General features: G+C 64.8%; 100 protein-coding genes, 1 pseudogene and 1 riboswitch. Of the genes and pseudogenes, 56 read left to right on the top strand and 45 right to left on the bottom strand.

Going from position 1 to position 113,621, the window contains the following annotated elements; all coding sequences use genetic code 11:
- Nucleotides 1-19: 19 nt before the first annotated feature.
- The 3 genes from P9A16_RS24910 (at nt 20) to P9A16_RS24900 (ending at nt 2,703) form a co-directional block, all read left to right on the top strand.
- Nucleotides 20-550 (top strand): hypothetical protein, encoded by a 531-nt coding sequence (locus tag P9A16_RS24910; RefSeq protein ID WP_023512004.1) that lies wholly within the window; start codon nt 20-22, stop codon nt 548-550.
- 80 nt (nt 551-630) lie between these two features.
- Nucleotides 631-2,202 carry a GMC family oxidoreductase gene (locus P9A16_RS24905; RefSeq protein ID WP_023512003.1) on the top strand — a complete coding sequence of 524 codons (1,572 nt, stop codon included), beginning with the start codon at nt 631-633 and terminating at the stop codon, nt 2,200-2,202.
- A 120-nt stretch (nt 2,203-2,322) separates the two neighbouring features.
- A complete protein-coding gene (locus P9A16_RS24900; protein ID WP_023512002.1) occupies nt 2,323-2,703 on the top strand; it encodes a c-type cytochrome in 381 nt (126 codons plus the stop codon).
- 119 nt (nt 2,704-2,822) lie between these two features.
- Here P9A16_RS24900 and P9A16_RS24895 read toward each other — a convergent pair whose 3' ends face one another.
- From P9A16_RS24895 to P9A16_RS24830, 14 genes are all read right to left on the bottom strand, one after another.
- Nucleotides 2,823-3,896: a branched-chain amino acid ABC transporter substrate-binding protein gene (locus P9A16_RS24895; protein WP_443021695.1), complete on the bottom strand. Its 1,074-nt coding sequence runs from the start codon at nt 3,894-3,896 to the stop codon at nt 2,823-2,825.
- A gap of 100 nt (nt 3,897-3,996) precedes the next feature.
- The gene (locus P9A16_RS24890) at nt 3,997-4,545 is read right to left on the bottom strand and encodes a hypothetical protein (RefSeq protein ID WP_023512000.1); all 549 of its coding nucleotides are present in this window, start codon (nt 4,543-4,545) and stop codon (nt 3,997-3,999) included.
- Nucleotides 4,538-7,345 carry a 2Fe-2S iron-sulfur cluster-binding protein gene (locus P9A16_RS24885; protein ID WP_023511999.1) on the bottom strand — a complete coding sequence of 936 codons (2,808 nt, stop codon included), beginning with the start codon at nt 7,343-7,345 and terminating at the stop codon, nt 4,538-4,540. The genes P9A16_RS24890 and P9A16_RS24885 overlap by 8 nt, the downstream gene beginning before the upstream one ends.
- Entirely contained in the window at nt 7,326-7,610 is a 285-nt protein-coding gene (locus P9A16_RS24880; protein WP_023511998.1) for a sarcosine oxidase subunit delta, read from the bottom strand. The genes P9A16_RS24885 and P9A16_RS24880 overlap by 20 nt, the downstream gene beginning before the upstream one ends.
- Before the next feature lie 10 nt (nt 7,611-7,620).
- On the bottom strand, nt 7,621-8,874 hold the full coding sequence (locus P9A16_RS24875) for a sarcosine oxidase subunit beta family protein (RefSeq protein ID WP_037407498.1): 1,254 nt from the start codon (nt 8,872-8,874) through the stop codon (nt 7,621-7,623).
- Nucleotides 8,875-9,106: 232 nt separating this feature from the next.
- Complete coding sequence (locus P9A16_RS24870; protein ID WP_245290388.1) at nt 9,107-9,769, bottom strand: TetR/AcrR family transcriptional regulator; 663 nt, start codon at nt 9,767-9,769, stop codon at nt 9,107-9,109.
- A gap of 158 nt (nt 9,770-9,927) precedes the next feature.
- A complete protein-coding gene (locus P9A16_RS24865; RefSeq protein WP_024270630.1) occupies nt 9,928-11,367 on the bottom strand; it encodes a CYTH and CHAD domain-containing protein in 1,440 nt (479 codons plus the stop codon).
- A 270-nt stretch (nt 11,368-11,637) separates the two neighbouring features.
- The gene (locus P9A16_RS24860) at nt 11,638-13,074 is read right to left on the bottom strand and encodes an NAD-dependent succinate-semialdehyde dehydrogenase (RefSeq protein ID WP_023516967.1); all 1,437 of its coding nucleotides are present in this window, start codon (nt 13,072-13,074) and stop codon (nt 11,638-11,640) included.
- Nucleotides 13,075-13,093: 19 nt separating this feature from the next.
- On the bottom strand, nt 13,094-15,046 hold the full coding sequence (locus P9A16_RS24855; protein ID WP_024270631.1) for a 3-hydroxyacyl-CoA dehydrogenase NAD-binding domain-containing protein: 1,953 nt from the start codon (nt 15,044-15,046) through the stop codon (nt 13,094-13,096).
- A gap of 43 nt (nt 15,047-15,089) precedes the next feature.
- Nucleotides 15,090-16,349: a CaiB/BaiF CoA transferase family protein gene (locus tag P9A16_RS24850; protein WP_023516667.1), complete on the bottom strand. Its 1,260-nt coding sequence runs from the start codon at nt 16,347-16,349 to the stop codon at nt 15,090-15,092.
- Entirely contained in the window at nt 16,346-17,380 is a 1,035-nt protein-coding gene (locus P9A16_RS24845) for an ABC transporter ATP-binding protein (RefSeq protein WP_023516668.1), read from the bottom strand. The genes P9A16_RS24850 and P9A16_RS24845 overlap by 4 nt, the downstream gene beginning before the upstream one ends.
- Nucleotides 17,377-18,375, bottom strand: a complete 999-nt coding sequence (locus tag P9A16_RS24840) for an ABC transporter ATP-binding protein (protein ID WP_063832213.1) — start codon at nt 18,373-18,375, stop codon at nt 17,377-17,379. Before P9A16_RS24840 ends, P9A16_RS24845 begins: the two co-directional genes overlap by 4 nt.
- Entirely contained in the window at nt 18,372-19,208 is an 837-nt protein-coding gene (locus P9A16_RS24835) for an ABC transporter permease (protein ID WP_023516670.1), read from the bottom strand. The genes P9A16_RS24840 and P9A16_RS24835 overlap by 4 nt, the downstream gene beginning before the upstream one ends.
- Before the next feature lie 4 nt (nt 19,209-19,212).
- A complete protein-coding gene (locus tag P9A16_RS24830) occupies nt 19,213-20,226 on the bottom strand; it encodes an ABC transporter permease (protein WP_023516671.1) in 1,014 nt (337 codons plus the stop codon).
- 184 nt (nt 20,227-20,410) lie between these two features.
- Here P9A16_RS24830 and P9A16_RS24825 point away from each other — a divergent pair, with 184 nt between their 5' ends.
- Both P9A16_RS24825 and P9A16_RS24820 read left to right on the top strand, forming a co-directional pair.
- Nucleotides 20,411-21,268: an IclR family transcriptional regulator gene (locus tag P9A16_RS24825; protein ID WP_023516672.1), complete on the top strand. Its 858-nt coding sequence runs from the start codon at nt 20,411-20,413 to the stop codon at nt 21,266-21,268.
- 24 nt (nt 21,269-21,292) lie between these two features.
- Nucleotides 21,293-22,582 (top strand): acetoin dehydrogenase dihydrolipoyllysine-residue acetyltransferase subunit, encoded by a 1,290-nt coding sequence (locus tag P9A16_RS24820; protein ID WP_024270632.1) that lies wholly within the window; start codon nt 21,293-21,295, stop codon nt 22,580-22,582.
- A 3-nt stretch (nt 22,583-22,585) separates the two neighbouring features.
- Here P9A16_RS24820 and P9A16_RS24815 read toward each other — a convergent pair whose 3' ends face one another.
- The 3 genes from P9A16_RS24815 to P9A16_RS24805 are packed head-to-tail and all read right to left on the bottom strand — an operon-like array spanning nt 22,586 to nt 25,647.
- A complete protein-coding gene (locus P9A16_RS24815; RefSeq protein ID WP_037407448.1) occupies nt 22,586-23,245 on the bottom strand; it encodes a class II aldolase/adducin family protein in 660 nt (219 codons plus the stop codon).
- A complete protein-coding gene (locus P9A16_RS24810; protein WP_024270633.1) occupies nt 23,230-24,498 on the bottom strand; it encodes a four-carbon acid sugar kinase family protein in 1,269 nt (422 codons plus the stop codon). The genes P9A16_RS24815 and P9A16_RS24810 overlap by 16 nt, the downstream gene beginning before the upstream one ends.
- 9 nt (nt 24,499-24,507) lie before the next feature.
- Nucleotides 24,508-25,647, bottom strand: a complete 1,140-nt coding sequence (locus P9A16_RS24805; RefSeq protein ID WP_023517088.1) for an acyl-CoA dehydrogenase family protein — start codon at nt 25,645-25,647, stop codon at nt 24,508-24,510.
- 148 nt (nt 25,648-25,795) lie between these two features.
- Here P9A16_RS24805 and P9A16_RS24800 point away from each other — a divergent pair, with 148 nt between their 5' ends.
- The 4 genes from P9A16_RS24800 (at nt 25,796) to P9A16_RS24785 (ending at nt 31,964) form a co-directional block, all read left to right on the top strand.
- The gene (locus P9A16_RS24800; protein WP_278026006.1) at nt 25,796-27,970 is read left to right on the top strand and encodes an alpha-ketoacid dehydrogenase subunit alpha/beta; all 2,175 of its coding nucleotides are present in this window, start codon (nt 25,796-25,798) and stop codon (nt 27,968-27,970) included.
- Between the two features lie 45 nt (nt 27,971-28,015).
- The gene (locus tag P9A16_RS24795) at nt 28,016-29,614 is read left to right on the top strand and encodes an ABC transporter substrate-binding protein (RefSeq protein ID WP_023515889.1); all 1,599 of its coding nucleotides are present in this window, start codon (nt 28,016-28,018) and stop codon (nt 29,612-29,614) included.
- Nucleotides 29,615-29,666: 52 nt separating this feature from the next.
- Complete coding sequence (locus P9A16_RS24790) at nt 29,667-30,911, top strand: aminotransferase class III-fold pyridoxal phosphate-dependent enzyme (protein WP_023515890.1); 1,245 nt, start codon at nt 29,667-29,669, stop codon at nt 30,909-30,911.
- Nucleotides 30,912-30,989: 78 nt separating this feature from the next.
- The gene (locus P9A16_RS24785; protein WP_023516735.1) at nt 30,990-31,964 is read left to right on the top strand and encodes an aminotransferase class IV; all 975 of its coding nucleotides are present in this window, start codon (nt 30,990-30,992) and stop codon (nt 31,962-31,964) included.
- A gap of 37 nt (nt 31,965-32,001) precedes the next feature.
- Here the strand turns inward: P9A16_RS24785 and P9A16_RS24780 are convergent, their stop codons facing one another.
- Together P9A16_RS24780 and P9A16_RS24775 are read right to left on the bottom strand one after the other, a co-directional pair.
- Complete coding sequence (locus P9A16_RS24780; protein ID WP_023516736.1) at nt 32,002-33,078, bottom strand: sensor histidine kinase; 1,077 nt, start codon at nt 33,076-33,078, stop codon at nt 32,002-32,004.
- 94 nt (nt 33,079-33,172) lie between these two features.
- Nucleotides 33,173-34,408, bottom strand: coding sequence for an ROK family transcriptional regulator (locus P9A16_RS24775; protein WP_024270635.1), 1,236 nt, complete (start codon nt 34,406-34,408; stop codon nt 33,173-33,175).
- Between the two features lie 158 nt (nt 34,409-34,566).
- On the opposite strand from P9A16_RS24775, the gene P9A16_RS24770 reads away from it, so the two are divergent.
- The 10 genes from P9A16_RS24770 (at nt 34,567) to repC (ending at nt 46,579) form a co-directional block, all read left to right on the top strand.
- On the top strand, nt 34,567-36,132 hold the full coding sequence (locus P9A16_RS24770; RefSeq protein WP_023512903.1) for an FGGY-family carbohydrate kinase: 1,566 nt from the start codon (nt 34,567-34,569) through the stop codon (nt 36,130-36,132).
- A gap of 157 nt (nt 36,133-36,289) precedes the next feature.
- On the top strand, nt 36,290-37,279 hold the full coding sequence (locus P9A16_RS24765; protein WP_023512902.1) for a substrate-binding domain-containing protein: 990 nt from the start codon (nt 36,290-36,292) through the stop codon (nt 37,277-37,279).
- 93 nt (nt 37,280-37,372) lie between these two features.
- Nucleotides 37,373-38,359 carry an ABC transporter permease gene (locus tag P9A16_RS24760; RefSeq protein WP_023512901.1) on the top strand — a complete coding sequence of 329 codons (987 nt, stop codon included), beginning with the start codon at nt 37,373-37,375 and terminating at the stop codon, nt 38,357-38,359.
- Entirely contained in the window at nt 38,359-39,126 is a 768-nt protein-coding gene (locus tag P9A16_RS24755; protein ID WP_130518218.1) for an ATP-binding cassette domain-containing protein, read from the top strand. The genes P9A16_RS24760 and P9A16_RS24755 overlap by 1 nt, the downstream gene beginning before the upstream one ends.
- A 23-nt stretch (nt 39,127-39,149) precedes the next feature.
- Nucleotides 39,150-40,181 carry a hypothetical protein gene (locus P9A16_RS24750; protein WP_023512899.1) on the top strand — a complete coding sequence of 344 codons (1,032 nt, stop codon included), beginning with the start codon at nt 39,150-39,152 and terminating at the stop codon, nt 40,179-40,181.
- Nucleotides 40,178-41,200 (top strand): carbohydrate kinase family protein, encoded by a 1,023-nt coding sequence (locus tag P9A16_RS24745; protein ID WP_023512898.1) that lies wholly within the window; start codon nt 40,178-40,180, stop codon nt 41,198-41,200. Before P9A16_RS24750 ends, P9A16_RS24745 begins: the two co-directional genes overlap by 4 nt.
- A 236-nt stretch (nt 41,201-41,436) precedes the next feature.
- On the top strand, nt 41,437-42,690 hold the full coding sequence (locus tag P9A16_RS24740; protein WP_023512897.1) for an ATP-binding protein: 1,254 nt from the start codon (nt 41,437-41,439) through the stop codon (nt 42,688-42,690).
- 237 nt (nt 42,691-42,927) lie between these two features.
- Nucleotides 42,928-44,151: a plasmid partitioning protein RepA gene (gene repA, locus P9A16_RS24735; protein WP_023512896.1), complete on the top strand. Its 1,224-nt coding sequence runs from the start codon at nt 42,928-42,930 to the stop codon at nt 44,149-44,151.
- Nucleotides 44,148-45,167, top strand: coding sequence for a plasmid partitioning protein RepB (gene repB, locus P9A16_RS24730; RefSeq protein ID WP_023512895.1), 1,020 nt, complete (start codon nt 44,148-44,150; stop codon nt 45,165-45,167). The genes repA and repB overlap by 4 nt, the downstream gene beginning before the upstream one ends.
- A 197-nt stretch (nt 45,168-45,364) precedes the next feature.
- Nucleotides 45,365-46,579, top strand: a complete 1,215-nt coding sequence (gene repC, locus P9A16_RS24725) for a plasmid replication protein RepC (protein ID WP_023512894.1) — start codon at nt 45,365-45,367, stop codon at nt 46,577-46,579.
- 283 nt (nt 46,580-46,862) lie between these two features.
- Here the strand turns inward: repC and P9A16_RS24720 are convergent, their stop codons facing one another.
- From P9A16_RS24720 to P9A16_RS24700, 5 genes are all read right to left on the bottom strand, one after another.
- Nucleotides 46,863-47,180 carry a hypothetical protein gene (locus P9A16_RS24720; RefSeq protein ID WP_023514554.1) on the bottom strand — a complete coding sequence of 106 codons (318 nt, stop codon included), beginning with the start codon at nt 47,178-47,180 and terminating at the stop codon, nt 46,863-46,865.
- 491 nt (nt 47,181-47,671) lie between these two features.
- Nucleotides 47,672-48,139: a hypothetical protein gene (locus P9A16_RS24715; RefSeq protein ID WP_023514555.1), complete on the bottom strand. Its 468-nt coding sequence runs from the start codon at nt 48,137-48,139 to the stop codon at nt 47,672-47,674.
- A gap of 123 nt (nt 48,140-48,262) precedes the next feature.
- A complete protein-coding gene (locus tag P9A16_RS24710) occupies nt 48,263-49,375 on the bottom strand; it encodes a tyrosine-type recombinase/integrase (RefSeq protein WP_037407451.1) in 1,113 nt (370 codons plus the stop codon).
- A gap of 150 nt (nt 49,376-49,525) precedes the next feature.
- Nucleotides 49,526-50,719, bottom strand: coding sequence for an iron-containing alcohol dehydrogenase (locus tag P9A16_RS24705; protein ID WP_024270636.1), 1,194 nt, complete (start codon nt 50,717-50,719; stop codon nt 49,526-49,528).
- Between the two features lie 47 nt (nt 50,720-50,766).
- Complete coding sequence (locus tag P9A16_RS24700) at nt 50,767-52,263, bottom strand: APC family permease (protein ID WP_024270637.1); 1,497 nt, start codon at nt 52,261-52,263, stop codon at nt 50,767-50,769.
- Between the two features lie 269 nt (nt 52,264-52,532).
- On the opposite strand from P9A16_RS24700, the gene P9A16_RS24695 reads away from it, so the two are divergent.
- On the top strand, nt 52,533-53,447 hold the full coding sequence (locus P9A16_RS24695) for a LysR family transcriptional regulator (protein ID WP_037407514.1): 915 nt from the start codon (nt 52,533-52,535) through the stop codon (nt 53,445-53,447).
- Nucleotides 53,448-53,462: 15 nt separating this feature from the next.
- Here P9A16_RS24695 and mocR read toward each other — a convergent pair whose 3' ends face one another.
- Complete coding sequence (gene mocR, locus P9A16_RS24690; RefSeq protein WP_024270638.1) at nt 53,463-54,935, bottom strand: rhizopine catabolism transcriptional regulator MocR; 1,473 nt, start codon at nt 54,933-54,935, stop codon at nt 53,463-53,465.
- A 195-nt stretch (nt 54,936-55,130) separates the two neighbouring features.
- Between mocR and iolE the strand changes: the two genes are divergently transcribed.
- From iolE to P9A16_RS24655, 7 genes are all read left to right on the top strand, one after another.
- Nucleotides 55,131-56,042: a myo-inosose-2 dehydratase gene (gene iolE, locus P9A16_RS24685; protein WP_023514066.1), complete on the top strand. Its 912-nt coding sequence runs from the start codon at nt 55,131-55,133 to the stop codon at nt 56,040-56,042.
- A complete protein-coding gene (locus tag P9A16_RS24680) occupies nt 56,039-56,926 on the top strand; it encodes a polysaccharide deacetylase family protein (RefSeq protein ID WP_023514065.1) in 888 nt (295 codons plus the stop codon). The genes iolE and P9A16_RS24680 overlap by 4 nt, the downstream gene beginning before the upstream one ends.
- A gap of 57 nt (nt 56,927-56,983) precedes the next feature.
- The gene (locus P9A16_RS24675) at nt 56,984-57,973 is read left to right on the top strand and encodes a rhizopine catabolism ABC transporter substrate-binding protein (protein ID WP_023514064.1); all 990 of its coding nucleotides are present in this window, start codon (nt 56,984-56,986) and stop codon (nt 57,971-57,973) included.
- 68 nt (nt 57,974-58,041) lie between these two features.
- Nucleotides 58,042-59,160 carry an ABC transporter permease gene (locus P9A16_RS24670; protein WP_023514063.1) on the top strand — a complete coding sequence of 373 codons (1,119 nt, stop codon included), beginning with the start codon at nt 58,042-58,044 and terminating at the stop codon, nt 59,158-59,160.
- Nucleotides 59,160-59,975, top strand: a complete 816-nt coding sequence (locus P9A16_RS24665) for an ATP-binding cassette domain-containing protein (RefSeq protein WP_278026005.1) — start codon at nt 59,160-59,162, stop codon at nt 59,973-59,975. Before P9A16_RS24670 ends, P9A16_RS24665 begins: the two co-directional genes overlap by 1 nt.
- 124 nt (nt 59,976-60,099) lie before the next feature.
- On the top strand, nt 60,100-61,092 hold the full coding sequence (gene iolG, locus P9A16_RS24660; RefSeq protein WP_023514061.1) for an inositol 2-dehydrogenase: 993 nt from the start codon (nt 60,100-60,102) through the stop codon (nt 61,090-61,092).
- A 47-nt stretch (nt 61,093-61,139) separates the two neighbouring features.
- Nucleotides 61,140-62,066 (top strand): Gfo/Idh/MocA family protein, encoded by a 927-nt coding sequence (locus P9A16_RS24655; protein WP_037407459.1) that lies wholly within the window; start codon nt 61,140-61,142, stop codon nt 62,064-62,066.
- Nucleotides 62,067-62,461: 395 nt separating this feature from the next.
- Here P9A16_RS24655 and P9A16_RS24650 read toward each other — a convergent pair whose 3' ends face one another.
- The 5 genes from P9A16_RS24650 to P9A16_RS24630 form a co-directional block, all read right to left on the bottom strand.
- Nucleotides 62,462-63,247, bottom strand: coding sequence for an SDR family oxidoreductase (locus P9A16_RS24650; RefSeq protein WP_023514058.1), 786 nt, complete (start codon nt 63,245-63,247; stop codon nt 62,462-62,464).
- Nucleotides 63,248-63,297: 50 nt separating this feature from the next.
- On the bottom strand, nt 63,298-64,248 hold the full coding sequence (locus tag P9A16_RS24645; RefSeq protein WP_023514057.1) for a sugar-binding transcriptional regulator: 951 nt from the start codon (nt 64,246-64,248) through the stop codon (nt 63,298-63,300).
- A 22-nt stretch (nt 64,249-64,270) separates the two neighbouring features.
- Nucleotides 64,271-65,740 carry an FGGY family carbohydrate kinase gene (locus P9A16_RS24640; protein ID WP_023514056.1) on the bottom strand — a complete coding sequence of 490 codons (1,470 nt, stop codon included), beginning with the start codon at nt 65,738-65,740 and terminating at the stop codon, nt 64,271-64,273.
- Between the two features lie 83 nt (nt 65,741-65,823).
- Entirely contained in the window at nt 65,824-66,792 is a 969-nt protein-coding gene (locus P9A16_RS24635) for a transketolase family protein (protein WP_023517412.1), read from the bottom strand.
- Nucleotides 66,792-67,601, bottom strand: coding sequence for a transketolase (locus tag P9A16_RS24630; RefSeq protein WP_023517411.1), 810 nt, complete (start codon nt 67,599-67,601; stop codon nt 66,792-66,794). The genes P9A16_RS24635 and P9A16_RS24630 overlap by 1 nt, the downstream gene beginning before the upstream one ends.
- Nucleotides 67,602-67,810: 209 nt before the next feature.
- On the opposite strand from P9A16_RS24630, the gene P9A16_RS24625 reads away from it, so the two are divergent.
- The 5 genes from P9A16_RS24625 (at nt 67,811) to ribB (ending at nt 73,086) form a co-directional block, all read left to right on the top strand.
- Nucleotides 67,811-68,785 (top strand): ABC transporter permease, encoded by a 975-nt coding sequence (locus P9A16_RS24625; RefSeq protein ID WP_023517410.1) that lies wholly within the window; start codon nt 67,811-67,813, stop codon nt 68,783-68,785.
- A 118-nt stretch (nt 68,786-68,903) separates the two neighbouring features.
- A complete protein-coding gene (locus P9A16_RS24620) occupies nt 68,904-69,836 on the top strand; it encodes a substrate-binding domain-containing protein (RefSeq protein WP_024270639.1) in 933 nt (310 codons plus the stop codon).
- A gap of 19 nt (nt 69,837-69,855) precedes the next feature.
- A complete protein-coding gene (locus P9A16_RS24615; protein ID WP_024270640.1) occupies nt 69,856-71,343 on the top strand; it encodes a sugar ABC transporter ATP-binding protein in 1,488 nt (495 codons plus the stop codon).
- A gap of 14 nt (nt 71,344-71,357) precedes the next feature.
- Nucleotides 71,358-72,146, top strand: coding sequence for an SDR family oxidoreductase (locus tag P9A16_RS24610; RefSeq protein ID WP_023516280.1), 789 nt, complete (start codon nt 71,358-71,360; stop codon nt 72,144-72,146).
- Between the two features lie 67 nt (nt 72,147-72,213).
- A riboswitch (FMN riboswitch) is annotated at nt 72,214-72,360 on the top strand.
- 90 nt (nt 72,361-72,450) lie between these two features.
- Complete coding sequence (gene ribB, locus P9A16_RS24605; RefSeq protein ID WP_023516281.1) at nt 72,451-73,086, top strand: 3,4-dihydroxy-2-butanone-4-phosphate synthase; 636 nt, start codon at nt 72,451-72,453, stop codon at nt 73,084-73,086.
- A gap of 61 nt (nt 73,087-73,147) precedes the next feature.
- Here ribB and P9A16_RS24600 read toward each other — a convergent pair whose 3' ends face one another.
- The 4 genes from P9A16_RS24600 to glyA all read right to left on the bottom strand — a co-directional run bounded on the left by P9A16_RS24600 (nt 73,148) and on the right by glyA (nt 77,800).
- Nucleotides 73,148-74,479, bottom strand: a complete 1,332-nt coding sequence (locus tag P9A16_RS24600; protein ID WP_023516282.1) for a D-serine ammonia-lyase — start codon at nt 74,477-74,479, stop codon at nt 73,148-73,150.
- Between the two features lie 139 nt (nt 74,480-74,618).
- A complete protein-coding gene (purU, locus tag P9A16_RS24595) occupies nt 74,619-75,515 on the bottom strand; it encodes a formyltetrahydrofolate deformylase (protein ID WP_023516283.1) in 897 nt (298 codons plus the stop codon).
- A gap of 20 nt (nt 75,516-75,535) precedes the next feature.
- Entirely contained in the window at nt 75,536-76,432 is an 897-nt protein-coding gene (gene folD / locus P9A16_RS24590) for a bifunctional methylenetetrahydrofolate dehydrogenase/methenyltetrahydrofolate cyclohydrolase FolD (RefSeq protein WP_037407465.1), read from the bottom strand.
- Between the two features lie 90 nt (nt 76,433-76,522).
- The gene (glyA, locus tag P9A16_RS24585; protein WP_023516285.1) at nt 76,523-77,800 is read right to left on the bottom strand and encodes a serine hydroxymethyltransferase; all 1,278 of its coding nucleotides are present in this window, start codon (nt 77,798-77,800) and stop codon (nt 76,523-76,525) included.
- A 132-nt stretch (nt 77,801-77,932) separates the two neighbouring features.
- On the opposite strand from glyA, the gene P9A16_RS24580 reads away from it, so the two are divergent.
- The 6 genes from P9A16_RS24580 (at nt 77,933) to P9A16_RS24555 (ending at nt 84,121) form a co-directional block, all read left to right on the top strand.
- Nucleotides 77,933-78,901 (top strand): LysR family transcriptional regulator, encoded by a 969-nt coding sequence (locus P9A16_RS24580; RefSeq protein ID WP_023516286.1) that lies wholly within the window; start codon nt 77,933-77,935, stop codon nt 78,899-78,901.
- A gap of 255 nt (nt 78,902-79,156) precedes the next feature.
- The gene (locus tag P9A16_RS24575; RefSeq protein ID WP_023516287.1) at nt 79,157-80,188 is read left to right on the top strand and encodes a transporter substrate-binding domain-containing protein; all 1,032 of its coding nucleotides are present in this window, start codon (nt 79,157-79,159) and stop codon (nt 80,186-80,188) included.
- Nucleotides 80,189-80,253: 65 nt separating this feature from the next.
- Nucleotides 80,254-81,462, top strand: a complete 1,209-nt coding sequence (locus P9A16_RS24570) for an ABC transporter permease subunit (RefSeq protein WP_037406870.1) — start codon at nt 80,254-80,256, stop codon at nt 81,460-81,462.
- Complete coding sequence (locus P9A16_RS24565; protein WP_023516549.1) at nt 81,459-82,589, top strand: amino acid ABC transporter permease; 1,131 nt, start codon at nt 81,459-81,461, stop codon at nt 82,587-82,589. The genes P9A16_RS24570 and P9A16_RS24565 overlap by 4 nt, the downstream gene beginning before the upstream one ends.
- Before the next feature lie 29 nt (nt 82,590-82,618).
- On the top strand, nt 82,619-83,377 hold the full coding sequence (locus tag P9A16_RS24560; protein WP_023516550.1) for an amino acid ABC transporter ATP-binding protein: 759 nt from the start codon (nt 82,619-82,621) through the stop codon (nt 83,375-83,377).
- 234 nt (nt 83,378-83,611) lie between these two features.
- Nucleotides 83,612-84,121 carry a methylated-DNA--[protein]-cysteine S-methyltransferase gene (locus tag P9A16_RS24555; RefSeq protein ID WP_023516551.1) on the top strand — a complete coding sequence of 170 codons (510 nt, stop codon included), beginning with the start codon at nt 83,612-83,614 and terminating at the stop codon, nt 84,119-84,121.
- A gap of 138 nt (nt 84,122-84,259) precedes the next feature.
- Here the strand turns inward: P9A16_RS24555 and P9A16_RS24550 are convergent, their stop codons facing one another.
- The 5 genes from P9A16_RS24550 to ada all read right to left on the bottom strand — a co-directional run bounded on the left by P9A16_RS24550 (nt 84,260) and on the right by ada (nt 88,134).
- Nucleotides 84,260-85,009 carry a 2OG-Fe(II) oxygenase gene (locus P9A16_RS24550; RefSeq protein WP_278026004.1) on the bottom strand — a complete coding sequence of 250 codons (750 nt, stop codon included), beginning with the start codon at nt 85,007-85,009 and terminating at the stop codon, nt 84,260-84,262.
- Entirely contained in the window at nt 85,006-85,572 is a 567-nt protein-coding gene (locus tag P9A16_RS24545; protein ID WP_023516553.1) for a methylated-DNA--[protein]-cysteine S-methyltransferase, read from the bottom strand. Before P9A16_RS24545 ends, P9A16_RS24550 begins: the two co-directional genes overlap by 4 nt.
- 104 nt (nt 85,573-85,676) lie before the next feature.
- The gene (gene alkB / locus P9A16_RS24540; protein ID WP_023516554.1) at nt 85,677-86,327 is read right to left on the bottom strand and encodes a DNA oxidative demethylase AlkB; all 651 of its coding nucleotides are present in this window, start codon (nt 86,325-86,327) and stop codon (nt 85,677-85,679) included.
- 51 nt (nt 86,328-86,378) lie between these two features.
- Nucleotides 86,379-87,020: a DNA-3-methyladenine glycosylase family protein gene (locus P9A16_RS24535; RefSeq protein WP_023516555.1), complete on the bottom strand. Its 642-nt coding sequence runs from the start codon at nt 87,018-87,020 to the stop codon at nt 86,379-86,381.
- Nucleotides 87,021-87,036: 16 nt separating this feature from the next.
- A complete protein-coding gene (ada, locus tag P9A16_RS24530; protein WP_023516556.1) occupies nt 87,037-88,134 on the bottom strand; it encodes a bifunctional DNA-binding transcriptional regulator/O6-methylguanine-DNA methyltransferase Ada in 1,098 nt (365 codons plus the stop codon).
- Between the two features lie 267 nt (nt 88,135-88,401).
- Between ada and P9A16_RS24525 the strand changes: the two genes are divergently transcribed.
- Both P9A16_RS24525 and P9A16_RS24520 read left to right on the top strand, forming a co-directional pair.
- Entirely contained in the window at nt 88,402-89,328 is a 927-nt protein-coding gene (locus tag P9A16_RS24525; RefSeq protein ID WP_278026003.1) for a dihydrodipicolinate synthase family protein, read from the top strand.
- A gap of 310 nt (nt 89,329-89,638) precedes the next feature.
- Nucleotides 89,639-91,030 (top strand): APC family permease, encoded by a 1,392-nt coding sequence (locus tag P9A16_RS24520; protein WP_023516558.1) that lies wholly within the window; start codon nt 89,639-89,641, stop codon nt 91,028-91,030.
- A 98-nt stretch (nt 91,031-91,128) separates the two neighbouring features.
- Here P9A16_RS24520 and P9A16_RS24515 read toward each other — a convergent pair whose 3' ends face one another.
- Entirely contained in the window at nt 91,129-91,743 is a 615-nt protein-coding gene (locus tag P9A16_RS24515) for a TetR/AcrR family transcriptional regulator (RefSeq protein WP_245290176.1), read from the bottom strand.
- Between the two features lie 312 nt (nt 91,744-92,055).
- On the opposite strand from P9A16_RS24515, the gene speB reads away from it, so the two are divergent.
- From speB to P9A16_RS24495, 4 genes are read left to right on the top strand one after another with little or no spacing between them, the layout of a single operon-like run.
- On the top strand, nt 92,056-93,027 hold the full coding sequence (gene speB / locus P9A16_RS24510; RefSeq protein WP_023516560.1) for an agmatinase: 972 nt from the start codon (nt 92,056-92,058) through the stop codon (nt 93,025-93,027).
- A gap of 3 nt (nt 93,028-93,030) precedes the next feature.
- Nucleotides 93,031-93,813: an SDR family NAD(P)-dependent oxidoreductase gene (locus P9A16_RS24505; RefSeq protein ID WP_023516561.1), complete on the top strand. Its 783-nt coding sequence runs from the start codon at nt 93,031-93,033 to the stop codon at nt 93,811-93,813.
- Nucleotides 93,810-94,547, top strand: a complete 738-nt coding sequence (locus P9A16_RS24500; protein ID WP_023516562.1) for an SDR family NAD(P)-dependent oxidoreductase — start codon at nt 93,810-93,812, stop codon at nt 94,545-94,547. Before P9A16_RS24505 ends, P9A16_RS24500 begins: the two co-directional genes overlap by 4 nt.
- On the top strand, nt 94,544-95,434 hold the full coding sequence (locus tag P9A16_RS24495; protein WP_023516563.1) for a polysaccharide deacetylase family protein: 891 nt from the start codon (nt 94,544-94,546) through the stop codon (nt 95,432-95,434). The genes P9A16_RS24500 and P9A16_RS24495 overlap by 4 nt, the downstream gene beginning before the upstream one ends.
- 96 nt (nt 95,435-95,530) lie before the next feature.
- On the opposite strand, the gene P9A16_RS24490 is transcribed toward P9A16_RS24495, so the two are convergent.
- On the bottom strand, nt 95,531-96,463 hold the full coding sequence (locus tag P9A16_RS24490) for a LysR family transcriptional regulator (protein ID WP_023516564.1): 933 nt from the start codon (nt 96,461-96,463) through the stop codon (nt 95,531-95,533).
- A gap of 92 nt (nt 96,464-96,555) precedes the next feature.
- On the opposite strand from P9A16_RS24490, the gene P9A16_RS24485 reads away from it, so the two are divergent.
- The 6 genes from P9A16_RS24485 to P9A16_RS24460 all read left to right on the top strand — a co-directional run bounded on the left by P9A16_RS24485 (nt 96,556) and on the right by P9A16_RS24460 (nt 103,291).
- Nucleotides 96,556-96,714, top strand: coding sequence for a hypothetical protein (locus P9A16_RS24485; RefSeq protein WP_023516565.1), 159 nt, complete (start codon nt 96,556-96,558; stop codon nt 96,712-96,714).
- 56 nt (nt 96,715-96,770) lie between these two features.
- Nucleotides 96,771-98,279: an aldehyde dehydrogenase family protein gene (locus tag P9A16_RS24480; RefSeq protein WP_023516566.1), complete on the top strand. Its 1,509-nt coding sequence runs from the start codon at nt 96,771-96,773 to the stop codon at nt 98,277-98,279.
- Between the two features lie 134 nt (nt 98,280-98,413).
- The gene (locus P9A16_RS24475) at nt 98,414-98,581 is read left to right on the top strand and encodes a hypothetical protein (RefSeq protein ID WP_023516567.1); all 168 of its coding nucleotides are present in this window, start codon (nt 98,414-98,416) and stop codon (nt 98,579-98,581) included.
- Nucleotide 98,582: 1 nt separating this feature from the next.
- The gene (locus tag P9A16_RS24470) at nt 98,583-100,046 is read left to right on the top strand and encodes a purine-cytosine permease family protein (protein ID WP_023516568.1); all 1,464 of its coding nucleotides are present in this window, start codon (nt 98,583-98,585) and stop codon (nt 100,044-100,046) included.
- A 16-nt stretch (nt 100,047-100,062) separates the two neighbouring features.
- The gene (gene betA / locus P9A16_RS24465) at nt 100,063-101,748 is read left to right on the top strand and encodes a choline dehydrogenase (protein WP_278026002.1); all 1,686 of its coding nucleotides are present in this window, start codon (nt 100,063-100,065) and stop codon (nt 101,746-101,748) included.
- 211 nt (nt 101,749-101,959) lie between these two features.
- A complete protein-coding gene (locus P9A16_RS24460) occupies nt 101,960-103,291 on the top strand; it encodes an APC family permease (protein WP_023516570.1) in 1,332 nt (443 codons plus the stop codon).
- On the opposite strand, the gene P9A16_RS24455 is transcribed toward P9A16_RS24460, so the two are convergent.
- Nucleotides 103,292-104,107, bottom strand: coding sequence for a helix-turn-helix transcriptional regulator (locus P9A16_RS24455; RefSeq protein ID WP_051758635.1), 816 nt, complete (start codon nt 104,105-104,107; stop codon nt 103,292-103,294). It lies immediately after the preceding gene.
- Between P9A16_RS24455 and P9A16_RS24450 the strand changes: the two genes are divergently transcribed.
- Complete coding sequence (locus tag P9A16_RS24450) at nt 104,106-105,542, top strand: amidase (RefSeq protein WP_023516572.1); 1,437 nt, start codon at nt 104,106-104,108, stop codon at nt 105,540-105,542. The two genes, P9A16_RS24455 and P9A16_RS24450, sit on opposite strands and share 2 nt — an antisense overlap.
- A gap of 92 nt (nt 105,543-105,634) precedes the next feature.
- Here the strand turns inward: P9A16_RS24450 and P9A16_RS24445 are convergent, their stop codons facing one another.
- Both P9A16_RS24445 and P9A16_RS24440 read right to left on the bottom strand, forming a co-directional pair.
- On the bottom strand, nt 105,635-106,357 hold the full coding sequence (locus P9A16_RS24445) for a response regulator transcription factor (protein ID WP_023516573.1): 723 nt from the start codon (nt 106,355-106,357) through the stop codon (nt 105,635-105,637).
- Complete coding sequence (locus P9A16_RS24440) at nt 106,332-107,609, bottom strand: GAF domain-containing sensor histidine kinase (protein ID WP_024270478.1); 1,278 nt, start codon at nt 107,607-107,609, stop codon at nt 106,332-106,334. Before P9A16_RS24440 ends, P9A16_RS24445 begins: the two co-directional genes overlap by 26 nt.
- Nucleotides 107,610-107,846: 237 nt before the next feature.
- Between P9A16_RS24440 and P9A16_RS24435 the strand changes: the two genes are divergently transcribed.
- The 5 genes from P9A16_RS24435 to P9A16_RS24415 all read left to right on the top strand — a co-directional run bounded on the left by P9A16_RS24435 (nt 107,847) and on the right by P9A16_RS24415 (nt 113,197).
- Nucleotides 107,847-108,863 carry an ABC transporter substrate-binding protein gene (locus P9A16_RS24435; protein ID WP_023517276.1) on the top strand — a complete coding sequence of 339 codons (1,017 nt, stop codon included), beginning with the start codon at nt 107,847-107,849 and terminating at the stop codon, nt 108,861-108,863.
- Between the two features lie 64 nt (nt 108,864-108,927).
- Nucleotides 108,928-110,382 carry a sugar ABC transporter ATP-binding protein gene (locus tag P9A16_RS24430; protein WP_024270477.1) on the top strand — a complete coding sequence of 485 codons (1,455 nt, stop codon included), beginning with the start codon at nt 108,928-108,930 and terminating at the stop codon, nt 110,380-110,382.
- Nucleotides 110,379-111,320 (top strand): ABC transporter permease, encoded by a 942-nt coding sequence (locus P9A16_RS24425; RefSeq protein ID WP_278026001.1) that lies wholly within the window; start codon nt 110,379-110,381, stop codon nt 111,318-111,320. Before P9A16_RS24430 ends, P9A16_RS24425 begins: the two co-directional genes overlap by 4 nt.
- Nucleotides 111,317-112,267, top strand: coding sequence for an ABC transporter permease (locus P9A16_RS24420; protein WP_023517079.1), 951 nt, complete (start codon nt 111,317-111,319; stop codon nt 112,265-112,267). Before P9A16_RS24425 ends, P9A16_RS24420 begins: the two co-directional genes overlap by 4 nt.
- 15 nt (nt 112,268-112,282) lie before the next feature.
- Nucleotides 112,283-113,197 carry an SMP-30/gluconolactonase/LRE family protein gene (locus tag P9A16_RS24415; RefSeq protein WP_023517080.1) on the top strand — a complete coding sequence of 305 codons (915 nt, stop codon included), beginning with the start codon at nt 112,283-112,285 and terminating at the stop codon, nt 113,195-113,197.
- Between the two features lie 41 nt (nt 113,198-113,238).
- Here P9A16_RS24415 and P9A16_RS24410 read toward each other — a convergent pair.
- Nucleotides 113,239-113,621, bottom strand: a pseudogene (locus tag P9A16_RS24410) (hypothetical protein); the annotation flags it as partial.

Here is a 113,621-nt window from a genome sequence, read left to right as displayed (position 1 = left end):
GCAACGGGAGGAATGCGACATGACCACCATCTACGAGCAGCGCCCTGGGCTCTCCCGGCGCGAGCTTTTAAAGCGCGGCACGATCGGCGCCGCGCTGATCATCACCGGTAATGCGGTGATCAGTCCTGACAAGGCCTGGGGCCTGGAGACGGCGGCGCTGAAGCCGGACACCATGGCGACCCTCATCAAGCTCGCCCGCGACATCTACCCGCACGATTCGATAGCCGACCGGTTCTACGCCATCGCGGTGAAAGGCCATGACACCAAGGCCGGCACGGACGCCAAGCACAAGGAACTGATCGAGGCTGGCATCGCCGATCTCGACAAGCGTGCCGGCGCAGGCGGCTACCGCGCACTCGGCTGGGAGGACGACCGCGTCGATATCCTCAAGCAGATCGAAACGACGCCCTTCTTCCAAGCGGTGCGCGGCGATCTCGTGGTCTCACTCTACAACCAGAAGGAGCTCTGGCCGCATTTCGGCTACGAGGGCGAATCCTATTCCAAGGGCGGCTACATCGCCCGCGGCTTCGACGATATCGAATGGCTTTGACGGCGATCTGACGGCCGGCGCCGGAGGAGGCGCGGCTGCAAGGCGCATGGCGCCGATCGCCCATGTTTCGGGAGGAAACCATGGCAGCTCCTTATGATCTCAACGACGACAGCGTGGTCGTCATCATTGGTTCGGGTGCCGGCGGTGGTACGCTGGGCAACGAACTCGCGCAGAAAGGCATCGACGTCGTCGTGCTCGAGGCCGGCGCGCGTATCGAACACGAGGACTTCATCAACGACGAATGGGACAGCTTTGCCCAGCTCGCCTGGCTGGACCACCGCACGACGGGCGGTGGCTGGCGTGTCTCGAAAGACTTTCCCAACCTGCCGGCCTGGATCGTCAAGGCCGTCGGCGGCACCACGACGCACTGGGCCGGCGCCTCGCTGCGCTTCCAGGAGCACGAGTTCAAGACTCTGACGCACTACGGCAAGGTCGAGGGCGCCAACCTGCTCGACTGGCCGCTGACACTGGCCGAGCTGGAGCCTTACTACGCCAAGGCCGAAGACAAGATGGGCGTGACGCGCACCAACGGCATCGAAGGCCTGCCGGGCAACAACAACTTCAAGATCCTGAAAGCCGGTGCCGACAAGCTCGGCTACAAGGAATGTCACACCGGCAACATGGCGATCAACTCGGCCGATCGCGACGACCGCATGAGCTGTCAGCAGACCGGCTTCTGCTTCCAGGGCTGCAAATGGGGCGCCAAATGGTCGACGCTCTATACCGAGATCCCGAAGGGGGAAGCGACCGGCAAGCTTGAAGTGCGGCCGAATTCCCATGTCGTCAAGATCGAGCATGACGACAGCGGCAAGGTGACGGCTGTCGTCTATGCCGACAAGGATGGCAAGCTGCAGAGCCAGAAGGCCCGCATCGTCTGCGTCGCCGGCAATTCCATCGAAAGCCCGCGCCTTCTGCTCAATTCTGCATCGAGCAAATATCCTGATGGCCTCGCCAACTCCTCCGGCCAGGTCGGCAAGAACTACATGCGGCATACGACCGGCTCGGTCTATGCCGTGTTCGAAAAGCCGGTGCATTTCTACCGCGGCACCACCATGGCCGGCATCATCCGCGACGAGGCCAAACACGATCCCTCGCGCGGCTTCGTCGGCGGCTATGAACTGGAGACGCTGGCGCTCGGCGTGCCGTTCATGGCGGCGTTCCTCGATCCCGGCGGCTGGGGCCGTTCCTTTGCCTCGGCCATGGACAGCTATGCCAACATGGCGGGCCTGTGGATCGTCGGCGAGGACATGCCGCAGGAACAGAACGCCGTGAAGCTGCATGGCGAATTGAAGGACAAGTACGGCATGCCGATCCCGGATGTCTGGTTCACTGACCATGCGAACGATGTCGCCATGCGTAACCACGCCTACAAACAGGGCGAAGCGCTCTACGCTGCGGTCGGCGCGACGCGCAGCTTCCCGACGCCGCCCTATCCCTCGACGCACAATCTCGGCACCAACCGCATGAGCGAGAAAGCTGAGGACGGCGTCGTCAACAAGTGGGGCCAGACGCACGACATCAAGAACCTCTTCGTCTCCGACGGCAGCCAGTTCACCACGGGAGCGGCGGAGAACCCGACCCTGACGATCGTCACGCTCGCCATCCGCCAGGCGGACTACATCGCCAAGGAAATGGGCGCCGGCTCGATCTGAGCAAAACCGCGATCCTCCCCGGTCGCCTGCGGGCGGCCGGTGATCGCGTGCGGCTCCTGAGGCCGCGCCACCTTGGGCCGGCTTCCGCCGGCCGCTTTTTGCCGTCACCGTGGATCGAGCATGAAAAACGTCATCCTTCTAACCGCCCTGCTGCTCCCCATTGCTGCCAATGCCGCCGAAGGCTCGGCAGAGGCTGGCGCTGCGGTCTTCAAGAAATGCACCGCCTGCCACAGCGCCGAACAGCCGGTGAACAAGGTCGGTCCCCATCTGGTCGGTATCATCGACCGTCCGGCGGCTTCCCTTGGCGACTATGGGAGGTATTCCGAGGCAATGAAGGCGGAAGGCGAGAAGGGGCTCAGATGGGACGAGGCGGCGCTGTCCGCCTATCTGGCCGGACCGAAGAAAATGATCCCGAAAACACGCATGGCGTTTTCCGGACTGAAGCCCGGTGACGCCGATGACGTCATCGCCTATCTTCGCTCCCTTGGACCGGCCCGGTAAAGGGATGTGCCGGTTCCCGGGGCCATGCATTCGGCAAGCAGGCCCGGCGCGTGACCGGGCCTGTTCGTTGCGGAGGTCGCTTTCCTGAAGGATGGCGGCGCCATCCGACGGTGGTGCCCTTACTGTGCGATCGGCGCGTAGTTGCCGTTGCTCCAGCGGTTGATGTCGTAGCTGGCGTTCTTCAGATCGCCCTTCTCGTCGAAGGTGACCGTTCCGACGACGGTGTCGATCGGCTGGCCGTTCTTCAGGGCTTCGGCGACCTTGGTCGGATCGTCCGTGCCGGCACGTTCGATACCCTGGGCAAATGCCTGGATCACGGCGTAGGAGAAGAGGGTGAAACCTTCCGGCTTGAAGCCGCCGGCCTGGATCTTCTCGACGGCTTCCTTCGCTTCGGGTTTGGCCTGCGGATCGGACGGGAAGACAAACATCGTGCCTTCGCCGGCCGGGCCTGCGACCTGCCAGAATTCCGGTGAGGCAATCGAGTCCGGCATGATCAGCTGGAACTTGTAGCCCTGCTCGGCGGCCTGGCGCAGGATGAGGCCCGCTTCCGGATGATAGCCGCCGAAATAGACGACATCGACCTTGGCGTCCTTCAGCTTGGTCACCAGCGCATTGTAGTCCTTCTCACCGGCATTGATGCCTTCGGCGAGAACCTCCTTGAGGCCGTTTTCATTCATCGTGGCGCGCACGGCATCTGCAACGCCCTGGCCATAGGCCGTCTTGTCGTGCAGCACTGCGACGTTCTTGCCGGCATATTGCTTTGCGATCCACGGGCCGATGAAAGCGCCCTGCGCGTCGTCACGGGTGTAGAGGCGCATGATGTTGGTCCAGCCCTTGGCGGCCGCATCGTCCGTCATGACCGGGTTCGAGGAGGCCGGGCTCATCATCAGCGTACCGTTCTCGGCGTAGACGGCCGATGCCGGAATGCTGGAACCGGAGCAGGCGTGGCCATCGACGAACTGGATGCCGCTGGCGGCGATGCGGTTTGCGACCGAAACGGCCTGCTTCGGATCGCACTGGTCGTCCTCGAACTGCAGCTTGATCTGGCGGCCCATCACGCCGCCCTTGGCGTTAATGGCGTCGGCGGCGGCCTGCGCACCCTGCTTGAACTGGTCACCGATCGTGGCGAGCGGCCCGGTCAGCGGGCCGGCGACGGCGAATGTCAGGTCTTCCGCCCGCGCGGCGGTGCTCATGAGCAGGCCGAGGGCCGTGCCGATAATCAGAAGGCTCTTCAATGTCTCAACTCCCTTTTTCGCCCGCACCAGTGCGGGTCGTTCTTTTCACAATAAAACATCAACTCGGGACGGGCTCTCCGTTCCCACCCAGAAGAGGCTGACATTCGAGCCACTCCCAGAGATAGGAAGCAAGCCCCCTGTCGATATGAATCCGCAGGCTCCCGGTGTCGGCGTGCCGGTAGATCGTCGCCATCATCCCTGCAAACGACATGGCGGCGCAAGGCCCGGCATTGTCCGGGTCGAGGGCCGTTCCCCGCGCGAGGAGGTCGCGAACACCGTCTCCTTTCGCTTCGATGACGCGGAGGGCGGCGCTGACGGTCGTTGCGGCCCAGCCCTCGTCGTGCCATCCGTCCGCCAGCTCCCCAGACGAGATCCCGACGACCAGCAACCGATCACGGGCAACACGCACGACATAGCGCTCGCCAACAGCAAGCCCCAGCGCGCCGATATCCTTGCCGAGATCATGACGGGCGAGAAACCGCTCGACATCACCGCTGACGAGGCGCTGCGTGAGTCCGGCGACAGTCCCGATCGTGAGGTTGGGGCCGGCGAGACGGGCAAGCGTCCAGTCCGGTTCGGGGCGCCATTTCGCGGACACGTCAAGCATGGAGGCGGTTTCCTTCCGCGTCGAAGGCGCAGGGGGAGATGATGCGGGCGCGTCTGATCTCCCGCAGATGCTGCAGCTCGATGATCTCACCTATACGGGAACGACCGCGCTCGATCAGCCCCAGAGCGATCGGCGTCTGCAGCGCCGGGCTGAAATAGCTGGAGGTGACATAGCCCGTGCTGCGCAGGCTGCCCGCCTCCCGTTCGATGCCGTGCGCCCCGGTCGGCAGCACGCCCTTGCCGTCGATGGCTTCGAGGCCGACGAACTGCCGTCGATCCAGGCGCGCGGCGTCCTCTGTGATGAGCGACCGGCGACCGATGAACTCGGCCTTCTTGCGCTCCAGCGGCGCGGTGAGACCGAAATCCATCGGGCGGCTCGTTCCGTCGGTGTCCTTGCCGATGACGATGTAGCCCTTTTCGGCACGCAGGATCATGAGGGCTTCGAGGCCGAGCAAGGTGGCGCCGAAGGCCTCGCCTTCCCGCCGCAGCCGCGCCCAGAGTGTCGCGGCATGCTCGGCGGGCACGGAAACCTCGTAGGAACGGTCGCCGGTGAAGCTGACGCGGGCGATCCGTACGGCGACGCCTTCGAATACGCTGGCCGCCACGGCCATGTGCGGCAGGGCCGCATCATCAAGCGGAACGTCGAAGCCGATGGTTTCCATCAGCGCTCGTGCACGCGGTCCGGTGACGGTCAGCGTCGCCATTTCGGCCGTCGCGTTGTGGATGAAGACCCGTCGCCTGTCGAAGCGGTCCTGACGCCACTCCTCCAGCAGGGCGTGTACGCCGGCCACGTGTGAGGAAGAGCAGGAAACGACGAAACGGTTCTCGTCGAGCCGCACCAGCACGCCATCGTCATAGATGTTGCCGCCTTCCGTGAGGATGAAGCCGTAGCGGCAGCGGCCGGGCGGGAGCGTCGACACGGTGTTGTAGTAGATGAAATCGAGGAAGGTGGCGGCATCCGGGCCGATCACCTCGATCTTGCCGAGCGGCGAGCCGTCGAAGAGCGCGACACCCTGGCGGGCGGCCTTTGCTTCTGCCTGAATGCGTGCCTCCGCAGCGCCGCTGCCATAATAGGCGGGGCGCAGCCAGCCGCCATAGTCGCGGAAGACGGCACCCTCGACGCGGTGCTGCCTTTCCAGCGGCAGGCGGCGGAGCGGGTTCATGCGCGTGCCGGAGCGGGCGCCCGCGAAGGAAGCGAGCGGGACCGGCGCAAAGGGCGGGCGGTAGGTCGTCGTGCCGACCTCGGGAATGCGGCGACCGGTGATCTCCGCCATCAGCGCCAGGCCATTGACGTTGGAGGTCTTGCCCTGGTCCGTCGCCATGCCGAGCGTCGTGTAGCGCTTCAGATGCTCGACGGAGATGAAGTTTTCCCGCACGGCGAGTTCCACGTCCTTGGCGGTGACATCGTTCTGAAGATCGATCCAGACCCGTTCCTTCGCGCCCGGTTTCGGCAAGGCCGCGACGATGCCAAGCGTCCGGTCGGCGCCCTCTGTCAGGCCTGCGGGAAGGCCGAAGTCACCGGCGGCGGCCCCCGCAACCGCAACGCCCTCGACCGGCCGGCCGGGGACGAAGGCGAGGATGTCGTCGCGCCAGTCGAGCTTGCCCTGCGCCTGGCAGTAAAGGTGCACGGTCGGCGTGAAGCCGCCGGAGGCAAGCACGGCATCCGCTTCCAGCATGCTGCCGTCGGAAAGCCGGACGGTACGGACGGCGCCGCGGCCGCTGGCGGAAAGCACGGTGCGTCCCGCCAGAACGCGGAGGCCGGCGGGTGACGGTGCATCGGCGCGATAATCGACGACGGTCACCTCCGCCCCGGCTGCGGCCAGGGCCTCCGCCGTCTCGTAGGCAAGGCCGTTGTTCGTCGCGACCACGACCTTGCGCCCCGCTGCGACGCCGAAACGGCGAAGATAGACAAGGGCGGCTTCCGCGGACATGATGCCCGGCAGGTCGTTGTTGCCGAAGGGAAGCGGCCGCTCGATGGCGCCGGTGGCGAGCACGATCGATCCGGCGCGGACCCGCCAGAGACGGTCCGTTGCGCCATCTTCTCCCTTCTGGTGAAGGCCGACCAGATGATGGTCGTAGATACCGAAGGCTGTTGTTCCGGTCAGCACGAGAGCTCCGGCCTCGGCCAGTTCCCTAGCCACGTCTGCCGCCCATTCGAGGCCGGCTTTGTCCTCGATGGTCGCAGTGCGGAAAAGCAGGCTGCCGCCGACCTCCCGGCCGTCGTCGCACAGGACGACGCGTTTGCCGGCATGCAGCGCCTTGCGGGCGGCAAGCAGACCTGCCGGGCCAGCGCCGACCACCAGCATGTCGCAATGGTGGTTCACCTGCTCGGCGAAGGAGGGACCTTGTACGGCCGCGTCCAGCGCCCCGAGGCCTGCCATCTGCCGGATACGCGGCTCGAAGAGGTGCCAGTCCGGGAACATGAAGGTCTTGTAGTAGAAGGCGGCTGGAATGAAGCGCGAGAAGGCATCGAGGAAGGCGTGGCGATCCTTCTGCGCGCTCGGATCGGCATTCACGCTGCGCACCACCATGCCATCCACGGCGTGCACCTGCGTTGCCCGCGTGTTCGGCATACGGCCGGCGATGTCGACCAGGGCGTTCGGCTCTTCGACGCCGGCGCCCCAGAGGCCCCGAGGGCGGTGATACTTGAAGCTGCGGCCGAGCACAGAGACCCCGCCGGCCAGCAGTGCCGAAGCCACCGTATCGCCAACAAAACCCTCGACCGCGCGCCCATCGAAGGAAAAGCGCAGCCGCCGTGAACGGTCGATGGCGGAGCCGCCCTCAGTGCGCCATGCCGTCATGGCCGTCTCCCTCTCCAAGCGCGAAGGACCGTGCCACGCGGTGATTTACGGTGTCCCGCTCCATGCGGAAGACCTCGCCGCAGGTCATGTGCATCCAGATCTCGCTTGCCTGTCCGCGCGGATTGTTGCGCGCGTGCAGATAGCTGCTCCATTCGCCGTCCGTCACGGCGCGGAACCCTTCGGGGCGGTGATTGCCGGCATCGCCGCCGAAGTGGAATTCGCTCTCGCTTCGCGGGCCGCAGAAGGGGCAGGGAAAGAGCTGCATGGGTCGCCTCCTAGTGTGCGATGCCGGAGCCGGCGGCTTCGTCGATCAGGCGGCCGCGTGCGAAGCGGTCGAGATCGAAGGGGCGGCTGATGTCGTGGTGCTTGCCCGTCGCCAGGAGATGGGCGAGCAGCGTGCCGCCGGCCGGAATGGCCTTGAAGCCACCTGTTCCCCAGCCGCAGTTGAGAAAGAGGCCGGGCAGCGGGCTCTCCCCGAGGATGGGCGATGAATCCGGGGTCACGTCCACGATGCCGGCCCATTGCCGCATCAGCCGGAGCTGGCGGAACGAGGGGAACATTTCCAGAAGGCCCGCGACGACGTCTTCCAGCACCGGCAGGTTGCCGCGCTGCCCATAGGACGGGATCCGGTCGAGCGCGCCGCCGATGACGAGCTCGCCCTTGTCCGACTGGCTGGCATAGGTACCGGTTCCGGGAGAGAGTACGACCGTATCGAGCGCCGGTTTGATCGGCTCGGAAACGCAGGCCTGCAAGGCATAGGAGGTGATCGGCAGGCGGAAACCGGCCTTGGACGCAAGATGCGAGGAATGGCCGGCGACGACCATGCCCGTGCGTTCGGCGCGGATCTCGCCGCGGCTCGTCCTGACGCCGCGGCAGTGCCCGCCCTCGATCAGGAAGTCCTCCACCTCGCAGGACTGGATGATGTCGACGCCCAGCCTGTCGGCGGCGCGGGCGTAACCCCAGGCGACCGCATCGTGGCGCGCCGTCCCGGCCCTGCCCTGCCAGACGCCGCCGAAAACCGGATAGCGCGCCGCGGGCGAGACGTTGAGGAGCGGCAGCACGCGCCGCACGGCTTCCGCGTCGAAGAGTTCGGCATCGGTGCCGTTGATCTGCATGGCGTTGACCGTCCGCGCCGCCATCTCCATCTCCGCTTCGCTATGGGCAAGCGTGATGATGCCGCGCTGGGAGAGCATGATGTTGTAGTTGAGGTCCCGGCCGAGCGTTTCGTAGAGACGGAGCGCAAGGTCGTAGAGCGCCGTGCTTTCGGGAAAGAAGTAATTCGAGCGTACGACGGTGGTGTTGCGCCCGGTGTTGCCACCGCCCAGCCAGCCCTTTTCAATGACCGCGACATTGCGGATATTGTGCGTCCTGGCGAGATAATAGGCTGTCGCAAGGCCATGTCCGCCGCCGCCGATGATCAGGATATCGTAGCGCGGCTTGGGCTGCGGCGAGCGCCAGGCTTGCTGCCAGCCCTTCTGCCCCTTGAGGCCTTCCTTGAGAAGCGAGAATGCGGAGTAGTGTCGTGTCATCGCGCGCCGCCCCATGCGCGGCCCTGCGACAACAAGGCTGAGTGCTGCTTCATGCGCTGCCCCATGGTTGAAAGACCACCCCCCGAGCCATCCCTGCTCGACGGATCCTATGCGTATTCCCTCTGTACACTAATGCCCAGAAGATTGCGATGGAATACACACTTTGGCGAACATCGTGCAGAGGATCGCCGTAAAGGCCGTAAATCGCGAAGCGTACACACATGTCCATTGTTCAGCCATCCGGCTGAACGCGCCGCATCAAGGTTTCGAAGGCTTCGACCTCCTCGTCCGAAGCCGTGCGGCCCGTGAAACTGAGGAGATAGGGCCTGAGAAGGCGCAGCCGCATTTCACGGTCATCGCGCATGCCGAGCGTGTAGTGGCCGATCTGCGTGAAATAGAGGACGCGCGCGCGGATGAAGGCCTCGTCCTCCGGGTAGCTGTAGCGCTGGAACATGCGTGCGACAGCATCGACGCGCTGGTCGTCCGCCTGATCGACGACGTTGCGTACCGACCCATCCACCTGTGCCCAGGAGCGGACTGCGGCATCGAGGCGGGGGCTGAAGAGGCTGGGATCCACCCAGCATTCGAAGATGTGGCATACGGCCTTCGTGACCGTGGGCGCGGGGCGCAGCGCTCTTTCGATGATCGGACTGGTGTTCTTGCGCAGCCAGTGTTCGAGAAGCTCCCGGTGCAGCTCCTGCAAATCGGCGAAGAACCAGTAGAAACTGGACCGCGACACGGCGAGTGTCTTCGCCATGACCTGGATCTTCACATTGGCAATGCCCTCTTCCACAAGCGCTGCAATGCCCGCCTCGATCCAGGCCTCCCGCGTCATGCGGCCGGCCGCCTGCTTTCCGGCAGACGCTTTTGTCCTCGGGGGGCTCGCAGTGCTCACGGCGTCTCCTTCTGGCAAGCCCGGCGTCCGACGGCGAGCGCGGGATGTTGTGCACGGCAAGAGGGATATCAAGTTCGCGACGAGAATCTACCCTGTTGGCAGAGCCCGCTGCGGGAAGCGCTGAGGGCTCCTGGCACTGCCGTATCGCCTCGAACAGTTCAGCGCCAGAATTTCTTTGCATCGAGCAAGTCGTCCAGCGCGGCCTGCGAACGCCCGATCAGCTTCGCCTTGTCACGCGGCCGATACGCCTGTTCGCCTTCCTCCAGTGCAGCAAGACCATATCTTGCCGCGATCTGCGGGCCGGTCACAAGGTCGTTCAAGGCACCGAGCTGATCCTGCAGGCGCTCCATTGCGTCGGAGAAATGTGCGAGGCGGCGCTGCCCGCGCTTGTCGTCGAACAGGCAGCCGAAGAACTCGGCGGCATAGCGCAACCTCTTGGCGTCCTTGCGGATCTGGTGCCGTTCGTCATCGGTCAAGCCGGCGAGGTCCCTGCCATTCTTCTTCAGCTTCCTTCGCAGCTTATCGAGGGCACGCGCGGCAAAGTCGACCACCGGCTCGTCGAGTGCGGATGCCTGCAAGTAATCCCCGGACTGGAGCCACTCGTTGAAATCGATCATGAGAACCCGGGCCTGGGGCGACGACAGCGCGGCGAGCGCGGCTTCTTGGGCGGTATTTTGTGCCTGCCGGAGTTTTGCGTCGGATGCGGGCGATGTCGTCTTCGCCATCAGCACATCGAGATCGCGGGCGTCGCCCAGCAGATGGGCAAGCCAGCGAAACGCGTCGGACAATCGCTCCGCCTCGCCCCCGAGATGGGGCCTGAACACCGAGAACGCGGTGCGCAGCCGCCGCAAGGCGACGCGCGCCTGGTGAAGGGCCTCTTGCGCGCTGTGTCGGCGACGCAGGATTGTTTCGTTGAGCCGGAACTGGCGAAAGCAGGATCCGGCGATCACGCGAAAGGCGTGCCCTACGGTGTGGCCTGTTTCGAGGTGGATCAGGTCGGCCTTGATCGCAACGGGGGCCGCATCGAGAAGGCGATAGCCGCGTTCGGTTTTGGATTGGACGCCGATCGCAACCGGTATGATCGCTCCGATCTTCCGTGCCAGCCGGAACAGGTCGGCCGGCTTGCCGTCTTTCAGCTCAAGGTCCAGTTCGCAAACGGCGAGCCGCCGTTCCCCCGCGATCACCTCGCCGCGATCGGCCGAAACATCGATATGGGACCCGTTCTCGGTCGCGGTCCAGGTCTGGCGGACGACATCAACCTCAAACAGGGGGCAGAGCGCAGGGACGATCGTTCCGAACCTCGAGGCCAGGGGCGCTGCGTCGTCGAGGGCCGGCTCCAGCGAGGCCACGGGCATTTCCCATTCCGGCCGGATGAACAGAGGCGCGGAGGGGCCGGTTGCCTTGATGGTCTGGACGAGTGATGTCCCCGTCCGGCGTATGCGAAGCGAAAACCCCGCCTTTTCGAGACTGTTCTCGGCGGTGTCGAAATAGGTCTCGTGCCGCTTGATGGAGTCGACCGGCTCACCGAGCAGTCGTGAGGCGAGGAGAGTTTCGAAATCCTCCGATGTGACGTCCAGCTTCAGCTCGATCTCCGGCATGCTCGTCTCCCGCTGTTGCTCGAAGCCGGCCGGCGGAAGGCGGACCGCTTCAAAGCGGTTCGGGGCCCGATGGCGCAAAGCAAAGGCACGTCAGGATACGGCCCTGCGCTCGAGAGGCAAGCCGGCGAAAGGGAGAAGGAGTAGACGCAGCCTCGCGCTCCGCTCCGCGGCGGCATGTCAGCCAGCACCCCGGCTGATCCGAACCATCCGTTTTCCCGGTGGGAGGAAGTGGAATCCTCCTCCCATCGGTTGCACGAAAGGACCGGCGTGTCAGCCCTTGCGGGTCACGAGCCGGGTATCGAGATAGGCCTGCAGCGCTTCCGAGCCTCCCTCCGTACCATGGCCCGAATCCTTGATCCCGCCGAAGGGGACTTCGGGCAGGGCGAGGCCGAGATGGTTGATGGAGACCATTCCGGCCTCCACCTCGTTACCGAGGCGCGTCGCGGTGGCGCTGCTGCGCGTGAAGGCAAAGGCGGCAAGGCCATAGGGCAGGCGGTTCGCCTCGCTGATCGCCTCTCCGAGATCACCGAAGCGGTTGACGACAGCGACGGGGCCGAAGGGTTCCTCGTTCATGATGCGCGCCGCTACCGGCACGTCGGCCAGCACCGTCGGCTCGAAGAACCACCCTTCATTGCCGATGCGACGGCCGCCGGTCGTCAGCTTTGCACCGTGTTCGACGGCGTCGCCGATCAGGCTTTCCAGCGCCGGGATGCGCCGATCGTTCGCCAGTGGCCCCATCTCGATATCGGCATCAAGGCCGTTGCCGACCCGCACCGCCTTCGCCCCGGCCGTAAAGCGCTCGGTGAAGGCATCGGCGATCTTCTCCTGGACGAGGAAACGCGTGGGCGAAACGCAGACCTGCCCCGCATTGCGGAACTTGTTGCCGACCATCAGGTTCACGGCAAGGTCGAGGTCCGCATCCTCGGCGACGATGACGGGCGCATGGCCGCCAAGTTCCATCGTGGCGCGCTTCATGTGTGCGCCGGCAAGCGCGGCGAGCTGCTTGCCGACAGGGGTGGACCCCGTGAAGCTGATCTTGCGGATGACCGGATGCGGGATGAGGTATTCCGAAATCTCGGCCGGAACACCATAGACGAGATTGATGACGCCGGCTGGGATACCCGCGTCCGCGAAGGCCTTGATGAGGGCCGCGGGCGATGCCGGAGTTTCCTCGGGCGCCTTGACGATGATCGTGCAGCCGGCGGCAATCGCTGCGGAAAGCTTGCGAACGACCTGGTTGATGGGGAAGTTCCACGGCGTGAAGGCGGCGACAGGCCCGACGGGCCGCTTCAGGGTGATCTGCAGCACATCCGGTGCGCGCGAGGGGATGACCTGTCCGTAGGCGCGCTGTGCCTCGCCGGCAAACCACTCGATGATATCGGCGCCGGCCAGCGTCTCCATCCGTGCCTGCGATACCGGCTTGCCCTGCTCCAGCGTCATCGTGACGGCAATCTCGTCGGCGCGCTCACGCAGGATGTCGGCCGCGCGGCGCATCAGCCTCGCGCGCTCGTAAGCCGATGTCGCGCTCCACTGCGGGAAGGTGCGGTCGACGGCCGCCAGCGCTTCGTCGAGATCCGCCCGATCCGCCCAGGCGACGGTGCCGATCGGCTGGGCCGTCGCCGGGTTGAGAACCGGAATGGTCCGTCCGCCGGAGGCCGGCCGCCAAACACCGTCGATGAAAAGCAATGTGTCGGGATAGGTCGTCATCGTAAAATCCTCATTCGTATCATACGCGGTTCGCATCGGCGCGGCCGAGCTGGAACATCGGCCCGCCGCGCCTTCGCGGAAAGCCATAGCCGTGGACTTCGACGAGGTCGATATCGGCGGCGCTTGCGGCGATGCCTTCTGCGAGGATCGCCTGTCCCTCCTGTGCCATCGCGGCCATCAGTCTGGCAACGATTACCTCGCCGGGCATGTCCGTTCGCGGCCCCATGAGTGGTGCGAGAATCCGCGCGGCCTCGGCGGAGGGCTGCGGGCGGCGGTCGCCGGGCGCGTAGTCGTACCACCCACCACCGGTCTTCTGGCCCTTGCGCCCCGCCCGCACCAGCAGATCGCCCGGCATGCCCGGTACGGGTTCGCCCCGCTTGCGGGCTGCCTCGCGATGGAGAAAGGCGATATCGAGGCCCGCCATGTCCTGCATTTCGAATGGCCCCATGGCAAAGCCGAAGCCGCGCATCGCCGCGTCGATGGCGGCGATGCCGACGCCATCGCGAACCAGCGCCTCCGCTTCCGTCCGGAACCTTCGGAGGATGCGGTTGCCGATGAAGCCGTCGCAGATGCCCGCGCGCACGGGGATCTTGCCGAGGCGCCGGGCGATTTCGAAGGCCGTCGCCAGCACGTCCGGCGCCGTTTCCGGTGTCGGTACGATTTCGAGGAGTTTCATGACATGCGCCGGACTGAAGAAATGGAGGCCCAGGAAACGCTCCGGTTCCGGCAGGCCTTCCGCGATCAGCCGCGGGTCGATGTAGGAGGTGTTGGTCGCAAGAATGGCATCCGGCCGGCAGAAGCGCCCCAGCTCGGCGAAGACGGCACGCTTGACGGCGAGCTCCTCGAACACGGCTTCGATCACGACGTCGCAGCGCTCCACGCCACCATAGCCGATGTTCGTTTCGAGACGGCCCAACCGCTCGGCCACCTCTTCGCCCGTTATCTGTCCCCGGCGCTGCGATGCCTCGAAAAGGTTTGCGAGCGTTTCGCGTGCCCGTGAAACGCCGGCAGCGTCCTGCTCGACAAGCACGACGGAGAGACCGGCATTGAGAAGTGCGGCGGCGATCCCGCTGCCCATCGTCCCGCCACCGACGACGCCGGCGGTGTCGACCGGTCTCGGCGCTGTCCCGCGGATATCCGCCGGTCGCATCGCTGCGCGCTCGGCGAAGAAGAGATGGCGCAGGGCGGCGGCCTCCTCGCTTCCGCGCAGCGAGAGGAAGGTCGCCCGCTCGCGCGCCAGACCCGCCGGGGCACCTTGCTCGACCCCGCATTTGAGGACCTCTAGTGCCTGCAGGGGCGCCGAAGCACCCTTCACGCGGGAAGCGATCCTCTTTTCCGCTTCCGTCCAGATCTCTTGCGCCGGTTCGGATAGCGGACGATCGAGGGTTGGCGAGGGCAGGGCCCTTTCGAGCGCCACGCGCACGAAGGCAATGGCGCCCGGCAGCAGCGGTTCCTCGACAATGGCATCGACCAGTCCGAGCCGTACAGCCTCTGCGGCGTCCAATGTATGGTTCTCCGCAACGACCCGGATCGCCTCGGCAATGCCGATCACCCGCGGCAGGCGCTGCGTGCCGCCGGAACCCGGAATGATGCCGAGATTGACCTCCGGCAGGGCGAAGCGGGCGGTTCCGGTCGCAACTCTCATGCGGCATCCGAGCACCAGTTCCAGGCCGCCGCCGAGCGCCGCACCGCGGATCGCCGCAACCCATGGCTTTGCCGCCCGCTCGATCCGGGCGACGACATCGGGAAGGAACGGCGGCTCCACAGGGCGGTCGAATTCGGTGATATCGGCTCCCGCGACGAAGAGGGCGCCGGCTCCTGTGAGGATGACGGCCCGGATCGCCGGATCCTTGTCGAACGCCTGGGCCAGGGTCAGCAGCCGTTCCCGCACGGCCGCGTTGATGGCGTTGACCGGCGGATTTGCGATCGTGACGATCGCGATTCCACCGTCGATATCGATGTTGACGGTCATCTTGTTTCCCGGTGTTGCAGGCTCGTATCGTGCGGCCGCGCGCCTATGCGATCGCGCTTTGGGCGGGCAGCGGCGACGGCGCGCTCTTGATATCGTGGCAGGTGACGACGCCGGCGCGGACCAGGCTTTCGATCTGCACCTCCTCGAAACCCAGCACGTCGCGCAGCACGCTACGCGTATCCTCGCCGAGAAGCGGCGGCGCCTTGGCATCGGCATGTGCCTGTGCGGCAAGTCCGTGCGCGGGCCGGATCAGCGAGACCGTGCCGAGTTCCGGATGCTCGAGGCGCTGTACGACGCCCCGCTCCGTCACGCTCGGGCTCTGGAGTGCTTCGGACACGGACTTCACCTGTCCGGCCGGCACGCTCGCCGCGAGGCAGGCGGCAAGCCAGTGCTCGCAGGTTTCCCCGGCGATGATCGTTGCGAGGAGCGGCAGCAGCTCGTCCCTGTGCACGGCGCGCTGATGAGAAGTCACGAACCGCGGATCGCGGGCAAGGTCCGGCCGGTCGATCACCTTTTCACAGAAATCGACGAACATGCGGTCATTGCCGACGGCAAGCGCGAACGTGCCGTCGCTTGCCGCGAAGATCTGGTAGGGCACGACCGTCGGATGCGCGTTGCCGTAACGCACCGGCTCCACGCCGGCGTTGAGATAGCCGGTCCCGACGTTGATCAAGAGGTTGAGCGTGGCATCGAGCAGCGCGACGTCGATATACTGCCCGGTGCCCGTATCCCGGCGCTGGTAGAGCGCGGCGAGGATCGACTGGGTGGCGACCATGCCGGCCACCACATCGGTGAAGGCGACACCGAGCCGGTTTGGGGGGCCATCCTCCTCGCCCGTGATCGACATCAGGCCGCTTTCCGCCTGCATGATGAAATCGTAGCCCGGCCGGTCACGCTCGGGGCCTGTCTGGCCGTATCCGGAAATCGCGCAGTAGACGACGCCCGGATTGATCTTCCGGATATCCTCGTAGCCGATACCCAGTCGCTCCACGGTGCCGGCGCGAAAATTCTCCACCACGACATCGGCTCTGGCTGCAAGGTCGAGTACGATCTGCCGGCCTTCCGGTGTCTTCAGGTCGAGCGCGATGCTCTGCTTGCCGCGGTTGGCGCACAGATAGTAGGTGCTGACCCCCTTGAAGTTCGGCACGGACCAGGCGCGCGTGTCGTCGCCGCCCTTGATGTTCTCGATCTTCCAGACCTCGGCGCCGAGATCCCCGAGGCTCATGGTCGTCCATGGTCCTGCAAGAACGCGTGTCAGGTCGAGCACACGGATACCCTCGAGCGGCAATCTCAACTGCGTCATTCCATTCCTCCAGGCCCGCTCTTCTCGCGAGCCGACAAACCGGTCTCCATGGCATTCGGAAAGTGGCAGGCGACCGAATGGCCTTCCTCTCGTTCGTTCAGCGGCGGCTCCACCTCCGCGCAGACCTTCTGGGCGATAGGGCAGCGCGTGCGGAAGCGACACCCGGACGGCGGATTGAGCGGGCTCGGCAGGTCACCCTTCAGCACGATGCGCGAGCGGCTGCGTTCCAGCGCCGGGTCGGCGAGCGGCACGGCGGACATCAGCGCCTGGGTATAGGGATGCATCGGCGCCCGGTAGAGCCGGCGCTTTTCAGCGATCTCGACGATCTTGCCGAGATACATGACGGCCACCCGGTGCGAGATGTGCTGCACGACGGACAGGTCATGGGCAATGAAGACATAGGCCGTGCCGAAATCCCGCTGGATATCCTTGAGGAGGTTGAGCACGCCCGCCTGCACGGAGACGTCGAGCGCGGAGACCGGCTCGTCGAGCACGAGCAGTTCCGGTTTCAATGCCAGTGCCCGGGCGATCACCACGCGCTGGCGCTGGCCGCCGGACAATTCGTGCGGATAGCGCTGGCCGTGTTCCGGGTTGAGGCGGACGAGGTCGAGCATCTCCGCGACCCGTTCCTTGCGCCCGGCCTGCGAGAGGTCGCTGATGCGCAGCGGCTCGGCAATGTTTTCGGCAACGCGCATGCGCGGATGCAGCGATGCGTAGGGATCCTGGAAGACCAGCTGGATCTTGCGGCGCAGCGCGCGCATCTCGGCGGGGTTCGCCGCGTTGATATCGCGGCCGCGGAACAGGGTCTGCCCGCCGGAAGGCTCGATCAGTCGCAGGATGCAGCGGCCGAGGGTGGACTTGCCGCAGCCGGATTCACCGACCAGCCCCAGCGTTTCGCCGGGCTTGACGTCGAAGGACACGCCGGTCACAGCGTTGACCTGGGCAATTTCGCGCTCGAAGATCAGCCCGCCGGTGACGGAGAAGCGCTTCGAGAGGTCCCTGACGGAGAGGATGGGGTCCGGCCCGGTCATGCAGCGCTCCCGACAGGAAGGGTGGCGAAATGGCAGGCGACCCGGTGGTCGCCCTCCGTGCGGACGGGCGGCGGCATGTGCTTGCAGATGTCCTGCGCCTGCGGACAGCGGGGATGGAAGGCGCACCCGCCAGGCAGTTTGCCGAGGGGCGGCGGCGCGCCGTCGATGGAGAAAAGCCGCTCTTTCTCCTCTGCCATGTTGGGGATCGAGGCGATAAGACCCCGCGTATAGGGATGGGCCGGCCGCGCGAAGAGGGCACCGACGCTTGCCTGTTCGACGACCTCGCCCGAATAGACGACAGCGACCCTGTCGGCATGCCCGGCGAGCACGCCGAGATCGTGGGTGATCAGGACGAGCCCCAGGTTCAGCCTCCGCCGCAGGTCCGTGAGGACGTCCATGATCTGCGCCTGCACGGTCACGTCGAGGGCGGTCGTCGGCTCGTCGGCGATCAGGAGATCGGGGTCGTTGGCCACGGCCATGGCGATCATCACGCGCTGGCGCATGCCGCCGGAAAATTCGTGCGGGTACTGGTGGATGCGCCGGTCGGGCTGGGGAATGGCGACGAGGGCGAGCAGTTCGGCTGCGCGATCCATGGCCGCTTTCTTCGAGACGCCGGCATTGTGCAGTCGGATCGTTTCGGCGATCTGCGCGCCGACCGTCATCACGGGATTGAGCGAGGACAGCGGATCCTGGAAGATCATGGCGATGCGTGAGCCGCGCAGGGCACCCAATTGCGCCATGGGCATGCCGACCAGCTCGCGCCCCTTGAACCGTGCCGATCCGCTGACAGAGGCGGTCTTCGGTTGCAGCCCGAGGGCGGAGAGCATGCCGACCGACTTGCCGGAGCCGGATTCACCGACGATGCCCAGCACCTCGCCGTGATCGACCGCGAGACTGATGCCGCGCACGGCCTCAAAGGATTGCCCGTGGCGGGTGAAGGAGACGCGAAGGTCGCGAACGGCAAAGAGCGGTTCCTGTTGCATGGTGCGCCTCATTTCGACTTCGGGTCGAAGTAGTCGTGCAGGCCGTCACCGATGAAGTTGAAGCCGAGCACGATGGTCAGGATGGCAAGGCCCGGCCCGAGGGCGACCCACCAGGAATAAAACTGCGCTGCACCGTCGGAGATCATCGAACCCCATTCCGGCGTTGGCGGCGTGGCGCCGAGGCCGATGAAGCTGAGCGAGGCGGCAAGCAGGATCACCTGGCCGAGATCCATCGTCGCGCTGATCAGCACCGGCGTCCAACAGAGCGGCAGGATGTGCTTGAAGAGGATGCGGCCCTTGCCGGCACCTGCCGCGACCGCAGCCTCGACATGCTCGCGCTCCCGGATCTCCAGAACCTGCGCGCGCATCAGGCGGGCATAGACAGGCCACCAGACGATCACCATGGCGACGGTCGCATTTTCAAGGCCGGGGCCCAGCGAGGCCGCTACGGCCATGGCGAGGAGCATCGGGGGGAAGGACAGGGTGACGTCGACGAGCCGCATGATCGCCGAGCCGAGCAGGCCGCCGGCATACCCGGAAATCGCGCCCAGCATGGCCCCGATCGTGACGGAGAGAGCGACCACGACGATGGCGATCGGGATCGAGTGCTGTGCGCCGTAGAGGGTTCGGCTCAGGACGTCCCGCCCGAGCGCATCGGTCCCCAACCAATGGCTCCAGCTCGGTGCCTGGAGCCGCCGGCCGACCATGTCGAGCGGGGCATAGGGGCTTATCAGTGGCGCGAGCAGCGTGACGGCGAGCCAGAAGACCACGATCGCGATGCCGATGGCGAGCGGGATCGACAGCCATGCCGGCCGGCGGAAAGAAACGAGGGTCGCAGCGATCATGTTCTTACCCCAGGCGCACGCGCGGATTGGCGATGACATAGGCGATGTCGGTGATGAGGTTCGTCAGCAGGAAGACGACGCCTCCGACGATGGTCACACCGATGATGGCGGGAAAATCGAGACCGCGCGCCGCCTCCACCGCGTAGGACCCCATGCCCGGCCAGGAGAAGATCGTCTCGGTCAGTACGGCTCCTGTGAGCAGGTAGGCGAAGGAATAGCCGATGACGGTCAGCGTCGGCACCAGCGTGTTGCGTAGCGCATGGCGCACCACGACACGAAGCTCCCCCGCCCCCTTCGCACGCGCCGTCAGGATGAATTCCCGGTCCAGCACCTCCAGCATGTTGGCGCGCACCAGCCGCGATATGGTGCCTGCGACGGCCCAGCCGAGCACGAAGGCCGGCAGGATCAGATGCCACAGCGCGTCCAGAAAGAGCCTCACGTTCCCGGCGATCAGCGTGTCGATGGTCATGAAGCCGGTGACGGAGGCCGGAGGGGTTGCCCGCGGATCCAGCCGGCCGGGGCCGGGCAGGACGCCCCATTTGACCGAGAAGACATAAAGCAGCGCCAGTCCCAGCCAGAAGACGGGAATGGACGATCCGAACAGGGCGAAGAAACGCGCCGCATGGTCGATGACCGTATTGCGGAAATAGGCCGCCAGAACGCCCAGCGTGATACCGATCGCCGAGCCGATGACCATCGCGGCAAGAACGAGTTCCATCGTGGCCGGCAGGCGGAAGAACACGTCCTGCGCGACGGGCCGGCGTGTGATGAAGGAGGTGCCCATGTCGCCGGACAGAAGATTGCCGACATAGATGACGTAGCGTTCCGGCAGACTGCGATCGAGCCCCCAGCGCGCCTTTGCGGCGGCCACTGCCACCGGATCGTTCATCTGCCGGTCCGACACGATCGCCGTCAGCGGGTCGCCCTTCGTCACGGTCGTGAGCAGGAAGGCGAGCGTCACGATGCCGAGAACCAGGAAGGGCATCGCGACCAGGCGTCGCAGAATGTATCGTGTCACAAATCGCGTCCTTTAACCCGTGTGCCATCCCGTGCCGATCGGCGTATGGGGAGATCGATGCAGGCATTATTGACAACAGGCGAAGCGGACGTCAACATAAATGAAATTATATTCCATTTACGGCAGATCGACAGATCGCGAAAATCCGCTATGGCTCCAGCAGCGCTGACACGAAAGGCAAGACATGCGTAAACGGACCAAACCGGCAGACGGCAGCGAAGGCGCGGAGGGCGGGAATTCCGCCGCTTCGCTGACACGCGGGCTGGAAATCCTGCGATCGTTCACCGCCGACGACGCCACGCTCGGCAACCAGGACCTTATCGAACGGACGGGCTTGCCGAAAGCAACCGTCTCGCGCCTGACCTCGACGCTCGTCGGCCTCGGCTATCTCCACTACGACGACATGCTCGGCCGCTACAGCATCGGGCCCGCGACGGTGTCCCTCGGCTACTCGGCGCTCAGCTCCAGCGCCGTCATCCATATGGCAAGGCCCCTGATGCAGGAGCTGGCGGACCAGACCGGCGCAGCCGTGGCGCTCGGCACGCGCGACGGGCTGGAAATGGTCTATCTTGCCAATTGCCGCTCGATGAGCCCGGTTTCGCTGCGCCTCAATGTCGGCTCGCGCCTGCCGATCTACCGCACGGCCATGGGCCTTGCCTATCTTGCCGAAATGCAACCGGACATTCGCCAGTCCGTCGTCGGGCAACTGGTCGTGGCCGAGCCCGAAAGGGCCGAGGAACTCGACCGTCTTGTGACGAACGCAATCGAGGACTACCGGCGCGACGGGTTCATCAGCGCGTTCGGCAGCTGGCACAGTTACATCAATGCCGTCGGCGTCGCCTTCCGGCCGACGGATGGCTCGCCCCTCGTCGCCCTCACCTGCGGCGGGATTGTCGATATCCTGTCGCGCAACCATTGCCGGGAAACCGTCGGTCCCGGGCTGCTCCGGCTTACGCGCCGCCTGCGCGCGCGGCTTGCCGGGGAGCCCGATCCGTTCCCCACCTCGCAACGACCACCCACCTGGAAAACCTCGGCCGAATAGGCTCAAGCCTCAAGGGATCCCCCAATGCCCACCCATGTCGTCTATCCGAAGGTCAGTCTCGAAATGTCGAGCGGCCGTATCGCCCGCTGGCTTGTTGCAGAGGGCGAAACCGTTCGGCAGGGGCAGGTGCTTTTCGAGATCGACAACGACAAGGCCGCCGTCGAGGTCGAATCCCCTGCGTCCGGCGTCATTCACACCCTTGTTGAAAGCGAGATCGAGGTGGATGTCGGGGCGGATGTCGCCCGCATCTATGGCGATGGCGAGGCCTACGGCGGGATGGAAATACAGGAAGTCGAGACCGTGGAAGCCGTGACCGAGGCGAGCCGAGCCATTCTCTTGCCGGGCGCGCGGCGAAGCGGGCGCGGCCCCAACCCCACTCCCCTCGCCCGCCGCATCGCGCGCGAACATGGCATCGTGCTGGATGGCCTCACCGGTACCGGTCCGGGCGGGCGGATCCAGAAGACAGACGTCGTTGCGAGGGTCGGCGATGCCCGCCGGCCGGCAACAATCGAAATGCCCACCGTTCTGCCCGCGGTCCGAAAGGATGGCAGTCCTGCGCCGCTGAATGCGACCTGGCTGCGCAAGGGCGACGGCCTGCCTGTCGTGCTTCTCCATGGCTTCAGCGCGGACCTCAACAACTGGCGCGGCATGCTCGCCGGCGCGCGTGCGGACTGGCCGGCGCTGGCGATCGACCTTCCCGCGCACGGCCGCTCGCCGCATGCGATCCCCGACGACCTCGACCGGATGGCGGCAACCATCGAGGCGACCGTCGCGGCAGAGCATGACGGCCCGCTCGTGCTGGCCGGTCATTCCTTCGGCGGGGCGCTGGCGGCGCGGCTGGCAAGCCGCGGGCAGCTGGATATCCACGGTCTCTGCCTTGTCTCTCCCGCAGGCCTCGGGCCTGAGATCAACGGCGCCTTCGTTGCGGGCGTGTTGCGCGCGCGGCAGCAGGAGAGCCTGAAGCCCTGGCTCGACCTTCTGGTGCACGATGCCGCCGTCATCTCGCCGGCCTTCCTGCAGGCGGTGGTGCAGCAGCGTGACGACACGGGCCTGACGGCGGCGATGGGGGCCTTTGCCGAGCGGTTCTTCCCGGATGGAACGCAGTCGATCTCCATCCGTGACGATCTCGCTCGCCTGTCCCAGCCGGTACGCATCGTCTTCGGCCGGCAGGACCGTATTCTCCCCTTTAGTGCCACGGTGGGCCTTCCCGGCAATGTCGGCCTGCATGCCGTCGATGCGTGCGGGCACATGCCGCATCTCGAATATCCGGCGCTGGTAATGAAGATCCTCGGCGAAGTCCGCAGAAGCGGCTGACGGTCAGCGTTTCGCCTGCTGACCATAGGTGCCGTAGCGGGCGCGCACATCGACGAGTTCCGCCTGCGTCAGGAGAACGGGCTCTCCGATCGACCGGGCGAGCACGTATTGGCGCGCCAACGTTTCCAGCTTTTCCGCGCGCGCCAGAGCGGTCCCGACATCGGGGCCGATCGTGACTGCTCCGTGATTGGCCATCAGGCAGGCGGAGTAGGTCGTGCCCATGGCGGCGACCACCGTTTCCGCAAGCGCGGCACTGCCGAAGCAGGCGTAGTCCGCACAGGGTATCTCGCTGCCGCCGAAGCCGGCGACCATGTAGTGGAACAGCGGGATCGCCCGGCGCAGCGCAGCAAGGGCGACGCAGTGATCGGGGTGGGTGTGGACGACGGCGCCCGCATTCGTCGTGGCGTAGAGCCTGGCGTGAATGGCCCATTCCGAGGACGGCCGCCAGTCGCCGATCCAGGCCCCGTCGAGATCAACAGCGACGATCTGCTCGGGCGCAAGGGTGTCGGGCGCGATGCCTGTCGGCGTGATCAGCATCCCTTCGCCGTGTCGCAGACTGAAATTGCCGACCGTACCGCTGTTGAGGCCGATCGCCACCGATCGCCGGCTCGCCTCGACCAGGGCCATCCTCGCTGCCGCGTCGTTCGTCATCGTGCACTCCATTGGTTCATCGCCTCGACGGCTCTGAGCAGGATGTCGTCGGCGCCCAGCTTGCCGGGTTTGAGGTATAGCGAAAGGGGTACTGGCCCGGTGGAGACACAGAAGCCGGTTCCGAGCGGGCCATCCGGCAGGGCCCGAACGGCGGTAATGCCGAGCGCATCGACAACCGCGCCCGACGTTTCTCCGCCCGCGACGATAAATCGCCGGACGCCGCGATCGCACAACCTCTTCGCGATGGCGCCGAGGATGCGTTCTGCGCGGCGAGCTGCCTCCACGCGGCCAAAGGCGGCCTGTACGGCGGCAACACCTTCCGGTCCGGTTGCCGTTGATATGGCGAGGGGCGCCGTGCCGATCCGCCTCGCGGCCCAGTCGAGCGCTGTAGAGACAAGCCCCTCCTCCCCGGCCGGATCGAGCAGATCCAGCGACAGGCAGGGGTGCTCGGCTGAAAAAGCCGCAAGCTGCGCCAGGACGATCGGCCCGACGCTTCCGGCAAGCACGGCCGTGGGGCCATCGACATGCCGCGGTGCGGGCATCGTGCCTTGCCGCATGGCACGGCCGAGGCGGGTCGCATAGGCGATGATCAGGGGGTCGCTGGCGACGACGACGCGGTCCATCGATGCAGCGACCTCGGCCGCAGTCTCGACGTCGCCGTCATCGGTCGTATCGAGGAAGACGTGGCCCATTCCCTCGGCCGCGAAAGCCTCGATGGCGGTGCGTGCCGCATCGGTGCCACTGCGAAGGGCGGCATGGTTGAGGAGCGCGATCCGGTGCGGCGTCTGCCGCCCGAGGAAACGGACGAGATCGGGGTCGGACATCGGGGTCAGCGGGTCGAAGCGCTTGATCGATTCGGAAACGAGGCGGCCGCGATAGAACATGTAGCCCTGATGGACCGTTGTGCCGAAGCGGGGAAAGCCGGCGCTCATCAGCACCGGCCGCTGGCCTGCACGATCGGCGAGGTAGTCCGCCGCCGGGCCGATATTGCCGTCTTCGGTGGAATCGAACGTGGCGCAGGCCTTGTAGGCGACGCGCCTGCAGCCGGCCTGCAGAAACGCGTCGGTGAAGCGGCCCAGTTCGGCAAGCGCCTCCGCGACGGGCACCGTGCGCGTCCGCGTGCCGGCCATCACCACGGCCGCGGGCGGGATTTCGCCCTCGGGACGGAACAGTACGGGACAGTGGATACCGGCGCCTTCCAGATAGCCGGCGACCATGAGGGCGCCGGTAAAGTCGTCAGCGATGATTCCAAGGGCTCGCTGCATCGTCCGGCCTCAGGCGTTCAGCATTTCGCGGGCGATGATGAGCTGTTGGATCTGTGATGTGCCCTCGTAGAGCCGGAACAGCCGGACGTCGCGGTAGAAGTGCTCGACCGGATAGTCCTGCATGTAGCCGGCCCCTCCGTGGATCTGCACTGCACGGTCGGCGACCCGGCCGACCATTTCCGAACAGAACAGTTTCGCGCTCGCAGCCTGCTGGATGACGCGATCACCTGCATCGAACCGCCGCGCTGCTTCCAGCACCATTGCGCGTCCGGCAAAGGCCTCCGTGGAACTGTCGGCGAGCATGGCCTGGATGAGTTGGTGCTCGGCGATCGGCTTGCCGAACTGCACCCGCGCGCGCGCGAACCGCACGGCCTCGTCGCACAGCCGCTCCGCGGCGCCCACGCAGACGGCGGAGATATGCAGGCGGCCGCGGTTGAGCACCTTCATCGCGGTCTTGAAGCCAGCGCCTTCCACGCCACCGATGACGCTGTCGGCGGGGATGCGGCAATTGTCGAAGATGACGTCGCAGGTGCGGGTACCGCGCTGCCCCATCTTCCTGTCAATGGCGCCGAGGCTGAGGCCGGGGCTGTCCTTCGGCACCAGGAAGGCGGTCACGCCCGCAGGTCCCGGTCCGCCGGTGCGCGCCATGACGGTGAAGACATCGGCCACCGGGGCGTTCGTGATGTAGCGTTTCGTGCCGTTGAGGATGTAGTGGTTGCCGTCTCGCCGTGCCGTGGTCTTCACGGCGCCTGCATCCGAGCCGACGTCCGGTTCGGTGAGGGCGAAGGAGCCGATGGCCTCGCCCGTCGCCATGCGCGGCAGCCAGTACTGTTTCTGTGCTTCCGTGCCATCGACGATGACGCCCTGCGAGCCGATGCCGTTGTTCGTGCCGATGACGGAGCGGAAGGCGGGAGAGGCATAACCGAGCTCGAAAGCGACGAGCACCTCTTCCTCCATCGTCAGGCCGAGTCCGCCGTGTTCTTCCGGGATGGACATGCCGAAAAGGCCCAGCACCCGCATCTCCGCGATGATCTCGGGTGGGATGGCGTTTTCCTCCTCCACCCGGGCCTCCGCCGGCAGCAGCCGTTCGCGCACGAACCGGCGCACCATCTCAACCAGCGCGTTCAGCACATCGGCGTCCCGGATCATCGCATCTCTTCCTCTTTGGCGGCCCGTGAAAATTTCTGTTGCATCCAAAGGCTGGCACAGCTTAGTGTGCCGTTCAACAGAAATCGGAATTTATTTCCATAAACGGTAATCGAGCCCACTGCGGCTCCCTTGCGACCCGAGGACACGAATGGCACGCCAGATACCGCTCGCCCCTTCCGCGCCCTGGTTCCGGCTGGAACTGGACGAGGCGGACTGGAGCGAGGAACAGGCAAAAGACCTCGTCCACTGGTACGGCCAGATGCTGCTCATCCGCCGGTTCGAGGAAAAGCTGCTCGATCTGGAGAAGGCCGGGCTCATCCACGGCCCGGCCCATGCCAGCATCGGCCAGGAGGCCGGTGCGGTCGGCGCCATGGCTGCGCTCGGTACCGACGACAAGATCAACGGTACGCACCGCGCCCACCATCAGGTGTTGCTGAAGCTGCTCAATCCCTCGGTTCCCGATGGCTTCGACATCCGCAAGGACGCCTTCACGCCCGGCATGGACGAGGCGATCTACCGCTTCATGGCGGAGATCATGGGTTTGACCCCTGGCTATTGCGGCGGGCGGGGCGGCTCCATGCATATGCGTTTTGCTGGCGCTGGCGTCGTCGGCACCTCGGCGATCGTCGGCGGCAACCCACCCCATGCGGCGGGCTACGCGCTCGCCGACAAGATGCTTGGCCGCGACCATATCTCCGTTGCTTTCTTCGGCGACGGCGCGGCGCAGAACGGGGCGAGCTACGAGGCGATGAACATCGCAGCCGCGCAGGGTCTGCCGGTGATCTTCTTCATCGAGAACAACCTCTACGGCGTTTCCACGCACATTTCGGACGTGACGCGCGAGACGCGGCTGTCGTCCCGCGGCGCGATGCTCGGCATCGCCTCGATCGAATGCGATGGCATGGACGTCGTTGCCGTGTACCGCGCCATGGCGGAGGCACGCCGCATCATCCGCGAGACGGGCGGCCCTGTGGTGGTCGAAGCCCTCTGCTATCGCCATTTCCATCAGTCCGGCTCCCGCAGCGGCAGCGACTTCGGCTATCGCACGAAGGAAGAGGAAGCCGCATGGCGCGCGCGCGATCCCATCGCGCTTGCCGAAGCGCGCCTGACGGCGCTCGGCCTGCTCTCTCCGGAGGAGTTCGCCCAGATCGACGCGCTGGTGACGGATCGGGTCGCCGCCGCGGCCGGAAGGCTGACCGAACCGGTCCCCGGTGGAAACACGCTGCGCATTCCCGACAGCCTCTGGCCGGATCCGGCGACGCGCGACCATGGCATTCTGGGCAACCTTTCCGAACTCGCCGGAAAGCGTTTCCTCGACCACGACGACATGCGCCCCGACGCCGTCGAGAAGGTGAAGTTCGTTACTGCCGCCTCCGAGACGCTGGCTGCCGCGATGGCGCGCGATCCCCGCATCATCGTCATGGGCGAGGATGCGCACCAGATGCACGGCGGCGTCAGCGGCTTCACCAAGGGCGTTCTGGAACGCTGGCCAGAACGCGTCCTGCCGATGTCGATCGCCGAGAACGGCTTCACGGGCGTTGCCCTCGGCGCGGCGCTTAACGGCCTGCGACCGGTGGTCGAGATCATGTTCGGCGATTTCTGCTTCACCGCGGCCGACCAGATCGCCAATGGAGTCGGCAAGGTACGGCACATGTTCGGCGACGGTTTCCCCGTTCCGATCGTCATGCGCGTGCGCATCTCGCCCCACACCGGCTACGGCTCGCAGCATTCCGGCGATCCCTCGGCCCTTTTCGGCCTGTTCCCCGGCTGGCGCATCGTCACACCGTCGAACGCCTTCGACTATATCGGCCTCATGAATTCGGCGCTGGCCTGCGACGACCCCGTCGTCGTCTTCGAGCACACCGAACTCTACCAGAAGGAGTTCGAGGTGCCCGCCGGCGACCGGGACTTCTTCATTCCTTTCGGCACGGCGCGCGTCGTGCGGCCGGGAAGCGCCTGCACGGTTCTTGCGACCTCCGTGATGGTGCAGAACGCGATCCGGGCGGCTGAGGAGGCGGGCATCGATGCCGAGGTCATCGACCTGCGCAACATCGACCATCACGGCATCGACTGGCAGCGCATCGGCCAATCCATCGACAAAACGGGCCGGGTCGTCATCGCCGAGCAGACTGCACGCAGCCTGTCGATGGGCGGCACCTGGGCCGCCGAGATCCAGGAGCGTTTCTTCGACTGTCTCGACCACGAAATCCTGCGCGTGACCGGTGGGCTTGCCGCCCCCACGGTCTCGGCCGCTCTCAACCGCGCAGCGCTCGCAACAGTGGCCGACGTGCGGGACGCTTTGCTTCGAATTGCGGAAAAATAGTGGAACAGGGCATCCGCAGCCCGTCAAACTGGAGGTATCCAACCGATGAAACGACTTCTTCCATCGAAATCCAGACTGGCCTTTCTCTCGCTCGCCCTCTCCGCCACGATCCTGGGCGGGGCCACCTACCCGGCATTGGCCGAAGAGCGCGCTTTGGTGATCGCCCGTGACATGGACGTCAACTCGCTCGATCCGGCTCGCGCCTGGTGCGACACCTGCCAGATCTACAACACCTCCGTCTATGAGCAGCTCGTGACGCTCGACAAGGACAACAAGGTGCAACCGCTGATCGCCTCGAGCTGGGAGATCAACAAGGAACAGACCCAGCTGACCTTCAAGCTCGATCCGGCCGCAAAGTTCTCCGACGGCACGCCGGTCGAGGCCAAGGATGTGAAATGGTCGTTCGAGCGGCTGAAGAACATCAAGGGCAACGGCGCCTTCATCGCCGACCCCATCAGCTCGATCGACATTCCCGACGCGCAGACGGTCATCGTGAACCTCTCCGCGCCGAATTCGGAGTTCCTCAACCAGGCGGCTGCGGGCTTCCTCGGCATCATCAACAGCGATGTCGCCGCCGCCAATGGCGCGCTCTCGGATGCGACGGCGGTCGACAAGGACACGTCGGAAAACTGGTTCCTGAGCAACTCCGCCGGCAGCGGTCCCTTCGTCCTCGAATCCTACGAGCCGAATTCGGAACTGCGCCTGAAGCGCAACGACAACTACTGGCGCAAGGCCCCAACGATCCCGCAGGTCGTCTTCCGCCAGGTCAAGGATGCCGTGGCGCAGGCGCAGATGCTGCAGTCCGGCGCCGCCGATATCGCCATGCAGATCGACGCGGAAACCGCCAAGACGCTCGAAGGCAGCAATGTGGTGGTCGACAAGGTGCCGTCCTACAACTTTGTCTACATTGCGTTGTCGCCGGGTGCCAAGGCCAACACCGTCAAGCTGACGCCCGAGGTGCGCGAAGCCATCTCGATCGCCATCGACCGCACGTCGCTGATCGACTTTACCGTTGGCGGCGCCGGCCGCGCCATCGCAACGCCCATCCCACTCGGCTTCCCCGGCGGCGACAACCATGAGATCCCCGCCTACAATCCGGACCGCGCCAAGGAGCTGCTGGCAGCCGCTGGCATTGGTGACGGTTTCACGCTGAAGTCGATCTATCCGGACATGAACGTCTATGGCGTCGATTTTTCGCTGATGATGCAGAAGATCCAGCAGGATCTTGCCAAGGTGGGCATAACGGTCGAGCTGTCGCCGGTTCCCTTCGCCAACTGGCGCGAAGCCGCCAACGGCGACCATATCCCGCTGACCGCCGTCTTCTTCGCCCCGGACTTCTTCGGCACCTCGCAATATGTCGATGTCTTCGGCCTGTCGGAAGGTTCCGTCTGGGCCAAGCGGGCGGGCGGCGCGACCGATCCCTCGATCATCAGCACCGAAACCGGCAAGCTGCGTGAACAGGCGCTCGCCGCGCCGGCCGAGGAGGCGGAAAAACTCTGGTTCGAGGCCGGTGAGCAGATGGCCAAGGCCCGGATCATCATCCCGATGGTCAGCCCCGACCTCATCCTGGCGCACAGCCCGACCGTCAAGGGCGTTCGCTACAGCGCCTGCTGCAACCTGCCGCTCGCCGAAATCACGAACTGACCGAGCCATCGGGAGAGGCGAAATGCCTCTCCCGCCCAGGAGGACATACAAGATGACAGCGAAACTGCTGAACAGCCGCGATACGGAACTCGTCGAACGCGCCCAGCGCGTCGTGCCGAACGGCATGTGGGGACATATGGCGACCCGGGCTATCGCACCGGGCTATCCGCAATTTTTCTCGCGCTCGGACGGTTGCCGCGTCTGGGATGCGGATGGCAACGAATACATCGATTTCATGTGCGCCTGGGGGCCGAACGTGCTCGGCTATCGCCACCGGGACGTGGATGCCGCGGCTCTCGCGCGGATCGATGCGGGCGACGTCGGCAATGGTCCGACAGAGAGCATGGTGGAGCTGGCCGAACTGCTCGTCGATACGCTCGATCATGCCGACTGGACGCTTTTCCAGAAGAACGGCACGGATGCGACGACGGCCTGCGTCACCATTGCGCGTGCGGCTACCGGTCGCCGCAAGATTCTCGTCGCCCGCGGTGCCTATCACGGCGCCGTTCCGTGGTGCTCACCTTCGCTGCTCGGCGTGACGGCGGAAGACCGGGCCCATATCATCGTCTTCGACTATAACGATGCTGCAAGCCTCGATGCCGCGGTCAATGCTGCGGGCGATGATCTGGCGGCTATCCTGCTGACCGCCTTCCAGCATGATGTCGGCAAGGACCAGCACCTGCCGCAAGCCGCCTTCCTCGCTCATGCGCGCAAGATCTGCGACCGTACCGGCGCGGCCCTCATCCTCGACGACGTGCGCGCGGGCTTCCGCCTCGATGTTAGGGGCAGCTGGGCGCGCTACGGGGTCAAGCCCGACCTTGCGGCCTATTCGAAGGCCATCGCCAACGGCTGGCCGCTTGCCGCCGTGGCCGGTGCGGAACGCTTCCGGGAAGGCGCAGGCAAGGTCTTCGTCACAGGTTCGTTCTGGTACGGCTCGGCTGCCATGGCGGCCGCGGTCAAGACCGTCCAGATCCTGCGGGACAGCGACGCCCTTGCGCATACGGAGGCGATGGGTGAGCGTTTCCGGACCGGCCTCTCGGAAATTTCTGCCCGGCACGGCTTCACGCTGCGGCAGACCGGTCCGGTGCAGATGCCGATGGTGCTGTTCGACGGTGACCAGGAGCTGAAGATCGCCAACGCCTTCTGCCTGGCGGCCCTCAGACGCGGCATCTATCTGCATCCCAAGCACAACATGTTCCTGTGTGCCGCCCATACGCCCGGGGATATCGACCGGGCACTCGAGGCCGCGGACGGCGCCTTCCGCGACATCGTCTCGGCGGGCGTGCTCGCCGCCTGAACGCCGCCGCCCCGACCCTGCATGCCGCCTGTGGGCGGCGTGCACCGGCGTGTCACCCCTTTTTCGAGGAGGGCCATCATGTCCTATACGGACCACATTTTCGACGACTATCGCCTGCGCGTGAAAGCGCTCGAAGCGAGCGACAATCCATTCGCCAAGGGCATCGCCTATGTCGCAGGGGAATACGTCCCGCTGCACGAGGCACGCATTCCGATCCTCGACCAGGGTTTCCTGCATTCGGATCTGACCTACGACGTGCCGGCCGTCTGGAACGGCCGGTTCTTCCGGCTGGAGGATCATCTCGACCGTTTCGAAAAGAGCTGCGCCCAGTTGCGCCTCAAGAGCCCTCTGTCGCGGGAGGAAATCCGCGATCGGCTCGTCGAGATGACGGTAAAGAGCGGTATCCGCGATGCCTATGTCATGATGATCGTGACCCGCGGCCTGCGCTTCGTGCGCCAGTATGCGCCCGAGGAGTGCGACAATTTCTGCTATCTCATGGTCATGCCCTATCTCTGGGTCATGGACGAGGCGACGCAGAAGAACGGTGGCAGCGCGGTCATCACCCGTACGGTCCGCCGCGTGCCGCCGGGCGCCATCGACCCGACCGTCAAGAACCTGCAATGGGGCGATTTCACCCGCGGCCTGATGGAGGCGCGTGATCGCGGCGCGATGTACCCGATCCTGACCGATGGCGACGCGAACCTCACCGAAGGCTCGGGCTTCAATGTCATCCTGATCAAGGACGGCAAGCTCTACACGCCGAGAAAGGGCGTGCTGGAAGGCGTGACGCGCAAATCGGTGCTCGCGGTCGCCGAGAAGCTCGGATACCCCTACACGATCGACGATGTGCCGGTGGAACTCGCCTACCAGTGCGACGAGATCCTCTTCGTCACGACGGCCGGCGGCGTTATGCCGATCACCACGCTTGATGGCCAACTGGTCGGTGACGGCCAGGTCGGCCCCATCAGCAAGGCCCTCTGGAAGGGCTACTGGGACGCCCATGCAGATCCGGAGCTGAGTTTCGCGGTCGAAGACTATCGCGCTGGCGGCTGACCCCCTGTCCTGTGGCAAGCCGGGATGCCTGGCAGGATCAGCCCGTTCTGAACGGCATTGTGAGCGATGCCCGGAACCGCCCGGGCGCGACAGGCCTTGCAGCCAGGAAAGCGCCGGCGGGAAAGTGGGTTTTGACGCGATGGGCAACATTGGCAAGGCCGATGCCGAGGCCAACTTTGCCAGTTGCGGCGGCTGCGACGTCGTTTTCCACCGACACGCAGAGCATCGATCCTGTCCTGACCGCGCTGACATGAATCTCGGCCCTGCCGGTCGAGGAGCCGACGCCATGTTTCACGGCGTTTTCGATCAGAGGCTGCAAGATCAGGCTGGGAACCATGGCGTCGTTGAGTTCGGCCGGAATGTCGATGCGGACGGTCATCCGGTCTGAGAACCGCTCCTTCTCGATGTCGAGATACTCCTTCTGAAGGGCCATTTCATCGGCGAGCCGCAATTCCCGCAAAGGGTCGAGCTGCAATGTCGAGCGGAGGAAGGCCGAGAGCGACATGATCATCCGCTCGGCGCGCTGCGAGGCGCCTTCTTCGACGAGGCCGGTAATCGAGTTGAGCGTGTTGAAGAGAAAGTGCGGGTTTATCTGGTAGTGCAGCGCGCGCATCTGTGCGGCGAGAGCTTCCTCCCGCGAGGCCATCAGCTTCAGGTCCCGGTCGCGCACGTCGATAAGGTTGAGCAGCGCGACGAAGAGAAACGACCAGCCGAAGAAGATCGACATGCGGTAGCAGACCGCATAGCCGTATTCCCTGAGATCGAACGGCGTCGCGGCCGGCAGCATGATCAGACTGTAGAGGTAGTAGTCGAGCAGCGACATGCCGAGGGAGCTGAAAAGCGAGAGGAGCAGGCACGCGAGAAGCTGCACGCTGTAGGGTTGCCGCCGGATGCGGCTGAGCAGATAGGCGAAAAGGATCGCCAGCAGGACAAAAACCACCTCGAGGACGAGTTTTCCCAGGATGGGTTTGATCGGGTTGTCGCCGATGGAAAACCATGTGGGGCTGCTGATCAGGAACTCGGCCGCGGCATAGATGAGGGCAAGGCGCACGGTTAGCGCAGGCAACCCGGCGCCGTCCAGAATGCCGGCGGAAGGGACGGAGATCTCTTTCATGCATAACCCTGTCACGTTCGGTCCGCGGGTCTGTCCGGCTCAGGCTTAGTCCGTCGGGTCAGTTGGGGCGAGCGATTTCAGGCGCCGGCGCCTGTCAGGCGGATTGCCGTCGCGCGGCCGGCCTTTGCCGGACGGTGTTGTAGCGCTCCAGCAGGCGATCGGCCTTTACCGGCGCAAAAAGATCGTCCAGCAGCAGATGCGCTGCACCGAAAAGCGCGCCATCCTCGCGCACGGTGGAGAGCACGATGGAGAGATCGCGGGTCGCGAGCGGCAGACAGCGTTGGTAGACGAGCTCGCGGATGCCTGAAAGCATCAGGTCTCCGCCGCGTGCCAGAGTGCCGCCTATTACGATGAGACTCGGATTGATGATGCTGACGACGTCGGAAATGACTTCGCCAATCGTGCGGCCGGCGGCGCGCAGCAGCATCAGGGCCTCGGGTTTACGCTGTTCGACGAGGTCGATCACGTCGCGGGCGGTCTCGGCGCGAAAACCGCGAGCCGAGAGGTCTCGGGCGATCGCCCAGCCGGCGGCGCGCGCCTCCACGCAGCCGAATTTGCCGCAGCGGCAGAGCGGTGCGTCTTCGGAGAGGAACTGGATGTGGCCGATATCGCCGGCCGCGCCCTGCGCTCCGCGAAACAGCCGCCCGCCGGCAATCATGCCGCTGCCCATGCCGGTCCCGACTTTCACGAAGAGCATGTCGTCCACCGTGGGGAAGCGGCGTTTGTGTTCGCAGATCGTCATGAGGTTCACGTCGTTCTCGACGTAAACGGGCACGTCGAAGCGCGTGTTGAGGTGCCCGATGATGTCGAACTCGTCCCAGCCGGGCAGGACCGAGGGGCCGACGACGCAGCCACGCTTGAAATCGATGGGTGTCGGCAGGCTGAGGCTGATGCCGAGAAAGAAGCCGTGCGTCTCCTTGGCTTCCGAGGCCAGGGCGTCGAAAGCGTCGCCGATCTGCGCCAGTGTCGCCTCCGGGCCGCTCGCGACGGAAAAGGGCAATGTCGTCTGGGCGAGGATCGACGGCGTCAGGTCCATGGCGGCGAGGTGGATATGCGTTTCGCCGATATTGGCGACGAGGAGAAAGCCGCCCGCCGCGTTGATTGCCAGCACCCGGGTCGGTCTGCCGCCGCTCGGCAGGGTCTTTTCCGTTTCGCGAACGAGGCCGCTGGCGAGCAGCGCGTTGAGCCGCTGTGTCACCGTCACGCGGGAGAGGCCCGAAGCGGCGAGAAGCTCGGCCCGCGAAGCAGCACCGCCGCTGGCGATCAGCGACAGGATGCCGCCCGCGCCGTCAAGCGCTGGTCTGTCGTGCCCGTCGTCCGTGCGCGCCATGCAAAACTCCTGTTTCCCGACCGGTTTAGCGACAAAGGTGCATGAGATAAAGCACGGAGTTTTTCTGTCGCGCGGACTTATGTAAGATAATATACATAAGATTGCTATTTATGTATGCATTTGTGTATATGGGGCATCACCGTTTGGAGAGGCGCCGCGTGACCACCTATCTCATCGGACTGGACTACGGATCGGAATCGGCGCGGGGCGTGCTGGTGGAGGTCGAAAGTGGGCGACAGGTGGCGCAGCACGTCCATCCCTATCGGCACGGCATCATGACACGGCAGCTGCCGGGCGGAACGCCGCTGCCACCGGATTTCGCGCTGCAGAATGCCGAGGATTTTACAGAGGCTGCCTTCGAGATTCTTTCCCGGCTCGGGCGGGGGCGCACCGTCGCGGGGGTCGGCCTTGGCTTTACCGCGAGCTCGCCCCTGCCCGCCCGGGCCGATGGCGTGCCGCTCTCACGTCTCCATCCCGACGCGCCGCACGCCTATGTCAAGCTGTGGAAGCACAATGCGCAAACCTATGCCGATGCGATCAATGCTCGTCCGGGCCCGTTTCTCGCCAATTTCGGCGGGCGGGTTTCCGGTGAATGGCTGCTGGCGAAAGCGGCTCAGATCGCCGCGGAGGCGCCGATGCTCTGGGCGGAGACGGACCGCTTCATCGAGGGTGGTGACTGGCTCGCCTGGCAGTTGACGGGACGGGAGGCCCGCGGTCTCGGGTTCGCCGCCTACAAGGCGCAGTTTTCCGCCGCGGCCGGCTATCCGCAGGGCGTTGTGGCGGACCTTGACCGGCGGCTGGCGACGCCGCTCCCCGTCGGTTCGCCCGCCGGGCCACTTTCGCCGCAATGGCGGGATCTGACCGGGATCGAAGGGCCGGCAATCGTCGCCGTCGCGGTCATCGATTCCCATGTCATGCTGCCGGCGATCGGCGGTGTGACGCCCGGCGCCTTCGTCGGGGCGCTCGGCACTTCGGCTGCCTACCTCTATCTCAGCGACGTCTACCGGCCTTTGCCGCCGGGCATCGAGGGCGTCGCCTTCGACGGCTCCATGCGCCAGCTCTGGTGCTACGAGGCTGGCCAGCCCAGTTTCGGCGACACGCTTGCCTGGTTCGTGCGCGCTTTTCCCCGTGGGGCGGACAGAGAGGACAGCTTTCGCATCTACAACGCCGAGGCGGCGGAACTCCCGCCGGTGGCGGGGCGGCTCGTCGCGCTCGATTGGCTCGGCGGCAACCGCGTTCCCTATGCGGATGGCGCGCTTTCCGGGCTTCTTGCGGGCCTGACGCGGGAGACGACAGCGGCGGAAATCTACCTCGCGCTGATGGAAAGCCTCTGTTTCGGCGCGCGGGCGATCTACGACCTATTTCCCGCCGGCGGGCTGCCGGCCGAGCGCGTGCTGATGGCGAGCGGTCTCGCCCGGGCCAATCCCCTGCTGATCCAGATCATGGCCGATGTGCTCGACCGTCCTGTCGAGGTGCCTGAAATCGCCAATGCCACCGCCGTCGGTGCGGTGATCCATGGCGCGGTGGCGGCCGGAACCGTTGCCACTTACGCCGAAGGCGCGGAGCGGTTTGGTGCGCAGAGCGTCGGTCAGGTCTTGCCCCGCGCCGCTCACGCCCGGCGCTATCAGAAGGCCTATGAGATCTACCAGCGGCTGGCGGCTGGCGATGAGGTGCATGCAGGGCTTCGGGCCCTGCGGGGGATGGAAACCAGCCCGTTGGTGTGACGAAATTATTTTTGGATAAAAATATACAAAAGATACATAATTGGCATTTGACTTTATCCAAAAGAGATGACCTAATCCCCTTGGCCTTTGAGGAGAGGTCATGCCCGCCAGAAGAGCCGGAAGGGCTCTGCGGCGCCGTTGGATCTGGGAGGATTTCATGTCGCTTCATCGCATTCGCGCATCCGCATATTCCGCCGCCGCCTTGGCGCTCGGCCTCGCCCTCGGCGCAGGTGCCGCAAACGCCCAGGAGGTCATTGTCGGTCTCGTCACGAAAACCGAGGTCAATCCGTTCTTCGTCAAGATGCGTCAGGCCGCCGAGGCCCGCGCTACGGAAAAGGGCGTCAAGCTGATCGCCCGCGCCGGCAAGTTCGACGGCGACAACGAAGGGCAGGTCGCTGCGATCGAGGACCTGATCAGCGCCGGAGCCAAGGGCATCCTGGTCACGCCGAACAACTCGTCGGGCATGCTCGACGTCATCAAGAAAGCCCGCGAGGCCGGCGTGCTGGTCATTGCGCTCGACACGGCGACGGATCCGGCCGACGCCGTCGACGCCACCTTCGCCACGGACAATTTCGAGGCCGGCGTGCAGCAGGGCGCCTATGCCCGCAAGGCGATGGGTGACAAGAAGGCCGTCGTCGCCATGCTTGACGGCACGCCGGGCGGCACGGTCGATACCTTCCGCCATGACGGCTACCTGAAGGGCTTCGGCATCGCCGAGGGCGACCCATCGATCGCGGGCGCGGCCATCACCAACGGCGCGCAGGACAAGGGCCAGGTCGGCATGGAGAACCTGCTCTCCAAGAACGGCGAGATCAATGCGGTCTACACGATCAACGAACCGGCTGCGGCCGGTGCCTATGCAGCGCTGAAATCCTTCGGCAAGGAAGCCGATGTGATGCTCACCTCGATCGACGGTGGCTGCGCCGGCGTGCGCGACGTGAAGGACGGCAAGATCGCCGCGACCGTCATGCAGTTCCCCTACAAGATGGCTTCCATGGGCGTCGATGCTGTCGTGGAGTACGCAGCCTCCGGCAAGAAGCCGAGCGGTTTCGTCAACACCGGCTCCTTCCTGATCACCGACAAGCCCGTCGAGGGCCTGGAATCGAAGGACACGGCCTGGGGGCTTGAAAATTGCTGGGGTGACTGATCTTCTTTCTCCCGGCGGGACCGCGCGCGGCCGAGCGTCGCCGCGGGCCTGACCGGGTGATCGGCCGCGCAAAACCTGATGCACGGGATGCCCATGAATACAGCCACCGTTTCCGACGCCGAGACGCCGCGGAGCCTGAAGGCCCGCATCCTGGGAACGCCCTCGGTGGGGCCGCTTCTGGTCCTTCTCGGCTTCTGCGTGATCTTCGCGCTGACCAATCCCCGTTTTCTCGCCACGCACAATCTGTCGATCATCCTGCAGCAGACCGTCATCATCGGCGTTCTCGCGATCGGCCAGACGCTGGTGATCTTGACCGCGGGCATCGACCTTGCGGTCGGCGCCATCTGTGTGCTCGGCACCATTGTCGCCGGTAAACTGGTCAATCTCGGCTATGACCCCGTGCTCTCCATGGGGTTTGCCATTCTGCTCTGCACGGCTGCCGGTCTTGCGGCGGGTGGTCTCGTTTCCGGCCTCAGGCTCCCGCCCTTCATCGTCACGCTCGGTATTTTGGGCATCCTGACGGCAGCGCTGCGGCTGATCTCCGAAGGCGGCGCCTTTCCGGTGCGCGATCCCTTCCTCGCCTGGACGGGCAACACGATGAAGCTCGGTGGCTTCGTGCTGACCTATGGCGTGCTGATCATGTTCACCCTTTACGCCGTGGTTTGGTATCTCCTGAACCAGACGAAATGGGGTCGCCATACCTACGCCATCGGCAACAATGCGGAGGCTGCCCGCCTCGTCGGCATTCCGGTGCGCCGCCACCTGCTCTCGGTCTACGTGCTCGCCGGCCTGATCTACGGCATCGCCGCCTGGCTGGCGCTCGGGCGTATCCCCAATGCCGATCCGAACGCCATGCAGAGCGCCAATCTCGATTCCATCACCGCCGTGGTGATCGGCGGCACCAGCCTGTTCGGCGGCCGCGGCGGCCTCATCGGGACATTGATCGGCGCGCTCATCGTCGGGGTTCTGCGCAACGGCCTGACGCTCGCCGGCATCGACCCGCTCTGGCAGGACCTCGTGACCGGCATCCTCGTCATCATCGCCGTCGCGCTCGACCAGATGTCCCGGAGGAAGAGCTGATGGCCGACGCCGTTCCGCATGTGGTTCTCGAAGCGCGCAACGTCGTGAAGACCTACGGCCATGTCACCGCGCTTGACGGCGTTGACTTCGAACTTCGCGCCGGCGAGATCCTTGCCGTCGTCGGCGACAATGGCGCCGGTAAGTCGACGTTGATCAAGACGCTGACCGGGGCCGTGCGCCCGACCAGCGGTGACATCCTGCTCGACGGCGCGCCGGTGCATTTCAAGGGGCCGCTGGATGCGCGCCACGCCGGTATCGAGACGGTCTACCAGGATCTCGCCGTCGCGCCTGCCCTCGACATCGCCGCCAACCTCTTCCTTGGCCGCGAGCTGCGCGCGCCGGGCCTGCTTGGCGGTCTCTTCCGCCGTCTCGACAAGACGCGCATGCGTGAAGAAGCCCGCCGCGCCATGGGCGAACTGAAGTTCCGCCTGCCGGCGATCGACAATCCGGTGGAGTCGCTGTCGGGTGGCCAGCGGCAGGGTGTCGCCGTCGCGCGCGCCGCGCTCTTCGCCCGCAAGCTCGTCATCATGGACGAGCCGACGGCGGCGCTCGGCGTGCGCGAGACGGGCCAGGTGCTGGAGCTGATCCGCTCGATCCGCGATCGCGGCCTGCCGGTCGTTCTCATCAGTCATAACATGCCGAACGTCTTCGACATCGCCGACCGCATCCACATCATGCGCCTTGGCCGGCGCGCGGCCGTCGTCACCCCCAAGACACACACCATGAACGACGTCGTCGCCATCATGACCGGCGCGGCGGCCGCCTGACCCTGTCCCGAACGGAGCAAGACATGTATCGCCTCGACCAGAAGCTCGCCCGCATCCGCGCCGGAAACTACACCCGCAGCGATTTCATCATCGCCGACGCGAAGGACGGCGACATGGGGCCCTCCATCACCTCCTGCGGTCCGAAGCGGGCGAAGGACGGCAGCTGGTCGCGCCACTACACCCGCGCGGAATTCCTGGAGAACATCCGCGCCGTCGTCGAGCAGGATATCGTCGACATCATGCTGACCTCCGCCTCCAACATGGAGGCGCTGACAGACATGGGCGTGTACCGGGGAAGCGCCGTCAAGCCGGCGATCCGCGCCAACGACACGACCGACGTCTGGGTCTGCCGGGGTGCGGCCTATTCGAAGCAGCCCTCGCGCCCCTTCCGGACGGCCTCGCTCTCGCGCGTCGCCACCGGCACGATCGATCCCGCGCCGGGTGCGCAGATTACCGGCACGGACCTCGGCCTCTACTCCATCACCTTCAACAACGATCTTGAGCACGACTACCAGTCGCTGGAAGCCTTCCACTGGTTCCGCGAGGACGCGGCACGCAACAACTTCAAATACTTCCTTGAGGTCTTCAATCCCAACGTGGATTGCGGCGTCGACCCTGAAGTGGTTCCCCACTATGTCAACGACGTGATGATGCGCTGCCTTGCCGGTGTTACCAAGGTGGACCGGCCGCAGTTCCTCAAAATCCCGTTCAACGGGGCCAAGGCGCTGGACGAGCTCGCCTCCTACGATCCAAGCGTCATCGTCGGGGTTCTCGGCGGTGGCGCTGGCACGACGCGTGATTGCTTCGAGCTTCTCCACCAGGCCGAGCGGTTCGGCGCGCGCGTCGCGCTGTTCGGGCGCAAGATCAACCTCGCCGAAGACCCGCTGGCCATGGTGCGCTTCATGCGCGAGGTAGCATCCGGCACGATTGCGCCTTCGGAGGCGGTGAAGGCCTATCACGCAAGCCTTTCCAAGGACGGGATCAAGCCGTTGCGCGAGCTCGCCAACGATAACGTCGTCACGGAAGCTGTGCTCAAGCCGGAACAGAGCAGATGACGGGCGGACGGCGAGGCATCCTGACGGGTGGGACGTGGTGTGCGGATTACAACCGCACGGTCAGCCACTGGCCGGGTGAGGACGGCCTTGCCGAGCTTTTCGAGGAGGAGCGTCACGGCGGCGGCTCCAGCTGCAATCTAGCGCTTGACGTCAAGCGGCTCGATCCGTCGATCCCCGTCGAGACGATCGGCCTCGTCGGGGATGATGACGATGGCCGCTATCTGCGCAAGACGGCTGCGGCAGCGGGGATCGACACGCGCCAGATGACGGTGACGCCGGATGCCGCCACGCAGTTCTGCGACGCCTATGTCTCGCTGCGCTCGCACCGGCGTACCCATATATTCCATGCCGGAACCGGCGCGCAGCTGACGCCCGATCACTTCGATTTTTCCCAGACGCGTATGCGCTACCTGCATCTCGGCCTGCCGGGCGTGCACCGCATTCTCGACGCGCCCTGGCAAGGCGAGCCGAACGGATGGGTGGCGGTGCTGAAGAATGCGCGCGCGGCGGGGCTTCAGACAAATCTGGAGCTGGCGAGCATCGACCGTGGTCTGATGGCCCGGCTTGTCGCGCCTTGCCTGCCGCATCTCGATCTCCTCATCGTCAATGACATGGAAATCGGTGCCATCGCCGGTGTCGAGACCATCCTGGACGGCACTTCGGACAAGGACGCGTGCCTTCGCGCGGCGCGCATGGTGCTGGAACGGGGGGCGATGGGGCTCGTCACGGTACACTGCCCGGCTTTTGCCATTGCCGTCACCCGTGACGGGGATAGTGCGGTCGCGCCCTCCGTCGCCATCCCTGAAGTGGAGATTAAGGGCGCGAACGGGGCGGGCGACGCCTTTGCTGCCGGCATGCTCTACGGTCTTCACGAGGGGTGGCCCCTTGCCCAGTGCCTCGAACTCGCTCACGCCGCCGCCGCCGTCTCGCTGCGCAGCGTGTCGACGACGGGAGCCATGCTTTTCTGGCGCGAATGCCTGTCCCTTGCTCAGAAATGGGGGCCAAGGAGGGACATCTGAAATGTTGCCCGGAACGGTTCAGTATTCGAGCAGGCACATTTCTCTTGCCGATTGCTTGATCGGTGTCGTCAGGTGGAGCACGAAAATGGCGTGCGCCGAGACCACGTAAAACGGCGGGGATTTCAGGGCCATAACCTCATATGTGACGTCGGGTGCTTAAATTCGGACATCCTTTGATTTAAAAATAGACGAACGTCTGCTTTAAATCAGACGAATTCTTCGCTAAGAATGGCCGCATGATTTCCCCTCCCCTGCCCCGTCTCCATATCGAACGCAAGGTCCGACAGAACGTCGAAACCGCCTTGGCCGACACGCGTGTGGTCCTGATTGCCGGCCCTCGTCAAGCCGGCAAGACGACATTGGCGCGGATGTTTGCCGGCGAGGATCGGCCGTTCATGACATTGGACGATGCCGGCACTCTCAGTGCTGCAAAGTCCGACCCGATCGGCTTCATACGGGGCATCAGGCGGGCCGTCATCGATGAGGTGCAGCGCGCGCCCGAACTGATGCTGGCGATCAAGGAGAGTGTCGACCGCGATGAAGAGCCGGGACGGTTCCTGCTGACCGGCTCGGCCAATCTGGCGACGATGCCTGCCATTGCTGATTCTCTGGCCGGGCGGATGGCCGTGATTTCCCTTTTTCCATTCGCCCAGTCCGAGATCCTTTCGACCCCCGGCCGCTTGCTGGATCGTCTCTTTGACGGCGAAGAGCCGGTGGCCGGCGGCGGGGCCGTCTTTGGCGATGACCTGGTGGAGGTGGTAGTGAAGGGCGGCTTTCCTGAAGTCCTTCGGCGCACGACTGCGGCCCGGCGTACCGCTTGGCTTGAGGACTACGTGGCTCTGATCCTGGACCGCGACGTGCGCGACATCGCAAACATCGATCAGCTCGATCGTTTGCCGCGTCTCCTGAGCGTGCTTGCCGAACATGCCGGACAACTGGTCAACCACAGCAGCTTCGGTGCAGCGCTCGGCCTTTCGAGCGTCACGGCCCAGAAATATGTCGCTATCCTCGAGCGGCTGTTCCTCGTGAGAACGTTTTCTCCCTGGTCGAACAACCGCCTCAGCCGGCTGATCAAGACGCCGAAGCTGCATTTCATCGACACCGGGCTGCTCGCGGCCCTGCGGGAAGACGAGGCGGAGCGGCTGATCCGGGATCGGACGCGATTCGGCCCGCTGCTCGAAAGCTTCGTCGTGTCGGAGATCCTGAAACTGGCTTCCTGGTCCGAGCGGCGCCTCGCATTCTCGCACTACCGGACCAAGGACCAGGACGAGGTGGATGTGATCATCGAGGACCGTCGCGGCCGTATCGTCGGCATTGAGGTGAAGGCGTCGGCGACCGTAAAATCGGATGATTTCCGCGGGCTGCGCCAACTCAAGGATGCCGTGGGCGACCGGTTCGTGCGGGGACTGGTCCTGCACGATCATGACCGTATCACGCCCTTCGGGGAGAAGCTGCAGGCCGCGCCGATTTCACTGCTCTGGACCATGTAGAATCCGGCTGACAGGGAGGGCAAGGTCGCCGGCGCTGGCTTTTACACGGGTATTGGGCGGGTACGCCATTTGCGAGATCATCTGTGCAACGCCTGAAAAAAGAGCGTTCCCGCAGGTGCGCAACTGTTCTTATTAACCTTTTGTTAACCCTAAACTTCTGGACGGTCCGGGAGAATCGTGTTCTATCTTTGGCGGGCAATGGCCGGCAAACCGGCTTAAGGCCGCCAAGAGGAAGACATGGCGATAGCAAACCGAGTAGACCCAATTGTTGGCACCAAGGAAGACGCAGGCGGCAAGATCATGCGCCATGCGGGGCTTCTGTCGGCGCAATTGCAGCAACTCAGAACGCGTATGTATCCTCCGAAGTCGGAGAAGACCCTTCGTTCGTTTTTGACCAACGAGGTGTCGAAGCTCACTTCCATACCTGATTCCACCTTGAAGCTCATGTCTACCGAGGGACGCGGACCTGTTCCAAGCCGGCTCGAGAACAATCATCGCGTCTACACGCTGGGCCAGATCAACGAGCTTCGCGCGCTGTTTGCAAAACAGAAGCCGGCCGAGGCTCTGCGCTTTCTTCCCCGCCGTCGCCCGGGCGAGCATCTCCAGGTCATCGCGATCGCCAACTTCAAGGGCGGCAGTGCGAAAACGACGACCTGTGTGCATCTTTCCCATTATCTCGCCCTCCAGGGCTATCGCGTTCTTGCGCTCGATCTGGACCCGCAGGCGTCCCTGTCCGCCATGTTCGGCTTTCAGCCGGAAGTGGATGTCGGCTCGAATGAGACGATCTATGCAGCGCTGCGCTATGACGATACCGAGCGGCGCTCGATCCGCGAGGTCATTCGCAAGACCTATTTCGAAGGGATCGATCTTGTTCCTGGCAACCTGGAGGTCATGGAATACGAGCACGAAACGCCCCGTGTTCTGGCGAGCAAGTCAGGTTCGGGCGCAATTTTCTTCGAAAGGCTGAAGCTCGCCCTCGCGGAGGTCGAGGCAGACTATGACGTCGTCATCCTCGACACGCCGCCTTCGCTCGGCTTCCTGACTCTGAGCGCGATTTATGCCGCGACCAGCATGATTATCACCGTGCATCCCGCCATGCTGGATGTCGCATCAATGAGCCAGTTCCTGCTGATGATGGGTGACCTTATCAGCGTTCTGAACGAAAGCGGCGCGCAGCTGGATCAGGACTTCATCCGGTACCTGGTCACGCGCCATGATCCGAACGATGCGCCGCAATCACAGGTCGTCGCGATGCTGCGGCATATGTTCGGCACGGACGTGCTTCTTCCGACCGCGATCGAAAGCACGGCAGTCGAAGCGGCCGGCCTCGCAAAACGCTCGATCTACGAGCTGGAAATGGGCCAGATCGGGCGGGACACCCACAAGCGCGCGCGCGAAGCCGTCGATGGCGTCAATGAAGCGATCATCCGGCTCATCAATGACAGCTGGGGGCGGACATGAGCAAATCCTCTCGCAAATCGATTGTCGCCAGCTTCGGTCTGCTGTCGGCAGAACTGGAGAACAAGCTGGCAGGCGACGAGCAGCCGGCCCCTGCGGCTCCGACGCAGCGCGTCGGTGCTGGCGTGATTGGTGCTGCCCACCGTGCAATCGACGATATCCGCTCGGAACGGGATCGGCTCAAGGCGCTTGTGGAGGCCGGCGGCGGCTCCGTACGGGAGCTGGATACTGCGCTGATCGACCCCTCGCCCTATCCCGACCGGTTGCCCGACGACGATACGGCAAGCTTCGAGGCTTTCAGGCGTTCGATCGAGAGCGAGGGACAACAGGTTCCCATCCAGGTTCGCAAGCACCCCTCCTCCACCGGGCGCTACCAGATCGTCTATGGCCACCGCCGCTGGCTTGCCGCCAGGCAGCTCGGCAAGCCCGTACGCGCGATCGAGGTGGAGATATCGGATCTCGATCTGGTTCTTGCGCAGGGCATCGAGAATGCCAGCCGCCAGGACCTGACGTGGATCGAGCGTGCCCTCTTTGCGTCGCGTATGGATGATGCGGGAATAAAGGCGCGTCACATCTACGCGGCGCTTTCGATCGAGGACGCCGAGCTTGCAAGGATGCGCAGTGTCTACCGCGCGCTCCCGGCCGATATCATCGAGGCAATCGGCCGGGCTCCGAAGGTCGGCAGACCGCGTTGGCTCGACCTTGCCAAGATCGTTGCCGGCGATGCGCAGTCTCTCGGCACGATCAGGGCGGTCCTGTCGAACGGGACAGATAGCCCCCAGCTGTCCGATCAACGATTTCAGCGCGTGCTCGATGCGGTGAAACCCGCCGCTCCAGGGAAGAACACTTCAGTGACCGCGCTTGCGGATGCGGGTGGCAGGAAGCTTGGTGCCGTGACGGCGTCGGCGAGGGAAGTCCGGATTTCGGCGGAAGGCGCCCGTGGCGCGGCTTTCCTGAAATTCGTGGAGGCCGAACTGCCGGGCCTTGCCGATCGATTTGCCCGCTTGCGGGATGAATGACAACCCTGACAGCTGTCAGGATTCTGGAAAATGAAAGGAAGCGCAGCAAAAGAAAAAGGCCCCCAAAACGTTGCCGTCGTGGAAGCCCCTCTCTGATTTAGCACCCCGAGAATCGCATTTCCACGAATCGTAGTCAAGAGTCTTTGGCGTCATTTTTGGCGGGCGGATTTCTTTTGCCTTTTGCAAGGTGAAGGAAAATGCAGAGTGGAAATGTGACGACGCCCTTCGGGCGGCGGCCGATGTCGCTTGCGCTCGTACGCCGGCAATTGGCGACGGCTGAAATCAAGCCAGGCAAGACAGTGGACAAATGGAAGGTCTTCCGGGACGTCTCGGAGGCGAGAATACTGCTTGGCCTGCAGGACAGGAGTCTGGCTGTGCTGGACGCCCTCCTGAGTTTCTACCCGGAAAGCGAACTGCGCCAGGACGCCCAGCTTGTTGTCTTTCCGTCCAATGCCCAGCTTGCCCTGCGCGCCCATGGCATCGCCGGCGCGACCTTGAGGCGGCATCTCGCCTTGCTTATCGACGCGGGCCTGATCGTGCGCAAGGACAGCGCAAACGGCAAACGCTATGCGCGCAAGGACGATGCGGGCGGCATCGAAACGGCGTTCGGCTTCGACATGTCGCCGCTGCTCGCGCGCGCGGAGGAGCTGGCCATGCTGGCCCAGCAGGTCGTTGCGGATCGCATGGCGTTTCGGCGGGCCAAGGAGAACCTGACGATCTGCCGGAGGGATGTCCGCAAGCTGATTACCGCCGCGATGGAAGAGGGCGCCCAGGGAGATTGGGGGGCGATCGAAGCGACCTACATCGGCATTCTCGCAAGTCTCCCGCGGACACCCACGCGGAACGACATCCATACGGCGCTCGACGAGATGGAACTTCTGCGCAGCGAGATCGTCAACCTTTTGGAAAGGCAGCAATTTTCGGAAGATTCAAGCACCAATGATGCTCATTGTGGGCGGCACATACAGAATTCAAAATCCGACTCCATCTATGAATTTGAACCTCGCTCTGAAAAAGAGCTGGGAGCGGCGTGGAGGATAAACGACGAAATCCCGAGGACGCCTATCCGTAATTTCCCACTTGGCATGGTTCTGAACGCATGCCCTGAGATCGTGATGTACGGTCCCGGCGGCAAAATCGATGGATGGAGGGAGCTGATGTCGGCGGCCGTGGTGGTACGGTCGATGCTTGGCGTCAGTCCTTCTGCCTATCAGGTGGCCTGCGAGGTGATGGGTGCAGAAAATGCGGCCGTCGCGATCGCCTGCATCCTCGAACGAGCGGGGCACATCAACTCTCCCGGGGGATATCTCAGGGATTTGACGCGCCGGGCAGAGCGGGGCGAGTTCTCGCTGGGGCCGGCTTTGATGGCGCTTCTTCGAGGACAGGGCGGAACAGGCAGAAAGGTGGGATGATGGCGGACATCAGAAAACCCTGACAGCTGTCAGGGTTTGGAGCCGTCTTACGTTTCCCTTTTGTCTTCCTTCGGCTCCTACTGTTCGGTTCGCTACATCTATACCCCGGTCAAGCTGAGGGTAGGGGCTTGTGAGAACTCGATCGGGAAGACAGAGAATCGAGCAAGCCGTCGATGCCATCGAGGCGCAGCCCCGTTTTGAACTTCGTAGCGTCATCAGGGCAAGACTGCTTGGAGGCTGCGGTTTACCTGCTCGGCCTCAGGAACAGTAATTTGTAGCCGGACTATTTCGAATGGCGGGATATGTCGAGTTCTGCGTCCAGGCGATTGTAGGTGGCCTGGACCATGTCGATATCGCTGAGGTGGCTGGCGACGGCCAGTTCGATCACCACGTTGGCAACGGCTGCGTCCACCCTGAGCTGGCGCCGTGAACGATGTGCCTGGAGAAGCGCATCCAATGCCTCGACATTGCCGCCAAGGGCGAAGTGAAGATCCAGCGCGCTTTTGAGAAATGGAATGCATCGGTCCGAGGACGCTTGAGAGGAGAGATCGTCTTCTCCCTGCGATGCCAGCGTGACCGCCTTGTTCTGCAGTTCGCTCATATTGGTATCCTGTTGCCGATGCGTTTGGTGCCGGGTTTCGGAGAATCTACCCTTATAAACCTCGCCCGAGCCTTGCGTGCAACCCAGACGATATCCGGCGAGGGCAAATTGCTTGCTCCTGCAGTCCGCAGCCAATGGCGAATGGCACCTTCACAATGAGTGATGTCAACAATGCATCGGCCGTGAAGGTTCTGCATATCGATGCGCCAAAAGCGAAAGCGGCACTCATTATTCGTGTTGTCGGCGGGAAGAAACAGTAAGCAGGGTAGGCGACAATGGCTCACCCTTTTTCGGAATGCTCAGGCAGACATGAGTTGATTGTCAGCGGCGGCGGGCTGTTATTGGGTGGCTCGTGTGTGCGAGCCATAGTGGGGGGAGGGACAGAATGAGAGCCGCTTTTGCGGCACCCCGGAGAGGCCGTGTCTTCGTCGTCCTCGGAGCTTTCCCGTTACTTCTCGATCGCCGGGTTGGAACTTGCGAAAGTATGAATGTCAGCCCCGGCACGCTTCGGTGAGTTTGCGAATGTGTGCGCTATCCTGTTCGGTGGCCGTAAATACCCGCATCTCTTGCCCATCCACGGCAAGCGTGAAGCCGCCCTGCAGCAGGTCGGCCAGTTCCGGCTCCATGGATGTCTGGCCATCGATCGTGTAGCGGCCGCTGTACACTTGCGCGGCTCCATCAAAGGCGAGCCTGCTGGCGCTACGGGAAAGCGCGAGCTCCACGTTTTTCTTCCCCTCTGCAAGAGCGGCTTCGGGATAGAAGGCAATGATGGTGTCGCTGTAGCCTTGCGTACAGGTGGCGGCAAAGATCACGTTGCCGGAAGAGGGGTCGTAGTAAGCGAGGGTCAGTGTCGGTGCCTGGTCATCATGCAGAAACCAGCCCTTTGGCGTGCTCGATTGAGCGTGAGCGGACATAGACAAGAAAATGCAGTAGACAGCTGTGGCAAGTCGCAAACCCATGGAACCCTCCCAATCCTGTGCAGCGATAGCAAAGCATACCACACAAAATGAGCCGCAGATCGGAGCCAGCGCGCAACAATCAGGGGGGTAGCACTGGGAGTGGGTGAAAGCGCTTGCGGCGTTTTAGAGCCCTGCCGCTTTTGTAAGATTGACCCGGAAACGGTCGCGGCGACGTTGGTAGCGGCGGGTCATTTCGGCCGAGGCGTGGCCGAGTTGCTTCTGGACATGGCGCTCGTCCACCTCGGCCGAGGTGGCAAGACCGGCGCGCAGCGAATGGCCGGCGAATTTTTGTGCCCGCTCTGCTTCCGACAGATCGCCACGTACCCCGGCGGAAAGCGCTGCCTTCTTGACGAGGCGGGCCACCTCCTGGTCGTTCAGCCGGTCCGGTCCGACATCCTTGCCCTGGCCGGTGACGCGGCGAAACAGGGCCCCGCGGGCGATCTTCGCAAACCGGATCCAGGTTTCAAGTGCGGTCACGGGGCAGGTGGCATCGGACGAACCGCGGCCGATCTCCACTTCGCGCCAGCCGGTCTTGCCGCGCAGCGTCACCAGGGCGCCCTTGTCGAAGATTTCGACCCAGCCACGCCCGTCCTCGCTCTGGTCGCGCCCGAGGTCCAGCCCCGTGATCTCCGAGCGGCGTAGGCCCCCGGCAAAGCCGACGAGCAGCATGGCCCGATCGCGCAGGCCGCGCAGCGTGCCGCGATCGATCGTTTCCAGCATGGCGATGAGATCTTCGGGAAGCAGGGCCTCCTTCTGGCGCGGCGGGGCGGCATGCCGGTTGCGGATACCGGCCATGACGGTGGCGATGGCGGGATCCCTGCGGTCGAGCTTCATGCCGCGCTGTGCGCTGTTCCATCCGATCGCCGCAAGGCGACGCTCGATCGTCGAAACGGTGTTCGGTTTGCCGCCACGTTCGGCCGTACCGGACGCGCAGGCGGTGATGTAGAGGCCGACGACCTGCGGATCGGGAGGAAGGGCGTCGAGGTTCTGACGCCTGCACCACGCCGAGAAATGCTTCCAGTCCGAGGCGTAGGCTCTCCTTGTATTGGCGGAACTTGCTGCCTCAACATACCCGCGGGCGCGATCCGTGAGATCCTGCAGATGAGTGGGCAAAGGCGGCGACGCATCTGCCGCAACGAGGGCAGTGGAATTGCCGTCAGCCACTGGCGTTTCCTGCGGCTGTGCAGGATGCTCCTGGTGGTGGTTTTCGCTGGTTTCGTCGATGATTCGTGCCATCTCTCCTATAAAGACCAGAATGACCGATAAGGCAATCTTATCTCTCTTTATGCAGGAAGGAGAGACTGTGCGGTTTTTCTCGTTTAGGACAGGAAAACAGCGCGCCTATCCCACTCCATCCGGTCGGCGGGGCAGGTATAAGGTTGCGTCCTATGTGGTGCTCACCTCGAGCGAGCCGGCCACCGCCTTTCGATAGATCGCCGCATAGTCGTCGGCCCCCAGCGGGCGCGCATTGGTGTCCGAGGAGGAGGTGTCGGCGAGTGCCTGGGCTCCGACCCAGTCTGCATCCGTGCCGTCGAGGCCGAAATGCACCAGGGCGGGCGGGATGCCTATGCGGGTCCTGAGGGCCAGCAGCCATGCCATGAGACCGTCGAAGCCGGCGCCGGGCAGGTCGAGATAGCGTGCGAGCCGGGCCGCGTGCTCCTCGATCGCCGGCCGGTTGGCGACGAGGACATAAGGCAGGAGGACGGCGTTGAGCAGGCCGTGGTGCAGGTGATGACGCGCGCCGATCGGGTGGGCCAGGGCATGGACCCCGCCGAGGCCCTTCTGGAAGGCGACGGCGGCGCTGGCAGAGGCGACCAGCATGCCTTCGCGCGCTTCCAGATCGTTGCCGTCGTTGACCGCGCGTTCCAGATAGGCATGCACCAGCCGGACGCCTTCCATGGCGACGCCGGCCGACATCGGGTGGTGCAGCGGCGAGAACAGGGATTCGAGGTGGTGCGTGAGAGCGTCCATCCCGGTCGCGGCGGTGAGCGCCGGCGGCAGGCCCGTTGTCAGGAGGGGATCAAGGAAGACGCAGGCCGCCAGAAGGTCACGGTGGCCGATGATTTTCTTGATGCCCAGCGCCGTATCGGTCAGCACGGCTTCACGCCCGAGTTCCGAGCCGGTTCCCGCCGTCGTCGGCACGACGAACAGGGACGGGAGCGCCAGGGCCGGGAAATCCGCCAGCGTGGAATAGCGGGCGAGCAGCTCGCTCCACTCGAAGCGCCGGAGGCCCTGTGGATCGCGGCTGGTCAGGGCGATGCCCTTGGCCACGTCGATGGCGCTTCCGCCGCCGACGGCGATGACGAGATCGTGCCCGCCCGCAACGAAGGCGCGGCCGCCCGCCTGGGCTTCTTCGAAGGTCGGATTGCCGGAAAGCGCATGAAACACGTCATAGCGGATGCCGGCCTCGTCCAGGCATGCCCGCACTTTCTGCATTGGCGGCAGCGTCAGCAAGCCGGGGTCGGTGACCAGGAGCGGATAGGTTGCGCCGGCGAGCCGGCAGCGATGCGCAAGTCGCTCGACCGCGCCCTTGCCGCAGAAGATTTCGGTCGGATAGGTCCAGTAGTGGATGTCGGTCATTGGATGTCCAGGCATTGAAAGGGAATGAGGGGCGGGTGGCGCGGGCCTCAGGGAAGGGGCGTCGTTGCGAAGCTCGCGGCGGTGGGGATGCGTCGGTGCGGCTTGGCGACGGCAAGGTAGAGAAGGCCGAAAGCCGAGAGGGCGGAGAAGTCCAGGATGACCGCCCAGACCTGGAACCACGGTGCGCCGGGCGGTGCGAGAAGCACCCGCGGCCAGGCCACGTTGATCGCCTCGAAGACGAGCCAGAGGGTAGCGACGATGTTGACCGGAAGGCTCCAGCGGCCTAGCTGGAAGGCTCCCTTTGCCGGATTCCACCGGCCGTTGAGACGGGCGACCAGCGCGCTCGCCGTGACGATGAGGAACACGAAGAAGAAGCCGCCGCTGCCGAAGGCGATCAGCGTGCCGACGGCGGTGGCGTTGAGGCCCAGCACCAGGCCGAAGGCGGCGATGACGGTGCTGCACAGCATGGCGGCCATGGGCACCTTGCGGCGATCGACGCGCCGCAGCAGGGCGGAGCCGGGCAGGATGCCGTCCCGCGCCATGCCGAAGATCGCACGGCCGATATAGGTCTGCACGGAGACGACGCAAGCGACGAAGGCGACCAGGACGACGGCGACGAACGGGCGTTCCGACCAGGCGCCGAGCGCATCGACGACGGCCGGCGTGACGGGGTCGATGATCTGCCCGCTGACCACGGCAGCCGGATCCTTGTAGGAAAGGGTGACGGCGAAAGCGGTCAGCATCACCGTGCCGCCGACCACCAGCATCGAGCGGAGAATGGCCCGCGGTACGGAGATCCGCGCGTCGGTCGTCTCTTCCGAGATCTGCGAGCAGGCGTCGAAGCCGAGGAACGCCCATCCACCGACCGCAAGCGCAGTGAGGAAACCGCTCAGATAGGAGCCGTCCGAGGCCGCTTCCGCACCCATGCTCGTGAACAGCAGGTCGAAGGAGTGGTTGCGGAAGAACAGAAGGAGCACGACGCCGATGCCGATCGAGGCGATGGCTTCCGCGATGATGCCGGCATTGACGAAGTACTTGAGCGGGTTGATGCCGAGAAGATTGACGGCGAGCCCCAGCGCCAGCAGCGCCGCGCCGCAGGCCACCTGGCCGTCGGCCGAGGGCGGGGATCCGGTGACGAAGAGGCCGAGCCAGAAGCCGCCGAGATAGGAGACGGTGGTCAGCGAGGCCAGAGCGGAAGCGAGGTAGAGGAAGCCGGTGAACCAGGCGAGGCGGTCACCGACGAGATGGCGGACCCATTGATAGCATCCCCCGGCAAGGGGGTATTGCGAGGAGAGCTCGGCATAGACCAGGGCGACGGTGAACTGGAGGGCGAGGCAGAGCGGGACGATCCAGACCCAGGACGGGCCGATGCTGATCGCCCCGAGCGACATCACCGAATAGATGCCGACGACCGGCGAGATCGTGGCGAAGCCCACGGAAAACGACGACCAGAGGCTGAGGCCGCGGTCCAGTTCCTGTCGATAGCCGTGGCTGGCAAGGAACCGCTCGTCGTTGCTTGACGCTGCTGACTTGGTATCCGGCATGATGACCTCCCGTCGTCTGCCTTGCGACCGGGCGCAGGGCGCCATTGGCCGCGAGGGGTTTCCTGCGCAGGCTTGCGGTCGTGGTTGCTTTGAAAGAATCCCGGCCCGGTCCCTGTTTTCTTTGAGATCGTGGCCGCCTCCAAGCATACGGTAGACAAAGGTAACGTCAGGTGGAATTCCAATTTGATTGCGTTGGCATCAATCGAGACTGATGTAATAGTTGCCATGCAAGAGGCGGCCGTGCGATGCAGCCGCTCGCCGGAGGGGCGATGCTGAAGAATGTCACGGATGTCGATTTGCGCCTATTGCGGTTGTTTGCCCGCGTGGTCCGCTGCGGCGGCTTTACAGCCGCGCAGGCCGAACTCAACATGAGCCAGTCGAACATCAGCATGCATATCGGCAATCTCGAACGGCGGCTCGGCTACCGGCTCTGCGAGCGCGGCAAGGGCGGGTTTCGTCTTACCTCGAAGGGCCGCCACATCCTCGAGGCCTCACAGAGCCTGTTCGAGGCGATCGGCGTGTTCGTCGCGCAGGCCGGGAGCCTCTCCGGACGGCTTGTCGGCGATTTGAGCCTCGGCCTTGCCGATACGATCGTTACCCTGCCGGGGACCCGGTTCGGCGAGGCCATGGGGGCGTTCTTTCGCCGCGACCAGGATGTTCAGCTGAACCTCTTCGTCAATGCGCCGACCGATCTGGAGCTTGCGGTCATCGACGGGCAGGTGGAACTGGCGATCTCCTACTTCAGCCGCTCACGGCCGTCGCTCGACTATTTTCCACTCTACATGGAGGAGATCGCGCTTTATTGCGGTGCCCGGCATGCGCTCTTCGCCGTGGCATCGCCGGACGAGGCGGATATTGCGGCGGCCAACTGGGTTATGCACGGCTTTCTCCCGGAAAGCTCGATCCTGCCCCTTCGGCCGCTGCGCAGCCGCGCGACGGCGCACCACATGGAAGCGGTCGCCCAGATGATCCTGGCGGGGACGCATGTCGGCTACCTTCCGCGGCACTATGCCGAGATCTGGGTCGGCCGCGGCGAGATGACGGCGCTCCTGCCGGAGCGCCTGACATACGAAGTCGAGCACAGCATGATCACCTATGCCGGGCGCCCGCTTAGCGAGGCGGCGCGCGCCTTCATCGATGACCTGCTTCGCGCCCACGACCTGCCCACGGCGGAACCCGTCTGATCCGATCCCGCGCGCTCAGTTGCGGAACATCTGGAAAACGCTCTCCATCTGGCGGATTCCGGTTGCGGTCTGGGTTTCGTCGCATGCGGCATAGCCCATGACCAGGCCCTGCATGGCCGCGCGGTTCCGGAAGAATTTCGACATCGGGCTGGCATTGACGCCGCGGGCGGCAAGCGCGTTGGCCACGGCTATATCGTCCAGCCCGTCCCTGAGCTGGCCGATGAGCTGGATCCCGGCTTCACAGGGCAGGATTTCCATGTCCGCACCGAGGCGCCGGGAACAGATCTCCACGAAGGCCTCCCGCCGACCGGCATACAGGCGGCGCATCCGTTTCAGGTGACGGGCCATGTGCCCCTCCATGATGAAGTCGGCAAGGGCCGCCTGCAGCAGAAGTGGTGCGAACTGTCCCGTCGTGCTGAGCGCGTTGACGAAGCCTTTCTGCAAGGCCTGCGGCAGGACAATGAAGCCGAGACGAAGCGCCGGGAACAGCAGTTTTGCGAAGGTCCCGACATAGATCACCCGGCCGCTGGCATCCATGCTCTGCAAGGCCGGTACGGGACGTCCGACGAACCGGTACTCGCCATCGAAGTCGTCCTCGATGATCCAGCTGTCCAGGCGGTCGGCCACGTCGAGCAGGGACAGGCGCTGTTCGAGCGGCATGGTGATGCCGAGCGGATGCTGGCATGCCGGGGTGACGTAGATGAGGCGCGCGGCGCGCGGCGGGGGAGCAAAGCGCCAGCCCTGGGCGTCCACGAGAAGCGGAAGAATATGGGCGCCGGCGACAGTGAAGGCCGCCTGCGCGCCGTAATATCCGGGTTCCTCCATCCAGACCGGGTCGCCCGGGTCGAGCAGCAGGCGTGCAAGCAGGTCGAACGCGGCCTGTGCGCCGGTCGTTATGACGATCTGTTCCGGCCGGCAATGAATGCCGCGGGCGGACGCCAGATAGCCGGCGATCGCCTCCTGCAGGGCCGGCAACCCGCTGACGTCGTAGGTTCCGAAAAGCTTGCCCCCGGCAAAGGCGGCCCTGCGCGCCACGAGCTTCGCCCATACGCCGAATGGAAAGGAATGGGCATCGGGCATGCCGGGATGGAACGCCTGGCTGCCGGGCCGGCCGTGATGCACGGGCTGTTCCAGCAGCACGCGTCCCCGTTTTGACACGGGGCGGGTGTCTCCGGCGGCGCTGGCCGGGCCGGGTCGCGGCGAAACGGCGGGCAGGGCGACCACGACCGGTCGCGCGCCCGGGCGGTTCAGCAGGTAGCCTTCTGTCGCGAGCTGGTCGTAGACGGCGACGATCGTGTTGCGCCCCAGGCCGAGTTCGGCGGCCAAAGAGCGGGTCGAGGGCAGCTCCGCTCCTGCCGGCAGGATGCGGGAGCCGACGAGCTGGGCAATCGCGCGGTAGAGCTGCCGCTGCAACGGCTCCGGGCTGCCCCTGTCGATCGCCAGAGCATCGAGGGGGAAGACTTGCCTGCTGCGCGGGGTTGATTTCACGGAATTTCCCTCTCCGAGATGGCGAAACTGGATCCATCAATTTCTACCGAACTGGCTCTCGTGACGGATACAGTAACCGGTAAGGTATCCGCATGCCGCATTCAAGGAAATCGATTCCGGACGGGAGCCGATGTATCGATCCACCCCCCTGACTGGCGGCCGGAGACCAGAATTCAATCGAGGGCAGTGCGTGAGATGAGTGTGAAAATAGGCATCAATCCAATCACCTGGACCAATGACGATGTGCCGGAGCTCGGGGGAGACACGCCGCTCGAAACCTGCCTGGAGGAAACCCGCAAGGCGGGCTATGCCGGCACGGAGCTCGGCGGGAAGTTCCCGCGTGCTGCAGGGGAGCTCGGCCCCATCCTGTCGGGCTACGGCCTTGAACTGGTATCCGGCTGGTATGACGGGCGTATCCTGGAAAATACGGTCGACCAGGAATTCGAGGCGATCCTGCCGCACCTCGCTCTTCTGCGCGATCTCGGTGCGCGCCATGTGGTCTATGCCGACACGTCGAGAGGCCGGCATGGCGCGATCCATGACCCGATCTCGCAGCGCCCGCACCTGATGGAGGACGAGTGGAAGGGCTACGGCGAGAAGATCACGCGGCTGTCGGAGCGGTTTGCAGACTTTGGTGTCGGCATGGCCTTCCACCATCATATGGGGACGATCATCGAGACCGATGCGGAAATCGACCGTCTGATGGAAAACACCGGTGAGGCCTTCGGTCTGCTCTACGACACGGGCCATTGCGCCTTCTCGGGCGGTGATCCGAAATCGCTGCTGCAGCGGCATGTCGATCGGGTCGTGCACGTTCACTGCAAGGACTACCGTCCGGAGATCCTTCAGCATGCGCGAGCACAAGACATGAGTTTCATGGGGGCGGTCATGGACGGGATCTTCACGGTCCCGGGAGACGGCGCTCTGGACTATCTGACGCTCCTCAAGATTCTTGCCGATGCCGGCTATGCCGGTTGGCTCGTGGTGGAGGCGGAACAGGATCCGGCCAAGGCCCATCCTTTGACTTATGCCACCATGGGCTACAGGAACCTGAAGGCGCTGGCGGAGGAAGCCGGTTTCGTCGTGAACGGGAGGACAGGAGAATGAACGGTTCTGGGAGGACGGAGGCCGCGGCCAGTGCGACGCCCCTCGTCGTGGTCAATATCGACGATGTCGGCATGTGCCACGGTGCCAACACGGCCTATATCGAATTGCGGCGGCTCGGCGTGGTGGATTCCGGATCGGTGATGGTTCCGTGTCCGTGGTTTCTCGAAATTGCGGAGGCGGGGGCGCTTGATCCGACGCTCAATCTTGGCGTCCATATCACGCTGACCTCGGAGAAGCGCCACTACCGCTGGCGCCCTCTCACCAAGGCGACACCCGCATCGGGTCTCGTAGATGCGGACGGCTTCCTGTGGCGCTCGGTGATCGATCTGCGCAAGAACGCCCATCCGGATGCTGTCGAGGCGGAGATGCGCGCGCAGATCGAGGCGTTCCGCAATGCCGGGCTGACGGCGACCCATATCGACGGTCACATGGGTGGGGTCTTTTCGCCAGAATTCGTCGAGCGATATGTCGAGGTCGGCGTCGAATATGGCCTGCCGACCCTGTTCCCCGCCACGATCCAGTCCTACGGACCTGTCCACAATCTCGGTGCCGTCGATCAATCCGCCTATGACGCCGCGGCCGCGCGCCTGACGGCGGCCGGCGAGGTCTGCGCGACGGCAGTCCTGGAGACGCCGTGGCACAGGGAGCAGCCGGCACAGCAGCGCTACCAGGCACTCTACGGAAAGATCGGGCCGGGGCTGAACTTCCTGTGTCTCCATGCGAATGCGCCCGGGGAGATCGAGGTCATCGAACCGACCTCGGCACAGATCCGCATCGACGAATACGAGGTGCTGAAGAGCCCTGCCTTCCGCCGGTGGGCAGAGGCGCTTCCGGTGCGCAGGGGATCGATGAAGGAGCATGCAGCGGCAAGACTGGCCGCCTGAGACGAAATCCATCGCCGTCCGGCAGGATACATCCACCATAAAAAGGGAACAGCAACCATGATTGCAGCAGTCTTGAAATCGAAATCCGCCCGTTTCGTCCGTACCGGTGTCCTCGCGGCGACGGTCGCGCTTCTCGGCGTGACGAGTGCGTCGGCGGAGGCCAAGAAGGCAGAAGACGTCCGCATCGTCTTCGTCACCCACGGACAGGCGAACGACGTCTACTGGACCGTCGTGAAGAACGGCATGCTGGCGGCGGCCAAGCAGCTCGGCGTCAAGGTCGATTACCAGGCACCGGAAACCTTCGACGTCGTGCGTATGGCGCGTATGATCGAAGCTGCCACCGCCTCCGCGCCTGATGGCCTTGTCATTTCGATCCCCGATGCGGATGCGCTCAAGGCGCCTGTCGAGGCGGCGAGGGCCGCCGGTATTCCGGTCGTGGTCATCGATTCCGGCGAGGATCAGGTGGAGCCGTGGAAGCTCGACCTTTTCGTCGGCGGAGGCTCCGAATACGACAATGGTGTGCGTGCCGGCAAGATGATGGGCGAGGCGGGTGTCAAGGAAGGCATCTGCGTCAACCACGAGGTCGGCAATGTGAGCCTCGACAAGCGTTGCGCAGGCTTCAACGATGGCCTGAAGGAAAGCGGCGGCAAGTCCTCGGTCGTTGCGGCGACGATGGATCCGACCGACGTCACCCGTCGGGTCGAAGCCTATCTGTCGGCCAATCCCGGCGTGACGGGGGTTCTGGCGCTCGGCCCGACTGTCGCAACCCCGATCCTCCAGCTTTTCAAGGATCGCGGTACGCTGGCCAACTACAAGATCGGCAGCTTCGACCTCTCGCCGCAGCTACTCGACGCCGTGAGCGACGGCAGTGCCATGTTCGCCATCGACAACCAGCAGTTCATGATGGGCTACCTCCCCGTCGTCTTCCTTACCAACAAGGCGATGTACAAGACCTTCCCCGCCTCTGCCGTCCGCACGGGACCGTCCTTCATTCTTCAGAAGGATGCGGCCGCGGTGCGTGATCTCAGCAAGGAAGGTATTCGCTGAGACCTTCCAGGCCGGCGGGAGGAGAACCGCCGGCCTGGATCATGAGGAATAGAAGTGGGAGAACATTGATGACGGCGGAAGCTATCAAGCCACCCCGTGCCCTACAGGCCACAAGCGGGCAATCCTCCAGCAGGCTGACAAGGGCACTGCGGCGCCCTGAACTCGGCGCGCTTACCGGCACGATCCTTGTCTTTGCCTTGTTCGGTATCTTTGCCGGAAACAGCGGCCTTTTCAGCCCGCTGGGGATCAGCAACTTCCTGCAGGTCTCGGCTCAGCTAGGGATCCTCGCGGCGGCGGTTGCGCTGTTGATGATCGGCGGAGAATTCGATCTGTCGATCGGTTCGATGATCGGTTTTGCGAGCGTGACGATCGGGCTGGGCGTGACGGAATTCGGCCTGCCTATCTGGCTGTCCGTCATGATCGCCTTCGTGTTCGCTATCGCCATCGGTGCGGCGAACGGGTTTCTTGTCGTGCGAACGCGGCTGCCGTCCTTCATCGTGACGCTGGCCGGCCTGTTCGTCCTGCGCGGGTTGACCCTGGCGCTGACTAGGACGATCACGGGACGGACCCAGATCCCCTACATCACCGAAGGGCAGGAAGGCAGCTTCTTCGTCCAGATCTTCGGTGGCAAGTTCGGTGCCGGGTTTTTCCAGTGGCTGGCGGACATAGGTATGATTGCCAAGCGTGCGGATGGCCTGCCTATGGTCCAGGGCCTTTCGATGTCCATCCTCTGGTGGTGTATGGTCACGGCGCTTGCGACATGGGTTCTTCTGAAGAGCCGCTACGGCAACTGGATCTTCGCCGTCGGCGGCGATGCCCTCGCGGCACGCAATGTCGGTGTGCCGGTTGACCGGGTGAAGATCGCCCTCTTCATCTCGACGGCCTGTGCCGCAACCCTGTTTGCCACCATCCAGGTGCTGGAATCCGGCTCCGCCGACACGCTGCGCGGCTTTCAGAAGGAATTCCAGGCGATCATCGCGGCGGTCATCGGCGGATGCCTCCTGACGGGTGGATACGGCTCCGCTGTCGGCGCCATGTTCGGTGCGCTGATCTTCGGCACAGTCGAAATGGGAATCTTCTACACCGGTATCGACACCGACTGGTTCCAGGTCTTTCTGGGCGTGATGCTGCTGATTGCGGTGCTCGTCAACAACTACGTCCGCCGCAAGGCAACGGAGGCACGCTAATGGCCGCAGGCACTCCCATCATCGAACTGAAGGATGTCAGCCGTCGCTTCGGTTCCGTCACGGCGCTCCAGGATATCTCGTTTACCGCTCATGCAGGAGAGGTCCACTGCCTGCTCGGCGACAATGGCGCAGGCAAATCCACCCTGATCAAGACCCTCTCGGGCGTTCATCCGCCGTCGGAAGGCGTGATGGAGGTGGATGGCGCGCCGATGCTGTTCTCCTCGCCACGCGATGCCCTCGACAAAGGCATCGCTACGGTCTTCCAGGATCTCTCGATGATCCCGCTGATGAGCATAAGCCGCAACTTCTTCCTCGGACGCGAGATGCTGAAGGGCGTCTTCCCGTTCCGCCGGATCGATACGAGGCAGGCCGATGCCGTCGTCAGCGAGGAGCTGGCCAAGATCGGCATTACGGTGCGTGATCCCCAGCAGGCGGTCGGGACGCTTTCGGGTGGCGAACGGCAATGCGTTGCCATTGCCCGTGCCGTCTATCACGGCGCCCGCGTTCTCATCCTCGACGAGCCGACGTCGGCGCTCGGTGTGCACCAGGCGTCGATCGTGCTGCGCTACATCGCCCAGGCCAAGGCGAGGGGGCTCGCCGTGATCTTCATCACGCACAACATCCATCATGCCTATCCGGTCGGCGACAGGTTCACCCTGCTCAACCGCGGCCGCTCGCTCGGTTCGTTCCGAAAGGACGAGATCAGCGAGGAAGAGGTGCTCGACATGATGGCCGGGCGGCGGGACCTGAAGTACCTGCAGGCCGAACTCGACATGGTCGCGGGCCGCAGGTCGGGGGAGCAGGCGGCCCTCTGACAGGTCCGACCGCTCCGGATTCCGGCAGATGAACACACCCAATCCGGCGGGGTTCTCCCCGTCGGTCCCTGATCCCGTTCGCCCATCCGTGCGGATGGCGGGCTTTGAAATGACGAGGAACTCCATGATTGATGTCAGTCTGTTCGGTGCGGGCCAGATCGGATCCGTGCACGCCGCCAACCTTGCGCGCCATCCGGGCGTGCGGCTGCGCTACATTGTCGATCCCTACCGGCCTGCGGCGGAACGGATCGCCGCAGAGACCGGCGCTAAGATCGCCGACACGGCCACCGTGCTTGCCGACCCGGCGGTGAAGGCGCTCGTCATCGCCTCCGCCACGCGGACGCATGCAGACCTGACCATCGCCGCTGCACGGCACGGCAAGGCGGTGTTCTGCGAAAAGCCGATCGACCTCGATATCGGCCGCACCGACGAGTGCCTGGCGGCCGTCGAAAAGGCAGGGATCGTCTTCCAGATCGGGTTCAACCGCCGCTTCGACCCGAGCTTCCGAAGCCTGAAGGCGCGGATCGATGCAGGTGACATCGGTTCCGTCGAACAGGTCATCATCACCAGCCGTGATCCGGAACCCGAAACGGAAGAAGCGCTTGCCGGCGGCGGCGGCGTCTTCCGCGAAATGACGATCCACGACTTCGACATGGCGCGTTACCTGCTCGGCGAGGAGCCCGTCGAACTCTTCGCGACCGGTTCCTCGCTCGTGCTGCCCTACTATGCCAAGCTTGGCGAATACGACACGGCCATGTTCATCCTGCGCACGGCGAGCGGGCGCCAGTGCCACATCAACAACAGCGTGCGCGCCGTCTATGGCTATGACCAGCGGATCGAGGTCCATGGCTCCGGTGGCATGCTGCGCGCGGGCAACCAGACGCCCACCTCCGTGGAGGTCTCCGGGCCTCTTCAGATCGCGACCGACAAGCCGCTCTATTTCTTCGTGGAGCGCTACCAGGGTTCCTATGCCGCGGAACTCGACCATTTCATCGAATGCGTGGTTGCCAACCGGAAGCCGGATGTCGGCGCGAGCGATGGCCGCAAGGCGATGATCCTGTGCGAGGCCGCACTGGCATCCGCCAAATCGGGACGCTTCGAGCCCGTCTCCTTCTGACACGCGTCGCAGCGGCCGCTCCTTGCCTATCGTGAAAGGGAAATCCGATGAAGAAATTCCGCCTTGGACTTGTAGGCGCTGGCCGGATGGGACTGGTTCATCTGCGCGCGGCGGCCGACAGCGCCCTCGTCGAGATTGCCGCCGTCGCCGATCCCTCCGTTGCGGCGCGTGAGATGCTGCGCCCGTTCGGCGTCGCGGTCCATGCCGATGCCATGGCGATGATCGGTGCGGGCGGGCTGGACGGGGTCCTTATCGCCACCCCGAGCCCCACCCATGTCGCGACCATCGCCGCGGTGGCAGCCCGGGGCTTGCCGATCCTCTGCGAGAAACCGTGCGGCATCAGCGCGGCGCAAGCGAAGGAGGCGGCGGCGATCGCCGAAAGCGCCGGGGTTCACCTGCAGATCGGCTACTGGCGCCGTTTCGTGCCGGAACTGAAGGCGCTGCGGGAGCGGATCATGGCAGGCTCCCTCGGCGAACTCTATCTGGTCTCCTGCTTCCAATGGGACGAGACGCCACCACCGGCGTCGTTCAGGGCCAGCGGTGGCGGTGCTTTCATCGACATGGGCGTGCATGAGTTCGATCAGCTTCGCTGGCTGACCGGGCAGGAGCTCCAGGACTATCGGGTGGCTGCGGCGAGCACGGCTTTCGCCGAGGTGGTCCCGGAGGATCCCGATGCCGTCCAGCTGTTGTGCACGCTGTCGAAAGGCGGCAATGGCCTCGTTTCGCTCGGGCGCAGATTTCCCATCGGTGATGCCTGCTGGGTGCAGGCGTTCGGCACGATGGATTTTGCGGAATCGCGGTTCTTCTGGCCGCCCGCCGGCGAAGCGGTATTCTTCGCGGCACTCCGCGCGCAGCTTGAGGATTTTGCCCGGGCGGTGCAGGGCCAGCCGTCGGCGGCGGCCACGGCGGCGGATGCCGTTGCCGCTCTCGTCGCTGCGGAAGCCGCAACGGCTGCGCTGCGGCAGGCGCGGTAGGTGTACAATGCCAAACCGGAGCACGCCCCGCACCCTTGCCGAGCTGAAGTCGCAGATCATTTCCCGCGAGATCGTCCTGTCCACGATGCTGGAGAAAACGGCCCGGTCCGCCTTTGAGGCGCCTGATCTCGTTGCCTTCGAGACAGGCAATGCTTTCGCAAGACGGACCGGCGTTCCGCCGCAAACCGTCGACCGCCTGGCCCGTCGCCTCGGCTTCAAGAATTTTCGGGATTTTAGGGGTGTTTTCCGCGCACATCTGCGTGAAATCTCCGAAAAATCCCCGTGAAGCCTGCCCACTGCGGCTGTTGCGGCAACGCACGATGTGGATGACGATGGTCGTGAGGGCGTGCGATCCGGCGCGCGCCAATCACTTTTTGCGCGCGCCGGATGGACGCTTACGACATGATCAGGCCGCCATCGACATTGATCGTCTGACCCGTGATGTAGGCGGCGTCCGGCGAGGCGAGGAAGGCAACGAGCGCGGCGACTTCGGCGGGTGTGCCGGCGCGGCCCATCGGGATGCCCTCGACCCATTCGGCCATCAGTTCGCCCGGGCCGTACTCGCCGAGCATCTGACCCCAGACGCGGTCGTTATAGTCCCACATCTCGGTGTGGATGATGCCGGGGCAGATGGCGTTGGCGGTGATGCCTTCCCGCGCCAGTTCCTTGGCAAGGCTCTGTGTCAGGCCGACGACGCCGAATTTCGAGGCGGCATAGTGCGGCGTGTAGATGAAGCCCTGGCGGGCCTGGCCGGAAGCGGTATTGATCAGGCGGCCCCTGGTGCCGCTGGCCCGGAAGCGGCGGATCGCCTCCTGGCAGCACAGGAACACGCCCTTGGTGTTGACGTCGAGATTGAGGTCCCATTCGCGCTCGGTGAGGTTTTCCACCTTGGCGATGGTGATGACGCCGGCATTCTGCACGGAGACGGAGATCGCGCCGAGCTTCGCTTCGGCCTCGCCATAGGCCGCCTGCACCGCCTTGGCATCGGTCACGTCGAGTGGAAGGCCGATCACCTCCGCCCCGGTTTCTGCGGCCAGCGCTTCGGCGGCAGCGACGGTATCCTTCTCGATCGCCGCGATGGCGACTTTCGCGCCCTCTTCGGCAAAGCGCTTGGCGATACCGCGGCCGATGCCCTTGTTGCCTCCAGTGACGAACACCGTCTGGCCTGCAAAACGTCTCATGGTCTTTTCTCCATAATGCGCGGCAGGCCGTGGTCTGGTCCGGGGATGGATCAGGCCGTGAGCCGGGCCGCAGTGAACTTGTCGGTGACGAGCACGTCGATGACGCCCAACTTCAGGGCGCCAGCGATGGCCTCGGTTTTCGATTCTCCGCCGGCGAGCGCCATGACGCGGTTGGTCTTGCGCAGCTCTTCCAGCGAAACGCCGATGACGCGGTCGTTAAGTGGCGTTTCGACCGGTTTTCCCTGCCGGTCGTAGAAGCGATAGGAAATCTCGCCGACCGCGCCGGCCTCGTGCAGCATCGCCATTTCCTGGCGGGAAAAGGTGTTGCCCGAACGAGCCAGCATTTCCGAAGGCTCGACCGCACCGATGCCGACGATGGCGAGGCTGAGGCGACCGAAGAGGTCCATGGTCTCGCGCACGGCCGGGTCCGCGAGCATCACGAGTTTCGCCTCGCGCGAGGACGTGATGCCCTGGACGAGCAGGAGCCGCGGCTCGCCGCCAGTGAGTTTGGCAAGGCGCGCGGTGAGCTGTGTTGCATGCATCTGCACCGAGGCATCGCCCATACCGCCGAGGATCTGCACGATGTACTTAGCTTTGGCGCTCTTCAGCGGGTGGATGTTGTCCACCATGCGCAAGATGGTCTGGCTCCAGCTCGAGACGCCGACGACCTCGTCCTGTTGTAGTGTCACTTCAAGGAAGTGGGCAGCGGCCTCACCGATCCGGGCCATGATCGCGCCGTCGCGGTCTTCCGAACAGTCGATGACGATGGCTTCGGTCAGGCCGTAGCGATCGCGCAATGCGGTCTCCAGCTCCGCGAATGTGCCGGCGGGCGGGATGACCGTCGTGCGCACGATATCTTCCTGCTCGGCGCGTTTCAGCATGCGTGAGACGGTCGCCTGCGACATGTGCATGATCTCGGCAATGTCAGCCTGCCGCTTGCCTTCCAGATGATACATCTGGGCGACGCGGGCGATCAGGCGCAACTCGTTCAGCCTTCCCATAGGGGTCTCCATGAGTGAATTTTTATTCACTCATAGTCGATGGACACGTTAGGGTCGAGCGGCAGATTGCGTCCTGCCAAACCACAAGTCGCTGTGTGGCGTCGGAAAGACGCGGCGCGATGGGGTTGGCGGCGCGCGGCAGGGCGGCGATGGCGGCAAGATCCGGCCAGACGCCGAGCGAGAGGCCGGCGAGATAGGCCGCGCCGAGCGCGGAGGCCTCGGGCGCATCGCACTGGATGACGGCGTGGTCGAGCGTGTCGGCAACGCACTGCATGAGAAACGTGTTCTGGCTCGGGCCGCCATCGGCATAGAGGCGGCCGAGTGGCGCCGGCGATTGCGCCGACATCGCCTTGAAGACGTCGTGCACCTGGAAGGCGATACTGTCCGTCACCGCGCGGGCCATCTGGGCGCGGCTGGTGTTGAAGGTGATGCCGGAGAAGAGCGCCCGCGCATTGGCGTGCCAATAGGGTGCGCCAAGGCCGACGAAGGCGGGCACGAAGCCGGGGCCGCCGGGTTCGGCTGACGCGGCAAGCTCGGTCAGCGCCTGCACGCCCGGCAGGCCCAGCATCTCGGCCATCCAGGGCAGCGAGGCGGCCGAGACCAGGATATTGCCCTCGAAGGCATAGGTCGGCCGGCCGCCGATCGACCAGGCGATTGTCGTGGTGATGCCCTGCTGCGGCGCAATGAAGCGGGGCAGGGTGGTCATGATCGAAGAGCCGGTGCCGAAGGTCACCTTTCCGTCGCCGGGATTGAAGGCACCGTGGCCGAAGAGGGCGGCATGGCTGTCGCCGATGGCCGAGGCGATCGGGATGCCGTCGGCAAGGCCCGGCACGTTCTTTGTCACACCGAAGCGCGAGGCGCTGTCGCGCACCTCGGGCAGGGCCGTCTTATCGACACCGAACAGGGCGCAGAGTTCATCGCTCCATTCCTGCCGGTTGAGGTCGTAGAGCTGGCTGCGCGCGGCGTTGGCGGCATCGCAGGCATGGACCGCACCGTCGGAAAAACAATGGATGAGCCAGGCGTCGATCGTGCCGAGCCGGACGGCGCGCCCGGCGGGTACGCGGTCGAGCAGCCACTTCATCTTGGGGCCGGGGAACATCGGATCGATGGGAAGGCCGGTCAGCGCAGCAACACGCGGCGCATGGCCCGCCGCGATCAGCTCGGCGCAGGCCGGCGCGCTGCGGCGGCATTGCCAGCTCACGACGGGTCCGAGCGGTTCGCCGGTCTCGGCATCCCAGATGGTGACGGATTCGCGCTGGTTGGAGATGGCGATGCCGATAATCTCGACGCTGGGGCCGGCGGCAAGGCACGCAGCGATCGCCTCCTGCACGGAGGCCCAGAGACGTAGCGGGCTTTGTTCAACCCAGCCCGGCTGCGGATGCTCGATGCCGACAGGGGAGGCGCCGCGGGCAAGGATCCCGCCGTCCGTGGAGACAAGCACGGCTTTCGAATTCGTGGTGCCCTGGTCGATGGCGAGGATGGCGGTCGTCATGGTGGCTCCGGTGAGCGGAATTGGAGGGGGCGCGGCGAAAGGGAGGTCTTGCCGCGCCCGGCGCGAAATCTAACCGCGCGGGATCACGCGTGGGAAGCTTTTCGCGCAATCAGGGCGACGGCCGCCTCGGCGATGGCGGCGGGCGACATGCCGAACTCGTCGAGCAGGAACTCGGCGGAGCCGGTGGGTGCGAAAATGCCGGGCACGCCGAGGATCTTCATCGGTACGGGCGCTTCCGCCACGACGACTTCGGCGATGGCGGAGCCGAGGCCGCCGAAGGTCGAGTGCTCCTCCGCCGTCAGGATGGCGCCGGTCTCGTGCGCCGCGGCGACCACGGCCTCGACGTCGATCGGCCGGACGGTCGCCATGTTGAGGACACGCGCCTCGATGCCCTGTTCGGCGAGGATGGCGGCGGCCTTTACCATGCGATGGGTCAGCGTGCCATTGGCAATGAGGGTGACGGCATCGCCGTTGCGCAGCAGGTTGGCCTTACCGAGCGCGAAGGTGTGGCCGGCCGGCAGCAGGTCCGGTACGCCGACGCGCGAGAGGCGCAGAAAGACGGGGCCGTCATATTTCGCGGCCCATTCCACGGCGGCGGCGGTCTCGATGGAATCGCAAGGCGCGATGACCGGCAGGTTCGGCAGGACGCGCGTCCAGGCGAAATCCTCGATCGAATGGTGCGTCGGGCCGAGCTCGCCATAGGCCATGCCGGAGGAAATGCCGACGAGCTTCACATTGGCGTTGGAATAGGCGATGTCGGCCTTGATCTGCTCCAGCGAGCGGCCGGTGAGGAAGCAGGCGGCGGCGCAGACAAAGGGCAGCAGACCGCCATTGGCAAGGCCTGCGCCGACGCCGACAAGGTTCTGCTCGGCGATGCCGACATTGACGAGGCGTTCGGGCCACTTGGCCTTGAAGCCGCCGAGCTTGGAAGAGCCGACGGAATCGTTGCAGACGGCCACGACCTTGGGATTGTCGGCGCCGAGGCGCTCCAGCACCGCGACGAAGGCGTCGCGGCAATCGTGAAGCTTAACGGAAGGGGTTACGGCGTTCATCAAAGGGCCTCCGAAAGCTCAGCCACGGCAATTTCGTATTGTTCGGCATTGGGCACCTTGTGGTGCCAGTCGACCTTGTCCTGCATGAAGGAAATGCCGTGGCCCTTGTTTGTGTGGGCGACGATGCAATGCGGGCGAGCCCCTCGTTTTTCCAGCGCCGGAACGATTTCGTCCATGGCATTGCCATTGATCTCGGTGACATCCCAGCCGAAGGCTTCGAGCTTGGCGGGGAAGGGGGCGAGATTGTTGGTGTCCTCAAGCGAAGCACCCTGCTGGAAGCGGTTGTGGTCGATGATCAGCGTCAGGTTGTCGAGGCCGAACTGCGCGGCCGAGGCGATCGCCTCCCAGTTGGAACCTTCCTGCATCTCGCCGTCCCCGGTCAGCACATAGATGCGGTAGGTCGCGCCGGTCAGCTTGGCGGCCTTCGCCATGCCCACCGCGACCGGCAGGCCATGGCCGAGCGGGCCGGTATTGGTCTCGACGCCCGGCACCTTGTTGCAGTTCGGGTGGCCGTTGAGTCGCGAATGCGGCTTCAGGAAGGTCGCGACTTCCTCTTCGGGGATGAAACCGCGCTTGGCGAGCGTGACGTAAAGCGCCAGGGCCACATGTCCCTTCGACAGCACGAACCGGTCGCGATCCGGCCGCTTCGGCTCGTCCGGCGAAACGTTGAGGATGCGAAAATAAAGCGCCGTCAGGATGTCGATGGCGGACATTTCCCCACCGATATGGCCTGCGCCTGCTTCAAACACCGCTTGCAGATCGCGAAGGCGGATCTGGCGAGCGATACGGTCAAGATCGTTCGGATGCATGAAATCCTCATGATGAATAAATATACATTAATAGATATATTTGCACGAGTGATACGCAAGTCAAGCAGAAATTCCATCAGTGAGTTCTAAAAAATTCGGGAAGGGCGCCTTGACACACTCCAACGGGATGCGATACGAATTTACACACACTAATGAATATTTATGCGATAGAGAAAACGCAAGACCGAGAACGGCCGGGAGGAGTGCTCATGGTGGCGGATGTGAAGGAAAGACAGGGCTTCGCAGGCGTGATGCTGCCGTCGCTGCGCGGCGCCACGGGGCCGCTGATCGGCCTCATCGTGCTGTGCCTCTTTCTCACCTTTGCGACGGACAAGTTCCTGTCGGTACGCAACTTCCTTAATGTGCTGGACCAGATCACGGTGCTCGGCGTCATGGCCGTCGGCATGACGATGGTCATCCTGATCGGTGGCATCGACCTTGCGGTCGGCTCGGTCATGGCGCTCGCCATGATGGTGCTGGGTTATCTCAACGTCGTCGCCGGCGTGCCGATGGGGCTTGCCATTCCGCTGGCGCTGGCGGCGGCCGCCTTGAACGGCCTGATCGCCGGGCTTCTGATCACGCGCTTCAACGTGCCGGCCTTCATCGCGACGCTCGCCATGATGTCGATCACCCGCGGCCTTGCCAACATGATCACCGACGGCCAGCAGATCATCGGCTTTCCGGCCTGGTTCAACATGATGGCCATCGTGCGCTTCGGCGGCTTCCTGACGCTCACCGTCGCCGTGATGATCGTCGTCTTCATCGTCGGCCTTCTCTACCAGCGCTACCGCCATGGCGGGCGCGTGCTCTACGCCATCGGCGGCAATGCCGAAGTCGCGCGTCTTGCCGGCATCAATGTCCAGCGCGCCACCGTGCTCGTCTATGTCGTTTGCAGCTTCCTTGCCGGCCTCTCGGGCATGGTGCTCGCCGCCCGGCTCGACTCCGTGCAGCCGTCCTCGGGCGTCTCCTATGAACTCGACGCCATCGCGGCGGTCGTCATCGGCGGCACTTCGCTTTCGGGCGGCACGGGCGGCATCGGCGGCACCATCATCGGCGTCCTCATCATCGGCGTGCTGCGCAACGGTCTCAACCTGCTCAGCGTCTCGCCCTTCATGCAGCAGGTCATCATCGGCGCCGTCATCGTGCTCGCCGTGACGGCCGAGACCTACCGCAAGCGCAAGTAGGACCGTTCACCCCCGCTGCCGGCGGGGAGGCGAAAACGGCCCGCAATGGTGCGGGCCGGCAAAAGGAAGGCGGCTTCCTGCAGGGGCGGGGGCTGCCGGGCAACCCGGAGGAGAAACCATGAAACTGTCCAAAATGCTGATCGCGGCGAGCGCCGTGTCCGTGCTCGCACTTCCCGCAACCGCCGCCGAGGTCAAGAAGATCGGCCTTGCCGTGCCGAACCTGCAGGCCGACTTCTTCAACCAGATCAAGCTCGGCGTCGAGAAACATGCCAAGGAAAAGGGTATCGAAGTCGTCGTGGTCGATGCCAAGAACGACACCAACACCCAGGTCAGCCAGGTGCAGGACCTGATGACGCAGGACATCAACGCCTTCATCTACATTCCGGCGGGCGCTGCCGCCGCCGCCGTGCCGACCCGCCTTGCCCGCGAGGCCGGCATTCCCGTCATCAACGTCGACCGTACGCCCGAGGGCGCGCCGGGTGATACGTTCATCGCCGGCGAGAGCGTCGAATCCGCCTATGAAGTCTGCAAGTACATCATCGGCAAGGCCGGTGGCGCGGGTAAGATGGCGATCATTCACGGCCAGAAGGGCACGACACCGGAAGTCGACCGCTTCACCGGCTGCAAGCGCGCTATCGATGAGGCCAAGGGTGTAGAGTTGATCGACCAGCAGTGGAGCAACATGTGGTCGGCCGACGAAGGTTTCACGATCGCGCAGAACATGCTGCAGGCCAACCCGGACATCACGATCATCTTCGGCCAGGCCGACGGTCTCGCCATGGGTGCCGCCAAGGCGGTCGACGTCGCCAACCTCTCGGACAAGGTGATCATCGGCGGCTATGACGGCGACGTCTCGGCCCTCGAATACCTCGCCAAGTGCAAGGGCCCGTTCATAGCCACTGCGACGCAGAGCACGCAGAAGATGGGCGTTCTCGCTGTCGAATCCGCGCTCGCCGTCGCCGCAGGCCAGAAGGTCGAGGAGCGCCAGACGCCGAATGCCGTGCTGACGACCTGCGAGAATGCGCCGGAATTCGTCAAGAGCCACCCGTAACCGCAAAGGCAGCAGCGCCATGACGACCCGCTCTCCCATCCTGTCGCTCCGCGGGATTCAGAAATCCTACGGTCCGATCAAGGTTCTTCACGGTGTCGATCTCGACATCCATCCGGGAGAGGTCGTGGCGCTGCTCGGCGAGAACGGTGCCGGGAAATCGACCCTGTCGAACATCATTTCCGGTACCGTACAGCCCTCCGCCGGGGAGATGACCTGGCTCGACAAGCCCTATGCCCCCGAAAATCCCCGCGCCGCCATGGACGAGGGGGTCGGCATGATCCACCAGGAACTGAAGCTGCTGCCGAAGCTGTCCATTGCCGAGAACGTCTTCGTCGGCCGCTATCCCATGACATCCGGCCGGCTCGACCGCAAGACGATGGAGGACAAGGCGCGCGCCGGCCTCCAGCGCCTTGGCCTCGACGTTTCGCCTGATCGCCTCGTCGAAGGGCTTTCGACCGGAAAACAGCAACTCATCGAAATCGCCAAGGCGCTGACGCTCAATGCGCGCCTGCTCATCCTCGACGAGCCGACCGCGGCGCTCGGCGGCGAGGAGACGCAGGCCCTCTTCCGGCAGATCGAGCGGCTGAAATCCGAAGGCGTCGGCATCATCTACATCTCGCACCGGCTGGAGGAGATCCGCCAGATCACCGATCGCATCGTCGTCATGCGCGACGGCGCCAAGGTGCAGGAGTTCGACAGCGGCGACGTGCCGATCCGCACGATCGTCGAGGCCATGGTCGGCCGCTCGCTGGAGCGCATGTTCCCCGCGCTCCCCGTGTCAACGGAGGAGGTGGCGCTGGAGGTGCGCAGCCTCTCCTCACCGACCAAAGCCTTTCGCGACATCAGTTTCGCCGTCCGCAGGGGCGAGGTTTTCGGCATTGCCGGGCTGATGGGCGCCGGCCGCACCGAGCTTGTGCGTGCCATCACCGGCGCCGATCCGATTTCTGCCGGCGACGTGTTTTTGCATGGCAAGCCGGTGACGCCGCGCTCGCCGATCGATGCGATCCGCAACGGCATCGTCCTCGTGCCGGAGGATCGCAAGCTGCAGGGCGTGGTGCTCGACCATTCGATCGCGGAAAATATCGGCTATGCCAACCTCGGCGAGATCGCGCGCAGCGGCTGGCTCTCCACCCGCCGCATTCGCGAATTCGCCGAGGATTACATCAAGAAATTCGGCGTGAAGGGCCGCGGCGGACAGAATGCCGGTGAACTCTCCGGCGGCAACCAGCAGAAGGTGGTGCTGGCCAAATGGCTGGCGCGCAAGCCGCAGGTGGTGGTGCTGGACGAACCGACGCGCGGCATCGACGTCGGCGCCCGCTCGTCGATCTACGATCTCATCATGGACCTTGCGCGGGAGGGCGTCGCCGTCATCGTGGTCAGTTCCGACCTCGAAGAGGTGCTCGGCGTGTCCAGCCGCATCATGGTCATGGCCCAGGGCAAGCAGGCCGGCATCCTGAACCGCGAGGACGCGAACGACGTCTCGGTCATGGAACTGGCAACGATTTGAACAAGGAAGCATTCATGTCTGACATCACGCTCAACGCGCCGAAACTGTTCGATCTCTCCAGCAATGTCGCCTTCGTGACCGGCGCCGGCAGCGGCATCGGCCAGCGCATCGCCATCGGCCTCGCCCAGTGCGGCGCCGATGTCGCGCTGCTCGACCGGCGCACCGACGACGGCCTCGCCCGGACGGCCGACTTCATCGCCCGGGCCGGACGCCGCAGCATCCAGATCGCCGCCGATGTCACCAGCGGCGCGGCGCTCGCCGAGGCGGTCGCCCGCACCGAAGCGGAACTCGGCTCCCTGACGCTCGCCGTCAATGCGGCCGGCATCGCCAACGCCAATCCGGCGGAGGAGATGGCGGAAGACCAGTTCCAGACGATGATGGACATCAACCTGAAGGGCGTTTTCCTCTCCTGCCAGGCCGAAGCCCGTGCCATGTTGAAGACCGGCCGCGGCGCGATCGTCAATATCGCCTCGATGTCCGGTGTCATCGTCAACCGCGGCCTCAGCCAGTGCCACTACAATGCCTCCAAGGCCGGCGTCATCCACATGACCAAGTCGATGGCGATGGAATGGGTCGGCCGCGGCATCCGCGTCAACACGATCAGCCCGGGCTACACCGCGACGCCGATGAACACCCGGCCGGAAATGGTGCACCAGACGAAACTCTTCGAGGAACAGACGCCGATGCAGCGCATGGCAGCTGTCGACGAGATGGTCGGCCCGGCCGTCTTCCTCCTCTCGGAGGCCGCGAGCTTCGTCACCGGCGTCGATCTCCTCGTCGACGGCGGCTTCTGCTGCTGGTAGCCGTCGGGAATTCTGCGCGGCCGGCGATGCCGGCCCTTGCATTCCTCCACCAGAATTCCCTATTTACGCCTGTTCTCAGGGCGGGGTGAAACTCCCCACCGGCGGTATCCGGAGCGATCCGGGAGCCCGCGAGCGCTTCCGTTGACGCGGAAGGTCAGCAGATCCGGTGCGATGCCGGAGCCGACGGTCACAGTCCGGATGGAAGAGGACATGTCTGCGGAACCGTCCTTCACCCGGGCGGTCGCGGGCCTGTTCGCCCAAGGGATTGAAACGCCGGCATCGGCAACCCTTGAAAGGCAATGAAATGGCACTCTCGAAAATTGAAGACGCAATCGCGGCCTTTGCGCGCGGCGGCATGATTGTCGTCGTGGATGACGAAAACCGGGAAAACGAAGGCGATATCATCGTGGCCGCGGATGCGGTGACCCCGGAAGCGATCGCCTTCATGATGAAACACGCCCGCGGCCTGATCTGCGTGGCGATGGAAGGCGAGCGGCTCGATGCGCTCGACATCCCGCTGATGGTTCCGCAGAACACGGAGTATCTTCATACGGCCTTCACCGTCTCCGTCGATTACCTTCCCGCCACGACGACCGGAATTTCGGCCGCCGATCGCGCGGCAACCGTCAAGGCGCTCATGGACCCCGCGAGCCGGCCGGAAGACTTCGCCCGCCCGGGCCACATCTTTCCCCTGCGCGCGCATCCGCGTGGGGTGCGCGGCCGTCCGGGCCACACGGAAGCTGCGGTCGATCTCGCGCGCCTTGCCGGCAGGAGCCCGTCGGGCGTGATCTGCGAGGTCGCCAACGATGATGGCACGATGGCCCGTCTGCCCGAACTGATCGATTTCGCGGCCATCCACCAGCTGCCGTTGATCAGCATCGAGGACCTCATCGCCCATGTCGCCGCCCGTGACGGCAACATGCCTGCCGTCGCCGCATAACGATCCGGTCAAGGACCATGCCGCTGTGCGTGAGTTCGGCGGCATGGGCGTGGCAGTTCCGTCAATCCGTTGCGGCGGTGTCGTTCGCGGTGTGCAGGAAGGTCTGGAACTGCTCCTCCGGCACGAAGGCGCCGCCCGTGGTCCAGATGATGTGGGTGGCCCCGGTTAGATGGTCGCCGATCCGCTGATATGCGCAGAAGTCCTTGCCCGCCGGATGTTTCACGATGAAATCCGGGCCGGCAAAGCCGGCGGCGGCGGAGGGTTCGAGGCGCAGGTTCTGGTTTTGGTGGGCGCTGAGGAGCCAGCGGAAGAGGGATGCGTCGTCGACGGTGAAGATGCCGGCCAGCATGCGGCGCATGACGGTGGCGACGAAGGCCGACATGCGGGCGACGGCCATGCCGTCCGCTTCCGTTCTGTTGGTCAGGCCGACGTCGTAGACCGAGACGAGATCTTCGGAACCGCTCATGAGATGGACCAGCGCACAGGGCGACTGAACCGGCTCCACGAAGAAGCAGTGCACATTGTCCCCGAAGACCTTCTTTGCACCATAGGCGACGCCGCCCGGTGCGCCGCCGATGCCGCAGGGCAGGTAGAGGAACAGCGGATGGTCGGCATCGACGACGATGCCGCGGGCCTGAAGCTGTTCGGCGAGTTCCAGCGCGGCGACGCTGTAGCCGAGGAAAAGGTGCCGGGATTGCTCGTCGTCGACGAAATAGATCGTCGGGTCAATCTCGGCGGCGATACGGGCATTTTCCACCGCGGTCGTATAGTCGGCATCGTGCCGGACAACCTCGACGCCGAGCCGCGTCAGCCGTTCCACCTTCCAGGCCTTGGCATCGGCGGACATGTGCACCGTCGCCCTGAAGCCGAGGGCGCGGGCCGCGACGCCCACGCTGAGCCCGAGATTGCCGGTGCTGCCGACGGCGATGGTGTAGCGGGAAAAGAAGGCTTTCGCGTCCGGCGCGGCAAGGCGCCGGATGTCTTCATCCGCCATCAGCAGACCCTCGCGCCGGGCCAATAGTTCGGCAAACAGGAAGACCTCGTAGACGCCGCCGCGCGCCTTGATCGACCCGGCGACGGGAAGGGCGCTGTCCGCCTTGACGAGAAGGGTGCCGAATTGCGCGTCGTCATAGTCCAGCGCCTTGCGCATGGCCTCCAGCGGCACGAGATCGGAGCGGATTTCGCCCCGCGTTGCCTTCAGGTCGGGAAAGCAGGTTTCCAGTAGCGGCGCCAGCCGCCGCCAGTTTTCCTGCGCCTCGTCCACATCCGATGGCTGCACGGGAAGCGTCGCATCCGCGATTGCGTTTTCGGTGTAGTGCGGGTTCGTCCAGAGCGTCGGGCGTCCCGCCAGCACATCGGAACGGGCGGGATTGTCGGGGAGGTGGATGGCCATGTCTTGATCCTGCGTCGGGGAAGGCGCGCGCCGCGCCATTGGCTTGCCGGTCTTCGGGGCGTTGCGATAGCCGCGGCGACAACGGCCTGGCAAGGCGTGCGCCGGCGGCGATGTCTTTCATGGGCCGCAGTGGTGGACCCTATCCCATGCGCTCGGAGGCATAGGAGCCCGGCGAGGGCGGGAAGACGATGGTCCGGTTGCCGTTGAGGAAGACGCGACCGTGGATATGGGCGTGGATGGCGCGGGCGAGCACCTGGCTCTCCACGTCGCGGCCGAGGCTGACATAGTCTTCGGCGCTCTGGGCATGCGTCACGCGCACCGTGTCCTGCTCGATGATCGGGCCTTCGTCAAGGTCGGCGGTCACGTAGTGCGAGGTCGCGCCGATCAGCTTCACGCCGCGCTCGAAGGCCTGTTTGTAAGGGTTGGCGCCCTTGAAGGACGGGAGGAAGGAGTGGTGGATGTTGATGATCCGGCCCGACATGGTCCGGCACATCTCGTCCGAGAGCACCTGCATATAGCGGGCGAGCACGATGAGCTCGGCGCCCGTCTCCTCGACGACGCGCATCTGCTCGGCCTCGGCCTCCGGTTTGTTCTCCCTCGTCACCTTGATGTGGTGGAAGGGAATATCATGGTTCACGACCACCTTCTGGTAATCGAAATGGTTGGAGATGACACCGACGATATCGATCGGCAGGGCGCCGATGCGCCAGCGGTAGAGTAGGTCGTTGAGGCAATGGCCGAAGCGCGAGACCATTAGGACGACCTTGCGCTTGGTCGTCTCGTCGAAGAATTCGGCATCCGCCTGATAGGTTGCGGCGATCTCGGCAAAGCCCTTGCGCAGGTCTTCAAGCGTGCGGCCATCCTCGGACTGGAAGCTGACGCGCATGAAGTAGCGGCCGGTGCTCTTGTCGTCGAACTGGGCGCTGTCGGAGATGTTGCAGCCGTTGGCAGAGAGGTAGGTCGCGATGGCCGCGGTCACGCCGCGGATCGAGGGGCAGGCGACGCGCAGGGCATAGCGGTTGGAAAGAGCGGACATTGGCGATCCTTTCGGGTCGATCAGTCGATGGCGACGGAGTGCTGGCGGCTGAAGGCCGTGAGCGTGTTGGAAAGCAGGCAGGCGATGGTCATGGGTCCGACGCCGCCCGGAACGGGCGTGATCGCGCCGGCGGCACGGCGGGCCTCCTCGAAGGCGACGTCGCCGACGATGCGCGACTTGCCGTCGATCTCCACCCGGTTGATGCCGACGTCGATGACGGTGGCGCCCGGCTTGATCCAGTCGCCGCGCACGAGGCCCGGCCGCCCGGCTGCGACGACGAGAATATCCGCGGCGCGGCAGAGCTCCGGGGTGTTGCGCGTGCGCGAATGGGCGATCGTCACCGTGCAGTTTTCCGAAAGCAGCAGCTGCGCCATCGGCTTGCCGACGATGTTCGATTTGCCGACCACCACGGCATGCAGGCCGGAAAGGTCGCCGCCGAGCCGATCTTTCAGCAGCATGAGGCAGCCGAGCGGAGTGCAGGGCACCAGCGCCGACTGGCCCGTGGAAAGGCGCCCTGCATTGGAAACGTGGAAGCCGTCGACATCCTTGTCAGGGTTGATGCCCTGGATAATGGCGTTGGCGTCGAGATGAGCGGGCAGGGGTAGCTGGACGAGGATGCCGTGCACGGCAGGATCGACGTTGAGCCGGCCGATGAGCGCCATCAGTTCGTCCTGCGTCGTGTCGGCCGGAAGTTCGTGCTTGAACGAATTCATGCCGGCGGCGGCCGTTTGGCGATGTTTCGAGCCGACATAGACGGCGCTGGCGGGATCGCTGCCGACGAGCACCACGGCGAGCCCCGGCACGGCGCCGGTGGCAGTCTTCAGCCGGGCAACTTTCGCCGCAACATCGTCCAGCAGGCCGGCCGCGAACATCCTGCCGTCGATGATCGCCCCGCCGGCAACTCTATCCATTCCCATGACGCTCCCTTTCGCATCCCCAAGGCCCGGCCGCGGGCCGGAAGGAGAGCCGCGCGTAGCGCGGCCCTTTTCGGTTCGGATTTCGTGCGCTTAGTGTGCGTAGACCGGGAAGGCCGCCGTCAGTCTGGCCACCTTGGCCTTGGCGCCGTCAACAACCTCGTCCGCCGTGCCGGCAGCTTCCGCCTCGATGAGGTCGGCGATGATGGTGCCGAGCGTGCGGAACTCCTCTTCCTTCATGCCGCGGGTGGTGGCGGCGGAGACGCCGAGCCGCATGCCGACCCATTCCGGCGGGCGCGGGCTGTCGCCCGGGATCGGGTTCTTGTTGGCGGTGATGTTGGCACGCGACAGAAGGTCTTCCGCTTGCTTGCCGATCAGGCCCTTGCTCGAGAGGTCGACCAGCACGATGTGGGTGTCCGTGCCGCCGGAGACGATGCGCACGCCGCGGTCGATCAGGGTCTCGGCAAGCGCGCGGGCATTGGCCTTGACCTGCGCGGCGTAGACCTTGAAGTCGTCCTGCAGCGCTTCGCCGAGGCAGACGGCCTTGGCGGCGAGCACGTTGCTGTGCAGCGAGCCCTGGACGCCCGGGAACACGGCGGCTTGCAGCTTCTTGAACCAGGCCTCGTTGTTGGTGAGGATCAGGCCGCCGCGGGGCCCGCGCAGCGTCTTGGTCGTGGTGCAGGTGACGATATCGGCATGCGGGAACGGCGAGGGGTGGGCGCCGCCCGCGACGAGGCCGGCAATATGCGCCATGTCGACCAGGAACCATGCGCCGACTTTCTTGGCGATCCTGCCCATGCGTTCGAAGTCGAGTTCGCGCGGATAGGCCGAACCGCCGGTGATGAGCAGCGTCGGGCGAACCTCTTCGGCGATACGCTCCAGCGCGTCATAGTCGATGACCTCGGTTTCCGGGTCCACATTGTAGTTGTGCGATTCGAACCAGCGGCCCGACAGGTTGCCCTTCATGCCGTGCGAGAGGTGGCCGCCGGCGGCGAGATCGAGCGAAAGAACCTTGTCGCCCGGCTTCAGCAGCAGGAAGAAGACGGCGAGGTTGGCCTGCGTGCCCGAATGGGGCTGGACGTTGGCATAGGCGCAGCCGAAGAGCTGCTTGGCGCGGTCGATTGCCGCCTGCTCGACGACGTCGACGAACTGCCCGCCGCCGTGGAAGCGGTTGCCGGGATAGCCTTCCAGCGTCTTGTTGGTCATCTCGTGGCCGAGAGCGTCGAGCACGGCGCGGCTGACGATATTCTCGGATGCGATGAGCTCGATCTGGTCCTGCTGGCGCTTGCGCTCGTTGTCGATGGCACCGGCGACGAGCGGGTCGCGCTCGTGAACGGGGGCGTTGAAATAAGCTTTCGTCTGTTCGGTCATGACCTGTCTCCGCAAGAGGGTATGAGGGCTTGGAGAAAGGCTAGCCATGGCTTTGATCCAGAAAAAGTTAATAATATTTGCACATGCGTTCTGATTTGCTAATCATTCTTCTCTCGACATGAGGAGGAAAGAATGGACCTTGCCCGCTTGCGCGCCCTGCGCGAACTGTCGATCCGCAAGACCATGGCCGCGGTGGCCGAGGCGCTCTATGTCTCCCCGTCCGCCGTCTCGCAGCAGATTGCGTTGCTGGAACAGGAGGTCGGCATCGACCTCATCGAGCGGCGGGGCCGCGGCGTCGAGCTGACGCCGGCCGGAAAGCAGCTTGTCGAACGGGCGGAGCGGATCCTCATCGAGCTCGAATCAGCCCGAGCCGACATCGCCGAGCTGAAGAAGGTGATTGCCGGCGAGCTGCGGGTGGCAGCCTTTCCCTCTGTCGCTGCGGCGGTGGTGGCGGGGGCGATCCAGGGCCTCCATCGGCTCCATCCGCATCTGACGGTGCAGTTCGACGAGATGGAGCCCGCCGAGAGCCTTGCGGCCCTGCGCAGCTGGCAGACGGACATCGCGATCGTTGACGATCTCAACGTGCCCGCCGGCGCCGTTGATCCGAACATCGAAACGATCCCGCTGATGGAGGACGTGTTCAATGTGATGGTGTCCCAGACCCATCCGCTGGCCGAGCAGCCGACCGTCATGTTGCACCAGCTGCGCGACGAGCGCTGGGCGCTCGATACCGCCTCCTCGACCTATAACCGCATGATCACGGATGCGTGCCAGGAGGCTGGCTTCACGCCCAACATCGTCGCCCGCTGCAAGGGGTTCGAGGTGACGATCGCGCTGATCCGGGAAGGTTATGGCATCTCGATCCTGCCGGGCCTTCGGGCGAGCTATGACCTCGAGGACGTCTGGGTCTGCAAGGTCGAGCCGGAGATCCGCCGCAAGATCTCGCTGGCCTTCCGCAAGGGGGAGAAACGCAGCCCCGCCGTTCAGGCCTTCATCGCGGAAGTCAACGCGCGGATCGGTTCTCGTCGCCGGCTCCCCACGGGCAAGAACGAAGCGCCGATTGCGCTCGACGCGGGCTCCGAAGGCAATGCCGACGATTAAAATCAAACAGTTTTGCTAAATAGTACGTAAAGCAGAATTAAGTAGACCTGAACAAATCGTGTTCCTATCGTCCCCCTGTCGATTGATATGGGTTCGCAGCTTGGCTACCAAACGGCGGACTTAGGCCAATGGCGGGAACAATCGCTACAGAACGGCAAGAGCCGCTGTTGCCCTATCGCCCAAATCAGCTCTCGGCATGAGAACCGGGCTCTGCACCAGCGTGCAGGGCGCTCGCGATATTCACAGGGGACTGCAATGAAACTGATCAAGCTTCTCACGGCCGGCGTGTTTGCCGGTCTCGCCGTTACCGCAGGTCACGCGTCGGCGTCCGTCCTCGACACGGTCAAGCAGCGCGGCACGCTGAACTGCGGCACGGACAACACCGCGCCCGGTTTCGGTTACCTCAACACCACGACGGGCCAGATGGAAGGCCTCGACATCGACTTCTGCCGCGCCGTCGCCGCCGCGGTCCTCGGCGATGCATCGAAGGTCAAGTTCGTCACGGTCACCGACAAGAGCCGTTTCGATGCGGTCCTCACCAACCAGGTCGATGTCGTCTTCGCGCACACCACCATCAAGCCGGCGCGTGAATCCTCCATCGCCATCGATTTCCTGCCGGTCAATTTCTACGATGGCACGGGCGTCATGGTGAAGACGGAGTCGGGCGTGAAGGAATTTGCCGATCTCGACGGCGCCACTTTCTGCACGACACAGGGCTCGGTAACCGAAACCGTCCTCACCAGCGCCTTCAAGGCACGCGGCTGGGAAGGCTCCAAGGTTCTGACCTACGAGAACCTTGAAAAGCTCTTCGCCGCCCTCAATTCCGGCCGCTGCAACGCGATGAGCACGGACAAGTCGGCGCTTGCCGCCTGGGCTGGCAACGCGCCGAAGCCGGCCGATTATCTGATCCTGCCCGACACGCTCGACAAGTCGCCCTTCGGCGGTTTCGTCGCGGCCAATGATTCCAAGTGGCGCAACGCGCTGCGCTGGGTCACCTACGGCCTGTTCCAGGCAGAGGAATCCGGGATCACGCAGGCCAATCTCGAAGAGAAGCAGAAGAGCGAGGACCCGTTCGTCCAGAAGTTCCTCGGCGTCGGTGGTGGTTACGGCAAGGACTTCGGCCTTTCCGACGACTTCGTCGCGCAGGCGGTCAAGGCCGTCGGCAACTATGGCGAGGTCTATGCGCGCAATCTCGGCCCGGACACCCGGATGTTCCTCGACCGCAAGGGCACGCCGAATGCCCTGTGGACCGAAGGCGGCGCCATCTACTCGCCCCTCTGGAACTGATCCCTTCCTGACCGGCCCGGGGCGGCATCGCGCCCCGGGCCTCCAATCGGTTCTGGTATTTCGACATGACTGTGCACCAAGCGAACGTGGCCGGTAACGCGGCCGACGACGATCTCCCGGCTCGCCGCCGCCGCAACCGGATCCGGTACAATGCCACCCAGTCCGCCATTGTTGCGGCGGCCATCGTCCTCGTGGTCCTCTTTGCCTTTGCCGTGAAGGAAGGGCTGGCCCGGCACGGGATCAGGTTCAGCTTTTCCTTCCTCTGGGATGCCGCGGGTTTCGATATCAGCGAAGGCAAGACGGTTGCCCTCGAGGACGGTGTCTGGCCGACGTTCCTGACCTTCACGCCGGATCACCTGATCGCCCAGGCCTTCGTCACCGGTATCTTCAACACGGTCAAGGTGGCCGTGTTCGCCATCCTTCTCAGCACCGTGCTCGGAACGCTGCTCGGCGTCGGCCGGCTCTCGACCAACTGGGTGGTGCGCAACCTCTCCTTCTGGTGCGTGGAGTTCGTGCGCAATACGCCGTTGCTGATCCAGATCGTCTTCTGGTATTTCGCCGTCGTCCTGCATTTCCCGCCGATCGCCGCTGCCGCGAAATTGTACGGCGTCGTGATCAGCCAGCAGGGTCTCTATTTTCCGGTTCCCGTCTGGCAAGGGGGCGACTCGGTCCTCGCCATCGCAGCCGCAACGGCATTCTGGGTCGCCATCCTCGGCGTGCTGTTCGATCGCCATCGCACGGTCCGATGGGTCTGCGCCGGTGCCGTCGTCCTGCTTGGCGGAGTGATGTTTGCCACGGGCATCGTCGGTCTCGACGTTCCCATCGCCTCGAAGTTCCAGGCGCGCGGCGGCACAGGCATGAGCCCGGAAATGGCCGCGCTGCTGCTTGCCATCGTCGTCAACAGTGCGTCGTACATCGCGGAAATCGTGCGCGGCGCCATCGACGCGCTGCCGAAGGGGCAATGGGAGGCGGCCGCTTCCCTCAGTCTGACGCGCCGCGACACGGTGAACGACATCATCCTGCCGCAGGTCTTCCGCGTCGTGCTCCCGTCCTTCGGCAATCAGTATATCAGCCTCACGAAGAACACAGCCCTCGGCATCGCCATCGGATATCCCGAGCTGTTCAACATCTACGGCACCATCGCGAACCAGACCGGCCACAGCCTCGAAGGCATCGTCATCGTGATGGCGTCCTACCTCATCCTCAGCTGGGCCATCAGCGCCGCCGTCGGCTGGGCCGACCGCCGCATGACGAGACACGGAGCGTCGCGATGATCGCCAAATCCCTGAAATGGTCGCGGCACAACCTGTTCGCCAAGCCGTTCGATATTCTCCTGTCCCTGACTGTCATTCCGGGGGTGCTCTGGCTTTTCTGGCAGATTGCCAGCTGGGCGTTGACGGTGGCGCAGTGGGACATCATTCCGCAAAGCCTGCGCGTCCTGATGATCGGCATCTTCCCGGTGGATCAGGTGTGGCGCACCTGGGTCGCAGCCATGATCATCGCCGCCCTGCTCGGTGCGGCCCTCGGCTGTGTCTTCGCGTTCCGCCGGCGGCATGCCGGCGGCCTTCTCCTCGTGGTGGCGACTGCGCTGGTCCTTACGGGGACGAACGATCTTGCGAACGTCCTGCTCGTTTCCGCGCTGGTCGTTGTCTTCGGGCTGTCCTGGGCGCTGATTTCCCGCGTTCCGGCGGTGCGCAAGGGGCTCGTGCCGGCAAGCTTCGTCGGGCTGATTGCGATCTTCGCCGTGATGGCACCGCCCGGCGCCGGCCTGTGGGGCGGTCTGCTGCTCAGCATCCTGTTGACGCTCGTCACAGCGATCGTGACCCTGCCGATCGGCATCCTGCTCGCCTTCGGCCGTCGCAGCCGCTTTTCCAGCGTGCGCTGGATCTGCACGGCTTATATCGAGGTGATGCGCTCGGTCCCGCTCATCATGGTCGTCTACTGGATCTGGATCCTGATGCCCGTGCTGACGCCGCAGCTCAATCTGGCGGATGTGGTCCGCGGCATGATCGGCTTCACGCTGTTCTACTCCGCCTATGTCGCCGAATATGTCCGCAGCGGCCTGCAGGCCGTGCCGCGCGGGCAGACGGAAGCCGCCCGTTCGCTCGGCATGAGCGAGTTCGACATCAACCGCTCGATCGTCCTGCCGCAGGCCCTTCGCGTGGTGGTCCCGCCGCTCGTCGGCAACGTGCTCGACATCTTCAACACGGCGCCGCTGGTCTTCATCATCGGCCTTACGGATTTCCTGCGTGCCGGCCAGATGATCCTCGCCAACCCGCAATATGGCGACCGCACCTATGAAGTCTATTCGTTCCTTTTCCTGACCTACTTCCTCGTCGGGTCCCTGATCACCTTCGCCGCCCGCAAGCTCGAAAAACATCTTGCAAGGGGCAGCCGATGAACGATGCGAACACCACCGGAGGCCGCTCCATGAGCACCATCGTCGAAATGAAGACCCTCAACAAGTTCTACGGAAGCCACCACGTCCTGAAGAACATCGACCTTTCCGTCGCGCGCGGCGAGGTGGTTGTGGTGGTCGGCGCGAGCGGTTCGGGCAAGTCGACGCTCATCCGCTGCGTCAACGGGTTGGAAATGTACCAGAATGGCAGCCTCGTGGTGGACGGATATCCGATGCCCGTCGAGGAAGACCGCCTTCTCGGCGGCGAAAGCGAACTTGCCGCCATCCGCAAGGGCGTCGGCATGGTGTTCCAGCAGTTCAACCTCTTCCCGCACAAGACGGTGGTGGAGAACATCACCATCGCGCCGATGCGCGTGCACCGCAAGTCGAAGGCCGAGGCCGAGGCGACCGCGCTCCGGCTGCTCGACCGCGTCGGCCTGAAGGCGCATGCGCACAAATATCCCGGTCAGCTCTCCGGCGGACAGCAGCAGCGCGTGGCGATCGCCCGTTCGCTGGCGATGGAGCCGCACCTGATGCTGTTCGACGAGCCGACCTCGGCGCTCGATCCGGAAATGATCGGCGAGGTGCTCGACGTGATGCGCGAGCTGGCCGCCGATGGCATGACGATGATGATCGTAACGCACGAAATGGGCTTTGCCCGCGAGGTGGCGGACCGGATCGTCTATATCGATCAGGGCGCGATCCTGGAGATCGGCAAGCCGGACAGTTTCTTCGACAATCCGCAGAACGAGCGCGCCCGCTCCTTCCTCGCCCGCGTGCTGAAGCACTAGAACAACACCCGCACGCCGGAACTGCCCTGGTTACCTGTTTTTCCTGCGTGTCCTCAGCCGAAGCGATTCCGCTTTGGCTGAGGGGCCATCCGACCGCCTTGATGTACCTTGGCCGTGGCACGCCTTCCGGAGCTGTTGGCCATCGATCTTTCGATTTGAAAGCAAGGAACGGAGAGAGGCCCGTCGTACCGGCGTCTATGTTCGACCGATACCGAACCGGGAAGGCAACAGACGATGCACGAGACCATCCGCTTTGCTTGGGGGATCAGCTCCCTTGGCGACTTCTTGCTCGCCGTATCCGAGAAGGGCATCGTGGCCCTCGAATTCAGCTCCGCGCGCATGGCGACTGAGGACGCCTTGCGCATGCGATTCCCGCAGGCGGCGCTGGAACGCAGCGATGAGGGAATCGCAAGCATGACGGCGATCGTGGCCGGGCTCGTTGATGATCCTGCCGCCGGCTGCAACCTGCCGCTCGACTTGCGCGGAACGCCCTATGAGAAACAGGTCTGGCAGTTGTTGCGCGAGATCCCTGCAGGACAGACCACCAGCTACGGGGCTTTGGCGGGAAGGCTCGGCACGCGCGATGCGCGGGAGGTGACGGCTGCGATCGCCAGCAATCCAGTCGCCGTAATCGTGCCGTGCCACCGCGTCATCAAGAAGGACGGCTCGATATCGGGCTATCGGTGGGGCGTCCGCCGCAAGCACGTTCTTCTGGCGCGAGAGCGGCAGCCGGTAGCCCCCTGAAAAGCGGATAGAAAATCGTTGCGGATGCCGCGCCGGGTATCCGGCGCGGCGTTGTCGTGTGCGCTGTGGACCTGGCAGGAAAGCCCGCCGCGCATTGCGCGACGGGCGGGCAGAGGGTGGGAAACCCAGGCTGCGCCGTCAGCGGGCGTCGTGGAAAATGATGCCAACCGTGTGGCGCAGGCCGGAGCGGACGCGGCTGACGCCATGGCGCAGGTTGACGCGGTAGCTGCCTTTCGTGCCCTGGGCCGGGCGATTGTGGACGGCGAAGGCGACGGCATCGCCCTGGCGCAGCGGCACGACCTCGACACGGCTTTGCATGCGCGGCCGCTGTTCGGTGAGCACGAATTCGCCGCCGGTGAAGTCGCGGCCGGGCTCGGAAAGCAGGATCGCCACCTGGATCGGGAATGAGAGATCGCCGTAGAGGTCCTGATGGAGGCAGTTGAAGTCGCCGGGTACATATTGCAGCAGGAGCGGCGTCGGCCGGGTCTGGCCGGCCGCATGGCATTGATTCAGGAACGCCGCGTGTGCTTCGGGAAACTGCCGGTCCAGCCCCATCCGCCCGTTCCAGTCGTTGGCGATGCCGGCAAGGCGTGGGTAGAGCGCGGTGCGAAGGCCGCCGATCAGGCCGGGAAGCGGGTATTTGAAGTAGCGATATTCGCCTCTTCCAAAGCCGTGCCGCGCCATGACGATATGGCTGCGGAAATGGGTTTCGTCGGTATAGAGTGCGGCGAGGCTGCCGCATTCCTCCGGGGCGAGAAGCCCCGGAAGGACGGCGCAGCCATAGCGGTCGAGGTCGCTGGCAAGCGCCGTCCAGTCGCAGGTAGCGACCCGTGCCTCCGCGGACATCTCCGCGAAGGTCGGGAGGATATCGATTGCAGCGCCGTTCATGCCGTGGCTTCCTTCTCGATGAGGGCGCGTTTGCGCTCGAGGCCCCAGCGATAGCCGGCCAGTTCGCCCGTTCCACGCACGACGCGGTGGCAGGGGATGGCGAGCGCGATGGGATTGGCGGCGCAGGCGCTGCCGACGGCACGGGGGTTGGCAAGCGGGCTGATCCAGCCGGCCAACTCCCGGTAGCTCACCGTCCTGCCGGCGGGGATGTTCTGCAGTTTTTCCCAGACGCGGCGCTGGAACGGCGTGCCGCGCATATCGAGCGCGAGATGGAGCCCGCGTGCGGGTATTGCCATGTAGCGCTGCACCTTCGCGATGTCGTCTTTCACGCTTTCCTCGTCCTCAACCAGCGTGGACCGGGGGAAACGGGCGGCAAGGTCTGCCGAAAGGTCTTCGGCGCAGTCACCGAGCAGGATCGCGCAGACGCCCTTTCCGCTGCGCGCGACCAGCACCTTGCCGAAGGCGCTGGCGGCGATCGCATAGGAAAGCATGTCGACGGGTGCCGAGGAGGATTTTACCTGCAGCCTGGGCCGCAGCGTCTTCGTTCTGATCATCAGGTTCATCACCGTCACTCCTTGTTCTGGGCTGATGATCGAACCTATCGCCCGTGCCGCACCACCAAACTCCGATCCTTGTTTTCAAATCGGAGAAACCGCCTGGCTGGGAGCTACAGGGCGCTGCGAAACGTGAGGTTTATGCGCATGCGCCCGACGGTCTCGTGCATGCCGTCCTTCAGTTCGGGCACACCGTGATGGAAGAGCCGCGACGGGCCGCCCCAGATTGCGACATCGCCGTGCCGGAGAGCGAATTTCTTCACGGGGTCGGTGCGCTTCAGCCCGCCGAACTGAAAGGTCGCCGGCAAGCCGAGCGAGACCGAGACGATCGGGTTGGCAAAGTCGCGCTCGTTCCTGTCCTGGTGGAGAGACAGACGGGCACCGGGCTCGTAGCGGTTGATCAGGCAGGCGTCGGGACGGAAGCCGGGATAGCCGGCGGCCGTCGCGGCCTCTACGGAAAGGGCGAGGAAACATTCCGGCATGCCGGGCCAGGGGCGGCCGGTTTGCGGATCGTTGCGGTCGTAGCGGTAGCCCGTGCGGTCCGTAACCCAACCCGCCGCGCCGCAATTCGTCATCGCGACGGACATGGTGAAGCCGCCCGGCGTGACCATGTGGCGGAACGGGGACTGGGCGGTGATGTCGCCGAGCGCAGCAAGAAGGTCCGTTTCATAGGCGAGCGCAGTGCCGCGCAGCAGCATGGCGCCCTCGGCCATGGCCTCGGCTGCGGGCATCGGCGGGACGAGTGCGTCGAATAGATCGTGCATCCTGCGGCCTTTCGGGTTCGGGTGATGGTTGGGAGAACGCCGGCCCGGCATTCAGGACAGCACGTTTCCGCGTTCGCGCGGGATGCGCCAGAGATACCAGGCGGCCACCGTGCGATGCGGCGCCCACGCCTGCGAAATCTCGCGCAACACCCGGGGCTTCGGCTGTTCGGGCAGCGATTTCAGCACGCGATATCCTTCGCGGACACCGAAATCGTCGACCGGCAGCACGTCCATCCGCTCCAGCGAGTACATCAGCAGCATCTCGACCGTCCAACGGCCTATGCCCTTGATGCCGGTCATGCGCGCGATCAGCGTCTCGTCGTCCATGGTGGTGGCAAGGGCACGCGTCGGAACTAGGCCGTCCAGGGCGCCCTGCGCGACCGCCTTGATGGTGGCGATCTTGCTGGCCGAGAAGCCGCAGGCCCGCAACAGGTCGAAATTGGCCTCGACAAGATCTTCCGGGCCTGGAAAGTCGCGTCCCTCGAAGCGGTCCCTGAGACGGCCGATGATCGCGTCGCCGGCTCTTGCGGTCAGCTGCTGATAGGCGACGGCCCGCACCAGCGCTTCATAGGGTTCGCGGGCGGCCTTGGGATCGTGCCGGCAGGGACCGACCAGGTCGATCAGCCGCGCCCAGTCCTCGTCGTGCCGGGACAGGAAGGCGCCCGATTGATCGTAGCGGGAAAGGAGGTTCATTCGCAGTTCTCCGGCTTCAGGCGATCCGTGCGCCCTCGCGCGCGAGCAGTGCGCGCTTGCGATCGACACCCCAGGCGTAACCGGAGAGCGCACCGTCGTTGCGCACCACGCGATGACAGGGAATGGCGACGGCGATATTGTTGGCGGCACAGGCGCCGGCGACCGCCCGGGTGGCCTTGGGCGATCCGATCCGGCGGGCGACATCCGCATAGGACATGCGCGTGCCGGCCGGAATCTCCTGCAGCGCCTGCCAGACGCGGCGCTGGAATGCGGTGCCGCGGACATCGAGCGGGAGATCAAGCCCGATGCCGGGGTCCTCGACGAAGCCGACGACGCAGGCGACCAGCGCCTCATAGTCGCGGTCCATGCCGATGAGGCGCGCCCTCGGGAAACGATCCTGCAGATTGCGCACCAGCGCCTCCGGATCGTCGCCGAGAAGAATGGCGGCAACGCCTCTCGTACTGGAGGCGACCAGGATCGCGCCGAGGGAAGCCTCGCCGACTGCGAACCTGATCTCCTCGTTGGCGCCGCCCGCGCGATAGCGGGTCGGTGTCATGCCGAGCAGGCCGGTCGATTTCTCGTAGAAGCGGCCGCTCGAATTGAAGCCCGCATCGTAGATCGCTGCGGTGACGCTGTTGCCGGTCGCAAGGCCTTCGCGCACCTTCTTCGCGCGGTCGGCGGCGGCATAGGCCTTCGGCGTCAGGCCCGTCGATGCCTTGAACAGGCGATGAAAATAGCTCGGGCTGCGCTCGACGGCCGCCGCCAGTTCCTCCAGCGAGGGCTCCTCTTCGCTGCCCTCGATGAGGCGGCAGGCTCTGGCAACCAGGGCCGCGTTCTCGCATTCGAGCGTGGGGCGGTCGGGATTGCAGCGCCGGCAGGGGCGAAAACCCGTCGCCCGGGCAGCATCGATCGTGTCATGCAGGGTGACGTTCTTCGGGTTCGCCGTGCGCGAGGGGCAGGAGGGGCGGCAGTAAACGCCGGTCGTCGAGACGGAATACCAGAGCTCACCGTCGGCGGTCTTGTCGCGGCTGACGATACGCGCCCAGCGAGGATCCTCCGTGACGGGCAGGGAGGCTAGGCGAAGGGCAGGGGTCTGTTGCGCGGCGGTCGTCATCGTTGTCTTCCCGTATCGGTCCAGCCCGACCATGCTCCCGTTCCGTCGCGGCCACACTCCGATCCTTGCGCTCAAATCGAATGGGCGCCCACCCGATTCTTGCCGAGGTGCGTGGGCAGGGAGACGGAAGATTTCGGAATGGTTCGCAACACCGGTCCTCGCGTCCGAAATCTGATGGTAAGGTTCCACGGAGGTGCTTTCAGGGAGGACGAGACAGATGGATGCGGAGACAACGAAGCGGCATCAGGCCTGGCAGGAGGGCGGGACATGACATTCGGTACGCGATCCCGCGGCGTCTATGCGATCGCCACCACGCCGTTCTTCGATGACGGCTCGATCGACTTCGGCTCGATCGACAGGTTGACGGATTTCTATGTGGAGAGCGGATGCACGGGCATCACAATTCTCGGCATCATGGGAGAGGCACCGAAGCTGGAGCCGGATGAAAGCCGTGCCATCGTCCGCCGCGTCGTGTCGCGCGCCGCGGTTCCCGTCATCGTGGGTGTATCGGCGCCAGGTTTTGCCGCCATGCGCTCGCTGGCGCGTGAATCGATGGAGATCGGCGCGGCCGGCGTGATGATCGCGCCACCGCCGGCCCTGCGCACGGACGACCAGATCGTCAACTACTTCGCCGGTGCCGTCGAAGCGGTGGGCGAGGATGTTCCGTGGGTGCTGCAGGATTACCCGCTCACCCTCACCGTCGTGATGACGCCGGGAGTGATCGCAAGGATCATGAGCGACCATCCGTCGTGCCAAATGTTGAAGCATGAGGACTGGCCGGGCCTCGAGAAGGTCTCGAAGCTTCGCGCCATGCAGAAGGCCGGCACGCTTCGGGATTTCTCGATCCTTTGCGGCAATGGCGGCTTGTTCCTGGATTTCGAGCCGGAACGCGGGGCCGACGGCGCGATGACCGGTTACGGCTTTCCGGACATGTTGTGTGAGCTCGTCGATCTCTTCGCGGCCGGCAGGCGTGACGAGGCGCACGACCTGTTCGATGCCCATTTGCCGCTGATCCGCTACGAGCAGCAGCTCGGCATCGGCCTTGCTATCCGGAAGCACGTTCTGAAGCGGCGCGGCGTCCTGTCCTCCGACGCGCAGCGCAAGCCGGCCCAGCTGCTCTCCGCGACGGCGACGGCGGAGGTCGACTACCTCCTCGCGCGTATCGCCAGATACGACAGGCGGGCCGCCGTGTAAGCCGCAGCCTGAAATCCTTCTCTCGTTCCGCTCCTCCGCGTACACGGATGGAGGAGCTTGGCGTTGCCTGGCCGGATAGTCCAGCGGCGAACCAGGCCGTCCGTGCGTGTTTCAGAAGATTCGCCGTTGACGAAGAAAGTTTTCGTGACTAAAAAATTTACTTAGTAAAAGTTTTAATCGGCTATAGATTATTGGGCCTTTCATGGCGTGTTCGATCGGAGGGATCGAGCCCGCCCTATGATGTGGTGGACGTCGGGCCGAGGGATAGACGGTCGCATCCATGCCGGATGCAAAGAGGGGGGAGTGAGCGATGTCATCGACAAAAGTGATGGAAGGATCCGGGCAAAGCTCGGAGTTTGAAGGGGCCGATGGAGAGGCGCATACGCTTCGGCGGCGGCTCCAGGTGTCGCATGTGGTGTGCCTGGCCATGGCCGACGCCTCGCCGGCCATGGCTGTGCTGCTGCTGACGGCGGGCGTCTTCCAGGTGGGCGGAACCTTTGGCGTCGGGGCGATGCTGATCCTCAGCGTCGTCGTCGTCCTGATCGCGATGTGCCTCGGCGAACTCGCCTCGACCTACCCGTCGACGGGCGGTTCTTATTCGATGGTGCGCAGTGCCCTGCCGGAACCGCTGGCCTGGATCACGCTTTTCAACTTCGTGACGCAGGGTATCGTGATCCCGGCCTCGCTGCTGCTGGGCATTCCGATCTTCCTGAAGAACCTGCTGCCGTGGATTACCGTGCCCAATGAGGTGATCGCTTTCCTGCTGCTGGCCATTTCTGGCGCCATCGCCATCACGAAGGTCGAAATCGGCGCGAAGGTGAACATCGCCATTCTCCTGGTGCAGCTCGTCGTGGTCGGGCTCATCGTGCTGGCGGCGATCGTCGCTCCGGTCCAGAACCCTGTCGATATCGTGTTCCATCCTGTCGTTTTGGAGAACGGCCAGCTCGTGCCGCTGACGCTTGGTATCGCACTGGCGACGCTGGCTCCGGCCTTCAACGTCCTCAACGGCTACGATGCGGTCTGCGGCTTCGTCGAGGAGCTTGTCGGCGGTGCGCGCGATGTCGGCCGGGCCGTCATCTATGCCGCGATCCTCGCCTCGATCCTCATTACGATCCCGCTCTTTGCCGGCGTCATCGCCGCGCCGGATCTCGTCGCCTTCCTGCAGTCGGATGCGCCGATCGTTTCCGCTGTGGAAAGCGCGCTCGGCCCCTGGGCCAGCACGATCGTCAACATCGGCGTCATCGCGGCACTCTTCAATGCGGCGCTCACGCTCCAGATGTATTTTGCCCGTGGTGTCTTCGCCTCGGCGCGTGACGGTCTCTGGCCGCCGGCGATCGGCAACAGGCTCGCCGAACTGAACCGCTTCCGCTCGCCCGGCTGGGGTGTCGCCGCGCTGCTCGTTCCCTCGGTCTTCCTGATCATGATGTCCAGCCTCGACTGGCTCATCATGTTCGCAGGAACCATGATCGCTACCGTCTATTTCTTCGTCGGGATCGCCGCCTTCTGGAGTCGCATCTCCCAGAAGCATGTCCACCGGCCCTTCAGAATGCCGTTCTGGCCGCTTCCGCCCGTCATCGTCGTCGCTTTCACCGGCTATGCTCTCGTGACCCAGACCACCGACTTCCTGATCGGCGAACTGGTGCTGGCCGGTATTGCCGTCGGCCTCTGGGCTCTCTCGAAGCTCTGGCGCAAGACGGCCTGACGGCCGGCGCATCTCAGAACCGTTCAGCCCGTCGCATCGTCCGATGCGGCGGGTTTTACACGGCCGGACGGCAGTATGGAGCAGGCCGGTCGGGAACTTTATCGTGCGGAGAACAGCCCCTTGAGGGCGGTGAGGTCGCTGCGCAGGCGGCGGTCGATTTCCGCATCGTCGCTGTTGTCGTCGGCAATGAACTGGAAGAAACGGATGTTCTGCAGGGAGAACAAACAATCGGCCAGCGCCTCGCTGTCCACGCTCTCCGCGATCAGGCCACGCTTCTGGAACGCGAGGATCATCGCGCGCATCAGCTCGATGAGAATGCGGTCGAGTTCCAGATAGGTCCGGCCGAAGTCGCTGCTGCCCTCCTGGATGCTGGCCGAAAGCACCTCGCGCCAGGTCGACTTCTCCAGGTAGCGCATGGCGTGGCGACGCAGGATCTGGCCGAAGGTCGCGACGGCGTCGATGATATCCGTCGGCTCGCGCGCGATCATCGTTTTCAGCTGGCGGATCAGCAGCTGGTCGCTCTCGCCGACCAGCGCGAGGAGAAGCCCGGCCTTCGTGTCGAAGTAATTGTAGACGGTGACGGCGGAGACGTCGGCATCCTTGGCGATCATTTCGATCGTCGTCGGCGCGTAGCCATCCGTCTGGAAGCGCGCCTTTGCGACTTCCAGGATGCGCTCGCGGCGGTTTGCCTTCTGCCGTTCTCTCAGTCCCATCAAGGCCATATCACCCGTCTGCCTCTCTCAATGGCTTTTGCCTGCGATTTCCTTGATGTGCAACCAAAATTGGTGTTGACAAGAATTTTTAGTGACATAAAGTTTTTATCGCATAAAGGTTAGGAGGAGCCGGCATGTGCATTTCCCGACATTCCCTGCGCTAGCGAGGGCGCTGCCCGACCGGGGCGGCAGGAGCCGGCAGCCGACCATTTCTTGTGCGGTTTCCCTGAGATCCGCCGCCCCGAACGACGCGGAGCCGGAAGGCGCGCGCAACCTTCAAACTGATTGTCATCCACCTGAAACGGAACGACCATGACCAGCAATTCCTATGAGACCGGCCGCCTGAACCTGCCATTCGTCGGCATCTGCACCTTCGGTAAGTACCCCTACCAGCCGGATTGGAACGCCATCAACGCCGATGTCGCGATCCTCGGTGCGCCCTTCGACGGCGGCACCCAGTGGCGTGCCGGCACCCGCTTCGGGCCGCGCTCCATCCGCGAGGCCTCCACGTTGTTCTCCTTCGGCCATGGCGGCGCCTACGACCACGAGGACGACGTCACCTATCTTCCGAGCGGCGAGGTCTCCATCGTCGACATCGGCGACGCCGATATCGTGCACACCGACACGATGAAGAGCCACGCGAACATTGAATTCGGGGTGCGCAAGATCCTTGAGGCCGGTGCGCTGCCGGTGGTGCTGGGCGGCGACCATTCCGTCAACATCCCCTGCATCAATGCCTTTGCCGAGGACTGCGCCAAAAACGGCCCGATCCATATCGTGCAGATCGATGCCCATCTCGATTTCGTCGACGAGCGCCATGGCGTGCGCTACGGCCACGGCAACCCGATGCGCCGCGCGGCGGAAAAACCCTATGTCAGCGGCCTCTCGCAACTCGGCATCCGCAACGTCTCCTCGACGGCCAAGGAGGGCTACGAGGATGCGCGGAACATGGGCTCCGATATCCTCTCTGTTCGCCAGATCCGGGCGCTCGGCACGGATGCGGTGGTAGAGCGCATCCCGGCCGGCGTGCGCTACTACGTGACGATCGACATCGACGGCTTCGATCCCTCGATCGCGCCGGGCACGGGCACACCCTCGCATGGCGGCTTCATCTACTACGAGGTGCTAGAAATCCTGTCGGCGCTCGCCAGGCGCGGCGACATCGTCGGCATCGACCTCGTCGAGGTTGCCCCCGACTACGACCATACCGGCGGCACGGCCATCCTCGCCGCCCAGGTTCTCATGAACCTCATCGGACGCATCATGCACGCAAGGAAGGGCTGATCCATGGGACGACTTCATTACGATTTCTCCGGCGAGCATGTACTCGTCACGGGGGCGAGCCGGGGCATCGGCCGGGCTGTGGCGGAAGGTTTTGCCGCCGCCGGCGCCGATGTCACGATCCTTTCCTCCGGTTCGGGCATTCATGAAACGGCCGGGGAAATGTCGGCCCGTTTCGGCCGTAAGGTCGCGGCGATCGAATGCGACATCACCGACAGCGCCGCTGTGAAGGCCGCGCTTGCGCCGCTCGGCCGTATCGACGTGCTCGTCAACAATGCGGGGCTGGAGCGCATCACGCCGCTGCTCGATCCCGATCCGTCGATCGAGGATACGTTCCGCCGCATCACCGACATCAACACAAACGGCACGTTCTACGTGACCCGCAATGCCGTGCCGCATATGGTTGATGGAGGCCGCATCATCGTGACAGCCTCGATCTGGAGCCGTGTCGCGGTGCCGGAATTTGCCGCCTACATCACCTCAAAGCACGCCAATCTCGGCTTCACGCGCGTGATGGCGAAGGAGCTCGGCCCGAAGGGCATTCGCGTCAACGCCGTCTGCCCCGGCTGGGTGCGCACGGAAGCGGCCATGCTGTCGCTGAAGAACATGTCGCTGCGCACCGGCCGCAGCGAGGAGGACCTGCTGGCCGAAATCGTCGGTGCGCAGGTTCTGCCCGGCCTGCTGGAACCGGAAGACCTTGCCGCGCCCTATCTCTTCCTTGCCTCCGACGGGGCGAAGGACATGACGGGTCAGGGCCTGATGCTCGATCGCGGCGAGGTGATGGCATGAGCCGGCGCGTTCTCGTCACGGGCGCCTATCGCGGCATTGGCGCAGCCTGTGCCCTTGCCTTTGCCGGAACCGGTGCGCGTGTCGCGCTCGCCGATATCCGCAAGCCCGATGAAACCGCCGCGGCGGCCATGAAGGCCGGCGCAGCGGAAACGCTGGCGCTCGCCTGCGACGTCTCCGACGAAGCTACGGTCCTTGCGGTCGGCGATGCGGTGAAGGAAAGGTTCGGCGGACTGGATGTCGTCGTGCACTGTGCGGGCGTCATCCATGAGGCGCCGCTGCTCGAAACGCCGGTCGCCGATTTCGACCGGGTGATCGCCATCAACCTGCGGGGCAGTTTCCTCGTCGGCAAGATGGCGATCGGACTGATGGAGGGAACGGTGGAAGCGCCGGCCCGGGTGATCCTGATTGCCTCGGACATGGCCTATTACGGCCGCGAGACCTTCTCGCCCTATGTCGCCTCCAAGCACGGCGTGCTCGGCCTTACCCGCTCCTGGGCGAAGGAATTCGCGCCGCGCATCCTCGTCAACGCCATCTGCCCCGGCCCGATCGATACGGAAATGCTCGGCGCGGCCAATATGAGCGCCGAATGGCGGGCGCGGGAGCTTGCCATTCCGCTTGCCCGCTTCGGTCAGCCGGAGGAGATCGGCGAGCTCGCGCTGTTCCTCGCCGGTCCCGGCGGGCGGTACTTCACCGGACAGGGTGTCGGCAGCAACGGCGGGAGCATCATGCCGTGATCAGAAATCCCATTCCCTGGCCGAACGGTGCGAAATGTGCCGCCTGCATCACCTTCGACATGGATGCGGACAGCCTCATCCATATCGCCCACCCGGAGGATAGCCACAGCCGCGTCGCCGGTATCTCCATGCTGCAATACGGGCCGAAGGTGGCGATCCCGCGCATTGTCGAAAGCTATCGCCGGCTCGGCATCCGGCAGACCTTCTTCGTGCCGGCCTGGTGCATCGAGCGCTATCCGGAGGCCATCGAGGCCATTCTGGAAGGCGGCCACGAGCTTGCCCATCACGGCTTCCTGCACGAGCATCCGCGCGAGCTTTCCGACGAGGACGAGGCCTACTGGCTGGACCGCGGCATCGAGGTGATCGTCAAGGCGAGCGGCAGGCGACCGCGCGGCTGGCGGGCGCCGCTCTACAACTTCTCGCACCGTTCGGCCGACCTTCTGGTCTCGCGCGGCTTCGAGTACGACGCCTCGCTGATGGGCGACGACATTCCCTATCTTCTGGAATGCGCGGCCGGGCGGCTGGTCGAGCTGCCCTCGCACTGGGGGCTCGACGATTGGCCGCAATATGTCCAGTCGATGGATCTCGACTACATGATGCCGATCCGCGCGCCGGAACAGGGCTTTGCCGCCTTCGCACAGGAGTTCGAGGCTGCTCGGCGGTATGGCGCGCTTTGGGTGCCGGTCGTGCATCCCTTTGCCACGGGGCGCCTTGCGCGCTGGGACGTGGTGCACCGTTTCCTCGAACAGGTTCTTGCGCAGGGGGACGTCTGGTTCGCGCCCATGGAGGAAATCGCGGCACATGTACGCTCTGTCGTCGACAAGGGGCTGTGGTCGCCCCGGATCGACCGGCTGCCCTACTATGCCGAGCCTGTCCGGGTGCGGTGACGAGGCCGGCGGCATGTTCGCCACCCTGCGGAGTGCCTTCATGTCCTGGACGAAGGCCGCGCCTGGTCCTGGTCTGCCGGGGCCGGGCGGAAAACATCAGTGCGCCTTGCGCACGCTCACGGTGATCGCTTCGGCCAGCGTTTCGGCGGCGCGGGAGGGTTTGTTGCGCGGATAGGCGATGTGGAACATGTCCTCGAAGCGCATGCGCTCGGGCGAAAGCACGCGCAGGCGGTTGGTGCGAACCCATTCCTCGGCATAGTGGTCGGGCAGGAAACCGATATAGGCGCCCGATAGCAGAAGAAGCAGCGTGCCCTCCATATGCGGCGTCGCAGCGGACCAGGTAAAGTTCACGCCGCAGATCGTCTCATTCGGCATATAGGTGCGGCCGGCGAAGGACTGCGCTGCCAGCACCTCGTCGGTCAGTTCCGCATCGGGGCAGGCGAAGAGTGGATGACCCTCGGCGCAATAGAGCTTCTGGACCTCGGAGAAGACTGGCTGGCTGCGAAAATGCGGCATGACGCTGCCGACGAAGGGCATCAGCACGATCTGGTAGGAACCGTTGAGCAGGCCCTGATGCAGCACCTGCGGCGCGGCGACGTCGATTTCCAGGTGCACGCGCGGAGCCGCGCGGTGAAAGGCGGCGAGGGCGCCCTGAAGGTCGAGGCCGCGGTTGGTGATCATGGCGTCGACCGTGCCGAAGCTGAGGCTGCCCGTCAGTTCCCCCTGTGCCTCCCCGATGCGGCTCTGGAATTTTTCCAGCGAGCCGAAAAGCTCAAGCGTCGCCTCGTAGACGAGCCGTCCTTCGTCGGTCAGCTGGAAACCGCCGCGGCCGCGGCTGCACAGGCGAAGGGCGAGCCGCTCCTCCAGATGGCGCATATGGGTGGAGATCGTCGCCTGCGTCATGCCGAGCGCCGACTGTGCGGCGGAAAAGCCGCCATGCTGCACAACGGAGGCGAAAACGCGCAGCAGCCTGAGTTCTGCATCGCCAAGCGAGAGATTGAGAATGCGGTGCCGGACCTTGTTGATCATTCATTGATTAATGCACAAGTGAACATGCAATCATAGATACTTTTAAACGTATCTTTCTTTGGCACACTCCCTTCACCTTTGGAGGAGGGGACGTGGCCAGCAAATCCTGTGCGACCGAATGCGTGACCCTGCCGTTCGCCGGCGTGGATCTCGTCGGGATCGCTGCCGCCAGTGACGCATTCACCCCGGTGGCACGGGTTTCCATGACCTTCACCGGACACATCCCGCACGCATGGGTGCGGCGGCGCTGACTGAACAACAGGTCAAGACCGGCATGTCCGGGCGGCAGACTGAGGAGGAACAGCACATGGACGAAAGCGTCCGAAACTATCTCGATCACTACGGCGTCAGCGATGCAACGCGGCGTTTTCTCGCCAAGCCCCAGAAGATGTTCATCGACGGGGCGTGGGTCGATAGCGGCAACGGTGCGACCTTCGATGTTTTCGAACCGTCCACCGGCGGGCGGATCACCAGCGCGCCGTCCGGCACGACGGAGGATCTCGACCAGGCTGTTTCAGCCGCGCGCCGCCAGTTTGACGGCGGAGAGTGGCGCCGTCTCAAGCCGCTCGAGCGCGAGCGCCTGCTGCACCGCCTTGCCGACCTCATCGAAACGCATGGCGACGAGCTGGCGGAAATCGAAGCCGTCGACATGGGCAAGTCCGTGAGCTTCGCCCGGGACATCGACATCCAGGGCACGGTCGACACGTTCCGCTATTTTGCCGGCTGGCCCTCCAAGCTGCACGGACGCACCGTCGAGCCGTCCATTCCCGGCAACTACCTCGCCTATACCCGCAAGGAGCCGCTGGGTGTGGTCGCCGCCATCGTGCCGTGGAATTTTCCGCTGCAGACCATGGCCTGGAAGCTTGCGGCCGCCCTTGCCGCCGGCTGCACCGTCATCGTCAAGCCGGCCGAGCTGACCTCGCTCTCCACCCTGCGCTTTGCCGAACTGGTGCAGGAGGCCGGCATTCCCGATGGCGTGGTCAACATCGTCACGGGCCGCGGCAGCGTCATCGGCGCGGCCATGTCCACGCATCCGGGCATCGACAAGGTTACCTTCACCGGCTCGACGCCTGTCGGGAAGGACGTCGGCCGCGCCGCGGTCGGCAGTCTCAAGCATGTCACGCTGGAGCTTGGTGGCAAGTCGCCGGTGCTCGTTCTCGACGATGCCGATCTGCCGAGCGCCGCGCTGGCGGTGGCGAACGGCGTGTTCTTCAATTCCGGCCAGGTCTGCGACGCCGGCACCCGGGTCTATGTCCAGCGCGCGGTGCACGATGCCTTCCTCGACGAACTCGTCAAGGTCACCCGCACACTCAAGATCGCGCCCGGCCTCGACCGGGACTGCTACATCGGCCCCATGGTCTCGGCGCAGCAGAAAGCAGTCGTTGCCGGCTACATCGAGGCCGGTCGCCGCGAAGGGGCGGAGCTGGTGCATGGCGGCGCAAGCCTCGACGGACCGGGCCATTTCATCGAACCCACCATCTTCGCCCATTGCAAGCCGGAGATGCGCATCGTGCGTGAGGAGATCTTCGGGCCGGTGCTGGTGACGAGTCCCTTCGATACGCTCGACGAGGCGGTTTTTCTGGCGAACGACACGCCCTTCGGCCTCGCCGCCGCGATCTATTCGAACGACCTCGCGCGCGTGCACGGCCTCATTCCGCGCCTTCATGCCGGTTCCGTCTATGTCAACGCGCACAGCACGATCGATCCGTCCATGCCCTTCGGCGGCTTCAAGGATTCCGGCTTTGGCAAGGACCTCGGGCCCGAGCAGCTCGACTATCTGATGGAGACCAAGGCGGTGTGGATCACCCTGCCATGACATCCGCCGGCCGCCATCCATTGGCGGCCGGTATCTTCACCGCGGGCGCTTTGCGCGTCCGCATGATCGGCGGCTGATGGAGCCGTATGCATCGCGGAAAGACGCCGAAGGCGCGACGCGAAAGGGGAACGACAATGGAAAACGATATTGCCTGGCAAAACGAACTGGCGCGCCGTGCCCGCATCTATGAGGGCATTGAAGCGGAACACCGCTTCGAGGGCGCCATGTCCGTCATCGACTATGCCTGCATGAGCGCGCTCACGCTTGCCCTGGTCGCGGGCTTCTGGATCTGGGGGGCGTGAGATGACTGATCATGTCACCCACGGCGGCTTTGCCGCCATCGAAACGGAACAGGCTGAGGCCGAGCGCAACCGCGCCGCCGCCGAACGCGGCGACGCGCCGCTGCTGCCTTCCGAGCGGCTCTGGGGCTTCTGGGAATTCACCTACGCCAATTCGGCGCTTGCCATCGCCACCTGGGCCTTCCTGATCGGCGGCGCGGTGGGCCTCTTCGTCGGGCCGAAGGAGGGCATTGCCGCCATCGTCATCGGCAACATTGTCGGCGTGATGCTGACGGCGCTCGCCACCACGCCGCTGTCCGGCCGCTACGGCATCGAGCAGTTCGTCGCGCTGCGCAGCCAGTTCGGCTACAACGGCAGCCGCGTCGTCTACGTGCTGGCCGTGGTCGTGCTCACCATGGGCTGGCTTGCGGTGCTTGCCATGATGTTCGGCCGGTCGATTGACGGCCTTGCGGCGCTCAGTGCCGGGGAAGCCGCCAATCCCACCGGCATCAAGATGGTCATCGCCGCTGTCGGCGCGATCCTCGTCACCTGGTTCATCGTCGCCAGGGGGCCGACATCGATCAAGTTCTTCAACATGGTCGTCTCGCCCGCGCTGGTGATCCTGATGATCGTGATGCTCTATCTGATCCTCCAGCACCGCTCCTTCTCCGAGCTTCTGGCGATGCCGGCGCTTTCCCCGCCCTTCGAGGACAACACGCTCAACTTCATCATCGCCGTCGAGGTGAACCTTGCGGCCGGCTTCTCCTGGTGGCCCTATATCGGCAACCTCGCGCGCCTGACGAAGAACGAACGCACCGCCTTCTGGCCGAACGTCATCGGCATCTTCGGCGCCGCCACGCTCGGCGAGATCGTCGGCCTGCTTGCCGCCGTCGCCCTCGGAGATTCCGACCCGACCATCTGGATGACCAAGATCGCCGGCCCCGTCATCGGCATCATCGCGCTGCTCTTCGTCGCCTTCGCCAACATGACCTCGATGGCGAACATCCTCTACACCTCTATCGTCGGCCTCCGGCAGGTGGGAACAGCGTCCATCCGCGCCATTTCCTGGGGCACGATCCTGTTCCTCTTCTGCCTCATCCCGCTCGGCCTCGTCGTCTTCTATCCGCAAATGTACGACGGCTTCTTCATCTTCCTCGTCTGGACCTCGGCGCTCAATTCCGCGCTCGCCGGCATCGGCATCGCCGACTATTTCTTCCTGCGCCGCCAGAAGCTCGACATGCGCAGCCTGCACGGCCCGCAGGAAAACGGTCCCTACCGTTTCTGGGGCGGCTTCAACCCGATCGGGCTCTTTGCCCTGGCTGTCGGCTTCGGCGTCTATGTTCTGGTCTTCAATCCGCAGACGCTCGCGAGCCTGCCGGCCTTCAAGTACCTCACCGCCTCCGTGCCATCCTGCCTTGCGGCTGGCGCGGTCCACTATGTCCTGACCCGGCTCTTTGCCCGCGGGCGGGGCTGGGGCCTCTACCCGTAACCTCTGGATATCAGCCATGACCGAGACCTACGACTACATCATCATCGGCGCCGGATCGGCCGGCTGCGTGCTCGCCAATCGCCTGTCAGAAGATCCGGCCGTAAAAGTCCTGGTCCTCGAATATGGCGGCAGCGACAAGTCGATCTTCATCCAGATGCCGACGGCGCTGTCCATTCCGATGAACGGCACCAAGTACAACTGGAAATACATGACCCTGCCGGAACCCGGCCTCGACGGGCGCCGGGTGCATTGCCCGCGTGGCAAGGTCATCGGCGGCTCCTCCTCGATCAACGGGCTCGTCTATATGCGCGGTCATGCCCGCGATTTCGACGAATGGGAGGAGCAGGGGGCACGGGGCTGGCGCTATGCCAATTGCCTGCCCTACTTCCAGCGTGCCGAAAGCTGGCAGGATGGAGGCGACGCCTATCGCGGCGCCTCCGGCCCTCTCGCCACCAATGCCGGCAACAGGATGAAGAACCCGCTCTACAGGGCCTTCGTCGATGCCGGCCGGGAGGCGGGCTACATCACCACGGAGGACCCGAACGGCCACATGCAGGAGGGGTTCGGCCCCATGCACATGACCGTCAAGGACGGCGTGCGCTGGTCGACGGCGAACGCCTATCTCAAGCCGGCGATGAGTCGGCCGAACCTTTCCGTCGTCACCCATGCCATGACACGGCGCGTGCTCATGGAAGGCAAGCGCGCCGTCGGCGTCGAATATGAACTCGGCGGCCGTCGCCTCGTGGCGAAGGCCACCCGCGAGGTGCTGATCTCCTCCGGCCCGATCGGCTCGCCGCATCTTCTGCAGCGCTCCGGCATCGGTCCGGCCGCCGTGCTGCAGAAGGCGGGTGTCGAGGTGCTGCATGACCTGCCGGGCGTCGGCGAGAATCTGCAGGACCATTCGGAAGTCTACATCCAGTATGCCTGCAAGGAGCCGATCACGCTGAACGGCAAGATAGGGCTTTTGAGCCGCGCCCTGATCGGCGCGGAGTGGCTTTTGTTCAAGAAGGGTCTTTCGGTCACCAACCATTTCGAGAGCGGCGGGTTCATCCGTTCCGACGCATCGCTGCAATGGCCGGATATCCAGTTCCATTTCCTGCCTGCCGCCATGCGCTACGACGGCAAGAAGCCGCTCGATGGCCACGGTTTCATGGTGCTGACCGGGCCGAACAAGCCGAAGAGCCGCGGCTATGTGCGCCTGCGCTCGCCGGAGGCGCACGAGCAGCCCGACATCCTCTTCAACTACCTCGACCGAGAAGAGGACCGCGAGGGCTTCCGCCGCTGTCTGCGCCTCACCCGCGAGATCGTCGGCCAGCCGGCCTTCGACCGGTTCCGTGGCGAGGAGATGGCACCCGGCAAGGACGTGCGCAGCGACGACGAGATCGACGCCTTCGTGCGCGAGACGATGGAAAGCACCTACCATCCCTGCGGGTCCTGCCGCATGGGCGAGGATGCGATGGCGGTCGTCGACAGCGACCTCAAGGTGCGTGGCCTGACGGGGCTGCGCGTCATCGACAGTTCCGTCTTCCCGACCGAGCCGAATGCCAATCTCAACGCGCCGACGATCATGCTGGCCGAACGCGCTTCGGACATCGTGCGCGGCAAGCCGCTGCTTGCGGCCTCCAATGCGGAGGTGGGCGTCGCTCCCGGCGTCGGCACGACCCAGCGCAGCGGCACGCCGCTCCGGTCCATCAGTCGGTAGAAGAGGAACCCTATCCGCCGGTATCGACGGTCTGCCGGCGGAAAGTCTCGGCCTCTGCGGCTGCCGATCGGCACGATCGCCCGCCGGATCCGACGGGAAGTCAGGCGATATAGGGTGCCGCATTCCTTGCGGCGTCACATAACACCCTGGGGTTATTGGCTTTAGCCGGCTCTTCCCCGACCCTTCCGCGTATCACCTGGAGGAGGGGAACATGACACAGACGATCAAACTCGACCGGACGCTTGGCCTGTGGTCCGTCGTATTGTTTGGCCTTGCCTATATGACGCCGATGATCGTGTTCGGCACGTTCGGCGCCCTGGCATCGGCAAGCCAGGGAACCACGGCGATGGCCTATTTCATCGCGGCCCTCGCGATTTTTCTGACCGCGGCGAGCTACGGCGTAATGGCGAGGGTCTACCCGGTTGCCGGATCCGCCTATACCTATGCCCGCAGGTCGCTGAATTCCGGCGTCGGCTTCCTCGTCGGCTGGGCGGTGTTGCTCGACTACTTCTTCCTTCCGATGGTGATCTGGCTGATCGGCGCGGCCTATCTCACCGCCGCCTTCCCGGCTGTGCCGGCCTGGATGTGGATCGTCGGCTTCATCGTGCTGACCACGGCCATCAATGTGATCGGCATCGCCTTTGCGAACCGGGTCAACGTCGTGCTGATGCTGGTGCAGCTTTCGGTGCTGGTGGCCTTCGTGGCGCTTGCGGCCCGTTATGTCGCCGCGCTGAACGGCGCGGGCGGGCTTGCCTCGGTTCGCCCGTTCTTCGAAGCCGGTGTGCCCTTCAGTGCGTCCGTCGCCGGTGCGGCCATCGCGGCCTATTCGTTCCTCGGTTTCGATGCCGTCTCGACGCTGACGGAGGAAACACGCGAACCTACCCGCACCATGCCGAAGGCGATAATGATCATCGCCGTGATCGGCGGCCTGCTCTTCACCGGTTCGGCCTACATTACGCAGCTTGCCCATCCGGGCGGCACCTTCGCTTCGGTCGATTCCGCTGCATCGGAAATCGCACTGATGATCGGCGGAGACCTTTTCGTCACGGTCTTCCTCGCAACGCTCGTCGTGGCGCAGTTCACCTCCGGCCTTGCTGCGCAGGCAAGCGTCGGCCGGTTGCTCTTCGCCATGGGCCGTGACGGCGTCCTGCCCGCCGGCCTCTTCGGCAAGCTGCATGAGACGTGGCGCACGCCGGTGCTCAACCTCGTCTTCGTCGGCGTCGTTGGCCTGCTTGCGCTGACGCTTGATGTGACGACGTCGACATCGTTCATCAATTTCGGCGCGTTCCTTGCCTTCACTGCAGTCAATGTCTCGGTCATCGCGCTTTACTTGAAGGGCAATGCCATCGTGCGGGCGCTCGGCCCTGTACTCGGGCTGGCCGTCCCTGCGGCGGGCGCGCTGTGCGACCTGTTCCTGCTGTGGAACCTCGACAGCCATGCCAAGCTGCTCGGCGTGCTCTGGCTTGCCATCGGCATCGCCTATCTTGCCTATCTCACCCGTTTCTTCCAGCTTGCCCCGCCGGAGGTGGAGTTCGTTGAATAGTCAGTTACGGCTTAGGAAGAGATGGAAGAGTTCTGCCTGGCTGGAAATGGTGAGCTTGGCATAGGCCTGGCGCCGGTGCACCTTCACGGTGTTCGGCGAGAGGCCGAGCGTGGCGGCGATGGAGTAGGTGGAGTGTCCCTTGAGGATGAGGGTTACGATTTCCAGCTCCCGCTTCGACAGGAGCGGGTGGCTGATCGCCGCGGCCGCCTTCGCGTCTTCATCCGGCGGCGTGAAACGACCGTGCCAATGCCGCTCGGCAAGCGCGCGCACGACGGGTGCCGCGCTTTCCAGCCGGGTGATGTCGCGGCGGGAGAATGCCGTCACCGTACCGATGCGCGACAGCGACAGAACCGCATCGGCATGGCGCAGTTTCAGGACGAAGCCGATCTCGTCGACAATGCCTGTCGCCTGGTAGTGGCGGCGGTAGTATTCCGTCTCCGTAAAACGGTCGGGGGCAAGCCGCCGCATGATAAGGATGCCCTGGTGCGGGCTGTTGCGGACCGCATCGTAGAACGGGTCGAGAATGTAGGCGCCGGCAAGATAATGATCGACGATGGTGGTGCGGTCGCCGACGATGCGGTCGTTGTCGAGGTCGAAGGCCTTGCCGCCCGGCGCATAGGCAAAGCCGTTCATCATCTCGAAGGCGACGAGGTGGCGGAGCGCCTGTTCCAGCGCCGCGGGAAAACCCGGCTCACCGAGCACCGCAACAGCCGCGGCAAGGCTGGCGTTCCACTGGTCGATATAGGCCTGTGCCCCTGCTGCCACGATCCTTCCCCGCTCATCGAAGCCAAGACCTAGCACGGAGTCCGCCGTCATGCAGACAGTTTCTCACCGCCATCCGCTCGACCTGCCGGCAACGGACATCGCCTCCGGCATCCGTGCTGGGCATTTTTCGGCCGAGACGGTGGTTGTCGAATCCCTTCGGCGCGCAAGGAGCGTCAATGCGGCGCTGAACGCCTTCACACTGCTGCGCGAGGAGGCGGCATTCGCTGCCGCGCGCGCCGCGGACCGGCAGAGGGCCGCGGGCGGGTTGCTGCCGCCCCTTCTCGGCGTGCCCTTTGCCGCTAAGGACCTGACGCCGACCAGGGGCGACCTCACGACGCTCGGCTCCTGGACGCGCGGGGACTGGGTGCCCGGAGAAAGCGCCGTCTGCATCGCGCGGCTGGAGGCGGCCGGCGCGATCCTCATCGGCAAGACGACGACACCGGAATTCGCCCATTCCAGCTTCACCGCCAGCCCCCGCTGGGGCGTCACACGCAATCCCTGGGACCCGGCGCGCACCTCCGGCGGCTCTTCCGGCGGTTCGGCGGTCGCCGTCGCCGCCGGCGTCGTTCCCTTCGCCGAGGGCACGGACATGGGCGGCTCGGTGCGTATCCCGGCTGCCTTCACGGGTACGGTCGGTCTCAAGCCGAGCCTCGGGCGCATTCCCATGACCATCCTGCCCAGCATGTTCGACAGCATTTCGCATTTCGGCCCGCTTGCCCGCACGACCGGTGATGCCGTTGCCTTCATGGCCGCGGCGGCGGGGCCTGACGACGCGGATATCTTCTCGCTGCCTCTCTCCTTCTCTTCGGAAAAGGCGCAAGCCCGCCCGCTGGAAGGTCGCCGCTTCGCCTTCTCGCTGGACCTTGGCTACTACAGCGTCGATGCGCGGGTGCGGGCGGTGATCCTCTCGGCGATCGATGCGCTGCGGGCGGAGGGGGCCGTGGTCGAGCCCGTCGAGCTTGGCTGGACGCGGGTCGTCAACGACCAATGGTACGATCTCTGGTGCGTGTTCATGGCGGCCTTCTTCGGCGAGGCGCTGGAGGACTATCGCGCGCGGATGGATCCGATCGTCGTGGAACTTATCGAGCGTGGCCAGACCTTGAATGCTGTGGCGTACAAGCGGGTGGAACTGCTGCGCACGCGGATGTGGCAGGATCTCGCCGCAGTGCTTTCCCGGTATGACGGACTGCTCTGCCCGACCTGTGCCGTCACGGCTCCCGCGGCAGATGCCGACGACAACGACTATATCGCGGACCTGCCGGACGGGCGTTTCCGCGGTCTCGACATGACCTGTCCGTTCAATCTCCTGCCGCAATGCCCGGCCCTGTCGCTGCCGGCCGGGCTGGCGGACGATGGCATGCCGGTCGGCCTTCAGCTCATCGGCCGGCGCTATGCCGACGAAGACGTCCTGTCCATGGGTGGCGCGATCGAGCGGGTGTTGCGAACAGCCGGCGCGACGGCCGCCCGGCCACGCGACTGGTTCTGAACGTCACGCGTCCAGCGGGACGGCATTGGGGGTAATTCCCCGCCTCAAAGCAAATCCGAACTCAAAATCGCTGGGCGTTCTTGCCGGGATTTTTAGAGGTTCGACAGCCACTCCTGGAGATCGGCCTCGGCCTTCTCCAGTGCGCTGTAGTTCAGGAGCTTGCGCAGGAGCGCCGTGGTGACGGCGCGGGTGCGCAGGTTGAAGCGGGCGTCCTCGCTGTCCTCGCCGGTCGACTGGTAGACGTCGAGCTTGTCGTAGAGCTGTTGCAGGCGGTTCTGCACGCTGCGGAGCGAGAGGTTGCGGCGGCGGGCGATGGCCCTATCCGTCAGGCCGAGGGCGATATCGATGAGGATTTCATATTCGGAATCGGTGAAGCCGTTCGTCTGGCCGAGGCTCTTTTGCTGCACGCCACGGATTTCGCGGTCGATCACGCACTGGCTTTCGACGAAGATCGAGCGTAATGCGAGTTTCAAGCGCTCGTCGGACGCGGACTTCAACACATAGCCATAGGCGGCGCCGTCGGGCACGATGCGCGAGACGCCGCGCACATAGGCTTCGTCGGAGTAATTCGACCAGAAGAGGATGCGCGTTTCCGGCCGCTCCTTCCAGATCGTGCGCGCCGCCTCGATGCCGTTGCGGGTCGTCATCTGGAGATCCATGACGATATGCGCGGACTTGTGGTCGCGCGCGAGCTTTTCGCCGGAAAGACCGTTCTCCGCCTCGATCACGGTCTCGCATTCCGGCAGCGCCGAGCACACCGCCTCGTGCAGGTAGGAACGATGCAGCGGATCATCCTCCACGATCAGGACTTTCATCACCCGTTCCTCCTTCGCATGGGGCTCCCGCGCCGCGTTCCGGGGCGAGGGGAAGCCGGACCGTTACGGTCGTGCCGCCGTTGTTGCGCCCCGTGCCGATCGTGCAGGTCGCCGAGATCAGCCGGGCACGCGTCTTCATGTTCTCGACGCCGCTGCCGATGCGTCCGCGCGGGCGCACGACGCCGCTGCCATCGTCCGTCACGTCGAGCACGAGACTTTCGGTCTCGACGCGCAGGCGTACGGCGAGTGTCGCCGGCTTGGCGTGCCGGACGGCATTGTTGATCGCCTCCTGCGCGATGCGGAAGAGGGCGACGCTGACGGTCGGCTCCAGCCTGTCGAGTGCGCCGGCCGTCTCGTCGGCGAGCGCCCAGCGGATCGGCATGCCGCTGTCGCGCACTGAACGGTCGAGGTGGTTCTCGACGGCCTGCGCAAGGCCGAAGAGCTGGAGGACGGAGGGTTTCGCCTGCTCGATGATCTGGCGGAGATCATGCATGCAATGCTGCAACGAGCGCGACACCGGCTCCAGGGCGTCGGGGCCGATTTCGCCGCTCAGCGAAAGCTGCTCGACGCGGCGGGCGAGGCGGGTGAGATCGGCGAGGGTCTGATCGTGCAGGTCCATGCCGATGCGTTGCCGTTCCTGTTCGAGCGCCTCCGTCAGCCGCAGCGCGCCGAGGCGCAGGCCCTCTTCCCGCGCGCGGGCCTCCGCCTCGACGATGGCGGAGCGCTGCGCCTGTTCGGCGGCGCGTAGCGCGAAGAAATAGGGCGTCAGCAGGTCGGCGATGACGCGGGCGTGCTCGACGTCGTCGAGCGAATAAAGCCCGGCCGTTCGCGACGAACAGGAGAGGGCGGCGATGATCGCGCCTTCCACCTTCATCGGCACATGGATGCGGCTGCGCAGCGACTGTTCGTCGATCGGCGCGCGGAAGGCGCCCTCGAAGCGGAAGCGCGGATCGACGGTGGCGTCGTCGCTGAGAAGGTAATCGACCTCGTTCCAGAGCAGGGAGCGGATGGGGCTGTAGACGACGGGCGCGCCTTCGAGGTCGCCCCAGGCGGTGTCGATCCCGGTCTCGTAGGCCGTGTGGTAGTTGCCGTCCTCCACCAGCACGCAGACGTCGAGATGATCGTGCGGGATGATATGTGCGACCTCGTTGGCGACGGAACGGATGGCCGAGCGGAAATCGAGCTGGCCCGCGAGCAGCCGCGAAATGCCGAGATAGTGCTCGAAAAGCGTGGCGGGCGCGAGTTGCAGCATGGGCGAAAATCCTCCCGGCGGCGGCCTCCCATGCCGTCGCCGCCCTCCAGTAAGCGCCGACAAGCATAGCCGCGTCTTGCGGAAACCCGCAACTTCTCGCGCAAATCCCGCAAATGTCTTGCCGAACCGCGCCTGTACAGCCCCCTCGTTCTCCCGCATCCTGCCTTTGCTGAGAGGAGGAAGCTCAGCGGACAACGATTTCGATCCGGCCAACCGGATCCTGAGGGAGAGAGACAGATGGGAATTCGTAAGATGCTTCTGGCATCGGCCGTCGCCGCGTGCGTCGCCATGCCCGTTTCCGCCTTCGCCGACACGTCGGGCAAGAAGATCGCCCTTTCCAACAACTATGCCGGCAATTCCTGGCGTCAGGCCATGCTGACGAGCTGGGACAAGGTGACGGGCGAGGCCGTGAAGGCTGGCGCGGTTGCCGCCGCCGATCCGTTCACCACCGCCGAGAATCAGGCGACCGAGCAGGCCGCGCAGATCCAGAACATGATCTTGCAGGGCTATGACGCCATCGTGGTCAACGCCGCCTCGCCGACGGCGCTGAACGGCGCGGTCAAGGAAGCCTGCGATGCCGGCATCACCGTCGTCTCCTTCGACGGCATCGTGACGGAGCCCTGCGCCTGGCGCATCGCCGTCGACTTCAAGGAAATGGGCCGCAGCCAGGTCGAATATCTCTCGAAGAAGCTGCCCGAGGGCGGTAATCTGCTCGAAATCCGCGGTCTTGTCGGCGTCTTCGTCGATGACGAGATCTCGGCGGGCATCCATGAGGGCGTAAAGCAGTTCCCGCAGTTCAAGGTCGTCGGCTCGGTGCATGGCGACTGGGCGCAGGACGTCGCGCAGAAGGCCGTCGCGGGCATTCTGCCGAGCCTGCCCGAGATCGTCGGCGTCGTTACGCAGGGTGGTGACGGTTATGGCGCGGCGCAGGCGATCGCCGCGGCCAAGCGGCCGATGCCGGTCATCGTTATGGGCAACCGCGAGGACGAGCTGAAGTGGTGGAAGGAACAAAAGGACGCGGGCGGCTACGAAACCATGTCCGTCTCCATCGCACCCGGCGTTTCCACGCTCGCCTTCTGGGTCGCCCAGCAGATCCTTGACGGCAAGGAGGTCAAGAAGGACCTCGTCGTGCCGTTCCTGCGCATCGACCAGGACAATCTCGAAGCCAATCTCGCCACCACCCAGGCGGGCGGCGTCGCGAATGTGGAATATTCGCAGGCCGACGCCATCAAGGTCATCGAAGCCGCCAAGTAAGGCCTCCCGGCGCCGCGCGGTCGCCCTGGCCGCGCGGTCTTTTCCAGCACAGAAGCGATGGCCAATGACGGGTGAGATGCGGAAACCGGTGATCGCGGTCACCGAGGCCCGGGTGAGTTTCGGGGCGGTCAAGGCGCTCGACGGCGTGACGCTGTCGATCCTGCCGGGCGAATGCGTCGGTCTCGTCGGCCACAACGGTGCCGGCAAGTCGACGATCGTCAGCGTCATCAACGGTGGCCTGACGCCGCACGATGGCGGCGTTGCGGGCGAGGACGGGGCGATCGTGCGCTACGGCATCACCGCGGCGCGCGCCCGCGGCGTGCGCTGCGTCTTCCAGGAACTGTCGCTCTGCCCCAACCTCACCATCGTCGAAAATGTCCGGCTGGTGCACCGTTCGCTCGGTGGCTTCGGCTGGCGGCGGCGGGCGCGGGCGGTCATCGAGGCGAGCCTTGCCACGATCTTCCCCGGCCACGGCATCCGGAGCGACCGCACGGTCGGCGAACTCTCCATCGCCGAGCGGCAGATGGTCGAGATCGCCATGGCCTTTTCCGATGCGGGCGTTGCGCCGCGTCTCGTCATCCTCGATGAGCCGACCTCTTCGCTCGATGCCAGCCTTGCCGAACAGATGCTCGTCCATGTCCGCCGCTTCGTCGCGGGCGGCGGGTCGGTTATCTTCATCTCGCACATCCTGAACGAAATTCTTTCGACCGCGGACCGGATCGTCGTGATGAAGGACGGCCGCATCGTCGCGGAGCGGCCGGCAGCGGATTTCTCCGAACGCAGCCTCGTCGAGGCTATGGGCAGCGTGGTGAAGGGCGAGGCCCATCGCCGCGCCGCGCGCGACCTTGCCGGTGCGCCCGTCGTGCTGGAGCAGAGCGGGCGCGGCCTGCCGCTCGTTGCGCGGACCGGCGAGATCGTCGGGCTTGCGGGCCTCGCCGGCCATGGCCAGACCGAGATGCTGATGGCGCTGCATGCGGCGCGAAGCGGCGCCTGGCTGCCGGCGCGCGATCCTGCCGTCACCTTCGTCGCCGGCGACCGCCGCCTCAACGGCGTGTTCGAACTCTGGAGCATCTTGCGCAATTTTTCCATCGCCTCGCTCAGCGACATGACGAGGAGCGGCGTGGTGCGGACCGGCGAGGAGGAGGCCCGCGGGGCGGACTGGAAAAAGCGCATCGAGATTCGCACGCCGGATATGGGCAACCGCATCCTGTCGCTTTCCGGCGGCAACCAGCAGAAGGTGCTGTTCGCCCGGGCGCTTGTCACCCGCGCGCCGGTCGTGCTGATGGACGATCCGATGCGTGGCGTCGATGTCGGCACCAAGCAGGAGGTCTACGAGATCGTGCGCCAGGAGGCCGCAAATGGCCGCACCTTCGTCTGGTACTCGACGGAGATGGAGGAGGTCTGCCTCTGCGACCGCGTCTATGTTTTCCGTGAGGGCAAAATCGTCGCCGAACTCTCGGGCGACGCTGTCAGCGAAGCCAACATCCTCGCCGCCTCCTTCGAGGGAGCGGCCGCATGAGGATGTCGAACGACGCGCTGCGCCTCCTCATCCCGGCGCTCTCCCTGACCGTGCTGCTTGCCGCCGTTTTCTGGCTCCAGCCGCGGGCGATGAGCTATGTCGGCCTCAATCTTCTATTCAATCTCGCGGTTCCGATCGCGCTTGCCACCATCGCCCAGATGCTGATCATGGCGGTCAACGATCTCGACCTCTCCATGGGCGCCTTCGTCAGCTTCGTCGCCTGCGTGACCGCCACCTTCCTGCGCGATGCGCCGCTCCTCGGCGTTCTCATCCTCGCTGGGGCTGTCTCAGTCTACGCGCTGATCGGCGTCGTCATCCACCTGCGCAACCTGCCGTCCATCGTCGTCACGCTCGGCATGAGTTTTGTGTGGGCGGGGCTTGCCGTGCTGCTGCTGCCGGCGCCGGGCGGGCAGGCGCCGGATTGGGCGCGCGCGCTGATGACGATGAAGCCGCCGGTCGCACCGATGGCGATCGTCGCCAGCATCGTCATCGCGGTCATCGCCCATCTTCTCGTCATGCGCTCCTCGCTCGGCGTGCTCATGCGCGGCGTCGGCGGCAACCAGCGCTCCATCGAGCGTGCCGGCTGGTCGGTGATTGCTGCCCGGGCGGCGGCCTATGGGCTTGCCGGTCTTTTTGCCGTGCTTGCCGGCATCGCGCTCGTCGGGCTCACCACCTCGGCGGACGCCAACATTGCGCTGCGCTATACGTTGCTCTCGATTGCCGGCGTCATCCTCGGTGGCGGTGAATTCATCGGCGGTCGCGTCTCGCCGATCGGGGCTGTCGTCGGCGCGCTGACGCTGACGCTGGCCGGCTCGTTCCTCTCGTTCCTGCGCATCTCGCCCGACTGGCAGATCGGCGCACAGGGCGCGATCCTCATCGTCGTGCTGGCGCTTCGCCTCGTCCTTAACCGCATCGAGGTGAGGGAGACGCGGCGATGAGCCTTTTTCACCGACTTGCGCAAAAAAGCTGGATCTGGTCGTGGATCGCCGCCTTCGTCGTCTGGCTCGCGACGATCTCCGTGACGGGCGGTGCAAGCGCGGTCGGCCTCACTCAGGCCGCGCTCACTTTCGCCGCCTTCTCCATCATCGTCGGCATCGGCCAGATGTTCGTCATCACGCTCGGCCCGGGCAATATCGACCTCTCCGTGCCCGCCACCATGACGCTTGCCGGCACGGTGGCGCTGAAGCTGATGAATGTCGAGAACGGCATGATCCTGCCGGGCCTCGCCGTCGCGATCCTCATCGGTGTCGCCGTCGGCATCGGCAACTATGCGCTCATCAAGACGCTGCGCATTCCGCCGATCATCGCGACGCTCTCGATGAGCTTCATCGTGCAGTCGACGGCGATCTGGACCAACCGGGGCCTGCGCATCAAGCCGCCGCCCTTCCTTGCCGAGTTCACGACGGCCAGCACCCTCGGCGTGCCCAATGTGGCGCTCATCGCGCTCGTCCTCTCGCTCGTCGCCTGGCTGCTCCTCGAAAAGACGCTTTACGGCCGCTGGACCTCCGCCATCGGCCAGAGCATGCCGGCGGCGCGCATGGCCGGCATTCCCGTCGATGGCGTGCGCTTCGTCACCTATGTCTTCTGCGCGGTGCTCGCCGCGCTTGCCGGCTACCTGCTCGCCTGCTTTTCCGGCGGCGCGGCGCTCAACATGGGCTCGGAATATCTCCTGATGTCGATCGCCGTCGTGGTCATCGGCGGCACGGCGGTGGCGGGCGGCGATTCCAACGTGCCGGGCGTCTGGGGTGCCTCGCTCTTCATGTTCCTCGTCGTGTCCATGCTCAACACTTACGGTCTCGGCGCCGGCGTGCGCCTCATCATGACCGGTCTCATCATCATCAGCGTCATCATGCTTGCGGGCGGCCGCCGACCCGGCGCCCGGTAATCCAGGAACCCAGCCATGGCCTCCGATTCCCCTTTCGAAATCCACGATCCGCGCTTCCTGCACCTGATCGTCAGCAGCGCGCGGCTGGAAGAGCTTCATACCGGCTGCCGCTGGGCGGAAGGCCCGGTCTGGTTCAGCGACGCCAACCAGCTCCTGTGGAGCGATATTCCCAACCAGCGCATCCTGCGCTGGACGCCGGAGGGCGGCGTCTCCGTCTACCGACAGCCGTCCAATTTCGCCAACGGCCACACCCGTGACCGGCAGGGCCGCCTCGTCTCCTGCGAACACGGCCTGCGCCGCGTCACGCGCACGGAGATCGACGGTTCGGTCACCGTGCTTGCCGATAGCCATCAGGGAAAACGCCTCAATTCCCCCAACGACGTCGTGGTGAAGTCGGACGGCTCCGTCTGGTTCACCGACCCGACCTACGGCATCCTCTCGGACTACGAGGGCTACCGGGCCGAGCCGGAGCAGGCGGCGCGCAACGTCTATCGCCTCGACCCGGAAACCGGCGCGATCGAGGCCGTCGTCAGCGATTTCGCCCAGCCCAACGGCCTCGCCTTCTCGCCGGACGAGCGCACGCTCTACATCGCCGATTCCGCCGCGAGCCACGATCCCGCGCTGCCGCGCCATATCCGCGCCTTCGATGTGATCGATGGCCGCCGCCTTCAGAACAGCCGCGTCTTCTGCCACATTGATGCCGGCATTCCCGACGGCATCCGCACCGATATTCTAGGCAATCTCTGGTCCAGCGCCGGCGACGGCGTGCATTGCTTCGACCCGGCAGGAAAGCTCATCGGCAAGATCCGCGTTCCCGAGACCGTCGCCAACCTGACCTTCGGCGGCCCGCAGCGCAACCGGCTCTTCATCACCGCGACCGCCTCGCTCTATTCGGTCTACCTCGCCGTGTCGGGTAGCCAAACCCCCTGAAGGGCCTTGTCGCAGCACCAGCGGTTCTCTTCCCGATCGTGTCATCCGGGAACGGGCGAATCCGGCGCAGCTTTCGGCTCCCGCTGCTCGCTTGTAAAATCGAGGAAGGCGGCGACGAAATGGTCGAACACCGCCGCGACCCGCGCCACGGACCTCAGATCCTCATGGGCGACGATCCAGATGTCCATGGACGCTGCCACCACATCGGGAAAGAGGCGGCGCAGGCCCGGGTCCTTCGATCCGACGGCGATCTGCATGATGGTGATGCCGAGCCCCGCCCGAACGGCGGCGATCCGTGCCGGGTGGCAGTCCGTACGCAGCGCGTAGCCGGCCGGGCTGATGTCAGGCACTGCTGCCGTGCCGAGCTGCAGGTCGCTGGCCGTGCGATCGGGGCCGACGATGTCGTGGCCGGCAAGGTCGGCGA

Origin of the sequence: Shinella sp. 838 (genome assembly GCF_029623935.1) — a bacterium.
In the GTDB taxonomy this organism is placed as follows: Bacteria; Pseudomonadota; Alphaproteobacteria; order Rhizobiales; family Rhizobiaceae; genus Shinella.
The sequence above is the reverse complement of the archived record's forward strand: the minus strand, read 5'-3'. Positions and strand labels throughout refer to the sequence as shown.

What these genes read in the sequence shown, in the direction of transcription:
- P9A16_RS24860 (WP_023516967.1), bottom strand. Translation starts at nt 13,074, where the DNA reads ATGACGACCTATCCCGACACATTGCTTTTCATCGACGGTGTTTGGCGG.
- P9A16_RS24490 (WP_023516564.1), bottom strand. Translation starts at nt 96,463, where the DNA reads ATGATCAACAAGGTCCGGCACCGCATTCTCAATCTCTCGCTTGGCGAT.
- betA (WP_278026002.1), top strand. Translation starts at nt 100,063, where the DNA reads ATGACCGAGACCTACGACTACATCATCATCGGCGCCGGATCGGCCGGC.
- P9A16_RS24670 (WP_023514063.1), top strand. Translation starts at nt 58,042, where the DNA reads ATGACGGCGGAAGCTATCAAGCCACCCCGTGCCCTACAGGCCACAAGC.
- P9A16_RS24470 (WP_023516568.1), top strand. Translation starts at nt 98,583, where the DNA reads ATGACTGATCATGTCACCCACGGCGGCTTTGCCGCCATCGAAACGGAA.
- P9A16_RS24435 (WP_023517276.1), top strand. Translation starts at nt 107,847, where the DNA reads ATGGGAATTCGTAAGATGCTTCTGGCATCGGCCGTCGCCGCGTGCGTC.
- P9A16_RS24555 (WP_023516551.1), top strand. Translation starts at nt 83,612, where the DNA reads ATGCACGAGACCATCCGCTTTGCTTGGGGGATCAGCTCCCTTGGCGAC.
- P9A16_RS24425 (WP_278026001.1), top strand. Translation starts at nt 110,379, where the DNA reads ATGAGGATGTCGAACGACGCGCTGCGCCTCCTCATCCCGGCGCTCTCC.
- alkB (WP_023516554.1), bottom strand. Translation starts at nt 86,327, where the DNA reads ATGCACGATCTATTCGACGCACTCGTCCCGCCGATGCCCGCAGCCGAG.
- iolE (WP_023514066.1), top strand. Translation starts at nt 55,131, where the DNA reads ATGAGTGTGAAAATAGGCATCAATCCAATCACCTGGACCAATGACGAT.
- P9A16_RS24545 (WP_023516553.1), bottom strand. Translation starts at nt 85,572, where the DNA reads ATGAACCTGATGATCAGAACGAAGACGCTGCGGCCCAGGCTGCAGGTA.
- P9A16_RS24525 (WP_278026003.1), top strand. Translation starts at nt 88,402, where the DNA reads ATGACATTCGGTACGCGATCCCGCGGCGTCTATGCGATCGCCACCACG.
- speB (WP_023516560.1), top strand. Translation starts at nt 92,056, where the DNA reads ATGACCAGCAATTCCTATGAGACCGGCCGCCTGAACCTGCCATTCGTC.
- P9A16_RS24550 (WP_278026004.1), bottom strand. Translation starts at nt 85,009, where the DNA reads ATGAACGGCGCTGCAATCGATATCCTCCCGACCTTCGCGGAGATGTCC.
- P9A16_RS24480 (WP_023516566.1), top strand. Translation starts at nt 96,771, where the DNA reads ATGGACGAAAGCGTCCGAAACTATCTCGATCACTACGGCGTCAGCGAT.
- P9A16_RS24415 (WP_023517080.1), top strand. Translation starts at nt 112,283, where the DNA reads ATGGCCTCCGATTCCCCTTTCGAAATCCACGATCCGCGCTTCCTGCAC.
- P9A16_RS24765 (WP_023512902.1), top strand. Translation starts at nt 36,290, where the DNA reads ATGTCGCTTCATCGCATTCGCGCATCCGCATATTCCGCCGCCGCCTTG.
- P9A16_RS24855 (WP_024270631.1), bottom strand. Translation starts at nt 15,046, where the DNA reads ATGACCGTCAACATCGATATCGACGGTGGAATCGCGATCGTCACGATC.
- P9A16_RS24705 (WP_024270636.1), bottom strand. Translation starts at nt 50,719, where the DNA reads ATGACCGACATCCACTACTGGACCTATCCGACCGAAATCTTCTGCGGC.
- ribB (WP_023516281.1), top strand. Translation starts at nt 72,451, where the DNA reads ATGGCACTCTCGAAAATTGAAGACGCAATCGCGGCCTTTGCGCGCGGC.
- P9A16_RS24610 (WP_023516280.1), top strand. Translation starts at nt 71,358, where the DNA reads ATGTCTGACATCACGCTCAACGCGCCGAAACTGTTCGATCTCTCCAGC.
- P9A16_RS24630 (WP_023517411.1), bottom strand. Translation starts at nt 67,601, where the DNA reads ATGCATCCGAACGATCTTGACCGTATCGCTCGCCAGATCCGCCTTCGC.
- P9A16_RS24895 (WP_443021695.1), bottom strand. Translation starts at nt 3,896, where the DNA reads ATGAGCACCGCCGCGCGGGCGGAAGACCTGACATTCGCCGTCGCCGGC.
- P9A16_RS24820 (WP_024270632.1), top strand. Translation starts at nt 21,293, where the DNA reads ATGCCCACCCATGTCGTCTATCCGAAGGTCAGTCTCGAAATGTCGAGC.
- P9A16_RS24635 (WP_023517412.1), bottom strand. Translation starts at nt 66,792, where the DNA reads ATGAACGCCGTAACCCCTTCCGTTAAGCTTCACGATTGCCGCGACGCC.
- P9A16_RS24825 (WP_023516672.1), top strand. Translation starts at nt 20,411, where the DNA reads ATGCGTAAACGGACCAAACCGGCAGACGGCAGCGAAGGCGCGGAGGGC.
- iolG (WP_023514061.1), top strand. Translation starts at nt 60,100, where the DNA reads ATGATTGATGTCAGTCTGTTCGGTGCGGGCCAGATCGGATCCGTGCAC.
- P9A16_RS24740 (WP_023512897.1), top strand. Translation starts at nt 41,437, where the DNA reads ATGATTTCCCCTCCCCTGCCCCGTCTCCATATCGAACGCAAGGTCCGA.
- P9A16_RS24600 (WP_023516282.1), bottom strand. Translation starts at nt 74,479, where the DNA reads ATGGCCATCCACCTCCCCGACAATCCCGCCCGTTCCGATGTGCTGGCG.
- P9A16_RS24710 (WP_037407451.1), bottom strand. Translation starts at nt 49,375, where the DNA reads ATGGCACGAATCATCGACGAAACCAGCGAAAACCACCACCAGGAGCAT.
- P9A16_RS24880 (WP_023511998.1), bottom strand. Translation starts at nt 7,610, where the DNA reads ATGCAGCTCTTTCCCTGCCCCTTCTGCGGCCCGCGAAGCGAGAGCGAA.
- P9A16_RS24790 (WP_023515890.1), top strand. Translation starts at nt 29,667, where the DNA reads ATGACAGCGAAACTGCTGAACAGCCGCGATACGGAACTCGTCGAACGC.
- P9A16_RS24775 (WP_024270635.1), bottom strand. Translation starts at nt 34,408, where the DNA reads ATGGCGCGCACGGACGACGGGCACGACAGACCAGCGCTTGACGGCGCG.
- P9A16_RS24750 (WP_023512899.1), top strand. Translation starts at nt 39,150, where the DNA reads ATGTATCGCCTCGACCAGAAGCTCGCCCGCATCCGCGCCGGAAACTAC.
- P9A16_RS24795 (WP_023515889.1), top strand. Translation starts at nt 28,016, where the DNA reads ATGAAACGACTTCTTCCATCGAAATCCAGACTGGCCTTTCTCTCGCTC.
- P9A16_RS24700 (WP_024270637.1), bottom strand. Translation starts at nt 52,263, where the DNA reads ATGCCGGATACCAAGTCAGCAGCGTCAAGCAACGACGAGCGGTTCCTT.
- P9A16_RS24680 (WP_023514065.1), top strand. Translation starts at nt 56,039, where the DNA reads ATGAACGGTTCTGGGAGGACGGAGGCCGCGGCCAGTGCGACGCCCCTC.
- P9A16_RS24535 (WP_023516555.1), bottom strand. Translation starts at nt 87,020, where the DNA reads ATGAACCTCCTTTCCCGCTACGATCAATCGGGCGCCTTCCTGTCCCGG.
- P9A16_RS24445 (WP_023516573.1), bottom strand. Translation starts at nt 106,357, where the DNA reads ATGAAAGTCCTGATCGTGGAGGATGATCCGCTGCATCGTTCCTACCTG.
- P9A16_RS24475 (WP_023516567.1), top strand. Translation starts at nt 98,414, where the DNA reads ATGGAAAACGATATTGCCTGGCAAAACGAACTGGCGCGCCGTGCCCGC.
- P9A16_RS24875 (WP_037407498.1), bottom strand. Translation starts at nt 8,874, where the DNA reads ATGACACGACACTACTCCGCATTCTCGCTTCTCAAGGAAGGCCTCAAG.
- P9A16_RS24905 (WP_023512003.1), top strand. Translation starts at nt 631, where the DNA reads ATGGCAGCTCCTTATGATCTCAACGACGACAGCGTGGTCGTCATCATT.
- P9A16_RS24560 (WP_023516550.1), top strand. Translation starts at nt 82,619, where the DNA reads ATGAGCACCATCGTCGAAATGAAGACCCTCAACAAGTTCTACGGAAGC.
- P9A16_RS24865 (WP_024270630.1), bottom strand. Translation starts at nt 11,367, where the DNA reads ATGCCGGAGATCGAGCTGAAGCTGGACGTCACATCGGAGGATTTCGAA.
- P9A16_RS24505 (WP_023516561.1), top strand. Translation starts at nt 93,031, where the DNA reads ATGGGACGACTTCATTACGATTTCTCCGGCGAGCATGTACTCGTCACG.
- P9A16_RS24840 (WP_063832213.1), bottom strand. Translation starts at nt 18,375, where the DNA reads ATGAGGCGCACCATGCAACAGGAACCGCTCTTTGCCGTTCGCGACCTT.
- P9A16_RS24440 (WP_024270478.1), bottom strand. Translation starts at nt 107,609, where the DNA reads ATGCTGCAACTCGCGCCCGCCACGCTTTTCGAGCACTATCTCGGCATT.
- P9A16_RS24695 (WP_037407514.1), top strand. Translation starts at nt 52,533, where the DNA reads ATGCTGAAGAATGTCACGGATGTCGATTTGCGCCTATTGCGGTTGTTT.
- purU (WP_023516283.1), bottom strand. Translation starts at nt 75,515, where the DNA reads ATGTCCGCTCTTTCCAACCGCTATGCCCTGCGCGTCGCCTGCCCCTCG.
- P9A16_RS24845 (WP_023516668.1), bottom strand. Translation starts at nt 17,380, where the DNA reads ATGACCGGGCCGGACCCCATCCTCTCCGTCAGGGACCTCTCGAAGCGC.
- P9A16_RS24645 (WP_023514057.1), bottom strand. Translation starts at nt 64,248, where the DNA reads ATGGGAAGGCTGAACGAGTTGCGCCTGATCGCCCGCGTCGCCCAGATG.
- P9A16_RS24565 (WP_023516549.1), top strand. Translation starts at nt 81,459, where the DNA reads ATGATCGCCAAATCCCTGAAATGGTCGCGGCACAACCTGTTCGCCAAG.
- repB (WP_023512895.1), top strand. Translation starts at nt 44,148, where the DNA reads ATGAGCAAATCCTCTCGCAAATCGATTGTCGCCAGCTTCGGTCTGCTG.
- P9A16_RS24815 (WP_037407448.1), bottom strand. Translation starts at nt 23,245, where the DNA reads ATGGAGTGCACGATGACGAACGACGCGGCAGCGAGGATGGCCCTGGTC.
- P9A16_RS24420 (WP_023517079.1), top strand. Translation starts at nt 111,317, where the DNA reads ATGAGCCTTTTTCACCGACTTGCGCAAAAAAGCTGGATCTGGTCGTGG.
- repA (WP_023512896.1), top strand. Translation starts at nt 42,928, where the DNA reads ATGGCGATAGCAAACCGAGTAGACCCAATTGTTGGCACCAAGGAAGAC.
- P9A16_RS24625 (WP_023517410.1), top strand. Translation starts at nt 67,811, where the DNA reads ATGGTGGCGGATGTGAAGGAAAGACAGGGCTTCGCAGGCGTGATGCTG.
- P9A16_RS24715 (WP_023514555.1), bottom strand. Translation starts at nt 48,139, where the DNA reads ATGGGTTTGCGACTTGCCACAGCTGTCTACTGCATTTTCTTGTCTATG.
- glyA (WP_023516285.1), bottom strand. Translation starts at nt 77,800, where the DNA reads ATGACCGAACAGACGAAAGCTTATTTCAACGCCCCCGTTCACGAGCGC.
- P9A16_RS24755 (WP_130518218.1), top strand. Translation starts at nt 38,359, where the DNA reads ATGGCCGACGCCGTTCCGCATGTGGTTCTCGAAGCGCGCAACGTCGTG.
- P9A16_RS24640 (WP_023514056.1), bottom strand. Translation starts at nt 65,740, where the DNA reads ATGACGACCGCCATCCTCGCCATCGACCAGGGCACCACGAATTCGAAA.
- P9A16_RS24650 (WP_023514058.1), bottom strand. Translation starts at nt 63,247, where the DNA reads ATGAGACGTTTTGCAGGCCAGACGGTGTTCGTCACTGGAGGCAACAAG.
- P9A16_RS24500 (WP_023516562.1), top strand. Translation starts at nt 93,810, where the DNA reads ATGAGCCGGCGCGTTCTCGTCACGGGCGCCTATCGCGGCATTGGCGCA.
- P9A16_RS24665 (WP_278026005.1), top strand. Translation starts at nt 59,160, where the DNA reads ATGGCCGCAGGCACTCCCATCATCGAACTGAAGGATGTCAGCCGTCGC.
- P9A16_RS24805 (WP_023517088.1), bottom strand. Translation starts at nt 25,647, where the DNA reads ATGATCCGGGACGCCGATGTGCTGAACGCGCTGGTTGAGATGGTGCGC.
- P9A16_RS24620 (WP_024270639.1), top strand. Translation starts at nt 68,904, where the DNA reads ATGAAACTGTCCAAAATGCTGATCGCGGCGAGCGCCGTGTCCGTGCTC.
- P9A16_RS24850 (WP_023516667.1), bottom strand. Translation starts at nt 16,349, where the DNA reads ATGACGCAGTTGAGATTGCCGCTCGAGGGTATCCGTGTGCTCGACCTG.
- P9A16_RS24455 (WP_051758635.1), bottom strand. Translation starts at nt 104,107, where the DNA reads ATGACGGCGGACTCCGTGCTAGGTCTTGGCTTCGATGAGCGGGGAAGG.
- P9A16_RS24810 (WP_024270633.1), bottom strand. Translation starts at nt 24,498, where the DNA reads ATGCAGCGAGCCCTTGGAATCATCGCTGACGACTTTACCGGCGCCCTC.
- P9A16_RS24745 (WP_023512898.1), top strand. Translation starts at nt 40,178, where the DNA reads ATGACGGGCGGACGGCGAGGCATCCTGACGGGTGGGACGTGGTGTGCG.
- P9A16_RS24450 (WP_023516572.1), top strand. Translation starts at nt 104,106, where the DNA reads ATGCAGACAGTTTCTCACCGCCATCCGCTCGACCTGCCGGCAACGGAC.
- P9A16_RS24570 (WP_037406870.1), top strand. Translation starts at nt 80,254, where the DNA reads ATGACTGTGCACCAAGCGAACGTGGCCGGTAACGCGGCCGACGACGAT.
- P9A16_RS24885 (WP_023511999.1), bottom strand. Translation starts at nt 7,345, where the DNA reads ATGACGGCATGGCGCACTGAGGGCGGCTCCGCCATCGACCGTTCACGG.
- P9A16_RS24800 (WP_278026006.1), top strand. Translation starts at nt 25,796, where the DNA reads ATGGCACGCCAGATACCGCTCGCCCCTTCCGCGCCCTGGTTCCGGCTG.
- P9A16_RS24890 (WP_023512000.1), bottom strand. Translation starts at nt 4,545, where the DNA reads ATGCTTGACGTGTCCGCGAAATGGCGCCCCGAACCGGACTGGACGCTT.
- P9A16_RS24575 (WP_023516287.1), top strand. Translation starts at nt 79,157, where the DNA reads ATGAAACTGATCAAGCTTCTCACGGCCGGCGTGTTTGCCGGTCTCGCC.
- P9A16_RS24460 (WP_023516570.1), top strand. Translation starts at nt 101,960, where the DNA reads ATGACACAGACGATCAAACTCGACCGGACGCTTGGCCTGTGGTCCGTC.
- ada (WP_023516556.1), bottom strand. Translation starts at nt 88,134, where the DNA reads ATGACGACCGCCGCGCAACAGACCCCTGCCCTTCGCCTAGCCTCCCTG.
- P9A16_RS24520 (WP_023516558.1), top strand. Translation starts at nt 89,639, where the DNA reads ATGTCATCGACAAAAGTGATGGAAGGATCCGGGCAAAGCTCGGAGTTT.
- P9A16_RS24785 (WP_023516735.1), top strand. Translation starts at nt 30,990, where the DNA reads ATGTCCTATACGGACCACATTTTCGACGACTATCGCCTGCGCGTGAAA.
- P9A16_RS24430 (WP_024270477.1), top strand. Translation starts at nt 108,928, where the DNA reads ATGACGGGTGAGATGCGGAAACCGGTGATCGCGGTCACCGAGGCCCGG.
- folD (WP_037407465.1), bottom strand. Translation starts at nt 76,432, where the DNA reads ATGGGAATGGATAGAGTTGCCGGCGGGGCGATCATCGACGGCAGGATG.
- P9A16_RS24900 (WP_023512002.1), top strand. Translation starts at nt 2,323, where the DNA reads ATGAAAAACGTCATCCTTCTAACCGCCCTGCTGCTCCCCATTGCTGCC.
- P9A16_RS24760 (WP_023512901.1), top strand. Translation starts at nt 37,373, where the DNA reads ATGAATACAGCCACCGTTTCCGACGCCGAGACGCCGCGGAGCCTGAAG.
- P9A16_RS24835 (WP_023516670.1), bottom strand. Translation starts at nt 19,208, where the DNA reads ATGATCGCTGCGACCCTCGTTTCTTTCCGCCGGCCGGCATGGCTGTCG.
- P9A16_RS24780 (WP_023516736.1), bottom strand. Translation starts at nt 33,078, where the DNA reads ATGAAAGAGATCTCCGTCCCTTCCGCCGGCATTCTGGACGGCGCCGGG.
- P9A16_RS24615 (WP_024270640.1), top strand. Translation starts at nt 69,856, where the DNA reads ATGACGACCCGCTCTCCCATCCTGTCGCTCCGCGGGATTCAGAAATCC.
- repC (WP_023512894.1), top strand. Translation starts at nt 45,365, where the DNA reads ATGCAGAGTGGAAATGTGACGACGCCCTTCGGGCGGCGGCCGATGTCG.
- P9A16_RS24515 (WP_245290176.1), bottom strand. Translation starts at nt 91,743, where the DNA reads ATGGGACTGAGAGAACGGCAGAAGGCAAACCGCCGCGAGCGCATCCTG.
- P9A16_RS24655 (WP_037407459.1), top strand. Translation starts at nt 61,140, where the DNA reads ATGAAGAAATTCCGCCTTGGACTTGTAGGCGCTGGCCGGATGGGACTG.
- P9A16_RS24720 (WP_023514554.1), bottom strand. Translation starts at nt 47,180, where the DNA reads ATGAGCGAACTGCAGAACAAGGCGGTCACGCTGGCATCGCAGGGAGAA.
- P9A16_RS24580 (WP_023516286.1), top strand. Translation starts at nt 77,933, where the DNA reads ATGGACCTTGCCCGCTTGCGCGCCCTGCGCGAACTGTCGATCCGCAAG.
- P9A16_RS24675 (WP_023514064.1), top strand. Translation starts at nt 56,984, where the DNA reads ATGATTGCAGCAGTCTTGAAATCGAAATCCGCCCGTTTCGTCCGTACC.
- P9A16_RS24910 (WP_023512004.1), top strand. Translation starts at nt 20, where the DNA reads ATGACCACCATCTACGAGCAGCGCCCTGGGCTCTCCCGGCGCGAGCTT.